Genomic DNA, 95,283 nt, shown 5'->3' on the forward strand with positions numbered 1-95,283 from the left:
CCGTCCTCCGCAGCTGCCAGGCCGTCCTTGACGGCCGCGAGCACGGTGTCACGCTAGACCAGTACGGGCGATCACACGTTCTTATGGTTGCTACGAGCTGGCCTCCCTCGCCTTGGCGATCGACTCCAAATCCATCCAGTTCACGCCCCAGAGATGGCCATCGAGATCCTCGAAACTGCGACCATACATGAAGTCGTAGTCATCCAGAGGCGACGGATCGATCACGCCGCCCGCGCTTCCGGCCTTGCTGACGAGATCGTCGACCTCGGCGCGGCTGTCGGCCGATATGCAAAGCAAAACCTGGCTGGTGGTCTTGGCGTCGGCAATTGTCTTGGTCGTGAACTGCCGATATTTGTCGTGGGTCGTAAGCATCGCGTGGATCGTGTCGGAAAATACCATGCATGATGCCGTGTCGTCGGAAAGCTGCGCCTTCTTGACGGCACCGATCGCCTGATAAAAAGCGGTCGCGCGCGCAAGGTCGTTGACAGGCAGGTTGATGAAGATCAGCTTGGCCATGTGGCGGTGAGCTCCTGTTGCGTCCGTCCCAAGGACGAACTGGCCACAACGGTCCCGACACAGCCTGCGAAATTTCTTTTCAGGAGTTGAGCTATCCCGCCTTACCCGGGAGCGAGGGTCCGGCTTCCGCGAATAGCCGGCAAGCCTACCTTCCGGACCGGCGAAGGTCGTCCGCGATGTCGTCGAATGGGTTCTGGATGGCGACGGCCCCTAGGCCGCCCTGCTGCGTATCTGGGGTTGAGGACCGTCCACGCGCGCCGGCCGCGAAGATGTCGTGCACCAGTCCGAGCTTCCCGAGCCCCAGAATGATCAGGCCATTGATGTCGATCTCGTACCAGGCGTGCGAAATGTAGGCGTCCCGCGGAAACCGATGATGGTTGTTGTGCAGCCCTTCACCGAAGGTGAGGATCGTGGTCACGAACTCGTTGGTCGTGCCGTCATTGGTCTCGAAGCGGCGGTAGCCGTAGCGACCGTCGCTATGGCAGACCGAGTTGACCAGCGAGGTCGCCATGGTCATGACGTAGCTGCGGAACAGGCCGGAGAACAACACGCAGCCGATCATCGTGTGCACGCCGCCAAGCGCGTAGCCGATGGCACCCGGAATGATCACCGCTGAGATCGCGTACCAGTACCAGCGCGTCCTGGTGAAGAACATGGCGATCGGGTCGGCCAGAATATCCTTGGCGTAGTATTCGCCATCGGTGGTGGCCTGGTCCCACACCCAGCCGCCCTGCGCATGCGACATCCCCTTGAGGAAGCTGGCATAGCGGTTGCCGTCGCCGTCATAGTAAGGGCTGTGGACGTCACCGGGCTTGTCGGAGTGAAGATGGTGCCGGCGATGATTGCTCACCCACTTCAGGATCGAGCCCTGCACCGCCAGCGTGGCGATCGCGGCGAGGATCGTCCGCATCACCGGACCACACCGAAAACTCCGGTGCACGAAGTAGCGATGCATGAAGCCGATCCCGACCGTGGTCAGCAGGAACATGCCGACGAAGACCGAAATCTCCACCCAGCCGATGCCTTGCCAGAATGCCCAGACCAATGCTGCGATCGAACCTCCGATCATGAAGCCGAACGCGATATAGGAATCGAGAAACTTGGCGTCGACCACCGGGCCTTCAAGCAGCACACCCGGCGGCATTTTCCGGTCCGCACCTTCGTCCGACGCCACGCCCTGAACTGCGGTCATTCCAACTGGTCCATTCACCAAAAATTAACCCTTCTGCGATGCAACGTACAGATGTGGGCTATTTCTCGCAAGGACTCGATCGGCCGCGGGAGTACGGAGCCGGAACCCAAGAAGACGGTGTCTGAGGGCCGTTGAAGCCGGATTTCACGGCAATACCATCAACTCCACCAGATGATGGGCTTCGCAGAGGGCTCAACGCGTTTACCCTGTTCTCACAAAACCGATGCCGAGAAACAGCAAGAACCTCCTCCGCCGCCTTCGCAGCGTCCGGCGAAGCGCTCGATGGGTGCGAAAGACTTTCGCGCGCGCACCGCGGATGGTTCGGATCGTGTGTGGCGTGGCGATCCTGCTTGCGGCCATCGCGCTTCTGAACATCGTCTATCACGTGGTCCGCAAGCCGACCGAGCTGTTCGTCTTTGTCGGCAATTCCCTCGACAAGGAGCCGGCCGAGAACTGGCGGCAATACGGGCCGCTGTTCCGCAAGCTTTCCACCGCGACGATCACGCCCGAATTGCTGGCCGCGCTGGCGCAGGTCGAGAGTTCAGGCAACCCGGTGGCGCGCACCTACTGGCGCTGGCGATTGAGCCTCAATCCCCTCGCGATTTACAAGCCCGCCTCCAGCGCCGTCGGCCTCTACCAGATGACCGATCCGGCCTACACTGAAGCAGCGCGGTTCTGTATCCGCGGCAACGCGGTCACGGAGACCGGCTGCGGGTCTACCTTCCTCTACAGCCGCGCGATCCCGAGCCACGCCATCGAGCTGGCATCGGTGTATCTGGACCGCAACGTGGCTGACGTTCTCACCCGCGTGGGCGATGTGAAGGCCAGCGCGCAGCAGAAGCAGGATCTGGCCGCCTTCATCCATCTCTGCGGCGCAGGTCCCGCCACAGCCTACGCACGCCGCCACTTTCAGATGATGGCCGGCGAGCGCTGCGGCGATCATCTCGTCGCAAGCTATGTCTCCAGGGTCAACGCGATGAAGCGGCAATTTCAGCGCCTTGCTGCGGATGACGGCAATTAGCGAGCGTAGTAACCGTAGGGTGGATTAGCCGAGGGCGTAATCCACCGTTCGCGAGGTAGAGCCGGCGGCGGATTACGCTTCGCTAATCCGCCCTACGCACTTGGGTGTAGATAGGTAAGATGACGATCACGATCGCAACGGTTCAAAGTCACATCAGCGCCGACACCCGTATGAACGGCCGCGATATCCGGCGTTTGATGGCCGAGGTCAGGGCCGCGGGTGCGAGGTTGGTGCATTTCCCCGAAGGTGCGCTGTCCGGCTATGTGAAGTCAGAAATCAATGACTGGGCTGCAGTAGACTGGGCCGCGCTCCGCGATGAGATCGAAGCAACGGCGGCGTGCGCGTCCGAACTCGGGATTTGGGTCGTTTTCGGCGCGAACCACCCGCAGGAGCCCCCTACCTGGCCCAATAATTCCCTGTATGTCATTTCGGACAAGGGCTCCCAAGCCGGACGCTACGACAAGCGGCTGATCTCCCATGCCGAAGCCACGAGTTGGTACGCGCCAGGAACCACCCCCTTCGTGTTCGAGGTCGACGGCTATCGTTTCGGCTGCGCCTTGTGCATCGAAATCCATTTCCCCGAAATCTTCACCGAATACGAGCGGCTCGGCGTCGACTGCGTATTATTCTCCGCCTATGCGGACGACCCTATGTTCGGGATCGAGGCGCAGGCACACGCGGCGATGAACAATATCTGGTTGAGCCTTTCGACGCCGGCCACCAGCACCTCGCTGCCATGCGCCCTGATCGGACCAGATGGCAACCCGTATGGACAGCTATTTGATCAGGGAAGTGGACGTTTCGTCTGCGGAAAACTGGATCGCCACGATCCGCAATATGACATTCCGCTCAACAAAGCACGGCCATGGCGTGCAACTGTCCGCAACAGAACTCTTTAGCAACCGAAGCCCGGATGAGCGCAGCGATATCCGGGTCTTCCCTGCCATCTCCCGGATTTCGAATCGCTCATTTACGTGCTTCCCGCCGCTTGCTTCCGCCCTACCTGATCTTGGCCAGGCACTCCTTCAGGCGCTCCAGCTCCGTGCGAATTTGGGCCTCCATAGCGTCTTGCAATGCGAGCGTGCCCCTGCTGGCCAATTCTGCGGAGGCCTTTCGGTCCAGGTTCTGCTTCCAATCCCGGATGGCTTGCTTGGTGGCCCTTTGGGCCTCCGTCGTCGCCTTGAGGTACTCCTTCATGCAGGCGTCGGCCATTGAGCATGTCTGGCAGTCCTGAGCGGCGGCCGGACTTAAAAGAAGCAGGGCGAGTATCGCGGTAAGGACCCTCATTGCACTTCCTCCCCGCCCCCATCATAGCACATCGCAGGGTTGCCAAGGGGAGCAGCACGCCGTGTGCAGAGATCGCCATAAATTCTCCCTCGCGCTCGCGTTGTCTTGATCGCGACGGCGGCGGGACCTATGCTTTCCAGATTCCTCCGCACTCATTCCGTCGACGCAAGACAGAACGGAGAGCGCATCGGTGTCTGAAACGAACGACCCCAAGCCGGACGACCCTAAGCCGGACGATTCCAAGCCGGACGATCCGCAAGGCCCAGAGCGCGCCGATGCCGGGCTGGCGCGGGCCCATGAGCGGATCAAGAGCGCCAATGAGGAACTTGCACGGCTGGACCAGCTGGTCTCCGGAATGGAGCGCGGCAGCGACAGCCCGCCGATCCGCCAGGAAAAGGCCGCCACGGAACCAAGCGATGCGGTCGTGGACAAGACACCACCGCCGGAGAGCAAGGTTCGTCCTCGGGGCCTGATAGGGGACAGACCCATGCTGCGAGCCTTCGTCGGCCTGTTCCTGGCGATAGGCATCCTTGGCGCTGCGTTCGCTTCTCAGTATCGCCATGAGGCCAGGGCGATCATGGCGCGATGGGCGGCTCCGCCAGTCGCGACCGCGCCCCCGGAGGCTTCCGGTCTTCGCGCCCCGGCGAAATCGCCGGCTGTCCAGCTGGCAGCGGCCGATGAACAGCCCTCCCCGCCGGCACCTGCGAGCCGCAAGGACGCGGACGATGTTCCGTCGACCGGCGCCACCACAGCCCCCAGCTCGACGCCCGCCAATCCGGCATCCGCCGGTTCGACGCCCACCGGCTCGACATCCGCCGGTTCGACATCCACCGACTTGGCGCAATCGCTCAAGACTATCGCGCAGGGCCTTGCGAGCATCAACGACAAGCTCGAGCAACTGAAAAGCAGTCACGAGCAAACGCTTCGCGACCATGCCGAGGCCATTCAACAGCTCAAGGCGGCGCAGGAGCAAAGCGCAGGGGATAACGCGCGCATCGCCGAGCAGGTCCAGGCGCTGCAAACGCAGCTTGCCGTATTGCCCGCGAAACCGGCCGCACCGAGCTTGATGAAGCAGGTTGAGGCGGCTCCGCGCCACTACGTCCCCGCAGCCGCGCCCCGGCGGCCCAAGCCGCCGCGCCGGCCCTGGATGCCCCCGCGGTATATGGCCGAACCCTGGGACTATCCTCCGGATTGGTGAGGTGCAGGAGCCTGCGAAAGCGCGACGGGATTAGGCTTGATTGTTGCCACGAAGGAAGTGCGCCCCCTCTCCCGCTTGCGGGAGAGGGTTGGGGAGAGGGTGCTTCCGCAATCGAGATTCCCGATGTGGAGAGAGCCCCCACCCGGCGCTGCGCCATAGCCGAGGCTTCGCCTCGGCGTCTCTTAAGAGGGCGGCCGCCGAAGGCGCCTGTGCCTCCCCCGCAAGCGGGAGAGGTGAACCGCGTCCTCGGCCTGCACCGATTCAATCAATACTCATCGCGCTTTAGGCGGTTTTCTTGCTCCGCAGCGCTTCGTGCGGGTGTCGACGATCGCCACGACGGTTCGACTTGCGAACGTAGGTGACGAGCGCCTCGGGGTTCTCGAGCTTGATCTTGAGCGCCGCGACCAGCGCGTCCTCGGCATCGATCGTGAGCGCCTTGGCGCGCGCCCCGAGCTTCAGCCCGACCGTATACGACGTCATGGCAGGTCCCTCGATTCAGGCACTAAGCCTACCGCAACCGGCGCTTCTCCGAAACGTGCAAGCTCCCGGCATCACCAGATCACGCCTGTTCTATCAGGATCGGTGAACCCAGTTCTTCGAAACGAAAGAGCGTAAAGACCCGCTGGCCGTTGAAGTCGAGCACTCTCAAATCATCGGTCTCGTGCAGATTGCTTTCGACCGCCTGAAAGTGCCCGCCGTAGCGCGCTCTCGCGAGCGACAGGGGAACCTCAAATCCGACGAACTTGCCGATCCCTTTTTGCCTGAGCACTCCAAGCAGCTTCTGGTCGGTCAGGGACTCGTGCGACGTGAGAATGAGCAGCGGACCGCTCGCCGTAAGCAGCAAAAGCGATTTCATCGGACACTCCTATGCATCTAGGACTGAACGACGCAGTCAGATCCAGTTTAGCGCTTTGGATGCCTGGGGCGAAGCCTCGCGTTACGGAACCATCACCTTCTTTGTTCTGAAGCAGCGTCCGCTATGGGTGGCTGCAGGCGTAGCCCGGATGAGCCGCCCTACGCACCGGCGTCGTGCTATGATCCGCCTGTCATGCGCACGGCCGACGATTTCAATCGCTACTATGCAACGCCTGATCCGTGGGGCTACGCGCGCGCGACGTTCAGGGACAAGGTGCTGCGCCGGCGTCTGACGCGGTCCATTCGCAAGAAGTCGGTTCTCGAACTCGGTTGCGGCGAAGGCCACCTCACCCAGGTGATTTTTCACAGGGCACGATCGGTGACGGCGGTCGACATCAGCGATGTCGCGATTGCCCGCGCGAGGGCGTTGAACCTGCGAAATGCGAGGTACGAAAACACTGATCTCCTGGACACGTCGTTTGGCGGTTACGACGTCATCACAGCCATCGAATGTATCTATTATTTATCCCATGAAGAACAGGGAGCATTTCTGGCGAAGGTCGCCAGGGAACATTCCGGCAAGCTGCTTTGGCTTTCGGGTCCCATCATCGATTATCAGAGATATTTCGGCCACAGACGATTGATGCTCGAATTCAAGACGCTCGGATTCACCGTCATCAAGTTCTATAATCTGTCGGTCTATTGGCATCCGCTTTCAGCTCGTATCGTCGGCAAGCTCCTCAAGCTGCCGCTTGGCTACAGGCTGCTGGACCGGCTCCCCGAGCGGATGATCTACCAAAGACTGTATGCGCTACGAGCACCGTGAGAGCACTCACGGCTCTCGCTTCCGTTTCAAGCAGGCGTAGGGTGGATTAGCCTTGCTGCGTCAAAAGACCCTCATGGTGAGGAGCGCGAAGCGCGTCTCGAACCATGAGGCCCCGCCGTCGGCCCACATCCTTCGAGACGCCCGCTTCGCGGGCTCCTCAGGATGAGGGGTTAGAGCACTTGTGACGCAGTAAGACCAACCCGCCCTACGCAATGTGCACATCACTTCGATTGCGTCACGCCGCCTTTGCGGCATTCTCCGGCTGCGCCGTTTCCATCGCGCGCATGTAGAGATCAAGCAGGGTTTCGCGCTCGTCGCGCTCGTCCTGGTCCTGCTTCCTCAACTTGATGATCTCCTTGAGGATCTTCACATCGAAGCCGTCGTTCTTGGCTTCCGAGAAGACCTCCTTCTTCTGCTCGTTCAACTCCTGCAATTCGGTATCCAGGTTCTCGATCCGCTCGACGAAGGAACGAATTTTTCCGCCGGGAATGGTGATGTCAGTCATGGTGCCTCTTTGCTGAATGAGGTCGTGAAAATGACCGCAAAGGAATGACCAATGTGTTAACCGACGGGTCCCGCGGAGCACGCGGGAACCCGGCGCAACCCACCCTCCGCAACTTTCGTTCAGAAGAACCCCGGGCTGAGATCGAGCCCGTACGTCAAGCTCAGCAAGAACACGAACAGCGCGGCTGCGGCGAACAGCGCCATCTGCCTGAGAATGAACGCACGCGGTGACGGGGTGGCAATGACGGTTTTCTGCGCAACGGGCATGACAGACTCCAGTATGATTTGAGAAATGACCGCTCACGATGCGGCGGCCGCATCAAGCAGCGCGATCGGCAAAGCAACGATTAAAGAGATCGCGTCCGTTTTGAACGGCCGTACATCACGAGCCGCCGATAACGCGATGATGGCATTATGCAGGTGATTTGCCCGACGCGTCAAATGATTTCGTAAAACACGAAGTCACCAAATCGCGCTGCCGGCTCCTTTGCATGGGGTTGTTTTCGATATTTTGCCGGACCGGCACGCAAACGCCTCGACGATGGCGGTCAACCCGATCGCGCGTTGACCGCTCACCGCTCCTCCTTCGCCGATGTGTTGCGAGCCGCGCCCCTTCCGGCGCGCCAGCGCGCGCGAAGCTGCTTCACGGCACGCAGCATCCTCGGGGCGACGACCTGAAACGCCAACGAGGCGCATCCGGCCACCAGCCCCTTGACCAGGTCGAAAGCGAAATCGGACCCCAAATACTCCCACATGGTCCCTGCGTCCTTTGTCGCAGGGCCACCGCCGGGCAGGCATGGGCTGAGATTAGAAAACAAGAAGCCCCGTCCGTCACCGGCGGGGCCCCGAAAATCCCTGTGCGCCTCGTTCAGCGCACGCGAAACATCCTTGGTTCACCCGCTCAAGGTGGACTGAATGGCAAAGCTGCAAAGCATGGCCGTGCGATTGAAGACGCGCATGTCGATGCTCCCAAGGTGACCGGATGCCGACCGCCCCAGGCACGCTCCTGATCGAGCACGCGGGGCAGTTGTTCACTTGAAGACAAACAGACGGACAGGGTTCCGTCTGTGTGCCAATTCACAGATGCGGATAGATTCTTGAATCAACAGGCGAGCGAAGCCGTCACGAGCGCAAGCGAGGTCAATTTGTTCTGCATCTGACTCGGCTTCGTTCTCAAGGAACGAATCGGAATCGCGAAAATCAGTCGGCGGCAAGTCTTAACGTTTCATTCCTCTTGAAGGCGCCTGCCCGCCTCAGGGGATCTCGTACACCGACATTTTGTCCGCGATGCCGCTCAGCGCCACGCTGCGGCGCGTCGGTGTCAACCCGCCCGCCTCGAGCAGCGTCCGCGTGTCGGAATGCTCCACCACCTGCTCCGTCACCACGATCGCGCGCGAGGCGGCAAGGCCCTGGACGCGCGAGGCGATGTTGACGGTCTGGCCAAAATAGTCCTGCTGGCCGTTGAGCGTGACCGCCAGGCACGAGCCCTCGTGGATGCCCATCTTGAGCAGCAGGCCCTGATACTGGCGCTCGGCGCCGAGCTCGCTCATCGCCTCGCGCATGCGGATGGCGGCGGCGATGGCACGGTCGGGCGTCTCGAAGGTCGCCATCACGGCATCGCCAATCGTCTTCACGATGGCGCCCCGCTCGGAGGCGATGATCTCCTGCAACAGGCGGAAATGCTCATTGACGAGATCGAAGGCGACGAGGTCGCCGACATGCTGGTAGAGCCCGGTGGAGTCCCGCAAATCTGAGAACAGGAAGGTCAGACTGAGGATCTTCAGGCGTTGGCCGATGGCGAGCGTCTCGGTGCGGTAGAGATCGCGAAACGTCTGGTTGGTGAGGAGGCGCTTTGCGGTCAGCGCCGGCTTGCGCCGCGTCAGGAGCGCGTCGAGCGCGGGGTTCGCGACCCAGACCGCCGGCAGCACACGGCCATCGGTGCGGTTGTCCAGCGCCAGCCGCAGCGGCCCGGGGCGCAACGTGATCGCCTCGGTGGGCGTCTCGGCCTTGTTGAAGATCATCGAGAGGTTTTGCCGCTCGCTGGTCTCCTCGCCCTTGATCTCGAGGAACTGGGCTGTATGCGTCACCGGATCGAACACGATCAACGTGCCTTCCGGAACGTGCAGGGACAGGATGGCGCGCTCGCCCGGCGGCAGATCGAAGGTCTCGAGCGTGACTTCGCGCAGCAGCGTCTCCAGATCGGGCGGAAGCTCGATCGCCGAGCTCCAGAAGATCTGGCGATAGTAATCGGCCAGCGGCAATTCGTCGGGATTGTGGGCCGCGATCTTGCGCACGCGCGGGCTGATCGTGAAGGTCACCTCGACCAGGTTGTCGAGCGTCGTCTCATAACCCGCGGCGCAGAAGGCGCAATGATAATGCGGGCTGTTGAGGGTCTTCAGGCTCTTGTTGGCGGACAGGACGCCGGCGCAGCTCGGGCAGATCACGCTCCAGGTCATCTCCGCCATGCCGAGCTGCACCGCATGCAGCAGGCCTGCGACGACGCGCTCCTCATCGAGGCCGGCGTTCGCAGCGAGGTCCAGCGCGTTCATGCGGTTCAAGGCATGGTCCGGCGCCTCCCGCACCATGCGCTCGAGCATATCGACGACGCCCTCGTCGGCCGACTGACGCAACACGCCAAACAGGGTTTCGATTTCGCTCATGCGATGATGTGACCTCAGGGAATGCCGGGCAGAGCGCCGCCTCCCATCAGGTATGCCGGGAGCGGCAAGGCACAAGCGGTATCATGTGATTGCTGCGTCGCGATGTCAGCACATTTCCGTGCCCGGCCGGGGCGGAGCGACTTGATTTACCCGGATACGAACCTACGGTGCGCCTCGCCCGCACGGGCTCAAGAGGATGAATGATGACTGACGCCACGAAATGCCCCGCCTGCAACTCCGAGCACGCCTATCAGGATCGCGATCTCTGGGTCTGCCCGGAATGCGGCCACGAATGGAGCACTGCTGCAGATGCAGTCGCGGACGCCGCGACCGAGGCGGGCGTGCGCGATGCCAACGGCAATGCGCTTGCCGACGGCGACAGCGTCATCGTGATCAAGGATCTCAAGATCAAGGGATCGTCAGCGGTCGTCAAAGGCGGCACCAAGGTCAGGAACATCCGCCTCCAGGACGCGACCGACGGGCACAACATCGCCTGCAAGATCGACGGCATCGGCGCGATGAATTTGAAGTCGGAGTTCGTGCGAAAGGCGTAAAGCCGGCCAAGGACCAGCGAAGCGAGGACGATCATGAACGGCAATCGCTACTATGGAGTTCGGGTCGAGGGCGCGAAATATGGCGTGGGCTTCGGTTCGGCCCTCGCCATCGCGATCTCCTACACCAAGAACCATTCGATCCTGTGGGCGATCATCCACGGCATCCTGGGCTGGCTCTACGTGATCTACGCCGCGCTGTTCGGCTGATCGGCCCCTTCGGCCGAAGGATCCCTGTTTACAATACTTCGGATTTACGGTATTTCTACTATCTGGACCGAGAAGCAATCGGTAGCCCGGATGAGCGAAGCGACATCCGGGGAGGTTCGTTGCAATAGTCCCGGATATCGCGGAGCCTGTCATCAGGCGGCGCTTCGCGCCGACCCGTTGGCTCATCCGGGCTACACGCCGCTCTTGCTACTTCAAAGCGGTCGCAAGCGCGGTGAGCTTCTCAATCAGATTGGTGCCGAGCGCATAGATGACCTCGATGATGGCCAGCGCGATGCCGGCGGCGATCAAGCCATACTCGATCGCGGTTGCCCCGGACTCGTCAGCAATGAATTTCTTGAAAATGCGCTTCAACGTCGTTTCCTTTCCGGTTGTGCGAGGCATTGCCTGCTCGTAACCGGATAGGGCATGCAATCTGCGATTGAGTTAAGTCGGTTCCGTCAATTTGATGAAAGCCCGTGTTGCTCCATTGCAACAATGCAGATTTCGCAGACGGCGCGTCCTGAACGCGGATCCCTGCCCGGCGTTCATCCTGCCCAATCTCATCACACGGCCGCCACGCCAGCGACAAGCCGCAATCGCGATTTCAGCGCAAACACGGCGGAGGTTGGCTGCTTCATCGATTTGGGGAGTCATTTTGTAATGTTGAGTGCGGACCAGACCAAGCCGACCGGAAAATCCGGCCAGCGCAACCGGAAGAAAAAGACCAAGCAGACCAAGGCCGACGAGCAGCATGCAGCCACGGCGGATCAGTTGCAGGATGATCCCGCGCCGGAGCTCAGCCAGGCGGCCGAGCTGGAGACGGGCGGAGACCTCGATCCGCAGCTCCCGTCGACGGAAGTTTCTGCCATCGAGACAGCAAACGCGCCGGCCGCCTCGATGGAACTCGTCCCGGTCAATGTTCAGGCGATTGCAGAGGCCTATGGCGACTACACAAGGAAGTCGCTTGAACACGCATGGTCCTTCATCGGGAAGCTCGCGAGCGCGCGCTCACCCGCGGAGGCGCTGGAGCTTCAGATGGAATTCGCCAGGCAGGCGTGTGAAACCTTCATCGCAGAAACGCAGAAGATCGCCGACCTGCAAAGCCAATTGGTCAAACAGAGGGTCGGCAATTTTGAGGGCTTCGTGGCCAGGATCACCCAGACCACGCTGGAAGTCCGTGCAACACGCCACTAGCTGGTAGTCCAGTATCGGACAGCGCATGGCCGTGAGGCTCGCGCCAAAAAGAGAGACCGCCCGAAAGCGGTCTCTCATCCCCGGGATCAAGGGGACCGGATCCTGGGGGACTTAAGTTAAGCGCTTTCTGCTATCTGCTCCTGCTCCGCCAGCTCGTCTTCCTCCGTGGAGGAAACACTGCCCGCGGCTTCCATTCTGCGCTTCACCTGCTCGCACGTCTTGCGGACGTCCTCGGTGAACAGGGCGCATTCTTCGATCCTTTTGAAGATCTTGCGTCCTTCTTCACGGTAACCCGCAGCCGTTTCGCGCATATACGCGATCGCATCGTGCACCTGGGCCGTCAGCTCCTCGCATTTTCGCGCGGCGCCGATCAACTCGGCTCCCATCGCCTCAATTTCCTTCGCGGCCGATTCATAGTCGCGAATGACCGCCTCTGCGCTGAGGGCACCTACGCGCGTGACCCCCTCCGTGTGCTCAACATAATCAGGCAATGCAATTGAAGCTAATGAACTCCCCTGACGAACCGTCGCAATGTCCGCCTCAAGTTGAACGAGATTCACCGAGTCCTTTCTTCGCAATTGTTCGACACCTGCCATAGGTAGGTTCTCCCCGATACGCGCCCCGGCCAACCCCAACGCACCCAGTGTATTACGGGGGCAACTCGCGTTCTAACTGTATATGCGCTTGACTGCCTCAAGCTTGCCGTATTCTCGCGACGTCCAGCGAAACACCCGCAGATCATGACGCCTGCAACCGCTCAACCTGTCGGGGCAACGAGGCAAAGCTCCTCCGATCCCGTTTGATGCGTGCGCGCGAGCACCGTAAACACATGATCGACCGCCAGCCGAACCGCCGCCTCGACCGTTGTTCCCTTCGCAAGCCCCGCCGCCACGAGCCCCGACAAGAGATCCCCCGTCCCGCACGGCCGGATAGGCAGCCGCGCCGTCGCAAAGCGCGACAGTTTTTCACCCTGGCAGAGGATCGTCTCCACCTGCCCCGCTTGCGTGTCGGCAAGCGTGCAACCGGTCGCGATGACGCCTCGCGGGCCCTGCGCCGCGATGGCAGCGCTCGCGGCGAGCAAGCCCGATGCGTCCTTGATTGCGATCCCTGATAGAAGTTCCAGTTCGAACTGGTTCGGCGTGATGAAGGTCGCGGCCGGCACCAGCCGCTCGCGGATCACATCCAAAATGCCGTCGGCGACGTAGACCTTGCCGTCGTCCCCGATCACGGGGTCGCAGAGGTAGATAAGCTTTGGATTTCGTCGCAGCGCGCGCTCGACGAAATCGGCGATGACCTCCGCGTTCGCAGGCGAGCCGAGATAACCGGTGAGAAGGACGCTTCCCCGCTCGATGAGGCCACGCTCCTCGACGCCGAGCAGAAGATCGGCCACCAGGTCCACGTCCAGCACGCGTCCGCGCAACGTCGGATAGCGCGGATGGTTCGACAGCAATGTCGTCGGCACCGCCGCGACATTCACGCCCTCCGCCTGCATGGGATAGACGGCGGCCGAGTTGCCGACATGGCCATGAACGACCTGGCTTTGAATGGAGACGACGAGCATGTGCGCGCAGGGGGTCCGTCAGTTCGGGATGGAACGATATCAGGTCGATTGCGCCATGACGATGATACCTTTCGCGAGCGTTCCGCGCGTTAAGCTTTCGTATTAAGCGAAACCACAGGTTCCGGCGCGGGAACTCTTTTTTTCGTCACACGTCCGCACAAAATTGGCGTAAGATGAGGGCGACCGGGCAGGACTTTGCATCTCGAGCGGATTTTCAAATCCCGGGGCTGGCTCTTTGCGATACCAACTTTGATTGGCTCTGCGCGTTCAGACTCAAAAGGCCGCTCCTCGGGCGGCCTTTTTTGATCCGCACCCCGCGAACATCATCTCCTGCGTGCGTCCTCATCGCAAACTAACTTGCGATCCTGCGCGAGACTGCCCTTAGCAGAACGCCGGCAGGAGCCTCATGGAACCCGCGCGTGTCCGCCGGGTCACACTCGCCGCGAAAAGCACTGCACTCGCCTTTTGCGCCATTGCGCCGCCATATCCTCGCCCGAACAATTGCTGCGTCGCATGCTTGGCTGTTGCATCGGGTTCCGGCTGGAGCCTTTGGAGGCTGGGATGGTGAACGATCAGCGATCTCTCATCGTGGCGGTGTCGTGCCCTGCGGCGGTTCTCGCGGGCTCCTTCGCACTCTGGCTTGCCACGGTCGCCCCGTCGGCGATCCAGAACAGCAGCGCCAACGTCGCTGCGGACTCTCCCGCATCAGCTCTCGCCGCGCACAGCGAACTTGCCGACGTGCCGCGCGCTGCGATCGTGAGCGAGCCCGTCGCCGTCATCGAGGTGCCGACGATCGGACTTCCGGCAGTGAACACGACGACCGACGTGACACCAGCCACGGCCACACCCGAACCAATCATCAAGCTTGCATCGGCCGATCCCGTGCAAATGCTGCCGGCGGAAGCGTCGCCGCCGCTCGCAAGCTCAAGCACGCCGGAGCCCGTCACCACCTCGGAGACGCACGAGCCGGCCGTCAAGCTCGCTTCCGCCGATCCGACCGACGTGCTGCCTGCGGAGACGCCGCCGCTCGCCGCAGCGAGCGCGAGCATGCCGGAGCCCGTCGTGACCGAAGCGAAGGCGATCACGAGCGAAAGTCCGGATCCGCTCGAAGCCGTCGATGAATGCCTCGTCGTCGACGTCTGCATCGACCGCTATCTCTGGACGCTCTATCAGCGCACGCCCAAGGAGGACTCGATCAAGGTGCAGGACCGCCGCAGCGTCACGATCAAGCGGCGCGGCAGGATGGTGTCGGTCATGCGGAGCTTCACCAAGCTCGTCGACGAGGATTTTGCCTGGAAGGATCCGAAGGCCGCGGACAAGGCCGGCATGTCGCTGATGGATTACGTGATCGGCGGCATGGATCGCAGCTTCAAGCTGAAACTCTATCACACGCTGCACGCGGCGGAGGCCGCAGGTCTGTCGCCCGGCATCACCAGTGCCTTCCGCGACGACTACCGCCAGGCGATCGCAAGCGGCCTGAAGGCCGCCTCCAACCGGTCGTATCATGGCGGCAGCTCTCGCGGCGGCTACGGCCATGGGCTCGCCGCCGACATCGTGAGTGTCAAGGGCGAGAACCGCGCGCAACGCTGGGTCTCCACCGAAGTGCTGTGGAAGTGGGTCGATGCCAACGGCAAGGCGCTCGGCATCGGACGGCCCTATCTCGACCACGATCCGCCGCATGTCGGCCCAATCGACGGCCAGGAATACGTCTCCCGCCGCGGTGGCGCGACGTCCAAGCAGGCCGCAGCCGAGGCAAGGCCGCATAAGAAAGTGGCTGCAAGAAAGCTTGCGGCCTCACGCGCGGCCAAGCGGACAGCCGCGCGTGAGACGCGCGGCGCTGCGAAACAGCCGCAAGCAGCCCGAGCCTCGAAGGTGGGTACGAGCTGAGCGGGTAACTGGGTAGTCCCGCTATCTCTGCGGCACCGGCGCCGGCGGCCGCAGCGACGACCGAGGTGCACCGGCGGGCTTCGATGATTTCGCCGCCGCGCGCGGCTTGCCGGCAGGCGGGCTGTCGACGCTCTCCAGATATGCGGCGAGCGCCTTCGCCGAGTCCGCGCTGCTCGCATAATGGTCCTTCAGGAACCAGTAGAGCGTGAAGCTGAAGCGCCCCTTGGCAAGCCCGCGCGGGCTGCGGTGGCAGCTCGCACAACCATCGGCAAACAGTTTTTGCGGTGGCTTGCCCTCGTCGAGATTCTGCGCGCGTGCAATTGTCGCCGTCAGCAGGATCGCTGCGGCCACGCCAAACAGGGGCGCGATGAACCCGCGCCCCGATCGATCAGATGACGTCAAAATTGTTCCCTACCCCCATCAAGCGCCCGATCAGGCCGCCAGCAGCGCCTCGAACTCGGCTGGCGCGTAGGCCTTGCCATCCTGGTCGGTGATCACGACCTGCCAGCCTTCGCTCGCCCACACCCGCGCTTTCGCCACGATCACGAGCCGGCTCTCACGCTCGAACCTATACGTCTCATTGTCGCGTTCTGCGACCATCTTGTAAGCCACGATCGTCCCCATCGCACGTCCCCGCACCCGCCTCTCAGGTGCCAGCGGGCTTTGGCGGCAATTCGCCGGGAGCATGGCAATTTGGTGCCGTCCAAAACATCGTGCAGCCTCGCGACCGCCGCCGCGGCACGCGAAACCGTCACGTAATGGATGTTTGGCGCGCTGGGCGGCGGTCAATGCACGCGAATGACGTGCGGCCGGCCGAGGTCGATCAATCCTTGCACCGCCGAGAGGCGGTCTTCCAATGCAGCAATCGTCACAAGCAAATTATTGCGCCGCTCGTCCAGGATGCCTTTTTCGGCGTCGGACAATTTCGTCCGCGTCCTCTGCTGGTCGAGATCGAGAAGCGAGCCGCGATAGCCTGCGATTACGCGCGCAAGCTGCTTTGCCTCCTTCGACATCGACTTCATCGCGACATTTTGCCGGCGCGTCTCCGAATGGCCTTGCTGTCTCATCGTCACATCCTCCCGTAAGCCCCTTGCCCCGAGTGGACGGAGGAATCATCCGGTGAAGTTGTTACGTTCGATGAAATCTACCTCTGCGTAATTGCCTCAAATTGTGCGGGCTGGAACGAAAAAGCCCGGCTCATGGCCGGGCTTTCGCTTTTCTTAGTGCCGCTCGCGGCCCGGAGGCCCGCTGGCCGGCGCACCGCCGCCATGCGGCGCGGCGTTGATATGCGGAGCACCGCCACCACCACCGCCGACATGGGGCGCTGCCGGCGCTGCCGCACGCGGAGCCGGCGCCTGCGCACGCGCATTCATCGGCGAGCCGTGACTGACATTGGGCTGCGCGACGTGCGGCGCCGCGGGCGCGGCCGAGACGCGCGGCGCTTCGTGGCCTCGCGCGATGTTGGGTTGCGGGCGTGCCATCGGTTGCACGCGGGCAGCGGCGCGGGCGTTCTCATGGGCTGCGGCGCGCGCATTCTCATGCGTTGCACGCACCGCGTTCGCACGCGTCATCCGCGCCTGTGCATCCGCAGGGCGACCGCGGATCTCGCGGGCCTGCGATTGCTCACGGGTCATACGGGCTTGCGGCTGCTCGCGCGTCGCACGATTGGTCTCGCCGGCGCGGGTCCCGCCTCCAACCGCGATCGCACCTTCACGCGTCGCAGCGCGGCCGATGCGTGCGGCCCGCGGATCGATCGTCATCCGCGTCGCATTGCGCTCGTGCGATGTCCAGTAGTTCGCCCAGTAGTCGCGGCGGTGATACCATGGCCGGCCCGCATAATAGCTCGACCAGTACGAGCTCAGCACGAACGGCACCACCGGCACGTCGACCTCGTCGACATAGTCGGGCAGATAGACATAGTGGTTGCGGTAGAGATATTCGAGATATTGCGACGACACCCAACCGCGGTCATCCGACCAGCTCACGTCGCACCAGGCATTGCCTCGCAGGCAGCCGTGAATGTTGACGCGTGAGCCTCCGGGAATGCGATCGACCATCGGAAAGCCGGGACCCGGCCCTGCCCTCAATCCGACGGACGCAGTGACGATGCCGGGCGCAGCAAGCGCGGCAGTCGGCGCGAGCAGCATGGCTGCGGCAAAAACAAGTCTAAGCTTCATGGCGTGATCCTCCTCATGCGAGCAGGAACGTTCGAGCGGAACGAGCGTTCCGCGCCATCGCGTCGAAGTTGCCGAAAGATCGAGACGCGTCGGAGAGATGAGTTCAATATTCATCTGCCGTTCATCGAGCGCAAATCAACTCACCGCACCATGACGTCACGTAGCCCGGATGAGCGAAGCGATATCCGGGAACGTCCGTCCGTCGAACTCCCGGATCTCGCTTCGCTCATCCGGGCTACGATTTCTGCGCTCAGTTCACCTGCAACATGAATCCATCGAAAAACGCCGCCAGTTCTGCGTAGGCATCGAGCGGCAGCACATGTGCGACGTATTGGTCCGGCCGCACCACGACCATGCATCCCGCATTGCGATCGATCCCGCGCATCGCAAAGATGTCGTGACCGTTCTTGAGATCGGGGCAGAACATCTTTTCGTAGTCGCGAAGTCCGTACCGTCCCTTCGCTGGCAGAAGCAGTGACGGCATCGCCCCGATGGCGAGCTCGCGATGATCCTGCTGGAATACTGCACGCACGTCGATCACCGAGTCGATATCGGCATCGCCAGACGTATAGCGCCGCACCGGAGACTCGCGCCCCTGACTCAGGAAATTGCAGAGCGCGGCAATTGGGCCATCGCCCGCAGCGGGGTTGCCCGAGCCGGCAAAGGCAAAGATGCGCCAGCGTCCGTCCGCCCTGGCGACGTGGCCGAGGTGAACGGGCTTTGCATCGGCAAGTCGGATCACCGGCGCCGAATGAAAGCGCTTGCCGATCACGAGCCCGTTGGCCAGATGCTGATGTGTGGAGTTGCCGGTGAGGAGGCCCGGCCGATAATGCGTCGCGGTGCCCGCGGTGTAGCGCCCGTGGCGGACAAAATAGTCCTGGGTCTTGGCCGCGTCCGCGGCCTTGCCGTCGCCCTTGGCCGAGGCCAGGATGGTCGCCCATTCGCGATCGAACTCGATCAGCTCTTTTGCCACCGCCTGCCGTTCGGCCGAATAGCCGTGCAGCAGCTGCGGCGCGCATTGCTTGCGCAGCACAGAGGCAAGCTTCCAGCCCAGATTGAAGGCGTCCTGCATCGAGACGTTCATGCCCTGCCCCGCCTTCGGACTGTGGGTATGGCAGGCATCGCCAGCGATGAAGACGCGCGGCAGCCGCGTCGCGGTCTCCGCCTCGGGCACATCGTCGAACTTGTCCGTCAAACGCTGTCCGATCTCGTAGACCGACCACCAGGCGATCTCCTTCACCTCGAGCGTGTAGGGATTGAGAATGCGGCGTGCCTTCGCGATCAAATCGTCGGAGGTGATGTTGCGGCTCGCAACACGCTCGCCGATGTCGAGCGTCGTGAGCTCGACATAGAGGCGGACGAGATAGCCGCCCTCGCGCGGGATGACGATGATGCTGCCGTCATTGGCCGACTGGATCAATGCCTTGAAGCGGATGTCGGGAAAGTCGGTCACCGCGAGCACGTCCATCACGCCCCAGGCGTGGTTGGCGGAATCGCCGTGCAGCTCGCGGCCGATGGATTTGCGCACGGTCGAGCGCGCGCCATCGCAGCCGACGACATAGCGCGCCTTCACGGTTTCGATCTCGCCCTGATGGCCGGGATCGACGCGCTCCAGCCGCACTGTCACCGCGTGATCTTCGGAGCGCGCCGCGGGATCGACATGGAGATCGACGAGACGCCGCGCGTAATGCGGCTCGAGCTTGGCCGGCGACTTGCGCATCACGTCGAGGAAGCCGTCATGCACGCGCGCCTGGTTCAGGATGACATGCGGAAATTCGGATAGCCCGTCCTTGACATCCTGCACGCGGCCGCTGCGCACGATCTTGGCGCTGCGCTTGTCGTCGGGTTTCCAGAACGTCGTCTCGTTGACCCAGCAGGCCTCCCTCAGCACGCGCTCGGCGAAGCCGTAGGCTTGGAACATCTCCATGGTGCGGCAGGCGACGCCGTCGGCCTGGCCGACCAGAAGCCGGCCGGGCTTCTGCTCGACGATGCAGGTCTTGATGTCGGGAAACGCTGCGAGCTGTGCCGCGAGCGTGAGGCCTGCCGGGCCGCAACCGACGATCAAAACGTCGACCTCGTCCGGAACGGCTCCGGTCGTGCCAGAGGGCTGAATGCGCGCTGCGGGGTCGGCGATGTCGGGGTCGCCCGGCAAAAATCCGTTGAGATGGAACTGCATGAACCTGCTCCTCCCCGTCTTGCTTTAGGCCTTGCGAACCCGCGTTAGGCCCTTCTTCAATATTGCTCAGTATACTGACTATCAGTATACTCGTCAACACCCGCCATCCAAGGAGCGTCCGGTGAAAGACAACAACGACATGCCCGGCCATCTGGCCCGTCGCTTTCAGCAGATTGCAGTGGCGGTGTTCCTCGCCGAGGTGGAGGACGCAGGCTTCGATCTCACGCCCGTGCAATATGCGGCGCTCGCGACCATCAAGGCCAATCCGGGGCTCGACCAGGTGACGCTGGCAGGCCTGATCGCCTACGACCGCACGACCATCACGGGCGTGATCGATCGCCTCGTGCAGAAGGGCCTCACAGAGCGTCGCGCCAGCAGCCGCGACCGGCGCGCGCGCGAGCTCGAAATCACCGACGAGGGACGCAAGACGCTGCGCGCCATCACGCCGGCAGTCGAGGCGGCGCAGCGGATCATGCTGCGCGGCCTGACCGACAAGGAGGCCAACGATCTGATGCGGCTCTTGCGCAAGGCGATCGCCGCCGGCAACGAGCTCAGCCGCGCGCCGCTGCGCGAGGGCTCGACCTGAGCGCGCTCACGTCTTCAGCGTCAGCCGGCCCATGAAGTCGCGCTTGCCTAGCGGCGCACCCTTGTGGCGGAGGATGGCGTAGGTCGTGGTCGCATGGAAAAAGAAGTTCGGCAGCGAAAACGACATCAGAAAACCCTCCGCGGTGAACGGCAGCGTGCGCTCACCCACCTTGAAGGTGACGTCGCGGCCGATCAGAGCATTGACGGCGTCCGGCGTCAGAGCGGAGATTTCGTTGCGTGCCTCGGTCACCAGTGCCTGAAGCGCGGCGTAGTCGAGATCGGGCTTGATGCTCGGCGGGACGAACACCCCGTCCCTCGCCGCTGCGAGCGCGCCGCGCGAATGATGCGCGACCGAGACCACTTGGGCGCGCAGCGGCCACATGTCAGGCGCAAGGCGCGTCTCGACGACCTCGGCGGGATCGATGCCCTTCTCCTTGAAATGGACAAGGCCCTTGTCGAGAAAGCCGCCGACCGCGCCAAGGATCTGAAGATAGTTGGCAACCGTTGCGTCGTAGAGCGAAAAAGCCATGGCGTAACTCCCCCGTTTTGGATGTCGTTCGGGAGGTAGAGTTCCTGCAAATTCGCGGCGATTGCAACCGGTGCCCAAATTTATCGCAGCGCGGCGAAACCTGGAACTAACTTTCGGCTGCTACCGTCGCGCCATTCTGCGCTTAACGCGTGATTAACTTTGCGATCGGGAGCCTTGGATGTTCAGGTTCGTCATGGTGGCCGCAGCCGCACTGCTCTTTTCCGAGCAGGCGCTAGCGAACGGACATGGCTCGGATGCCCCGCCGCCGCCAAAACCCGACGCCACCACCGCGCCGGCTCGCGTGATCCTGACCAAGCAAGGCCCAAAGCTCGTCGATCTCAAGGGCATGACGCTGTACTATTACGAGCGTGACACCAGCGGCAAGACATCGAACTGCGACGGCAAATGCACCCAGAGCTGGACCCCGCTGTCGGCACCGACCGACGCCAAGGCGGTCGGCGACTTCACCGTGATCACCCGCAACGACGGCAGCAAGATGTGGGCCTACCGCTATCGCCCGCTCTATACGTCTCCCGCCGACAAGGCACCCGGCGACACCAATGGCAACGCCACGACCCTGCAATGGCGGATTGCCAGGCCCGACGAATAGCGCGACTGCTCGGAGCTCAGTGCCTCGAGCTGCTCGCGACCGTTGCATGAGGCGCCGAATCGGCGGAAGCGTAATTCACTTCCGGATTCCAATGCACCGCCGCGTAAAGGATCATTCCTGCCAGGATTGAACCGTAAAAGCCGACACTCGCCCACCGCCATTTTCGCGCAATGCGGCGGTCGCTCTCATTCAATTGATAAAAGAATTTCTGCATGGTGCCTCCGTTGGCAACGAGCCATCGAGGCATAGCGCACGCGCACCAAACCCGCTGTGAGGCAGTTCACGTTTTTGCGGTTCCATAGCGCAGCGCGGAGGTGATTCCATCCTCCGCAGCTACTCGCTTACCCGCGGAAGCCATCTCCCGTACCGGTTTGCGCCGTCCGTCCGGGTGGCAGCACCACCACGGTCGAACCGAGCTTCACCCGGTCGTAGAGGTCGATCACATCCTCGTTGCGCATCCGGATGCACCCGGACGAGATCGCCTGGCCGATGTACTCCGGCTGGTTGGTGCCGTGGATGCGATACAGCGTGTCCTTGTTGCCGGCGTAGAGATAGAGCGCGCGCGCACCAAGTGGATTGGCAGCACCGCCGGCCACACGTGACGGATAGGGCCCAAGCCGCGCCTGGATCTCCGCCGTCGGAATCCAGTCCGGCCATTCGGCCATCTTGCCAACCCGCGCTACGCCGGAGAACGCCATCGCTTCCTCGCCGACGGCGACGCCGTAGCGGATCGCCTTGCCCTGCGGCAGGACATAGTAGAGATAGCGCGCGTCGGTATCGACCAGGATCGTGCCTGGCTGCTCCTTGCGCGGATAGTCGACCATATGGCGGAGATATTGTTCGGGCACGTTCGCCTTCGCGTAAGGCGTATGCGCCAGCAACTGACGGTCGCGTGGCGTCATGCTTGCATCGTTGGATGGCGACAGTGTCGCCTGCATGCAACCGCCCAGTGGCAGCAACGCGGCTACCAATATTGCGATAGAGGATTTTTGCACAGCCTGCCCCAGGTTGCGCCCCCAACCATCTATATCTGCTGCCCAAATCGTGCTGAAAAAATGGCAGCACGGCGGGAACACTGACATGTGTTCGACAGCCAAGGGTTCCACCGGCACGTCCGGGAAGGGGCCGGCCCCACACTCTCCTTCCCGCCGCCTTGCTTTGGTCAAACCCGGCTGGACTCGTGCGTACCGGGGGCGGAAGACCGACTGATCCCTTTCAATCGGCTCGCGCGAATGCGGACGACCAAGGTTTAAGGAGCTTCGATGCTCGCGTCGCTGAATAGCAAGCAAATCGTCGATGAAATCGTCAAGGACACGGTGAAGGACAACGATCCGCACGACGTGCTCGACATCGCGCCCGAGATCGTCCTCGCCTCGCGCCCGGACAAGGGCGCTCCCACACTCGTGCCTGACAGCGCAGCACGTCCGGAGCCGAAGATCAATCTGGTGACCGAGGCTCCCGCTGCGGCGCCGTCGGTCGACACCGCGGTTCGCGCAGCGGCCGGCGATCTCCACATCAGGCGCAAGCGCTCGTCGGTCGGCAGATGGTTCAGCGGTGCGTTCGTCACCCTGCTGTTCGCCGGAGGCAGCGCCGCCGCGACCATCGCCTGGCAGACTCATGGCGATACGGCGAAAGCGATCGTCGCTGCATGGATGCCAACCCTGGTTGCTGCGCCGTCGCAGGCGACGCCGCCGGTGACGGAGCAGGCTTCGCCGTCAACCGAGCAGCAAGGGACTGCGGCCGATCAACCCGCCGAGCAACCGGCAATTCCGACTCAGGCACAGGACAACAGCAACACGAGCCCACCGACGGCGCCCGACTCGGCACAGTCGCTCCAGTCGATGACACGTGATCTCGCCGCGATGACGCAGCAGATCGCGCAGCTCAAGGCAAACATCGCCGAACTGAAAGCGAGCCAGGAGCAGATGGCACGCGAGATCGCGAAGGCCGCAACGCCAAAGCCGGCTGAGGCCAGGATTGCCGATCCACGCGTGAAGCTCTCGGCTCTGCCGCCGCGGCCGCCGGCGCCGCCTGTCCGCAAACCCAGGCCAGTGGCCGCGACCCCGGCCTATTCACCGACTTACGCGCCGGCGCCGATCGCGCCTCCGCCGCAAGCTGCTGTCGTTCCACCGCCGCCGCCGCCTGCTTCCACTTCGCAGCTCGCCGATGACGACGGACCGGTGGTACGCCCGCCGATGCCGGTGCACTAGCCTCGAGCTCATGAACCCTTCGACAGCATAGCGAGACCAAGGCAGGGGACCGGTTCGCTCACCGACCGGACATCCGCCGCGGGCCGACAACCATGCTGACGATCAGACGCTTCGTTTCGACTCGCTTCGTTTCGACTCTATGGCTCGCGGTAACGCCGCTTGTCATTCTGTCCGCGATCGTCGGAGTGTTCGCGCTGATCGGACCAGCAAGCTGGATCATTTCAACGCTCGCGGGTCCGCAGGCCGCGGACAACTTCGTCGCCAACGTCATGACGCTGTTCGGTATGCTGGTGTTGTTCGCGCCGCTTGCGATGATGATCTACGCGCTCGTCTCGCTCGTGCGCTGGCTCGTGCCGAAGCAGAGGTGACGCTGTCCGAGTCGTTACGAGGCGTTGAGTCCGGGCGACTACGGTAGCGAGGATTCGCGCTCTGCTCGCAAAGAGAAAAGGCCGTCGGGATCTATGCCGCCGGCCTTCTCTTGCAACTGCCGGTTCCCGGAGCCCGGTTCTGTTGCAATTCCATGCCGCAAGCATGACGCGCGCATATTTAATAAAACCTTAATGACCTCGCGGGCTGCACATGATTTTTGCGCCATACGCACAGAGATTGCACGGACGCTTTGTTCGGGAAAGTTCGACTCAGTGGTACCATCTCCTGCATGAGACTTGTCGTCGGACTTGAGTACGCAAGACTTTGTAGTCAAGACTTGGGGACCTCGAATGCCTTACTACTCCTTCGATCTCGTGGTTGGTGAAGAGTTCAAGAACCAGGGCGGCATTATCCTCGAAGACATCGAGGTCGCCTCTGATCGGGCTGAACAACTCGCCAACGAGCTGTCGCAAGTGAACCCTGATCTTCAGCACAGGGGCTGCGCCGTGCGCGTCACTGACCGTGATCACAAAGAGGTCTATCGGACGCCGCTCGATCCCGTTCCGAGCTGGCAACGGTTCGGTTAGCTCGTCACGCATCGCCATCCCGTGTTCGCCATCGCGTGACGGGGCGATAGTTCTCGTGCGAGGCGTCCCGATCTGACGGCCCGCACGAGCGCGCGATCTTACACCCCCATTGCGCAGCGGGGCCCCTGGCGCTAGCCTCCCAAAAAAACGGGAGGACATTGGAATGCGCTATGGTTGGTTGATCGCCGGCTCGATGCTGATTGCTGCACCCGCCCACGCCGAGCCGCGGTCGGTCTATGTGACGATGGTCCTGCAGGCCTTCGCCGCGAAGGTCGAATGCCCCGGCACCGATCTCGTCTATCAGGACCTGGTGAAGAGAGCGCAGGACATGCAGCTACCCGACGGCACGACCGAAAAAGTGCGCAAGGCCATCGCCTTCATGCACACCGGCGGCAAGATGGGCGAGAAGCAGGACGACGACCTCATGGCCGAGGTTGCGGTCGCAACCCAATCGACCGATTTCGACCAGCGGCGGCTCGGGATGAGCAACTGGTGCGAAGCCCAGAAGACCAACCTCGCCGGACTCATTCACACCAAATAGCGGTCCCGCAGCGCAGCCTGCGCCCCCGGTGAATCTCGAGCCCGCCCGAACGTAAGGCGTTCGCGCAAGCGTTGGCCATGCCCCGAAGGAACCTGCGACCTTGGCCAACAATCGTCACAATCCTCACAAGCATGCGGGCGGCTTCGTCAAGGAGACCCCCGATGCGGATTGCCCACATCCTCGTTACAGGCGTGCTGGCAGGCGCGTTGACCGCGCCCGCGCTCGCCAGGAATTCCAACAGCCAGCAAACCGACGAGAAATCGGCCGCGTCAACGTGCAGCGCCTATCAGCAGGCGCCCGACGGTTCGTGGACCCAGCTTCCCTGCAAGGAGACCGGCGAGCGCGGCAGCCAAGTGCAGACGCAGCACAAGCCGCCACCGGGGACTGAACCGGCAGCGCACTGAGGCGGCCGCAGCGCCAGCTCAGCTCTGGTGCGGCCCCTTCATGATCTTCATGGCGTCCGCGATGTGGCGCCATTCCTTCGCTTCCTCGGCTTCGCCGCGGCTCTCACAGGCCTGCGCCTCCTGGGCGGCCTGAGCAATCGCAGCAAAGCCGTGCTTCTCAAGCATCTGACGCGCGATGGTATGAACCTGGATCTCGGACATCATGGGCGCTCTCCCGGTTGACGCCTCGCAGCCGCGGCATTGAGGCCGCGGGGGTGTCTCCCAAACGGCTGAGCGGGAGCCGGGTTCCCTCCAGGCGGCGAACGCAACAAAGGCAGCCCGCTGTCGCCAGCGGACCGCCGTCTCATCCACCCCAAGTTGGAAGAACCGGCCGGGCCCTACCCGACCGCCACCCGTTTGCGCTCGATGTCGTTGGGCACCTCGATGTCGACCTCGAGCGTCGAGACTTCGTCGCCGCGCTCCAGCCGCACGATCACCTTGGTCGGGTCGAGCGTGACGTGTTTCGAGACGACGGCGAGGATTTCCTCGCGCAGCAGGCTCAGGAGATCGGGCTGGCCGCGGTGTCCGCGTTCATGTGCAAGCAGGATCTGCAACCGCTCGCGCGCGACCGGAGCAGTGGCGGCCTTGTTGCCGCGGAGAAGTCGGAGCAGGCCCATGCTCATGCTGCCCTCCGTCGCAGGAGGCGATCCATGAAGCCTTTTTTCTCCGAAGGCACGGACATCCGGATGTTTTCGCCACACAACCGCTTCGCCGCGTCCATGTAGGCCCGCGCCGGCGCACCGTCCGCGTTGGACAGCGTCACGGGCGTACCGACGTTGGAGGCCTTCAACACGTCCTGGCTTTCGGGGATGATGCCCAGCAAGGGGGTCGCCAGGATCTCGAGGATGTCGTCGATGTTCAGCATCTCGCCGCGCGACGCCCGCGAGGCGTCGTAGCGCGTGATCAGGACGTGCTTTTCGACGCGCTCGCCCTTCTCGGCCCGCACCGTCTTGGAGTCGAGCATGCCGATGATGCGGTCGGAGTCGCGGACCGAGGAGACCTCGGGGTTGGTGACGATCACGGCCTCGTCGGCAAAGCGCATCGCCATGGAGGCGCCGCGTTCGATGCCGGCGGGGCTGTCGCAGATCACCCAGTCGAACCGGCTGCGCAAATCGGCGATGACGGCGCGAACGCCCTCCTCTGTGAGCGCGTCCTTGTCGCGGGTTTGGGAGGCCGGCAGCAGCCAGAGGTTCTCCAGCCGCTTGTCGCGGATCAGGGCCTGCGGGAGCTTTGCAACCCCTTGCACGACGTTGATGAGGTCGAACACGACGCGCCGCTCGGCGCCCATCACGAGGTCAAGGTTGCGCAGGCCGACGTCGAAATCGACGACCACGACCTTGTCGCCGCGCTGCGCGAGTGCCGCGCCCAAAGCTGCGGTCGTCGTGGTCTTGCCGACCCCGCCCTTGCCTGATGTCACGACCAGTACCTTACTCATCTGAAATATCTCCTTTCCTGGTCAGTTCAGTGCTGTAATTCGCATGGTATTGCCCTGTAGCCAGGCCTGGGCCGGCTTGCCGCGCAAGGCGGCGTCGATGTCGTCCGCGGTCTGGTAAAATCCATCAATTGCAAGCAGTTCAGCCTCGATCTTCTGACAGTAGATGCGCGCGGAGGAGTGTCCGTTGACACCCGCCATGGCGCGCCCGCGCAGCGCGCCATAGACGTGGATTGAACCGCCGGCGACAACCTCGGCACCGGAGCCGACCGAGCCCAGGATCGTCACGTCGCCGTCGGGGAAGATCACGGTCTGGCCCGACCGCACGGGGGTTTCGAGCAGCAGCGAGCTCGGCTGCTTCGTGACCTCGACCTTCTTCGGCGCGCTCGGCTCGAGCCCGCAAGACCGCCCCCCCGTGAGCAGCGGGGGCATGTTCGGCGTCAGCCGCCCTTCCTCCACCCCCTCGATGCCGAGCACGCGGATGCTGCGCTCCTGGAGGCTTCCGAGCAGATGTGTGATGCCGGACTGGCTGAGATCGACCGAGGACAGGTCGACCACCACGGGACGGCCGGAAAAGAATCCCGGCGAGCGCGCGATCGTGGCGTCTATCTCCTGGAGCCAGTCGACGATCGGGACCGTCGGCACGAACACGAAGGCGACGTAGGATCGGCCGCGCAGGCGCACCAATTGGCGTTGAGGTCTTGCTGCTGCCTCCATGGCGGCCGACTCGTCCTTGTTATTGAATGGTTAACGATGCGGCGGATTTGGTTAATGGCCGGTTAATTCTTCGTGGCGATACCGGGGCCTGTGGGCGGCGGGCGCTGGAAGTCCGGCAATGTCGGCGGTGCAAATCCTCGTCCCGAGGGGCGCGGAACGCGCGGAGGATGAAGGCCCCGCTGGTGCCCCTCGCCCTTCGAGGCGCCGCGCAAACGCGGCTCCTCCGGGCGAGGGTTAGACGTGGGCGCTCGCGATTCTCGCCGTATCGTCATTGCGAGCGAAGCGAAGCAATCCAGACTTCCGCCCGGGAATGCCATCAACTCCGCGATTTCAAAGCTTTCAGTGTCAGTCGTGGACCACGACCATCTTTCCGCGGGCCTCGTTCGCCTCCATGACGCGATGTGCCTCACGGATCTCGTCAAAACGGAAGACGCGCGCAGGCTTGACGTCGAGCCGGCCGGCCGCGGCATCCCCCGCAATCTGCTGCAACGGCACGTCGGAAAGCGGAAGCCCGGCGTGCCGAACACAAAGCTGCCAAAGAAGGTGAGGTAGACACCGCTCGCCATCTGCAGCAGCGGGTTGAAGTCGGGGATCAGATCGAGCCCGCCGAGCCAGCCGGCAAGGCACGAGCGACCGCCACGCCTCAGCATCGCAAGCGAGTCAAGCACGACGCTGTTGCCGACGAGGTCGAGCACCGCATCGATCTCTTTGGCTTCCGGAATGTGCTGTGACAGATCAGGCCGCTCGACTTCGCAGCGCTCGGCGCCGAGTTTCTCCAGGACCGCGAAGCGATCGCGGCTGCGCGTGGTCGCGATCACCCGAACCCCGGCATTGACGGCCATCTTCAGTGCCGCCTGGCCGAAGGATGACGTGGCACCGCGAATGACGAGCAACTGCCCCTTCTTGATTTCCAGATTGCGGAACAGGCAGGTCCAGGCGGTCGCGTAGGTTTCGGGAATTGCCGCAAGCTCGGCCCACGGCAGGTCGGCCTCGATCAAGGCGACATTCGACACTGGCGCGCGCGTGTACTGGGCGTAGCTGCCGTTGATGGTGCGGCCGAGTCCGCCCATGAGCGCGGCGACCTTCGCGCCGACTGGAAACTCGCCGCCGGGGCATGACTTGACGATGCCCACGCATTCGATGCCGCTGACCGGCGCCGCCTCGGCCCACTCGCCGCGCCGCATGTGCAACTCGGCATGGTTGAGCCCGAACGCCTTGATTTCGATCACAACGTGACCGGCCTTGGGCTCAGGCTCCGGAATGCTCTTGTAGACCAGGCTGTCCAGTCCGCCGAATTTCTCCAGAACGATGGCACGCATGTTGAACTCTCCTTGGGTTGGACGCTCCGCTGCTCGCGGGGCCGTGTGCGATCCTGCGAAAGTCAGTGCGGAAGGAAGTCGCGGATCGCCGCGGCGATCTCGGCGGCGTGGGTTTCCAGCGCGAAATGGCCGGCGTCGAAGAAACGCACCGTCGCGTTCGGGATGTCGCGCATGAACGCTTCGGCGCCCGGCGGCAGGAAGAACGGGTCGTTCCGGCCCCACACCGCGAGAAACGGCGGCTTGTGGGTTCGGAAATAGCTCTGGAAGGTCGGATACAGCGCGACGTTGCTCTTGTAGTCGCCGAACAGATCGAGCTGAATCTCGTCGGCGCCGGGCCGCGACAGATAGTAATTGTCGAGCGAGTAGCCGTCCGGGGAAACCATCGTCGCGTCGGCGACGCCGTGCGTATATTGCCAGACCGTCGTTTCCGGCTTGAGGAAGGCGCGCAGCGCCTCGCGGTTTTTCTGCGATGCATCCTCCCAATAGGCCCGGATCGGAGTCCAGCCTTCGCTCAACCCTACTTCGTAGGCATTGCCGTTCTGGGAGATGATCGCGGTGATGCGCTCCGGATGTTTGGCTGCGATCCGGAAACCCGTCGGCGCACCGTAGTCAAACACATAGATCGCAAAACGCTTCAGGCCGATCACCTCGGTGAAGCGGTCGATGACACCGGCAATGTGATCGAACGTGTAGGCGAATTTTTCGCGCGCCGGCATGTCCGATTGTCCGAAGCCGGGCAGATCGGGGGCCACGAGGTGAAAGCGATCGGCGAGACGCGGGATCAGGTCCCGGAACATGTGGCCCGCGCTCGGGAAGCCATGAAGCAGCAGCAGCGTCGGCGCGTCTTTTGGCCCCGCCTCCCGATAGAAGATCTTGAAGCCGTCGACATCGGCGGTGCGATAGGTGCTGGCAGCCATGGCTTTCTCCCTCTGATACGTAACTTCTTACGATGATGAAATGCGGTTATGGTCTGAACTGGCAGTCCATCTGCCTGTCGTGGCCTTTTTCGCCATGAAGCGCTTCCGCAGAGCCCATGAGCTTTGCTCGGCTCCATCGCCGGACCCGCGCACCATAGGCACTCATGACGCTCACATCATTCAGGGACATCGGCGCTCTCCTACGAAGGGAATTGGAGAAGAAGTAACCTTATTGATCGCATTTGAAGGGTTACGTTAGCGTCGCATAACTTGTCAACGAGGAACAAAGGGGTTATCTATGGAACCTGTTCACGGATGGGTGATGGCACCACCGCCAAGCGTCTGGAAAAGGAGTTGTGATGGACCAACGTCTTCCTGCGATTTTTGTTGGCGACGCGCCCGGGCTCGATTTCCTGAATTCAATCGCGACGCCGATCGATACGGCTATCGACTGGATCGATGACGGCGACGGATTGCTGAACTGGCTCGAACAAGCGCAGCTCGTGCCCGCAGATGCGCTGAAAAACATTCAGACACAGGCCCTCCCCGGCGAGCTCGACAAGGTCGCCGATCAGGCGCGAAGCCTGCGCGAGTGGTTCAGAGGCTTCGTGCGCAAGCACAAGGGGCGTCCACTGGCTGCGAAGAGTCTCGCTGAGCTCGAGCCGCTGAATCGCCTGCTCGCGCGCGAGGACTCCTTCAGCCGAATCGTTGCCGCTCCGAAAGGCGAAAAGGCGCCGCTCCAGCTTGAGATGGTCCGCAGATGGCGCACGCCGGAAGCTTTGCTCTCTCCAATCGGAGAGACACTGGCACAGCTTGTCTGCACCGAGGAGTTTTCAAACGTGAAGGCCTGCGAAGGACCAGCCTGCACGCTCCTTTTCGCCGACCACACGCGAGGTCATAGGCGACGCTGGTGCAGCATGGCGATCTGCGGCAATCGCGCCAAGCAGGCCGCGCACCGACATCGGCTCAAGGCGCAGCACTAAAGGGCGATGCGGATGTCGGGCGATCGTGCGCCTCGCCGCCGTCGCGCGATCAGGGGTCCTGCAGAAAGACCGACAGCGCCCGCTGCAATTCGCTGAACGCGCGTGGTCCGATTTTCGCGGCGAGGGTCTTTTCGCTTTCGGCGATCGCGGGCCTCAAACGGGCCAGGAGCGCCGTGCCCGCCTCGGTCAAATACAGCACGTAGTAGCGGCGGTTGATCGCAGAGGCCGAGCGCTGCACGAGGCCGCGCCGCTCCAGATGATCCACCAGCCTGCCCAGCCCTGCCCGCTCGATGGATAGCGATTGCGCGATGGCGAGCTGATTGACGCCCGGGTTGGCCTCGATCAGCGACAGGACGGAGAACTGCGCCGGGCTGATGTCAAAGGCGGCGAGCCGCCGGCTGACGTCCTTGAACACCCAAAGCTGGGCCCGCCGGATGCGATAGCCGAGCGAATGGGACAGATCGCCCGAGCTCAGCTTCGGCCGCGCAGCTTTTGCGGCTGGCGTTGTGCGCTTCGCAGATCGCGACGGTTTTGCCACGCGCGCCGCTCGCCGCGAACCTTTGGCGATCCGCTTCCCGACGCCTGCCTTCCCTGGCTCCATCGACGACCATCTTTCACAAGCCGGCGCAGGAGCACCCGACCCGACGTTTGAGGATTCGGCAGGCTAACTCTATCGCAGTGCACAGGGATCGAGAAGCGGAGCCGGATCACGCTTTGCAGGCGCAGCTTCTACGACAGGTTGCGTGATGACCTCGCGCGATGAGCCATGTTGACACGGCAACATGGCTCACTTAAGGATCGAGAAAACCTGCCTTCACGCGAGCAGGTCCAAGGGGAGATGACGTCCGTGCCTCCATCAAGGATGGGCGCCGAGCCGCATGCCATGCATTGCGGCGCGATGGTCTTGTGGGCGGCCGCAAGCGCGTCGCGGTTCACGCGCCATCATCGGCACGGCGTGCCTGCGACGCTTCGCGATCGCGAGGCCATGTCCCCCAGCAGCAACATCGCCCGTGAGTTTGACCACGCACGCCGCGCCGGCGTCGCGTCGGAGCGCTTTCGCTCAATCATCCATGATGAAATTGGGAGGGACTGACATGAAAAGACGATTGCTTGCGTCGACGATCGTGGCCGGCTGGGCGGCCTTGGGCACACAGGTAACGGCACACGGGCTGCCGCCGAGCGGCGTTGCGCCACGTTCGTCCTGCGCGGGCCTCACCGGACTCACACTGCCGAACACGCAGATCCTGAGCGCGACGCAGAAGTCGGGCTATTGCAACGTGATCGGCATCATCAACAAGCGAACCAGCACGCAGGACCCCGATCATTTCACCTACGGGATCGGCTTCGCGCTCAACCTGCCCAACACCTGGCATGGCCGTTTCGAGATGATGGGTGGCGGCGGCACCGACGGCAGTCTGCAAGCCGATCCGCAAGGCGCGGCCGGCGTCGAGCTCGGGCAAGGCTGGGCGGTCGCCGCCGATGACGGCGGCCATGAAGACAGCGCCAACAATATGGTCGGCGGCTATCAGGACGACGATGCCAATGCCGGCGGCTCGGCGCATTTCGCGATCGACGCGCAAGCGCGCAGGGATTACGGCTACAACGGCATCGAAAAGACCGCGACGATCTCGAAGCAGATCATCGCCTATTTCTACGGCTTCGAGACCGTCTATTCCTACATCATGGGATGCTCGAACGGCGGACGTGACGCGATGGTCGCCTCGCAGCGATCGCCCTGGCTGTTCGACGGCGTGATCTCGCAAAACCCCGGCTTCAACCTGCCGCAGGCTGCGCTCGCGGAAGCCTGGAACGAGCAGGTGCTCGGCAAGCTCGCGACCAGCACCGACATCAACGGGCAACCGTTCATTCCCGACACGTTTCCGCAGCAGGACCTCCAGGTGGCCTCTGCCGCAATCCTGAGCGCCTGCGACGCCCTAGACGGGCTGGTCGACGGCATCATCGACAACTATCACGCCTGCACGGCCAGGAAGGTGTTTCCGGCGCTCGCGAGCTACACCTGCGGCACCGGCTCGCACGGCAGCACGCCGCATGGCGGCAGCTGCCTGACCAGCGCGCAAGTCGACGCGCTGAAGACAATCTATGCCGGACCGGTCAACTCAAAGGGCCAGCGGCTCTATTCGAACTGGTTCTGGGATGCCGGCATCTGGACGCCGCCCACCGCCCCCGGAGCAGGCTGGGGATTCTGGAACGTCGTCACCGCGCCGGTGCCGGGGGTCAACACCGCGATCAACCTGACGCTCGGCGCGGGCGCGATCCCGATGATCTTCCAGACGCCGCCTGTGGTCACGCCGGTCAACGGGGCGAACGGCCAGGAGGCCTTCGTGTTCCGCTTCAACTTCGACACCGATGCGCCGAAGATCTTCACCAAGACCCAGGCCTATCCGGAAAGCGCAATGGACTTCATGGCGGCGGTGTCGACCGACCTGCGTCCGTTCAGGGCGCGCGGCGGCAAGCTAATCGTGTCCTCATCGGTCAACGACGGCATCTTCTCCGGAGCCTCGATCGCGCGGTGGTACCGCAAGATGAATCAGAGCATGGACGGCCGCGCGACCGATTTCGCCCGGTTGTTCATGGTGCCGAACATGGCCCATTGCGGCGGCGGCGCGGCCACCACGAGCTTCGCCACCAACGAGCTTTCGGCGATCACCGACTGGGTCGAGAAGGGCATCGCGCCGGAACGCATCGTCGCGGCGAATACCAACACCACCTCGCCCTACCCGACCGGCGGCGTTTTTGATCCGCGGATTGCGATGAACTTCCCGGCCGGAGGCACAAGGCCGCTATGCGTCTATCCGAAGATTCCCGCTTACAAGGGCAGCGGCATGACCAACGACGCGGCGAACTTTGCGTGTGTCGATCCCGGATTCAAGCCGGGCGGCGACCACGACTTCCACGACGATGACGACGACGGTCGCGGCCAAAACGCGCAGTAATCGTCTCAGTCGCTGACACTACGACAAGGATGCCGCGCCCCGTCCCACGCGGCGCGGCATCCCTGTTTTCGAGGCTCCGCCTTCCCTCGCTGAAGAGCCCGCATTAGGATCGCCGCCGATCCGCACTTGAGCTTCAGTCTTGGTCGATTTCGAGCCCATCTTCACGATATCCCCAGCAGAGGCGGTCGCGCGCTTCCTCGCCGAGCGTTACGCGCTGGCGGCGCCCCTTCAGTGCCGGATGGTCAGGCGCGGCTTCAACGACACCTACCGCATCGTTACGGCCCGCGACGAACGCTACATCTTCCGTCTGTCGCATCATCGCGCACGCGGGGCTGCCGACGTGGGCACGGAAACGGATTTCCTGGTTCACCTCGCCCGATCCGGCGTGCCGGTCGCCGCGGCCGTCCGAACGCCCGATGGCGCTCTCTTCGTTCGGGCACAAGCACGCGAGGGTCAGCGCGAAGGCGTGCTCTTCCATGAACTCCAGGGGCGCGCGCCTGAAGCAACATCCCTTGCCGATGCGGGCGCCAATGGCGTGACGCTGGCCAAGCTGCACAACGCCGCGGACTCCTACAGCGCGCCTGCTCCACTCTACAGACTCGATCTCGATCATTTGTTGCGCCGGCCGCTTGCGAGAATCCGCAAGAGCGGACTCTTGGAGGACGCGAGCGCCGAAGCCGCCGATCTCGAGGCCATCGCGACGCGAACAACTGAGCGGATCGAAGCCCATAACGAGTTGACCTGGACCCATTGTCACGGCGACTGCCACGGCTCCAATGCATGCATCACCGAAGCGGGCGAAGCGGCCTTCTTCGATTTCGACGATGGCGGCCCGGGCTATCTTGCGTACGACCTCTCGGTCTTCCTGTGGGCAAAGGTGTCCTTTGGCCGCAAGCTTCACGCGGTGTGGCACGCCTTCGTCGATGGCTATCGAAGCGTTCGTCCCGTCACGCAAAGCGATTTCGAGGCCGCGCATGCGTTCGTCATCGTCAGACACTTCTGGCTAATGGGCGAGTATGCAAGCCGCACGCGGGAATGGGGCACCGAGCTAACCAAGTGGGTCGCCCGCGAGGGTGAATTCCTGAGGGCATGGGAGCGAGAGCAGCTCGACGGTCGACTGCTCTTGTAGATCCGCGCTACAACAGCTTTGCGCTCACGAACAGCGCGCGCACGGCGTTCGTCGCCTGGACCGCAAGCATCCCGTTGTCCGCGGCGCCTTCAAGCGCGGCAATGGCCTCCTCGTGCAGCGAACGGAATTCCATCCACCCCGTCGAATTGTAGTTGGTGAGGAATTGATAGGCCTGGCCGACGGTCGCGATCGCCAGCGTATTGCCATTCAGGCGGATCTTGAATGTCGTGCGCAGCGGGGTGTCGGAACTGGTTGGATCGCTCATGGGCTGCTTCTGCACGAGAACGGCTTAACGAAGGGAAAACGGCAGCCCCCGCCGTTTGTTCACCTTAACTCAGGAGTCCGAGGCCGATGCGCGCTGCGACACGGACGTGGCGCCCTTCAGGCTCGGCACCACGACCAGGCGGGCGATCTCGCCATCGTCATAGGCCTTCCGGAAGCGGTCGTAGAACTTGATCGAAACGCAGCCGTTGGAGTCGCCGCGCGGTCCGAGCATGTAGCTGTGCGTCAGCAGGCCGACGCGGCCAAGGGCGCTGGTCCCATCGACCGGGGTCATGCGCAAGGCGGGCACGCCATGGAACAATTTTTCGCGCGGCTTCAGCTCGTAGGTCGCCGGCGGGGTCGCGCCGACCATGCGCTGGTCGACATGGCTGGGATCGTCCATCATGGCGCCCATGCCGGAATGCGCCTCGAGCGCGACGCCGCTCGGCAGGTACACCGCCTTCGCCGAGATGTCGTAGACTGCGGTCTGCGAATCGTAGCCGAGCGCGGCGAGGTCAGGCCCCTGACGGAACAGGCCGCTGTCGGGCGTCAGCGAGGCCAGCCTGATCTTGCCCGGCAGGATGTCGGAGAATTTTTGCAGCAGGCTGCGGTTGTCACCCTTCGGCAGGGAATCGGCGAAGGCTTGGCTGGAGGCGACCTGGGAGGCGAGGTCGGCCTGGACCGGGCGCGACCGGGGCATCGGGACATCGGGCTTCTGCGATGGCAGCGGCACCTCGGCCACCTGCTTGTCGTCCTCGGTCAGGGTCGAGCGCCAGTCGTTAGTGACGAGCTGCTGGGCGAGCAGCGCCTTGGCGTCGCGGAGCTTGAGCTGGAGCATGCTCACCGTCGACCGCTCGACGCGGCGCAAACCGGTCTCGCCCGGCGGCGAAATGGGCTGGAATCGGTCGTCAAAAGAGGTCGTTGGGCCGCTGGGCGGCAGCGCGGCGGAGGCAAGCGAGGCAGTCTCGTTGCCATAGGCTATCCAGGCAGCCGCCCCGACGGACAGCGCCATCGCGGCCGCCGCCAGCATAAACGTTTCCGCCCGCCCAATACGGCGGCGCGACAAGAGCTTCTTGGCCCGTGCTGCGTCGGAAACCATCAGATCCCCAAATCGACCCGCTCAACCCCGTCTCGAACCCCGGGGGTGCCCAACCCCCATCGAGACTCTATACCAGCTATCACATCAGGAGCCAAAAGTTAGGCATAATCGCGGCCGGGGCGGCAGCCGGAGGCGGTTTAATGAGCGATCCTTTTGACCTCAAGCGCTTCGTCCAGGCTCAGAACGACGTTTATCCGGGGGTGGTCGGGGAGCTTTCGGCAGGGCGGAAGCGCAGCCACTGGATGTGGTTCATCTTCCCGCAACTGGCGGGGCTCGGCTTTAGCGCCATGTCGCAGCGCTATGCCATCGCCTCCCGGGCAGAGGCCGAGGCCTACCTCGCCCACCCCGTGCTCGGGCCGCGCCTCGTCGAATGTACCGGCCTCGTGCTCGCGGTCAGGGGGCGCAGCATCAACGCGATCCTCGGCGCGCCCGACGACGTCAAGTTCCACTCGTCGATGACGCTGTTCGACGCCGTGTCGGATGAGGCGATCTTCGGCGAGGCGCTCGCGAGATATTTTGCCGGCGAGCGCGACGGCGCGACGCTCGAGATCCTCGCAAGGCTCGATCGCTAGCGCGCGGGCTCAGCGCCCCTGGAAAACCGCGGCGCGACGCTCGATGAAGGACTGGATGCCCTCCTTCGCATCAGCGCTGTTCAGCACGCGATCGCGGATTTTCGGGATGTAGGCGATGGCCGCCGCCTCGCCGCCTTCGATGTATTTTGCGGCGGCTTCCTTGGTCACCTGGATGCCCAGCGGCGCGTTGCGCGCAATGGTCTCCGCGAGCGCCATGGCGCGGTCGACGTGCTGCCCTGCCGGCACGACCTCCTGCACCAGGCCGATCTCGCGGGCGCGCTGCGCCGAGAACTCGTCGCACAGGAACAGATGATACATCGCGTTGCCCCAGCCGGCGCGCGACAGGAAACGGAAATGCGCGCCGCCGAGCGGCGCGATGCCGCGTTTGGATTCCATCTGGCAGAAACGCGCATCGTCGGCGGCGACCACGATGTCGCCGGCGAGCATCAGCTCAATGCCGATGGTGAACACGATGCCTTGCACAGCCGTGACGATCGGCTTCTTGCAGCGCTTTCTGAGCCCAAAGGGATCGACGTTTCCTTCCTTGATGTTGCGCTTCTCAGCGGCCGGGCCAAAGAATTTCGGCATGTCGAGACCAGTGGTAAAATCCCTGCCCTCCGCGCAGATCACGCCGACCCAGTGATCCTCGTTGTTGTGCAGTTCGGTGAGCGCGTCCGAGAGCTGCTCCATCATCGCAGGCGAGAACGCGTTCTTCTTCGACGGGTTGTCGATGATGATCTTGAAGATATGGCCGTGCACCTCGCTGCGGACCTGTCCCTCGGCTGTCATGCGCTGCTCCCTCGCTTGGTTTGCTTGAAAATTTCCGTCGTCAGTTGGCGGGCGCGCTTGCGTCGCGGATCGCCTTGATCCGCGCGGGCGTGAACACGCCGCTGTCCAGGAGATCGAGGATCGACAGCACGCCGCCGCGCGAACCCCAGCTTCCCTCCTCGATGATCTCGAAATTGACCCACCAGGTCGACGACGGCTTCTGCATCCCGCAGGCCTCGGCAAGCCGCGCGAGCACGTTGCGGATCACTTGCGCGCGCACCTCGGCAGGCCAGGCCGCGTTCATCACGGCGATGTTGACCGTCATGACGTCGCGCGGCGTCTCCTGGTCGGACAGAAGCTTGCCGCCGATCGCCATGCAGTCGGCTGCCAGGCTTCGGAAATGGACCTGAAAGCCCTGCCGCGCCGCGGGCGCGAGCTGGCCGACTTCCGGCTCCAGCACGGCATCGGTGAGGCTTTCCGCAAGCAAGCGGCGCTGCGCGAGGCTCAGCCGACCCTCCAGGGCAGTCACGGTGATGATGGTCACGGTAACCTCTTGTTCGATATGACGAGCGTCATATTCAACACAAGACTGGCTATGTCAAGCGTCATAGAATACACCTTCACTGACATTCTGGACCTGCCCGATGACATCAACCACCCGCGACAAGATGATCGCCGGCGCCGCCGACTTGATGAGCCGGCGCGGCGTCAACGCCACCAGCATGCGCGACGTCGTCCGCCACACGGCAACGCCGCGCGGCTCGATCGGTCACCACTTTCCGGACGGCAAGCCGCAACTCCTTGCCGAGGCCGTTCGCTTCGCCGGGCAGCGGGTCTCCGTGCGGCTGGACAAGGTGCTGAGCGAGCTCGGCGTCATCGCCGGCTTTCGCGCCTTCGTCACATCCCGGCGGCGGCGGCTGGAGACGACGCAGTTCGAGGCCGGCTGTCCGGTGCTGGCGGTCGCCGTCGACCACTATGTCGGCGAGACATCGGACAAGGGCGAGACGCGCGACGAGGCCACGCAGCAGCATCTGCTCGACCTTGCCCATGACGTCTTCACCGACTGGCAGCAGGTCATGCTCTTGGCGCTCAAGCGAGAGGGCCTTGAGGCGGCGCGCGCAACCCGACTCGCCACCCTGGTGGTCGCCGTCATCGAGGGTACGGTCGCGCTGTGCCGCGCCGCGCGTAGCACGCAGCCGCTCAATCACGCCCAGCAGGAACTCGAATTGATCCTGTCCGAAGCCTTGGCCCGGAAGGCCGAATAAACGCGTTCCGCTTTTGTCGCGGGATCATGCCCCTTAGTACGGCGGCGGCTTGCGCGCGCGCTGTGCCTTGGCAGCCTCAACCCACCAGCTGAGATCGTCGGCAAAGCGCGGGAACGAGCGTTCCAGAGCCTTGCCGCCCTCGCCCGTCGGCTCGCCCTCGGCCGACAGCGTCTGCGCGATCGGACCGACCGCGATCGTGCTCGAGATCACCACCATCCCCATTTCCGACAGCGTGCCGTGCCAGGCGGTTGCGGCGCGTGCGCCGGAGAAGCGACCGGCCGAGTAGCTGACGATTGCGGCCGGGCGCCAGAACCATTCCTCGAGAAAATGGTCGGTGAGGTTCTTCAATCCCGGCTGAACACCCCAATTGTATTCGCCGGTGACGAACACGAAACCGTCGGCATCGCGGATCTGCGCGGCCAACGTCTCCAGGACCTCTGGCGCCTGGCCTTTGGGATGTTCCTTGTACATGCGGTCGAGCATGGGAAGGCCAACCGCCTTGGCGTCAATGAAAGTCACGTCGTCGCCGCGGCTCCGCAGGCCGTTAACGACGAAATGCGCCAGGCGAATGCCCATGCGGTCGGAGCGGTAGGAGCCGTAGAGGACGAGGATGCGATTGCCCATGATGCGCGCACCCTAGCATGAAGGGTCATGCCGACCTATTCACGAAAGTCGCGACGAAAGGTCAGGCCTTTCGGGCGCGCTCCAGCGTCTGCGACGGCGTTTCGCCGAACTGATGCCGATAACTTTTCGAGAAGTCGCTGAGGTGCCAGAAGCCGAAGGCAAGCGCCGCCGCCTTGACGCTCTCGGGCCCGGCCAGCAATCGCTTGCGAACGAGCCACAGCCGCCGCAGGCGCAGATAGCGATGCAGGCTCATGCCGCGATAGCGCTGGACCGCGTCATGCATGCTGCGCACGGACAGGCCGAGCTTCCTGGCCAACTCCTCGCTGTAGATGGGCTGCGCGAGATCGTCCATGAGCAGCGCGCGGATGTCCTGGAACGTCCTGAAATGCTGCTCGTTGTTGGCTCGCGCGGTCCAGCGCGCAGGCAATATGCCTTCGAACGCCGCGTCGATCCCGGCAAGGAGGGATTCTCTCATCGCCGATGCCTTCATCGGCCATTCGACGGCATCGACGGGTTCCGAGGCAGCCGTTATCACCTCACTGATCAGCCTGCGCAGCCAGCTCAGCGCCAGCGCGCTCGTTTCATAAATCCGGAAATTCGCTCTCGTCTCCGGCCAGCCGCGCCCGCTCACCTCCGGCGTGAACATCACCGAGGCGAATTGCCGCTCCACCTCCTCGACGGTGTTGTAGGCAGCGCCACCGCCGCCGATGACGATGGCCGTCCGATCCCGCTGCGCCCCGTTGAAACGGATGGGAACCTCGTGGTCGTCCATTGTGAAGCCGACCGCAGTGCAGTTCTTCACGAGCTGCGCATCCACGATACGTGGAAAGGACTTCGTGAAATTGACGTCGCAGCCCGGCAGATTCAGGATGGTCTGCTCGGCCGCGATCTTCCGCACGAGCGGCGTGAATTCCAAGTCCAGTGTTCGTATCGAACTGCGGAACTCATCAACGTCGCTGAATCGAAATATCTTTGGCCCCAACGTCGGCGCCCCAAATGTCATTCATCGCGAATCAAGAAAGCAATTCCACAACCGTCACCCGATTTGGTCACGCGCTCAATCGTATCTTGGGTTCTGCCTGGCGCGCTTGCCTGCGCGCAAAAAAACCCACACCGAGAGACAATCTCGCGGGCGAGTTTGCCGAATTTCGATATCGATTCAAATTGAAATAACGGTGCGATAGCACCGTCGCGTCCCTTCACTATAACGCATGTTTAACAACTTTGGCGCGCAATTGAGCCCGTAGAAACACTGTCGTTTTTTAGCGGACCAGGCCCGCCATGAATGCCATTTTGCCTGCGGATATTGTTGCCGAGCTCGAGAGCGCCATTGCAGGTTGCGCCTACGAGCGTCGTGTCCGCATGCTCCGTCAAACAACCGACCTGCTCGTTGCAGGTCGCGATCGTCTTCAGGAGCCGGAGATCAGTGCGCTGGACGAGGTCCTGCTTCGCATTGCGGAACGCATCGAGCCGAAGGCGCTCACGCAGCTCAGCACTGCGCTGGTCGAACTAAGCTTGGCCCCGAGGGAAACGTCGCGCCGTCTTGCCTTCCATGATGACCCCATGGTTGCGGGCCCGCTCCTTCTCAAATCGCGCACCATTTCGGCGAGCGACCTGGAGGCGATCGCGACATCACGCGGCGAGCAGCATCTGCTGGCGATCGCCGGAAGGAGCCCGCTTGATCCGGCCCTGACGGGGATCCTGCTCAAGCGTGGCGGCAAGAATGTCGGTCGCGCACTCGTGAGCAATCCGGGCGCCACGTTTTCCGAGGCGGGCTATGCCATGCTGATCGCCAGGGCCGAACATGACGGCGAGATCGCAAGGGCGCTGGCATTCCGGCCCGACACGCCCGACAAGGTTGTTCGCGGGCTCTTCCCCAGGCTGAAACCCGATGCCAGAGCCTCCATACTTGATGCCGCCGCCCCCGCCTTGCGCGAGCGGATCGAGACCGTGCTGTCTCCGACGCCAGCTGCGGCACGGCCGAAGCTGCCGTCATCCATCGACTATTCGGAAGCGCGGCTCTCCGTCGTTGCGCTCAACCGCGTCGGCAAGCTCAACGATTCAACCATCAACCGTTTCGCCGTTCGCGGCGAGGCGGCCAATCTGATCGCCTCACTCTCGGTGCTGTCGGGTGCGCCGATCGACGTGATTGAAAAAATCATCGCAGACGAGGATTGCGAAGCACTGGTCATGGCTTGCCGCGCCTCCCGCCTGAACTGGCAGACCACGCTCGCCATTCTCTGCAATCGCGGCGGCCCGCGCCTTTCCTACCAACAGCGCGAGCGCGCCCAAAAGCTGTTCGACGAGCTCTATCTTTCGACAAGCCAATGGACGGTGCGCTGGGGCGAAATGGCCGCGAGCGCCGGCGCCGCTACCGCGGACAATAACAACAACCGTGTGAAATCGGGAGCCAACCGATGAAATTCGATGGTCGCAAAGCACACCGCGTTCGGATGGATCACAAGCAGCCCGTCAATCTGATGGGGGCCGACGGCACCTGGCGCCGCTCCTGCGTGCTGCTTGATGTTTCGGACAGCGGCGCCAAGATCGAGGTCGAAGGCACCCTCGACGTGCTGCAAGCGAGGGAATTCTTCATGCTGCTGTCCTCGACGGGCCTCGCCTACCGCCGCTGCGAACTGGTCTGGATCGACGGAACCATGGCGGGGATCCACTTCATCAAGACGGGAAGCAAGAAAGGACCAGCGAAGGCCGACAACGAACAGGCGACGCAGAAGACCACGGGCAAGTAGCCGTCGCCGAAAGTCACAGTCGTGCCAGGTACCCGCCTCGTCGTGCCAGTCAAAGCGGAAAGCAGCGCCCCGGAGCCCCGGGCGGCTTCCTCATTCGTGCATGTGCTGGCCGACAGTTCCGACAAGCTGTCCGGGGTTTGCTCGATCGTCGAACGGAAATTCGCCGTGGCGGGCGAACGGCTCGATGCCGAGGCACGGCTGCCGCACTCGCCGCTTGCGGTCGTCGTGCGGGCGGACCTTCGCGACGTCGACAACATCGCTGCGCTGAAGAAACGGGCTGCGCGGCTGGCCAAGGCGAGCAAACGCATCTTCCTGGTCGAGCCGCCTACGCACGTTTGCATCTCGCAGGCATACGCCCTCGGCGCCACGCACGTCCTGCCGGGCGTGCCCAATCAGACCAAGCTCCTGGCGGCTCTATTCGGGTCGCCAAACCCGGATGCCACATCCGCCGATGGCCAATCGCAACCGGACGATGCCGTCGAGGCGGCCGCGACCGCCATCGGCGCGATGTTCAGCTCGGTCATGCTCGGCGAGACCATCGACGTCGATGGAACGAAGGAGGCCGGCAGCAAGATCGCCAACCGCATCGCCGAGCACGGCCTGTCGGAATGGCTCACGACTGTGCGGCGCCATCACGAGGGAACCTACCAGCATTGCCTGCTCGTCACCGGCATCGCCATTGATTTCGGGCTGAGTCTTGGCGTCCGGAAAGATGACCTCGAACGGCTGTACTCCGCGGCCATGTTTCACGACATTGGCAAGGCGAAGATTCCGCTGACGATCCTCGACAAGCCGGGGCGCCTCGACGCCAATGAGCGCACGCTGATCGAGACCCATCCGGTCGCCGGATACGAGGTTCTGAAGGATTATGCCAACATCTCGCCCGAGATCCTCGATGCGGTACGTCATCACCACGAATATCTCGACGGCAGCGGATATCCGGACGCGCTTTGCGCCGACAGCATCACGGATGTCGTTCGAATTCTCACCATCTCCGACATCTTCGCGGCGCTGATCGAGCACCGGTCGTACAGACCGACCATGCCGCGCGAAGAGGCCTACGGCATTCTCCTGGGAATGCAGGGCAAGCTGGAAAAGGCGCTGGTCGCCTCATTCAAGCAGGTCGCGCTGACCCGCTGATCGCGCATCGGCGCTTTCAACGCGCCGACCTCAAAGCGTCGGCCTTAGTGCGTCGCGCGGTATTTGGCGCGGCGCGGGATCGACGGGCACGCCAATCCCTCTGCCAACCGTTTCATGTCATCGCGCTTGCCGCTGCTGATCAGCCGGCCAAATTCCTCGGGGGTGAAGGGGAGACTTGGATCATCATCAACCGGATACCGCACTCGCGGCCCGAACAACCATCGCACCAGGCTAGCCAGCCGCCGCATGTCGATTCCCTCGCGCCAGCAACAAACCTTTCACCGCGCTTATTGTTCCTCCTGACGAGTCGAGATTGCAAGAGCCGGTTGGGAGTCCGCACCAAATATTTCGGCAGAAGATTTTTCTCCGAGCAAGCGGCAATGCGCGTCCGGAGTGCACGAGCTTCAGTCGGCAAATCCGACGAAGCGTACGAACTCGCTGTTCTCCTCCCGATCGGACCGCACGGCATTGGCGGCAAACGTGTCATCCGGATATCCCATCGCGACGCAGGTCATGATGACCTCGTCGTCGGGGATGTCGGCTACCTCGCGCACGATGTCGGAGCGCATGATGCCCTGCCCGTTGATGACAGAACCGAGACCGCGATCCCATGCCGCAAGCACGATGCCGTAGCAGAGCGCGCCGAGATCGAAATGGCAGACTGCGCCGGGATCGAGCACGCGGTCATAGGTGAGCACCAGCGAGACCGGCGCATCGAACTGGCGGAAGCCGCGCAGCACCCAATCCTGCCGCATCGGCTTGTCGTCGCGCGCGATCCCCATCGCGCCGAATAATTTCTTGGCGATGTCGACCTGCCGCGTGCGATGAATGCCCTGATACTCGCCATGGCTGACGATGTCGCGCTTGACCTTGGCGCCGGCGACCATCTCTTGCATGTTGCGTCGGCGTACCTGTTCGAGCGGCGCGCCGGTGAGCACATGAACGTGCCAGGGCTGGGTGTTCATCGAGGACGGCGCGCGCTTGGCCACATCGATGATCGCCTCGATCACTGCACGCGGCACCGGGTCCTGCTTGAAACCGCGCACGCTGCGACGGGACTGCACCAGCGTTTCGAAATCCACCTGTTCCCCCTGCCTCTCCTGCTTTCCGCGCCACGCAATTCGGCATGACGCGGCCGCATGTTGCCCACGCGGCGGTCGAAACCTATGCTAGCGCGCAAGCAAAACCAAGAACCCTCGCAAGAACCCTCGAAAGACCCGCCGATGGCCGCACCGCTCGATCCCGTCATTGCCCAGATCATCCCGACGCTGCCGCTGCGCGATCCCGCGACGATGACACCGCAAAGCGCCCGCGAGTCCCTGCGTGCACTCGCTGCCGCGCGCGCCGCCGTGCCGCCGCCGCCCGTGGACGAGGTCCGTGATATCGAGGTGAAGGGCGGCGCCGGAGCGCTCGCTGCGCGCGTTTATCGCGTCGGCTCGGCCCCATCGCCGACGGTCATCTTCTTCCACGGCGGCGGCTGGGTTGCAGGCGATCTCGACACTCACGACCGGCAGGCGCGATTCCTCGCGATCGAGACCGGCGCGGTCGTGATCTCCATCGATTATCGACGCCCCCCGGAGACGCGCTTTCCCGGCGCATTCGAGGATGCGTTTGCCTCAGCACGTGACGTGTTTGACCGCATCGCGGAATTTGGCTGCGACTTGAAGCGCGTCGGCGTCGCCGGTGATAGCGCCGGCGGCAATCTCGCAGCAGCCACCGCAATTGCCTGCCGCGACGCAGGCATCGGACTCGCCGGACAGTTGTTGGTCTATCCCGCGACCGACGCGGTCGGCAATTATGCTGATACGACCGAGAACGCGCGCTTTCCCTCGCGCGCCGAAAACGCGGAGGGCTATTTCCTGTCGCGCGCAGTGATGGAATGGTTCGCCGCCCATTATCTCGCCGAGCCCGGCCACGCGCAGGACTGGCGCGTCTCGCCGCTGCGAGCCAAATCACTCGCCGGTGTCGCGCCGGCCGTGGTTACGACCGCCTGGTTCGATCCGCTGCGCGACGAGGGCGCGGCCTATGCGCGGGCCCTCGAAGCCGCCGGCGTGCCCGTCAGGCACCACGAGGGCGCCGGCCTGATCCACGGCTATTTCAGCATGGGGGAAGCCTCCGAGACCGCGCGCCTCGAGGCACAGCGCGCGCGTGCCGATTTCAAGGCATTGCTCGCTCGCGGTGCGTGAAGCGCGGCTAGCTGCGCCGCGCCCGCTGCGCAGCCGTGTGGCCCCAGGCCTCGTCCCAGTCCTGGCCGCTGGCATCGACCACCCGGCCGTCGGCTTCGAAGAACCTGTTGGGCACCTGGAATATCGCAAGGATCAGCGCGCCCTCCGGGCACCAGGCGGCGTGACGGCTGCCGGCTTCGCGCCAGATAAACTCGCCGGCCCCGCACGCGATGCCCTTGGCGGGCCCCTCCTTGTCGACGAGCGCGCCTTCGATCACGTAGCTCTGCTCGATGCCGACATGCTCGTGATCGGGCAGCACCGCCCCCGGCGCAAACCGCATCAGGGCCGTCATCAGTCCCGTGCTGCGATCGAACAGCAATGTCTTGGCCTCGCAGCCCGGAAAGCGCGTTTTCTGCCAGTCCATGATCTCGGGTTGAACCAGGTGGGAATGCCGGTCGGCGGTTTGCGGGCCTGTCGGGGCGTCCATCGCAATGCTCCGTTCCTGCTGGATTATGAACGAGGCTAACAGGTTTGCGGCAACCGGTCAGCGCGCGGTGCAACAAGCGGAGTTGCATCTTCGTCTCCGCGGGTGTCTTCTGCCGGCAGACCAGCGCTTCCGACGAGCATGCCAGCCCATTTCACCCGTATTGTCTTGGCCGCGATCACCTCGATATGGCTGATCTCCGATGCGGCAGCCGCAGCAGAGACGGTCTATTTCCGCAGCGCCGACGGCCGCACGCAGCTCGTCGGCTATTTGTTCCGGCCGCCGAAGGCGGGTCCCGCTCCCGCCATCGTGCTGCTGCACGGCCGCGGCGGGCCCTATTCCAGCAACGTCAACGCGGACTGCACCGTCGTGGGCCCCAAGGTCTCCTCGCCCTGCAACGCCACGACCCTGTCGAAACGGCACGCGATGTGGGGCGAGTACTGGGCAGCGCGCGGCTATCTCGCGCTATTGCCGGACAGTTTTGGGCCGCGCGGCAAGGCGTACGGTTTCGGCCGCTTCACCCATGACGATCCCGACCGCGACGACGTCAATGAGAAGACCGTGCGCCCGCTCGATGCCGAGGGGGCGCTTGCCTATTTGCGCAGCCGCGGCGATGTGATCGGCAACCAGATATTCCTCCAGGGCTGGTCGAACGGCGGCAGCACCGCGCTAAACGTGATGATCCGCCAAGGCGCAAACCTGGCAACCGGCTTTCGCGGCGCACTCGCGTTCTATCCGGGGTGCGGGCCGAAGGCGCTGTTGCAGCCGACGATCTCGACGACCGCGCCGATCGCCATGTTCCTGGGCGCCAATGATGAGGAGGTGTCGCCCGCATTCTGCCAGCAGGCCGCCGACCGGGCGCGCCAGGCCGGCACCAAGGTCGACGTCACGGTCTATCCCGGCGCGACCCATGATTTCGACGATCCCCTGCCGCGACATCAGTCGGTCGCCGCGAACCAGGCGGCGTTGAACGACGTGCAGGCCAAGGCGATTGCTACGGTTGCCCGCTGGAAAAATTGAAGCGATTGCCAGGCCGCGCGCTGATCCTGCTTGATTGCGCCACGATTCGGAGTTCCAATTCCCGAACCATTGTTTAGGGAGACACCCATGATGAAGCGGATTTTCCTGGCTGCCGTCGTCGCCACCTTCGCAGCCGGTTCGGCCTTCGCGGAAGACACGTGCGCAACCAAAGCGGTCGGCTCGGACGGCAAGCCTCTAGCGGGTGCCGCCAAGACATCGTTCATGAAGAAGTGCAAGGTGGACACCTGCTCGGCCAAGGCCGTTGGCTCGGACGGCAAGCCGCTCGCCGGTGCCGCCAAGAACAGCTTCATGAAGAAGTGCGAGACCAGCGCTTAAAGCGCGGCGCAACTAAAGCGCGATGAGATTAGGATGAATCATCATCGCGCTTTAGGTTGTTGTTTGCGCATGATCTTTTCGGAAAACCGTTTCACACTTTTCCGGATCATGCTTTAGCTTTCGATCCCGATACGCCCGCTCGCGCGGGCGTATCTTGCTTTGGAGCGGCTACTCCTTGAAACGTCGTCGAAGGCTCTCACGCCGCGCCGGCGTCGATGCAGCCTTCCATGATCCGATCGATCTCCGCACGCGAGAGGACGCCGATCTCGGCAACGAAGACGATCCGCGTGCGCGGTGTCCCCTCGGCCATCGTCCCGCCCGCGGCCAGCGTCGCCCGGCCGCCAGCGAGTTGAAACACCGTCACCCGTCCGGGCTGCTCGACAGTCTCGAACAGCCCCTTTGCCCGCGCCAGTTTTGGCGCGAGCTGGCCGATCGCCGCCTGCAACCGCGGCAGCGACACCGGCCTGTCCGCCGCCCAGCTCATGGTCTCGAACCGCTCGGCGGCCGGCCGTTTCGGTCCCGGCTCGCGCGGCGCGGCGACGCGATCGACGTCGGGCGCAAACAGCAACGCCGCGGGCACTTCGCCCTGGACAGCATCGACCAGGACGGCTGAGGGGCGAATCGCGCGGATGGCATCGCGCATCTGCGTTGCGCCGGCCGCATCGGCCAGATCCACCTTGCTGAGCGCGATCAAATCGGCTGTCCGCATTTGAGATCGCAGCAAAGCGTCGTCCAGCATGGCCACCTGCATGGTTGCGTCCACCACGCACAGCACGGTTTCCAGCGGCGCTTCGCGAAAGATCAGCGGATCCATCAAATTGCGCACGACGTCCGCCGGATCGGCCACGCCGCTGGTTTCGATCACGATGACGTCCGGGCGCGGATCACGCCGCAGCAGCGCGGCAAGCGTGCGCAGGAGATCGCCTTCCAGCGAGCAGCAGATGCAGCCATTGGCGAGGCTCACCACGCCGTCGGCGGCGCCGGTGATCAGCTCGGCATCGATGTTGATCGCGCCGAAATCATTGACGACGGCGGCGATCCGCCGCCCGTCGGCGTGCGCCAGCAAATGGTTCACGACCGTGGTCTTGCCCGCCCCGAGGAAGCCGGCGACGAGCAGAACCGGGACGGGCATGCTTCAGCCCTCGGCAACGGGCCGGCGAACCGGCCGTCCGGGCCGTGCCGTCACATCCAGCACACCATCGGTGATCAGCGGATGACCGCTCACCACGAGATGGCGGACGCCCTCCGCCGCACGATTCATCGCCGAGAATTCCGCCCGGTCGGTCAGCGTCTCGTAGTCGAACACCACGATGTCGGCGTCAGTGCCGGCTGCGAGCCGTCCCTTGGCACGCATCGCGGGCGTGCTGTGCTCGAGAATCTGCGCCGGGATCAGCGCGCATTTGCGGATGCCTTCCAGCAGCGACACGGCGCGGCGCTCCCGCACCCACTCGCGGATGAAGCGCGTGAAGCAGCCGGCCGAGCGCGGATGCGACGTGGCGTCCTTGGGCAGCGGCCAGGCATCGCCGGTGTAGGTGCGGCCATCGGAGAGCGTCCAGGGCATGGCGTCGGACGCGATCGCGCCGCCGGGATACAGCACCGACATGTCCAGGAGATCGCGGTGGTGCGCGTTGTTCTCGATATCGAGGATGTGCCAGAGCACCAGCGTGGAGGGCTCCGCAGCCTGCGCCGCAAGCAGCTCCTCCCGGTCGCGGAAGCGCCGGCCGTCGGCGACCCGCTGCACGGAGTCGTAGCCCGTGCCGTTGCGCGCCACGAATTCGGGGTCACTGAAAAACGCGGCCGCGAGCACTGTCGAGCCAGTGCCGTAAGGGTAGGCCTCGACCGTGATCGGAAGTCCCTGCGACTGTGCCTTGGCGACCAGCTTCACGCAACGCTCAATGTCGGTCTTGCTGGAGGAGTTGAAGTGGCAGATGTGCATATGCGCGCCGGTGGCGCCGGCATAGCCGATCAGGCGGATATAGGCCTCGGCCGCGCTTTCCGGATCGACGCGCGACATGAAGGCGACGTGGGTGAAGGTCGGCACGTCATGGGTGGCCGCCAGCTGGCAAACCGCTGTGAGCTCCTGCACGCCGGCGCCCGGGGCGTAGGCGTTGAGGATGCCGATGCCGATGCCGCCTTCATTGAGCCCACCCGCGAGGCGATCGAGGATGCCGCCCACCTCGGTGTCGCTCGCCACGTTGTCGATCCAGCGGCGATCGCGCATGGCATTGCCGAACGCCTCCAGCGAGCTTTCCGAGTTGGAGCCCGTCATCGCGCCGATGCGCGCGAAGGCCCAGTTGGTGGAGGCGCCGTAATTGAGCACGCGTCCCTTCGCCGCCTGCCTGCGATACCAGGCAGCGACAGGGAGCACACCAGCCTCGAGGTCCAGCGTCGTCGTCACGCCGTCGAACGCCTGCATGCGATCGGCGGGGATCGACTGGCCATGCGCATGCAGGTCGATGAAGCCGGGCGCCACCACGAGGCCGGTCGCATCGATCGTCCGCTCGGCGCCGCCAAGGGAAGTGCCGACCGCGGCGATCCGGCCGTCCATGACCGCCACATCGCCAACGGCGTCCATCCCGCTGGCCGGATCGACCACCCGCCCGCCCGTGATCACCAAGCCGCCCATCTCTTAAACTCCCGCATTCCAAAAGCGGGAGCGAACGTAGCGAGCGCTCCGTGGACGTTCAAGCTGCGAGACCGCATGGCATCTCAAACGCCCACGCATCCTCGGTCGTCACGCCGTTCGCTATCGATGCACTTAGTCCCTGCTTGTTCGCCGTGACGATCGAAGATCGTCTACGTTGGCCGATCACGCACTTCTTCTTGAGCGCGGCCAAGTGCACCTTGCGCGGGTCGGCGGTGTCCTGTTCTATGGCGCCGGCTGGAACGAGATTGCGATGCGCATGCTTCGCCGGATAGTCCTGGCATTCACGGCGATCCTGGCTGTCGCCCCGGCCACGGCCCAACGCTACGATTCCCAATATCCGGTTTGCCTACAGAAGTGGGGGGAGGCCGGCGCCACCGCCATAGACTGCAGCTATACATCCTTGGAACAGTGCAGGGCGACGGCGTCGGGACTCTCAGCGACGTGCTTCGCCAACCCATATTCGCCGCAGCCGCGTCAGGTGCCGCCGGGGCGTGTCCACGGGCGATAAGGCCGCATCCAATAGGCCGCGAGATTGCGCTCTCCTACGACCGCAATCCCGGCGCTTCCTGCCCCGTGCGCGCGACGTATTCAGTGTAGCCGCCACCATATTGGTGGATGCCCTCCGGCGTCAGCTCCAGCACGCGGTTGGAGAGAACACTGAGGAAGTGCCGGTCGTGCGAGACGAACAGCATGGTGCCCTCGAAATCCGACAGCGCCGTGATCAGCATCTCCTTGGTGGCGAGATCGAGATGGTTGGTCGGCTCGTCCAGCACCAGGAAGTTCGGCGGGTCGAACAGCATCTTTGCCATCACAAGGCGTGCCTTCTCGCCACCCGAGAGCACGCGGCAGCGCTTCTCGACGTCGTCGCCGGAGAAACCGAAGCAGCCGGCGAGCGCGCGCAGCGACCCCTGCCCCGCGGTCGGGAACGCGTCCTCCAGCGACTGGAACACGGTGCGGTCGCCGTCGAGCAGGTCCATCGCGTGCTGCGCGAAATACCCCATCTTGACGCTGCCCCCCAGCGCCACGGTGCCCTGATCGGGATCGCTCGCACCGGCCACGAGCTTGAGCAAGGTCGACTTGCCGGCGCCGTTGACGCCCATCACGCACCAGCGCTCGCGGCGGCGGATCATGAAATCGAGCCCGTCGTAGATACGCTTGCTGCCGTAACCCTTGTGGACGTTCTTCAGCGCCACGACGTCCTCGCCCGAGCGCGGGGCCGGCAGAAAGTCGAACGCAACCGTCTGGCGGCGCCGCGGCGGCTCGACCCGCTCGATCTTGTCGAGCTTCTTCACCCGGCTCTGAACCTGCGCGGCATGAGACGCACGCGCCTTGAAGCGCTCGATGAACTTGATCTCCTTGGCCAGCATCGCCTGCTGGCGCTCGAACTGGGCCTGCTGCTGCTTCTCGTTCAGCGCGCGCTGCTGCTCGTAGAATTCGTAATCGCCGGTGTAGGTCGTGAGCGAGCCGCTATCGATCTCGATCACCTTGGAGATCACGCGGTTGATGAACTCGCGGTCATGCGAGGTCATCAGCAGCGTGCCTTCATAGTCGTGCAGGAATTTCTCCAGCCAGATCAGGCTTTCGAGATCCAGATGGTTGCTCGGCTCGTCGAGCAGCATGACGTCGGGACGCATCAGGAGAATACGCGCCAGCGCCACGCGCATTTTCCAGCCACCCGAGAGCTTGCCGACGTCACCGTCCATCATCTCCTGGCTGAAACCGAGACCGGACAATGCTTCACGCGCCCGGCCATCGAGCGCGTAGCCGTCGAGCTCTTCGAAGGCGTGCTGGACCTCGCCGTAACGCGCGATGATCTCGTCCATCTGGTCGGCCTTGTCAGGGTCGGCCATCGCAGCCTCGAGCTCACGCAGCTCGGCCGCGACTTCGCTGACGGGGCCTGCGCCGTTCATCACCTCGGCCACGGCGCTGCGGCCGCTCATCTCGCCGACGTCCTGGTTGAAATAGCCGATAGTGATGCCGCGATCGGTCGAGACCTGTCCCTCGTCGGGCAGTTCCTCGCCGGAGATCATCCGAAACAGGGTGGTCTTGCCCGCACCGTTCGGGCCGACAAGGCCGATCTTTTCGCCCTTGTTGAGGGCGGCGGAGGCTTCGATGAACAGGATCTGGTGGCCGGCTTGCTTGCTGACGTTGTCGAGGCGGATCATGAGGTCTTCGAGGGAATTTTGCGTTGCAGCGTAAATAGGCCATGCCGGCCCCCAGGGGAAGCCCGGCCGCACCCGGATTCTGCCCGCAGAGGCCGAATTCCCGCAATTCGCCCCGAGATTTAGGGCTTATAGACCTCGACAGTCTGCATCATGCCCATCTCCTCATGGTTCATCATGTGGCAGTGGAGCATGAAGACGCCGGTGAAATCGAGGAAACGGGAGCGGAACACGACTTGGCCGCCCTTGCGCTCCACGATCACGGAATCCCGCCATTCCGGCGTGGCCAGCGCCTTGCCATTGACCGAGACCACCTGGAACGGATTGGTGTGGATGTGGAAGACGTGGTCGTCATGCTCATGCGTGTTGACGATGGTCCACTCCTCGACCGCCCCCAGCTTGACGCGATGATCGATCCGGCCGGGATCGAACTTCTTGCCGTCGATGAAGAAGCCGAACTCCTGCCAATGGCCGGCGGCATCCGCCTCCGGTGCGGTCGCCGACAGCACCACCTTGCGGCGGTTGGTGATCTCCGTGTCCTTGATGGTCGCGAGCGGCGCCGGCGGCAGAGCGCGCGGCAGCTTCATGTCCATCGGCGCGCCCGACACCACGATCCGCGCGAGGGGCCCGACCGGCGACGGATGGCCCTGATCGTAGGGAGCGGCGTTGAAGGCATAGGTGCCGGGGCTGCCGGCCTTCACCAGAATGTCCGCGCGCTGGCCCGGCGCGATCAGGAGCTGCTTGAGAGGCTGCACCGCGCCGAGCTGGATGCCATCATATGCAATCGCGTGCAGGTCGTGCTTCTCGAGGTCGAGCAGCATGTCGTCCTGATAGGCCGCGTTGAGGATGCGCCAGCGCTGCATCTCGCCTGGTCGCATCTCGATTACTGGCCGCCGCTGCCCGTTGATCGCGAGGAACCGCGTTGCCGTCTCCGGGAACAGCGTCTCGAAATTCTCGATCATGCCGTTGGCATCAAACACCACCTGGGTCAGCACCAGAAGGCGCTCGCGCGCCGCCGTGATTTCCGGAACCTCCGCAAAATCGCCCTCGATGATGGCGGCGCCCACCATGCCGCTGGACATCTGGATGTCGGCGCTGCCGTGGTGGTGAGGGTGATACCAATAGGTGCCGCTTGTGTGATCGGCCGGCAGCGTGATCTCGATGTTGTAGCTATGGCCGGGCGCCATCGAGCGCATGACATTGTCGGCGATGCCGCTTGGGCTGACATGCGCACCGTGGAAATGGAAATTGGTGTTGTTGAACTGGTGCGGATGGCTGATGTCGGCGGGCAGCCCGTCGCGGTTCGGCGGCATGTCGTTGACCATCTGGATTCGCAGCGTGTCGCCTGGCTTCATGCGCAGGGTTGGTCCCGGACTGCCGCCTTCATAAGACCTGACATAGAGCCTGACGCCGCCGATCTGGCGATAGGCGTAGCTGCAGCGCAAGGTCGTGCTCAGCACACCATTGACGGAGCGCCGCACCTCGGGCTCGACCAGCGGCTGGTCCGTCGCCGGCACAGGCGTTTCCGGCACCATACCCATCGTCGGCGACATGTCGGCGGTGTGCGAGGCGCCTGCATGGTTATGCATCGCATGCTGGGCATTCGCGGCACCCGCGAACAATGTCAGTGCGCCCGCCTTGAGACCGCAATCGAGCAGTTGGCGCCTCGTCATGCCGGCCGTCGTGCCGACCGGAGAGAGATCGTTCGAATCCTGCTGCATGTGAGTTCCCGCCCCCTCGTGATCCCTTCCCTCAATCAATTTGATTCGACTGCAAAGCAAGGGAGAAAATGGGAATTTCGTCGCAAGCGCGCGGCGTCTTCATTCGTTGTAAACGCCCTACCCGTTTCTATCCTCACATGACGAATCATGACAGCTTCACGCGAGCGTTGGCGCGTACCAATTGGGCAGCGATGCCGTCAGCATCGCGGCGCTCTTAAACCTTGTACAAGGATCAGAACATGCGGCCTTCGCGACGCGAGTTCGTGAAGTGGTTATCGGCGGGCGGCATCTCGGTCAGCCTGTCGCACTTGGCTTCGGCGGCAAACGCTCCCTTTGCGACCCATGAAACCCTGCCCGGGCGTGGCAACTTCAATCCTGCGACAAAAGGCGCGGGCCGCGTCGACGGCGTTGCCAAGGTGACCGGCGCAAAGCTCTATGCCTCCGATTTCCGCGCCAGCGATCTGCCGGGTTGGCCACCGGCCACCTCGCGCGCGATCCTCGTGCGCGCCAACGACGCCACGCATGTCTACACCGGCATGGATCTCGCGCGCCTTTCCGGCGCGCTGAAGCCGTCCGTCGTCGTCACCGCTGCCGATCTCGATCGCATCGGAACGCAAGTGCCGGAGTTCTACGCCGGCGACCTGTTCTGCCCGCCCGGCAAGACGCCGCTCTATCTCGGGCAGCCGGTCGCGCTTCTCATCTTCGAAAAGTTCGACGCCTTCGACCAGGCACGCCTGGTGCTGCGCGATGGCACTTTCGTCAAATTCGGCGAGGAAACCGGGCCGGTGATGGCGCCCGATTACGGCTCCTTCCGCTTCACACGCGTGGCAGGTAGCACACCTGAGAAGCCGGATATCTATTCGCCGATCCAGGCCGGCTGGGTTTCGCCCAAGAAGGTCCAGAGCGCCGCGCTGCCGGTGTGGTCACCGCTCGCCAAGGAGATGCCGGCCGACTACACCAAGGCGGCCAAGCATGGCGAGCAGATCCGGGCTGCGCTTGCAGCGGGCGATTCCTCGCTGCTGGTGCTCGACCGCGAATTCGAGACGCAATCGGTCGACCCGATGTTCCTCGAGCCCGAATGCGGGCTCGCCTGGTACAATGGCAAGGGTGGCAATCTCGAGCTGGTGCTCGGCGTGCAGTCGCCCTATGAGGCGGCCGAGTCGATCGCGCATCTGCTGGCCAAGGCCCGCGCGCCCTACAAGCCCGCGCACATCAATGCGCAGTTCGCCCATGTCGGCGGCGGCTTCGGCGGCCGCGATCACACGCCGTTCATTCTTTATGTCGCGCTCGCGGCGATCTGCTTTCCGGGCAAGCCGGTGCGGCTCGCCCATGACCGCTACCAGCAATTCCAGGGCGGCATCAAGCGCCACCCGATCAAGATGCGCTCGCGCATCGGCATCGATCGTGCGAGCGGGACGATCAAGGCATTTGCGGCCGACCACGTGCTCGACGGGGGCGGTCTCGCCAATTTCTCGGCCAACGTCGCCGTGGTCGCCGCCACCGGTGCGATCGGCATCTACGATATTCCAAAGGTCGATGTCACGACCGTGGCGCTGCATTCGCGCGGCGTCACCGCAGGCTCGATGCGCGGCTATGGCACGCTGCAAACCATGACCGCGCTCGAAGTGCTGATCGACGAGGCGGCTGGCGAGCTCAAACTCGATCCGATCGAATTCCGCCGTCGCAATGCGCTGAAGCAAAACGGCCGGACCATGACCGGCAATCCCTACATCGTCTCGGTGCGCACGCCGGAAATCCTCGACAAGCTGGAAACGCATCCGATCTGGCAACAGCGCGCGCAGTTCAAGCAGGCGTCATCGGACCGGCTGGTCGGCACCGGGGTTGCCTGCGTGACCAAGGACTACGGCTCCGGCGCGGATTGCTCGCTCGGGCGCGTCGAGCTCGGCGCCGACGGCAAGATCGCGATCTTCTGCGATCACGTCGAGATGGGCAACGGCATCGGGACGGCGCTAGCGAACCGGGTGGCGAGCCATCTCGGCACGATTGCCGACGAGGTCTCGGTCGCCCGCGTCGACAGCTACGACGCCCTCGGACTCGTCACCTCCGGCGATCCCTACACGATCGATCAGAAGACGCAGGATGCGGCCGAGAGGAATCCGCGCTGGGTGCCGTCGATCAGCTCGGCAACCAGCGCCTCGATCGGCGCGCATGTCGGCACGCATTCTTCGGCCGAAGCCGCCCGCGTCATCTTCCGCTTCGGCCTGTGGCCCGCGGCGCTGGAGCTCTGGCACATCCCGAAGACCGATCCGCGCGCACGGCAATGGGCCAGCGCGCGCTGGGAGAACGGCCAGCTCGTCATGCCCGGGCTGGAGCCGCTGGCACTGCCCGCGCTCGCCGCAACCGCCCATGCCCGCGGCTTCGTCACCGGTGCGGTCGCGCACAGCTTTTCCCGCTGGGCCTGGTCGCGCGCCCGCTTCCCGCTGTTCGGCGAGCAATACCGCGCCGACATCGACGCCCTCGCAATCCGCCGCGGTAACGGCAAGTTCGAGCGCATCAACCGCACCAGCGTCAAGTTCCCGCCGACCGACAACAACCGTATCGGCACCGCCTACACCTCGATGTGCGGCACGGTCGTCCGTGTCGAGATCGAGCGCGCGACAGGCGCTTTGCGCATCGCGAAGGCCTACAGCGTGTTCGAATGCGGCACAGCTCTCGTGCCCGAGGTCGTCATGGGCCAGGCCCATGGCGGCTTCGCGATGGGCGTCGGCTATGCGCTGCTCGAGACGCTGCCGCCCTTCGAAGGTGGCCCGGGCAACGGCGAATGGAATCTCGGGCGCTACCTCGTCGCGCGCGGCTCGGACCTGCCCTTGCGCGATCTCGAGATCGAGATGCTGAAGCCACTGACACCGGACGAAGAGCCGAAGGGCATGGCGGAGGTCGTCATGATCCCAATCGTGCCCGCACTCATCAACGCCATCCATGATGCCACCGGCCACCGCTTCCGCGCCCTGCCGGTCACATCAAGCCTTCTGAAGGGAGTGCTCGCGTGACGACACTTAGCCTCACCATCAACGGCCAGAAGCATGGTCCGGTGGAGGTGCGCGACGACCTCTCGATGAACGATTTCCTGCGCGAAATGCTCGGCATGACCGGCACGAAATTCGGCTGCGGCGCCGCGCAGTGCCTGAGCTGCGCCATCATCGTCGACGAGCCCGACGGCACCAGCTACACCAGCCCGACCTGCATCGCGCCCGCCGTGAATTTCGACGGCAAGTCGATCCGCACCGTCGAGGGCCACGCCAGGGACGGCGCGCTCTCGGCCCTGCAAAAGGCCTTCATCGACCATTTCGCCTTTCAGTGCGGCTACTGCACCGCCGGCTTTCTCAACGAGGGCCAGGTGCTGCTCGAGCACCTGGCGCGCAAGCCCGTGCCACGCGAAAAGCTGGAGCAGACGATCGCCGACGCGCTCGACGGCCATCTCTGCCGCTGCACCGGCTACATCAAATATCACGAGGCGGTGCGCGACGTGATCCTGGCCGATTCAAACCGCTACCTCATCGCGACCAAGTGACACGAGCCATGATCTCCGACGCGCGCTTCAAGACGATGGCCGTGATCGCGGCGCTCGCCAGCAGCCTTTGCGCAGGCTATGCGGCCTCGGAAACGGCAAGCCATGCGCTGGCCTCGCCCGAGAGCTTTGCCAACATTGCCGACACCGAGAAACGCTCGGCCGCGATCTTCACCGAGCTCGGCAAGGTGCTGACGCATCCGCGCTGCACCAATTGTCATCCGGCCGGCGACAGCCCGCGGCAAGGCGACAATCCGCATCTCCACCAGCCGCCGGTCACGCGCGGCGCCGATGGTCATGGTCTGGAGTCGATGCGCTGCCATACCTGCCACCAGAAGGCCAATTTCGAGCCCGGCCGTGTCCCCGGCCATCCCGAATGGCATCTTGCCCCACGCGAAATGGCTTGGGAGGGCAAGACGATCGGGGAGATCTGCGAGCAGATCAGGGATCCCGCGCGCAACGGCGGCCGCAAGGTGGAGGCGCTGATCGACCACATCGGCAAGGACACGCTGGTCGGCTGGGCCTGGAAGCCGGGCTTCGGCCGCTCGCCGGCGCCGGGCACGCAAGCGCAGGCCGGCGCACTGGTTGAAGCCTGGGTGAAGACCGGCGCGGCATGCCCCGCGCCGTGAAGCCGATTAAGGTGATGCCGGTCGCTGGGTGGGGTCCGGCCACGGCGATGGGCCTGCTGTCTCGGTCTCCGCCGTTTCCAGCAGGATCACGCGTGGTACCGGCTTGAGGCCGGCCGAAATGCTTTTGGCCAGCTCCGCGGCGCTGGTCTTGATGGCAGGTTGGAGGAAATCATCCAGTCTCTGAAGGTTGACGGCTGCATCTTGCCGTCCGAGCTCTTTCGCAACCGTGTAGTAAGCGTAGGCCTTGGTGTAGTCTCGCGCTGTTCCGGCACCTTCGTGGTAGGCACGAGCAAGCCAATAGTGGCAATAGGCATTTCTGTAGGGCGCGCAAAGCTGGAGTAATTCGAACGAGCGCTTGGTGTCGAACCACGGGGCCTCCCGCGCGAATCTGTAGACGTAAGCGAGCTCCCCGAGGGCGAAGACCGAGTGCCCTTGGCGATAGGACCGCTCAAACCACTTGATCGATTCCGGCAGATCATCGCTTTCTCGAAAGCCATACCGGTCCCTGAACCACCGCGCGAGCGTGAGCTGTGCCCCTTCGAAGCCCGCATCCGCCGCGCGTCGCAAATAGTCGATCGTCTTCGCAGTGTCGCGGGTGAGCCCGCCCCGCCCGGTATTGATGCAGTATGCAAGTTGCGCCATGGCGATGAGTTCGCCGCTGTCCGCCGCCCTGCGCAAGAGATCGACTGCCTTCACGGTATCGTACGTGCCGCCAAATTCGCCGCTGACGTATCCGGCAGCAGCAAGCCGCATCGCATACGGCTCGCCAGCCGCCACCCCGTCATCGATCAACTTCCGTCCCGCCGTCTCATCCTTCGGCACGCCGCCCGCGCCCGAGAAGAGGATGCGCCCGAGAACGCTGCCAGCCTGACGATGTCCTCCGGCGGCGGCCTCGCGCAGCAACGCTTCCGCGTCGCGCGTTTGGTCGGTCGAATTTGGTACCAGCAGGGCGAGCGCCGTGACGAACTGAACGTTCGGGTCGCTTGCGGTCGCCGATCTCAGGATATCGATCGCCTTCGCCCAATCATAGCGATAGTAGGCGCCGAGCGCTGCCGTGAGTTTCGGCTGGTCGTCTGCGGCTGAGTTTCGAAAGGTCGACCGGTCGACGTTGACCGTGATCTGATTGGCGATACTGGGTCGGCCGACCTCATCGTCCCAGAAAAACGTGGCGCGCCGCGTTGCTGCGCAGCCCGGGGTCGACGCGTTGGTGCAATCGGCTGGCTTTGCCCAGCTGCCCAGCGGAATTGCTGCTTCAGGCCCCCCTAGACCCAACAGAAGCCAGCCCGCGAGCAAGATTGCTGTCACCTGCGGCCAGACAAGCCACGCGCGACGGTACCAGGCATCGTACTGCCAGAAGGCGATATGCAAGGCCGCTGCTCGGCCAATCGCTGTCATCGGTTTTGTCCGTTCCAATTCCATCGCGGGGACCGATTGCTTCGTTTGCGGCTATGCCACGTCCTGATTGACCAGCTCAACGGCGAGGAACTTGAGCGCATCGGCGATGGGAATGAAGAAATTGATGCTCACGCTCACCCCCGAGATGGTTAGTCCGGCAACGCTAGCAGCGACGACATTGCCGAACCCGTCCACCATCGGTCCCCCGCTGTTGCCGGGATGAATGGCAACGTCGCTTTGCATCAGCGAAAGATCGTTTTCCGTGCGATAGGCACTGACGATGCCTTTGGTGATCGTCGTCGAATATTTCTCGTCTCGCGGCGTCCCTACCGCATAAACCTCGGAGGCGACTTCGGGAGCGTCGAGCCGCAGTGGCAGCGCCGGCATTCCCGATTCATTCACTTTGACCAGAGCGATGTCTCTCGTCTTGTTCGTTCGCAAGACTTCGCCGGGCAGCTGACGGCCGGTCGTCAGCTTGACCGCCACGAATTTGTTCTCCGCTACCACGTGGTGGTTGGTCAGGAGATATCCATCCTTCGAGATGAAAAAGCCGCTACCGTGACCACCTTCAATCTGGATGGTGACAACCGCGGCCTGCAGGGCGGACGTCCCCTCCGACAGCGGGGTAACCGAGCGAGGGAGCGCGGGAATCCCGACGATGGTATCGCTGATCTTCTCCCGCACCGTCTCGCGATATCCGGAAATCTGAATGGCCGCGTCAATATCCGCCATGGCAAGCTGACGCACGTCCCCCGAGGGGTCGTGCGCAATGCGCGTGGCCTGGGCCTCGCGCGCGCGCTCGAGCAGCGTTCGCATCTCGCGCGCTTGACCCCAGGATTTGTTGCGCATGCCCACCTTGATCCACGGACCAAGGCTGGACTCGAGATCATCCGGCAATACGAAGTTTTGTCGTTTGGCCATCACCCGCAGGATGGCGGCGAGCTCGTTTGCGGCATAGGGCGGAAACGCGATCGTCTTGGTAAAGCGGCTGGAGAGGCCCGGATTGCTGTTGATGAAGCGCTGCATCTCATTCGGGTAGCCCGCGACGATGACGACGATGCGATCGCGGTTGTCCTCCATGAATTTGAGCAACGTATCGATTGCCTCCTGGCCGAAATCGTTGCCCGGTCGCGACAGAGAATACGCTTCGTCGATGAACAGGATGCCGTCAAGCGCTTCCCTGCATTTGTCGAGCGTCTTGGGAGCGGTCTGGCCGATATAGCCCGCAACGAGACCCGAGCGGTCAGTCTCGACCAGATGACCTTTTCGCAGCACGTTGAGCGAACGATAGATCTCGCCGAGTGCGCGCGCGACCTCGGTCTTCCCCACGCCGGGCGGGCCGGTAAATACCATGTGCCGGCTGATGGGCGCGACGACAAGGCCCTGCTCGCGGCGCAAGCGCTCGACTTCAAGCGCCGACATGATCCTGTTCACCTCTGCCTTGACCGGCTCCAGCCCGACCATCTCTTCGAGGCGGTCCAGCGCCTGATCGAGCGTGCGTTCGGGGGGGATGGTGGCCTCAACCTTCAGCCTTCGCCCGGCGCGTGGCGCCGAATGGTCAGGCGAAGAAGGCACCAACGCGTGCTCAACGACGATCGGAGCCGGAGTTGGTGTAGTCGGCACGGGCGGAGGCGCCGGCGGCGGGACGTTCGTTCGCACCAAAGGCACGCCTACACTTTCGAAGTCGACCAACTCGACCTTGCTGATGTCGGCGGTCGGGTCGGCGGCCACGCGCAGGGACTGGGCTTCGCACGCTTTATCAAGGAGGTTGCGCATCTCGCGAGCGTTGCCCCAGCCCTCGCTTCTCCACTGGGTTTCGATCCAGGGGACGAGGCTCTGCTCGAGTACGTCGGGCAACTCCGCGTGTTGTCGCTTGGCCATCAATCGCAGGATCGCAGCCAGCTCCTTCGGCTCATAGGCCGGGAATTCGATGGTCCTGTTGAAGCGGCTCGCCAGACCCGGATTCGTGGCGATGAAACGCCGCATCTCATTGGGATACCCGGCGGCGATCACCATGATGCGGTCGCGGTTGTCTTCCATGAACTTGATTAGCGTCGCGATTGCCTCGTGGCCAAAATCCTTGCCTTCGCCCGCGAGCGAGTAGGCTTCGTCGACGAAAAGGATGCCGTCGAGTGCCTCCTTGCACTTGTCCAGCGTCTTCATGGCCGTCTGCCCGATATAACCTGCGACCAGATCGGCGCGCTGCACTTCGACCACATGTCCTTTGCGCAGCACTTTGAGAGAGCGATAGATCTCCCCCAGGGCGCGCGCGATCTCGGTCTTGCCGACGCCGGGCGGCCCGGTGAACACCATGTGCCTGCTCACCTTCGCCACGGGCAAGCCCTGTTCACGGCGCTTGCGCTCGACTTCGATGCCGGCCAGCAGCTTGTTGACCTCCTCCTTGACGGAGCTGAGCCCTATCATCTGGTCGAGCTCGTCGAGCACCTCGTCGGCGCTGCGGACAGACACGGAAGGAGACTCCACGTTCAGCCGACGCCCGACCGTATAGCCCTCCCCGACAGGGACCAATCCGAATCCGGTGGGGTCGCTTGCAAGCCGCATCGCCACATAGGTCAGTGCGACGCCGGCCACCATGATCAGAAGCACGGCACCGACCGTGAGCGAATTCGCCCATGTCAATGCGCTGAATGGACCGGATTTCGGATTAAGGATCCAATTAGTAGCGACCGCGGCCACGATCATGGCAACGCACATGGCGACCATCGGACTGTTGCGGAAGAAGTTTTTCAAGACCGGCAATTCCCCATCACAGCGTCGCGTTCATCCATTTGCGCATTCATTGGCAAGGGTTGCGCACCTGCCACCTCACGTTAACGGAATACGCCCCGTTCACGTCCTGAACGCCCCCGGGCCTCAGGTAGAACCCCACCTGGTCCGCCTCGCCGACCAATGTAAGAACTCCACGGCCCACGGGATAAGGCGCGGGATAGGGAATGGCGATGCGCTGAGGTGTCGTGGTGAGCTTGATCGGCGGCGACAGATATTGTCCCGAGCGGACGCGCACCATGCCACCATGCCCACTCGGTCGTTGCGTCAACGTCACCCATGCCAGCGGCGCCTTGCAGTTCCTCGCGTCATCCACCGCTGCTTTCGAACTTCCCGGATCGAGGGTGGGAAGGGCTGCATTGATGTCGGCTGGTACCAGCACTTCGAGAGTGGATTCCTCACCAACGGCAGCCGGTTTGTCGCGCGTGAGGCTGGGCAATACCACGACGGCGGCTATTCCGGCGGTCACGAGCGCGCCGGCAATTCCAATCAGTGTGCCCCGAGAGGAGCCAGGCTTCTTGTCACGAGGCGGCGGCTCCTGACGTGAGGGCCGGTCTTGCCCGCTGGGCGCGCCCTCGGAAATCGCCTGTTGTGCATCTGGGTCACTCATGTTCGAGCGTTCGTTCATTGCAGGGGCCAGGAGATTATGGTCGACGGCTGACGTGCCGACAACCCTGATTCGGGAAGTCAGGATCGAAACGGTTACTGAACGATGTCACGCGCGCTTCGTCCCACCATCGTGTTTCGTGCCAGTCTTCGTTCCCGACAGAGGGGCGCTCGTGGTTAAGCTTTTGTCACAAACCTGCGGCGCGGAACGTGCGTTAGGTCACTCATCCGTTTCGCCGGGAGCGGTTTCCCCAGTTGTCATCCGAGTGCGTCGCAGTTCACCTGCGCGCTCGCAGCGCCAAGAGAACTCGCTGGCAAGATTGCGACAACACTCGCGCCCAATATGTCATGCCGCTTCCAAACGCATGCAAGGGATGCGAGGAACGCTATTTGATCGTCGCGTTCACGGTGATGACCGACGTGCCAGAAGCCGTCGGCCCCCGCCCCGTTGCTTTGATGGCAAACGCATCGCTCCCCTTATATTTGGCCTTCGCTTTGTATTCGAACGTAGACGGGTTGACCTTTTTCAGCTTGCCGTGTGACGGCTTTTGAGAGATCTCCGAACCAACGACCGTCCCGCGCATCTTGATTGGAAATTGGCAACTTGCCCCGGATGTGAGATCGATGTCTGCCGTCGAATTCTCACCCCAATCCGCTAGTGTCCCTGAAATCGAGCATTCAGAAACGGCCCACGCCCGAGACGCAAACAGTAGGCTTGGGCAGCTGGCGATGAGCGCCAACGCGGCGACCTTTGACAACTGCATGATAGGCTTCTCCGCATCGTTGTCAGTTTACGGACATCACTCCACCCTCACCTATTGACGGTCGGCGGAGTGCCAAACGCGCTGCCTCACCCAGCCATCATGCCGGTCCGTCGGCTCAGGGTCAAAACGATAGTGGTTCCCAAATCGCAATTTTTCGCTCGCCGGTCATGTCTGACGAAGCAACCTGTTGATGTAGAAAATCAAGTGGGCCCCTTACGTCCGTATTCCGAGGGCGAGCTCGGCTAGGTAGCCCAGGGTCGAGGGGCCCGCTGTTGGACCCAAAGCGGGCCTTGGTTCGGCGCACCTGTCGTTGGGAGGTGCGGTGAGGTTCCCAGCGTGTCGATCGGAAAGGCCGTTCTTCAGTCGAAGTTGGAAGCATTTTTGTCCGGGACATTCGCCAGTGATTTCGGCAAACTTTGTCCGTTGCGAAAGCTTCGAGCTCACTGAGCAGCCGTGGACCGAAAACCTGACGACGATCGACATGTCGCAAACGAACGTCGCAGCCTGTTGGGCCTCGCGGCGATGGCCCTCGTCATAGGGGCAGCCACCGGGTGTGTTGGGGCGATCTTCCGGCTTGTGCTCGCGCATGCCGATCGTCAGCGCGACGCGTTGATCGTTTGGGCCCACGGCCACGCAGTCTGGGGATTCTTGATGGTCGTCGGCGCGTGCGCAGTCGCAACCCTGGTTGCCGCGTGGATGGTGTGGCAGTTCTCGCCACACGCTTCGGGAAGCGGCATTCCGCATGTCGAAGCTGTCCTGCGTGAAGAGATTCCACCGGCTCAGTTTGGTCTGGTGCCGGTGAAATTCTTCGGCGGGATACTGGCGATCGGCTGCGGGCTGGCGCTGGGCCGCGAGGGGCCGACCGTCCAGATGGGCGCCGGTATCGCGGTTTTCGCTGCGCGCATCTGCCGGCTCTCATGGGCGGACTGCCGAGTGCTGCTGGCGGCCGGTGCCGGGGCCGGCCTTGCAACGGCCTTCAATGCGCCAATTGCCGGGCTCGTGTTTGTGCTGGAGGAGCTGGTGCAGAGGTTCGAGCACCGTGTTGCCGTCGCCGCCCTTGCGGCGCTGGCAGCGGCGATCCCGGTCGCACGGCTGTTTCTCGGTGACGCGCCCGACTTCCAGATCGGGCCGCTGAGCTATCCCGGCGCAGAGTCAGCTCCGTTGTTCTTTGCTCTGGGCGGCATCGCGGGCCTGCTTGCCGTCGCATACAATCGCACCCTGCTCGCGACCATTGCAATTCGCGACCGATTTGGACGGCTACCGATGGAGCTCCGCGCCGGATTGATCGGCGCAAGCGTCGGCATATTGGCCTGGTTCGCGCCCGAACTGGTCGGTGGCGGAGATCAGATCACGCAGCGCGCGCTGATCGGCCACGAGAGCGTGGCGATCGTGGGGTTCGCCTTCCTGATCCGGTTCGGGCTCGGCGGTCTCTCATACGCGGCCGGCACGCCCGGCGGACTGTTCGCGCCCTTGCTCGTGCTGGGAGCCCAGTCCGGGCTGCTGTTCGGGACGGCTTGCCGTCATGCATTCCCGGCGCTCGCTGTCCAGCCGGAAGCATTTGCGTTGGTAGGCATGGCCGCTTTCTTCACCGGCGTGGTGCGTGCGCCGGTGACCGGCATCGTTCTCGTCGCCGAAATGACCGGTAACGTGACAATGCTGCTGCCGATGCTGGGCGCCTGCTTCATGGCGATGCTGCTACCCATGCTGCTCGGCAATGCACCGATCTACGATTCTCTGCGCGAGCATACGCTGCGCCTGGAGCGACAAATCAGACAGAGATGAGATCGGCGTCATCCACCGCAACTGCGCCAGTTTGCGTGGAGCGGTCGTTCATGGCGTGAACAGCTCCAAATGTCCCTGCTGCGGTGCATGTGCTCGCAATTGGCCCGTCGCTTCAGTTGGCACCGAGCAGCGGCATGTCTGAAGTTGCAGGGTAACCGGACGCGGCTGGCCAACTGCAGGAATGTCGACGTTGACCCGAAGCGGCCCTTGCCTATTGGACTGCTTCTGGGCAAGTTTACGGAGTTGGTAGACACCAACCAATCCGGTGAATCCAAAGCACATCTGCGGTACCCTGATTAGAGGTGATCGTGCCGGATGAAGAGCCCCCTACAGATCAAGGTGCTCGGCGAACTGGCGGTCGTGCGCGACGCCCAGGAAATTGTCCTGCCTGCGTCAAAGAAGACGCGCGCTTTGCTCGCCTATCTGGCTTTGGCCAACAGGCGACAACGTCGCGACTATCTATGCCAAATGCTCTGGAACGCGCCGGACGATCCCAGAGCTTCGCTCAGGTGGAGCCTCACGAAGCTTAGGCATGTGCTCAACGAGGACGGTGATGAGTCCTGCCTCAGGACCGATGGAAGCGGCGTGTTTCTCGACACCAACAAGCTTGATGTCGATTTACTCCACGTCGTCCACATTACAACAGAAAACGTGCGCTCTCTTGCCACCTCAGACCTGGAAACTTGGGCCGCGCTGTTCCGAGGGCGCTTCCTCGAAGGTCTTGAACTTCCTCGGTGCCCCGTTTTCGAGGCTTGGCGCACCTTTCATGCCGACGCACTGGATCGCACCAGATCTCTGATCCTCCAGATGCTTGTAGAACGGCTGCGCAGTGAACCTAACCGGGCTCTTTTCTATGCCCAAGCCCTGCAGTCCATGAATCCGACCGATAAGCAAGTGGCATTGGAGTTGCGATCGCTTGACACGTCGGCTCGAGAGAGCGCGATGCGATCGGCGAGCACGCGCTTGAGTCGAGCACCTGGCGGCCTGCTCGATGCATCGATCGCGCTAGATGAACACCAGCGTTCCCAACAAATACGGTATTGCAGGAGCCCGGACGGGGTCCAAATTGCTTACGCCATCTCCGGCAAGGGACCACCAATTCTTCGCGCGGCGCATTGGATGTCGCATCTTCAGTATGAGTGGGAAAGCCCAGTGTGGCGACACTGGATCGATTCACTCTCGAAAGCTAATACGCTCATCCGATACGATGAACGCGGCAACGGCCTGTCCGATTGGAATGCTGATGATCTGTCCTTCGCCGCCATGGTTTGCGATCTGGAGAGCGTTGCTGACGCAAACGGTTTGAGCGGGTTCCCACTGCTGGGTGTCTCGCAAAGCTGTGCGGTATCGGTCGCCTACGCCGTCCGGCACCCCGAGCGCGTATCTCACCTGGTCCTGTATGGCGGATACGCAAAAGGCTGGCGAAAGCGCGGGGACCGCCACGAGATTGATACCCATGAAGCCATGACCACATTGATCCGCGAGGGATGGGGAAAAGATAATCCCGCGTTTCGGCAGTTGTTCACCGAAACCTTCATTCCAGGCGCGAGCCGCGAGCAGATGGCGTGGTTTAATGACCTTCAGAGGGAGACTGCTTCGCCTGACAATGCCAGTCGACTTCATTATTCGTTTGGGGAGATGGACGTTTCGGGCATCTTGGGAGACGTGAGCGTTCCGACTTTGGTGCTGCACGCCAGGAATGATGCAGCAGTCCCATTCGAGCAAGGCAAGGCGCTAGCGGCTGGCATACCCGGAGCGCGCTTTGTGGATCTCAACAGCGCAAATCATATACTTCTTAGCGAGGAGTCGGCCTTCGCCGATTTCGTGCGAGAGGTCAGATCCTTCATTTCCGCGGCCGATTCCAGGTGACCCACTGGCTCGGGCGCATACCGACCGGTCATTGCCGTTAAGGCTGTCCGGCTCCCCAAATTCAACGCTTCTGCCGCTCTTTTTCAACGCCCGCGACAACACCTGCTCCAACGTGGGCCGCCGATCATCCAAGCCGGGATCAGCGAATGGAGGAGCAAATGAAAATTCATTCCGTAGTCGGCGGAGGTGGCGTGAAGCTGCATGTGCGTGACTGGGGCAAGGCCGATGCTCCGCCGATCCTGTTCATCCATGGATGGTCACAGAATCATCTTTGCTGGCACAAGCAGTACGAGAGCCAGCTTGCGGATGCATTTCACCTCGTGGCCTTCGATCTTCGCGGCCACGGCATGTCGGACGCGCCCGAGGCGCGGGAGCACTACACGGAACCGCGGCGCTGGGCGGATGACATTGCCGCCATCATCGATGAACTCGGCCTGAAACATCCCACACTCGTCGGATGGTCCTATGCCGGTTTTGTCATCTGTGACTATGTTCGTGCGTACGGTCAGGATGCCATCGCGGGGATCAACTTCGTGGGTGCGGCCGTAACGCTCAACAGCGCCGCGTTCGGCAGCCTGATCGGGCCCGGCTTCCTCGATCACGTTCCAGGCGCGACCGCTGACGATTTCCCCTCAAATATCCAGGCAATGCGTGCATTCCTGCATGGGTGCACAGCACGCCCCCTGCCGCCCGACGATTACGCCATGGCCTTGTGCTGGAACATCGTGGTACCCGCAAAGATACGCGCCGCCCTTGTCACGCGCGTGATCGATTCCGAGGACGTGCTGAGCGCACTGGATCGACCCGTCCTAATGACTCAGGGTCTGTGCGACACGGTGATCCTCCCGGCCATGGGTGAACAGATCCTTGAAAAATGCCGGACCAGTACCGCATCCTGGTACCCCGAAGCCGGACACGCACCCTTTCTCGAGGATCCACTGCGATTCAACCGCGAACTTGCCGAGTTCGTGAGCAAAGCAAGGATTATATAGAGAGAAAGAAACAGCTACACGCCCGTTCGCAATGCCGCCTACGGGCGACGACAAAACGGCGTTGCCGCAGCTACGTGCGTATCTGAACGACAATATTTTCCCAAGCGGCAGCGCGAAGCCCTTCTGGCTCACCGAATGGGGTTTCGGCAGCGACGGCTCCACGCCGGCCGACAGCCAGCGTGGACGGTCGGTCGCCGCAACGCGCGCCGATCTCGGCGATCTCTGCCGGCAAGGGCGCCTGAAGGGGGCGTTTTGGTATGTATGGAACGCACCTGACAAAGACTCTATCTATCGTGATGGCAGGCTCATGCCCTCAGGCAAGCTCGTCGTGGCACCGATGAAGTGAGGCGCATGAAGCGCCCGTTGGCTGCCGCACAAACTTCGCTGCTATGGGTGCAAAGCATGCGCAGGCTTTGTCGTTTCATCCCACCGGGTTTATGGGTACACGGCGTAGTATTAGAGGTAACGCTCGGCGTTCGTAACATTTGTTCGCAATTCCGCTCATGATGGCACCGGGGCCGGGCACCTCCACACTGACCAACATCCGAAATTGACTGTCGGAGCGCTCGGGCCTCAGTTAACATCTGCCGAGATAGCCCGCGCGGAAGCAATGTCACTGCGATCTGTTACCGACAAAATCGATAGCCTCATCCAAGGCATTGCCTTGTTGCTGACCCTTGTCATTTGGGCAGCTTTCGGGTTTCCCCTAATCCCGGAAGTCATTGGGTTCGGATGCTTGTTCATGGTCAGCCTAATTGTCCACTGGCGGATGACCTCCCGATACTCAAAGGAAAAGTAGCGCAAGCATGTCGCGCTTCCGTCGCCGCTCTTGAGGCTTATTTCTAACCGAGCCAGGATTTAGCGCGGCGGACAGCTCCTTTGGCCCCTGCAACTCCACCCAGTCCAAAGCACACCAGGATTCCGAAGAGCACGACGATGGTCCAATCACTATGAATACCTCCCTGTACGTGACCAAGAAACGAGATCCCGATCAACAGAGCCGCGTATCCAAGCATGGCTGCTCCAACCGCGAAGCCGACCAGGCCTGCGAGCAGGACAACCAACGACGTTCGCTTCACTTCCACCATCCGAAAACCCCTCTGATGGCGTCCTAGTTTGTGCCCGGCTCCAGGATGATGCCCATTTCGCTGAGCATTCCCTTCCATCCGCAGTTCGGACACTGAACCGCAGCTCTTTCATCATCGTGAGGATTTGCGCCTTCCTGATAATCAAAACCAGGGCTTCGACATTTCGGGCAACACCCCACGCCAATTCGTTTGACGACTTTTCCCAAGCCATTTCGCTCATTCCAACCTCAAGGCGGCTCTTTCCTATCAGGCTAAGCCCGCCATGTCCCCCTCTGGCCCAAGGCCGCGCTGCGGACGTATCGGCTTCAACGTCGCCTTCCAACAGCACAACGGACGCGACGAGTTTATGGGTAGACGCTCTACGCCCGTCGCATCAGTTTCAGCGAAGCCGCAAGACGCAGGCTACGCTTGCCTGCTAGCGCAACGCCTTCGAGCTCACCGCTGTCCGCGGTGCAGCTCCCCGAAAAACCGATCCCGACCTCATAGCCGCCGAAGACGGGATTCTCGCCCTTTGCCGGCGTATGCTCCTGGTTGAGCATTTCGCATTTCCATCGGCCATCCGCCGAGGCGTAGGAGCCGAGATAGTAGAAGAACGCATCGCCGCCGAGAATGCGGCCATCCATCAGCAGCATCACGCCGGAGAGGCCGCCATCGACGCCGTCGAGCGCGCGCAGATGGATCGAATAGAGCCCGTTCGCGATGCCGCCTGCTCCGACAATGCCACGTGGCGGCAAAGCATCGTCCTCGAGCCGCGTGAGATCGGCCCAAAACATCGCCCCGGGAAGCGGGTCTGCCTCGCCCTCGAAGCGAATTCCATTGGCGTTGGTCCGACCGCGCACGCTGATAGACATCGAATCGGCGCCCAACAGCGACTTGTAGTAGGGATCGTGGTTGTGACGCTGGGTGACCACCTCGCCGATGATCTCACCGCCACGCTCCTCATAGGTGCCGAGATGCGCAAAGGCGGAATTGCCGCCCAGCAGCTTGCCGTTGTGCATGCACATGATGCTGCGGCCGAACGCATCGTTGACGCCGTATTCGACCTTGTAGAGCCCGTTCAGCAACGAAGGAATCCTGGAAAGCCGTTTCTGCTCGCGGGCTACCTAGCACCGCCGCCGGAGCGAGGCCATCCGGCTTTTCCGCGCAGGGCGCACCGCTGGACGGGCGCTTTCCGCTCCGATCATGCCATTCTGCCACTGATTTGCCCGACGCGTCAACGAATTTCGCTAAATCCGCAGTCCGTCACCACCGGCCCCCGACTCCTTTGCATGGGGTTGTTTTCGATATTTTGTTGCGAGGTCCGAAAAAGGCCCTCTAGTGCCGCTTGAAATACTGCACCTCGCGCTCGTGCTTCGCGGCCGCTGCGCGGCTCTTGAACGTCCCGAGGTTGCGGCGCTTGCCGGTGCGCGGATTCACCTTGCGTGAATAGAGCCGGTATTCGCCGGATCGCAATTTGCGGATCATGTTGCGACTCCTGTTCGTTCCGGTCTCAACGACCGGGGCACGAACGAGGTTCCGTCACGGCCTGCCACGTGGGGAGAGATGCTGATGTCCGAAGCAGCTCAGAAGCAAAGCGTGGTGACGAGCTGGCCTTGCTTGTTCTTGATCGCATAGGGACAGCGGATGCGTTCCAGCGCCTTCTTGGCGTCTTCATCGCCGAGCGCCGCGGCGCGCTCGTAATAGGCCTTCGCCGCGGCCGCATCCTTCGGGCCGCCGCGACCTTCCTGTGCGAACGCGCCCATCCGCTCCAGCGCGCCCGGGTGGTTTTGCGCGGCCGCCTTCTCGAACAGCGCGCGCGCCGCAACGTCGTCCTTTTGACCGCCATCGCCGCTCGCGAGCATCAGGCCGAGCTGATACTGCGCTTCTGCATTGGTCTCGGCGGCCTTGCCGAGCAGCTCGCGCGCCCGCGCCGGGTCGGCCGGAGCTGCCCCGCCCGCACCACCAAGCGCGGCAAGATTGCTGACGCCGCGCGGATTGCCAGCCTGCGCCGCCTTCTCGAACAGCTTTCGCGCCTGCGCCTCATCCCTGGCGACGCCTGAGCCGGTGCCATAGAGCACGCCAAGCTCGACCATTGCCGCGCTCGAGCCCTTATCGGCCGCCTTGCGCCAGGCTGCCATCGCTTCCGCCGTCTGACGATTGGCAGCGTAGGCGCGCCCGAGCTCGAACATCGCACGCCGCGAGGCGCCTGCCGCCGTCTTGCAGAACTTGATCGCGGTCGCGACGTCGGCGCTCGCGATCTCGGCCACCCCCTTCACGTCAGCAGGCTTGTCGGGATCGCTGGGATCGGCCGCCAGGCGATCGCACAGCACGAGATCGGCCGACTGCGCATGTGCGGCGAGCGGTGCCGCGAAGGTCAGGAGAATGGCGCAGAGAGCTTTCCGCATGGCCGGCAGGTTGCGTCCGGGCATTGGCGAATTCAAGGCTCGAGGCCCGACTGCCGCAGCGCGGGCACAACGTCGGGCGAGGCCAGGTAGCGCAACAGCCGATCGGCGGCTTCAGCATTTTTCGCCGTCGCCATGCAGCCGGCCGAGAACAGCGCCGGTGTCTGCAAGTCCTGCGGGATCGGTCCGACCACTTCGATGCCTTCGACCTGCTTCAACTCGCTGATCTGCTGCACGGCGAGATCGGCCTCGCCGCTCACCAGCCGTTCCGCGGTAAAGCCCTGCTGCACGATGGTCGCCCTGGCGTTGATCTCGGTCGCAATGCCCATCCGAACGATCAGCCCGGCAAAGTAGATCCCGCTCGCGCCCAGCCGCGAATAAGCGACGGATCGTGCTGCAAGCAGCGTCTTGCGCGGGGCGCTTTCGCTGGAGATGTCGGGATGCGGCTGACCTGCGGCCACGGCGATGCCGACATAGGAGCGCGCGAGGTCGGCAGCGCTTTCCGCCACCACGCGGCCCTCGGCGATGACCTCGTCGAGGCCTTCGCGCGTCAGGATCACGAGATCGGCGGCCTCGCCGTCCCGCAAACGCCTCAGCAACGCCTGCGTCGGCGCGAAGTCGGCGTCGATGTGCACACCCGTCGCGGCTTGGTAAGCGGAGGACAGGCTGCGCATTGCTCCCATCAGGCCGAGCGTGGAGAGCATGCGGACGGTGTTTTCCATGGTCACTCGAAACATCCAATCAGGCGCGATGCATCAGCTTCAGCGTCGCGGTCAGCCGCAGGCTGCGTTTGCCGGCGAGCGCGGTGGCTTCCAGCACCGCCTGCTCGTCGTCATAGGTGCCGGAGAAGCCGATGCCGACCTCATGGCCGCCGAACACTGGATTTTCATCGCGGGCCGGCGTGTGCTCCTGGTTCAGGATCTGGCCCTTCCAGCGGCCATTCGCAGCCGTGTAGCTGCCGAGATAGTAGAACGAGGCATCGCCGCCGAGGATGCGCCCACGGTTGAGCAGCATGACGCCGGTGAGGCCCCCTTCAATGCCGTCCAGCATCCGCAAATGGATCGAGTAGAGACCGTCGGCGATGCCGCGCTCGCCGACGCCGCCGGCGATCGGAACCTCGTCCTCCCTGATCGGCATCATCACCGACTGGAAGGGCACGCCGGGCAATTCCTTCAGCTCGCCCTTGAAACGATAGAGATCGCCATCCGGCCAGCCCTTGGCGATCAGGGTCGCATCATCAGTGCCGGCCATCGCGCGATAATTCGGATCGGGATTATGGCGCACGGTCTTGATGACGATGGCGACCTCCTCGCCCGTCTTCTCGTAAGTGCCGATATGGGCAAAGGCCGAGTTGCCGCCCAGCATCCTGCCGTCGCCGACATGCATGACGCTGCGGCCAACAGCGTCGCCGAGCTGAAATCGTACCTTGTAGAAACCTTCCAACACCAGCCGTGTCCCCGGCCTGCGCGCATCCGAGGCGCCAGTCTATCCCGCTTTCAGCCGTGAGAGACAAGTTTCGTGCGCGCAGACCCAACGCTCGATATCGCCAAATGTCATCAAAATGCAAAAATCCGCCGACGCCTCGCGGCCTCGGCGGATTTGAGAGCCAGCCCGGACCAAGCCCCCAAGGTCCGGGCCGGAAGGATCTTAGGCCACTGACTTCTTGTCGGTCGGCACGGACGAGATCGTCTTCAGGATCTGCGAAGCGATCTGGTATGGGTCGCCCTGCGAGTTCGGACGACGGTCTTCCAGATAGCCCTTGTAGCCGTTGTTGACGAAGGAGTGCGGAACGCGGATCGAAGCACCGCGGTCGGCCACGCCATAGCTGAACTTGTTCCAGGGCGCGGTCTCGTGCTTGCCCGTCAGACGCTTGTCGTTGTCCGGGCCGTAGACGGCGATGTGGTCCATGAGGTTCTTGTCGAAGGCTGCCATCAGCGCCTCGAAATACTCCTTGCCGCCGACCGTGCGCATGTACTCGGTCGAGAAGTTGGCGTGCATGCCCGAGCCGTTCCAGTCGGTGTCGCCGAGCGGCTTGCAGTGGAACTCGATGTCGATGCCGTACTTCTCGGTGAGGCGCAGCATCAGGTAGCGGGCCATCCACATTTCGTCAGCGGCCTTCTTGGAGCCCTTGCCGAAAATCTGGAATTCCCACTGGCCCTTCGCGACTTCCGCGTTGATGCCTTCATGGTTGATGCCGGCAGCTAAGCAGAGGTCGAGATGCTCCTCGACGATCTTGCGGGCGACGTCTCCGACGTTCGAGAAACCGACGCCGGTGTAATACGGACCCTGCGGCGCCGGATAACCCGAGGCCGGGAAGCCGAGCGGACGGCCGTCCTTGTAGAAGAAGTACTCCTGCTCGAAGCCGAACCATGCGCCGGCGTCGTCGAGAATCGTGGCGCGCTTGTTGGACGCATGCGGGGTCTTGCCGTCGGGCATCATGACTTCGCACATCACGAGCACGCCGTTGGTACGGGCACCGTCCGGGAACACCGCGACCGGCTTCAGCACGCAATCGGAGCTGTGGCCTTCGGCCTGCTGGGTGGAGGAGCCATCGAAGCCCCAGAGCGGAAGCTGCTCGAGCGTCGGGAACGACGCGAATTCCTTGATCTGAGTTTTGCCGCGCAAATTCGGAGTCGGCGTATATCCGTCGAGCCAGATGTACTCGAGCTTGTACTTGGTCATTGAGCCTCTCTGTAGATGATGCGAAAGGTGGGGACCGGTGTCCCCCGCACGTTGTACCCGGCCATCATCGGCCGGGGCTTTCTAAGCATTTTGCGTGCCAAAACGCCGCACTGCGGGACGTTTTCCACCGCCAGAGCGTCGGGGCGGGGCACCGCCGGCAATCCACAGCCTCGTGCGTCAAAGCAGCGCACCTTTGCGTTACCTTGCACTGCAAAAACCCCGCGGAAAACGCCCGATTTGACAGCATGCGCCGCGTTGCACCCAAGCGCCGGCTAAAGCAGCGCCAATCGCTCGCAATTTTCGCGAAGTCGCAGGCCACCTCCCCGCAACCTTCGCAATGGCCCACGCGTTGGTCATTTGGAACCTGCCTTGCAGGGTGCAAATGGATGACTGCTCACAAATTAGGCCAACAATGATGCCGTTTTCAGCACTTTGCATTTCGACGAGCAGGGCCAATATGGGGTGACCCAGTAACCATAAGCGAACGAGTCGGGCGCACCATGGAGGTCAAGCGCTCCGGTTGAAGGAGATACCGCAATGATGAACAGTAACTTGGGCCCAGGGTCGGCCACGATCTACCAATTCCCTGTCGGGGGCCGCGCGGCTCTCGGCGGTCGCCGCTATGGCGAGGCCAGGCTGCCGGCCGATCACGTCTCCTCGCCCGTCGTCGAGACGATCTGCAGCGGCAGCTGGTATCACCAGGAGGCGATCGAGGAAGCCAAGCCGAAATGGGATCGCTGATGCCTGCCTTGGGTTCGGTACCGCCACGCGCTCGCAAGCGTCGGGTGGAAGTTTGAAAAAGGGTCGAAACGAGATCGTTTCGGCCCTTTTTTGATTTTCGGGGCTCAGCTCGATTCGCAGGCCGTGACGGGCCGTTTCAGATGCTTGACCGTGGTGCCGGTCTTGCCGATCTTGAGCGTGATCCCTGCGCCGGAGTAACGCGCGCCCGACAACGTCAGCCGCTTGGCGAGCGGAATAGCGCCGCCGTCGATCTGCATGAAGGCGCGCTTGTCGTCCTCGTAGAATGCCACGATGAACTGCGTGCCATCAGCACAACGATAGCCCTGAAACGTCTGCGCGTTCACGCCGGCCGCGCTCAAGGTTCCGCTTGCCGAGACGGCGACAGCCAAAATAATGGCCTTGTGCCGGTTCATGTTCGCCCCCTGTAATAGAGTTCAAGTAAATCGCGCGCGAGCCCCGCGGCCGATTCCGCCGGCACCATAGCCCAGGCTGATCTTATGTCAGACTCCCCTGCCCGCCACCTCGCCTTGCAAGGCGCCAGCAATTTTCGCGACCTCGGCGGTTACCCGACCGCCGACGGCCGGCAGACGCGCTGGCGGCACCTCTTCCGCTCCAATCATCTTGGCCTACTCACCGAAGCCGATGTCGAGATCGTCCGTGGCCTCGGCGTGAGAAGCGCGTTCGATTTCCGCGGCGTCGAAGAGCGCGCGGACGCGCTGTGCGGCGTGCGCGAGATCACCACGCATTCCCTGCCGATCGAGCCGACGGTGGTGGCCGCGCTCAGGGCGCAGATGGCCGAGGGTACGCTGACCGCGCCCGTTGCGCTCGAGCTCATGCGCGAGTCCTACCGCAACTATGTCCGCCACAACACGCACAGCTTTCGCGCGCTGTTCGGTCATCTCCTGGAGGACCGCGCGCCGCTCGTCATCCACTGCACCGCCGGCAAGGATCGCACCGGCTTTGCCTGCGCGCTGATCCTGCACGCGCTCGGCGTGCCCGAGGAGACCATCGCGGAGGACTATCTGCTGACGAACCGGTTATACCGCCGCGATCCGTCGGCCGCATCCGAACTGCCGCAGGACGTGCGCGACGCAATCGGCTCGGTAGAGTCCTCGTATCTCGCAGCCGGCTTCGAAGCCGTGCGCGCCGACTATGGCGACCTCGAAACCTATTTGCGCGATGGGCTCAAGCTCGGCACATTCGAGCGAACGGCACTCAAGGCGCGCTATCTGCAGGCCTAAAGCGCGATGAGATTGGGATGAATTATCATCGCGCTTTAGGTTATTGTTTGAGCATGATCTCCGCGCAAACGCGTTCCGCGTTTGTCGCGAGGGAAAACCGCTTCGCACTTTTCCGGATCATGCTCTAGCAGCCTCACCTCGCCGGGAGATCAAGACGATGCAAGGAAAAGTTCTCATCGTGACCGGTGCGCTCGGCGCGCTGGGCCAGGTGGTGGCGGAGACGGCGCTAGCGCGCGGTGCGCGCATCGGCGGCATCGATCACGCGCCCTCGCAGACGCCAGCCACTGCGCAGTGGATCGAGCTCGGCGGCGTCGATCTCTCGGACGAAGCACAGGCGAAGACGGCGATCTCGGCGGCGGCAAGACATTTCGGCCGCCTCGATGCGTTGATCAACATCGCCGGCGGCTTTGCCTTCGAGTCGGTCGGCGACGGTGACATCAAGACCTGGCAGCGCATGTATGCGCTGAACGTGCTGACCACGCTCAACACCTCGCGCGCCGCGCTGCCGCACCTTGCGGCCTCGAAGGCCGGCCGCATCGTCAATGTCGGCGCGATGGGCGCGCTCCAGGCCGGCTCCGGCATGGGCCCCTACGCAGCCTCGAAGGCCGGCGTGCACCGCCTCACCGAGGCGCTCGCCAACGAGTGGAAGGGCAAGGTCACGGTGAACGCGGTGCTGCCCTCGATCATCGACACCAAGGCCAATCGCGTCAGCATGCCGGATGCGGATTTCTCAAAATGGGTGACGCCGCAGGAGCTCGCCGAGGTGATCCTCTTCCTCGCAAGCGATGCAGCAAGCGCCGTGACGGGCGCGCTGATCCCGGTCAGCGGACGCGTCTAATCCGCCACCAGGAGCCGCAGATTGCCCTTGAAGCGGATACTCTGCTTGCCGGCGAGCGCGATGCCTTCGCCATAGGCGGTCTCGTCGGTGTAGGTGCCGCTGAAGCCGATTGTCACGACCTTCCGGCCCCACACCGGTCGCTCGTCGAACGAGGGCGAATGTTCCTCGTTGGTCAGCTCGCCCTTCCATTTGCTGTCGGCCGAGGTGTAGCTGCCGTAGGCGAAGAAAAATGAATCGCCGCCCCGCATGGTGCCGTCGCGCAGCACCATGATGCCTTGATTGCCGCCCTGCACGGCATCCAGCATCTCGATCCGGATGTGATAGAGCCCGTTCCTGATTGTCATCTTCGTAAGAGCGCCAGATTGTCCCGCTTGCAAGATAGCCGCACCATCCGCTCCCGATCAAATGGCGCGAGAGCTAAGTCCGATCCGGGCTAGACTGCCGCTATTGATTCTCCGACCGGAACAGCAAGACTCGGAAGCTTTCCTTGGAAACCGCGCTTTATCTGCCCGTCAAACGCTTCCTCGAAGAACTCGGCTTCACCGTGAAGGGCGAGATCGGCGGCTGCGATGTCGTGGGGCTCAGCGCCGGCGATCCGCCGGTCGTGGTGATCGGCGAGCTCAAGCTCGCCTTCAATCTCGAGCTGATCTTGCAGGCCGTCGATCGCGCCCCGGCCGCCGACGAGATCTGGATCGCCGCAAAAATGTCCTCGCGCGGCAAGGGGCGAGAGAGCGATGCGCGCTATCGCAATCTCTGCCGCCGTCTCGGCTTCGGCATGCTTGGGGTCACCGAGCGCGGCCAGGTCGAGGTGCTGGTGAAGCCACCGACCGCGGCGCCGCGACGCGAGCCCAAGAAGCGCTCGCGACTCGTTGCCGAGCACCAGCGCCGCCAGGGCGATCCGGTCCTCGGCGGCAGCACGCGCGCGCCGATCATGACGGCGTATCGCCAGCAGGCTCTGGCCTGTGCCTCGGCCCTCGCCGACGGCCCGCAGCGGGTGCGCGATCTGCGCGCGCTGTGTCCTGATGCCGGCAAGATTCTGCTGCACAATGTCTACGGCTGGTTCGCACGGGCCGACCGGGGAATCTACGGATTGACCGAGGCCGGGCATGCAGCACTAAAGCGCTGGCCGCAGCCAAGGATCGCGCTCGGTGCCGGTCAGCCGTCACCACCCTGACGTCAGATCAATGCAAGACGCGAATAACTGAGATGCCACAGCAAATTCATATTGCAATGCAACATAGGCGGCACTAGGTATCCCGGATCGAAACGAGGCCACCATGAGCGCAGACTGGAATACCAAATATGGCACGCGGCGCGTCCGCCACGATCCGCCGACCCTGGACGAGGCGATTTTCGCCGCGATCGGCATTACCGACGATCAGGAGCAGCAGGCCGAGATCGCCGCGTCCCTGATGGGCATGCCGCTCGACGTCGTGCAGGCCGAGGTGAAGAAGCAGGCCCGTACCAACAGCCGCATCACCGCCACGCGCGTGATCGCCGGCGAACAGGGCGCGCAGCGCTCGGTGGTGGTCGAACGCCGCGTGGTGCGCCGGTTCGGCAACGACAAGCGCACCGGCACCTGAAGCGCCTCGTCTCTGCTAACGGATACGAAAGCGGACCGGCGTTGCCGGTCCGCTTTTTGATTCTCTGTGTTTTGCGCACGATCTCCGCGCAAACTCGTTCCGCGTTTGTCGCGAGGCAAAACCGCTGCGCACTTTTGCGGATCGTGCTTAGGCGGCGCGATTGCCGTACATGCTGGAAAACAGCTTCCACCATGTGCTGTTGAAGCTCAGCAGCGCCCGGCCGGCCTTGAACGGCGCAGCCGCGAGATCCGCAAGCTCCGCCTCCGGCGTCTTGGTGAGATCGATCGTGCCGGTCGATTCACCGTGCCGGAACGCCAGATGTGCGCCGAACTTCTTTGCCAGCGCCCGCATCGCGTGATTCTCCGCGCCCGTCGTGATGCGCAGGCGCCCAAATCCCTTCCAGCGCGCTTCCGCAATCAGGCGGCGGAACAGCACGGTACCGACGCCCTTGCGGCGCGCGGAGGCTTCCACGCTGAACGCCACTTCGGGCAGCGAATCGCCTTCCGGCGGATGCAGCTCGGCCGCGCCGCGAACCACGCCATCGACGATGTAGGCAACGATCACGGTGCCGTCGTCCGCGCAGCGGGCGGCGTAACGCTCGATGAAGCTGTCGTCGAGAAAACCGTTGAAACGGTCGTGCCGGCTCTCGGGATCGAGTCTCAGCAGATGATCGCGCAGGAGCGGCAATTCCTCTTGCTGGATCAGGGTCCGCACATAGCCCTCGACGGACTCCGTGTGGATGATTTCTTCAAGTGCCACGTCAAAACTCCTCTTGGTGTCCCTCGAGGAGGCGTTCGAATCCCTAGGTCCCTTATGTTGTGCATCGCAGCATGATTTGCAAGACGGGAACCTGCCCAAGTTAGAGGCATGGCAAACGACCAATTCGTTAACAAAATCAAGACCCCGTAATCATACGAGGACCATTTGGGTCTGGATCACCAGCGCTACCAACTTACCGTCCCCGGTCTCGAGGCGGGTCTGCCAGACCTGGGTTCGCCGCCCCCGGTGGATCGGGGTCGCGGTGGCAATGACCGTGGTTCCCTCCTTCGCGCCGCCGATGAAATTGGTCTTGCTCTCCAGCGTCGTCGTCCCCTTGGCGTCCGCCGGCAGGTTGATCACGGTCGCGGCCGCTCCGACGGAATCGGCAAAGGCCATGATCGCGCCGCCATGTGCGATGTGGCCGAGCGTGCAGAGGTCGGGCCTGACCGTCATCTTCGCCACCACGCGATCCGGCTCGGCCGCGACGAACTCCACGCCCTTAAGCTCGGCGAACGGCATCTTCATCGCATGAAGTCTCTCGAGCGGTGACATCGGATCTCCTCCCAGTGCCTTGAATTCGCAACGTGAATTGTCTCGCGGCGCAAAGCAATGACGTCCGAGGTCATGGCCGCGATGATATCGACGCCTCTCCCACGCGCCAATTTTTGCCGGAGGACTACGGGTCGCCAAACCGGCTGCAACCGGACAGAATGACAGGTCTGACGAGCCCTGAGAATCATGACAGCGCCGCTGAAGACCGCTCCCTTTGCGCCGTTCGAATGGATGCTGTCTGCCCGCTATCTGCGCGCGCGACGTAAGGAAGGCTTCGTGTCGGTCATCGCCGGGTTTTCGTTTCTCGGCATCATGCTGGGCGTTGCGACCCTCATCATCGTGATGGCGGTCATGAACGGCTTCCGCAAAGAGCTCCTGGACAAGATCCTTGGCCTCAACGGGCATGTTCTGGTTCAGCCGCTGGAATCGCCTCTGACCGACTGGAAGGATGTGACCGAACGCATCAGCAAGTTGAAGGGTGTGCGACTCGCTGTGCCCGTCGTTGACGGGACGGCATTGGCATCATCCTCAAACGCCTCCGGCGTCCTGGTGCGCGGGATCCGCGCGGTCGATCTCGTCAAGCTGGCTTCGGTCGCAGGTAACATCAAGCAGGGATCGATCGAACATTTTGACGACGATCAGGGCGTTGCGATCGGCCAGGGCCTCGCCGATCAGCTTTCGGTGCACGCCGGTGACGCCATCACGCTCGTCGCGCAGCACGGCGCGGTGACGCCAATGGGCGTCATGCCGAGGATCAAGAAATACAAGGTCACGGCCGTGTTCGAAATCGGCATGTCGGAGTACGACGCGAGCATGGTTTTCATGCCGATCGCGGAAGCGCAGTCCTACTTCAACCGCAGCGGCGATGTCACGGCGATCGAGGTGTTCACGACCGACCCGGATCGCATCGACGTGTTCCGCAGGAGCGTGATGGAGGCCGCAGGCCGGCCGATCTTCCTGGTCGATTGGCGGCAGCGCAACTCGACCTTTTTCAGCGCGCTTCAGGTCCAGCGCAACGTGATGTTCCTGATCCTGACCCTGATCGTCCTCGTGGCTGCCTTGAACATCGTGTCGGGCCTCGTCATGCTGGTGAAAGACAAGAGCAGCGACATTGCGATCCTGCGAACCATGGGCGCTTCGCAGGGCTCGATCATGAGGATCTTCCTGATCACCGGCGCGTCGATCGGCGTCGCGGGTACGCTGATCGGCTTCGTCGTCGGGCTTGTGGCATGCTCCAATATCGAGTCGATCCGGCAGTTCATGTCCTGGCTGACCAGGACCGAATTGTTTCCGCCAAAGCTCTACTTTCTTTCGAAGCTGCCGGCCGACGTCGAAGTCGGAGAAACCTCCGCGGTCGTGATCATGGCGCTGACGCTTTCGTTTCTCGCAACGCTCTACCCATCCTGGCGCGCCGCGCGGCTCGATCCCATCGAAGTGCTGCGGCATGGAGGCTAGCGCGCAGCTAGCGGGCCAGCTTGACTAATCGATAACTCTACGGTTATACATAAATCCATAACCAGTGAGTTATCTATTTCCCATGCCCAACGCCCACGACGTGCTGTTCCGAACCCTTGCCGATCCGACCCGGCGGGCGATCTTCGAGCGGCTGTGCCGCCACGGCGAGCAGACCGTCGGTGCGCTCACGGCGCGGGCCGGTGTGTCGCAACCGGCCGTCTCGAAGCATCTGATGGCATTGAAGCAGGCGGGGCTCGTGCGCGACCGCCACGAAGGCCGTCAGACGCATTACAGCGCACAGCTTCGCGCCCTCGCCCCGCTGCTCGACTGGACCAGCAAGATGACCGGCTTCTGGCAAGGCCGGTTCGACGATCTCGAAGATCTCCTCAAGAGGATGGACCAATGAACACAACCGAGACCCGCTCCGTCGTCGTCGAGCGCGAGTTCGCGCATCCGCCCGGAAAGCTCTGGCGCGCGCTGACACAGCCGCATTTGATCTCGGAGTGGCTGATGAAGAACGATTTCCTGCCGGAGGTCGGCCATCGCTTCAAACTCACCGGCGAGTGGGGCGGCGTGCTCGACTGCGAGGTACTCACGGTCGAGCCGAACAAGGTGCTGTCCTACACCTGGAACTTTGCGCATCAGGATGCGGCTTACAATCTGGAGAGCGTGGTCACCTTCACCCTCACCCCGACGCGGGGCGGAACTCTGCTCCGGGTCGAGCAGGTGGGATTCCGCCCGGACCAGAAGCAGGCCTATGGCGGCGCTCACGCCGGATGGAAGCAGTTTTTGGAAAAGCTCGAGCAGGTTCTGCCGCAGGCAGACTGACGCCGCGGCATTGCTCTTGAAAATCAGGAGGTCTCGTTGAACTGGAACGTGTGGATTCGACAGGTTCACCGCTGGCTGTCGATCGGCTTTACGCTGGCCGTCATCATCAATGTCCTCGCCATGGGACTGGAGAAGCAGGCGATCTGGATCGGCCTCCTGGCGCTGTTCCCGCTCATCCTGCTTTTGCTCTCCGGCCTTTATCTGTTCGCCCTGCCCTATGCCGCCAAATGGCGCAGCAGCTGACGCGATCGCTTGCGCGGTGTAGAACGGGACCGGATTTCGGAGCACGGGACCTCAGATGACTCCATCGGAAAAACTCGACCAGCTCATCGCAGGGATCACCGACTGGCGTGGCAAGACGTTGGCGACCCTGCGCAAGACCATTCTCGAGGCCGACAGCGAGATCGTCGAGGAATGGAAATGGATGGGCAGCCCGGTGTGGGAGCGCGACGGCATCATCGCGGTCGCCAACGCCCACAAGGGCAAGGTGAAGCTGACCTTCATGTACGGCGCGCGTCTCGCCGATCCCGACAAACTCTTCAACGCCGGCCTCGAAGGCAACGAACGCCGCGCGATCGATTTCCTGGAGGGCGACAAGATCAATGTGCGGGCGTTGAAGCAGCTCGTGCGCGCTGCGATCGAATACAATCAGGGCAAGGCCAAAACGAAAGCGCCGACAACGCGCGCGAAAGCACGCAAGGCGGGTTGAAGCAAAACACCCGTCATGCCCCGCGAAGGCGGGGCATCCAGTACGCCGAGGCCTATCCGTATTCGTCGTCCTCTCTGGGATACTGGATCGCCCGATCAAGTCGAGCGATGACAGCTGAGATTGTGGAAGGCGCGTGCCTCAAGCAGCGTCCCTCACGTCACCGCGTTCACAACCTGGTATTCCGGTCGCCTCCATACTTCGCCAACGATCACCTCCTCGATGATCTCGGCCGCCTTCATCACCTCGTCCTCCCCGATATATAGCGGCGTGAGGCCGAAGCGCATGATATCAGGGGCGCGAAAGTCGCCGATGACCCCTCGCGCAATGAGCGCCTGCATGGCGGCGTAGCCGCCGGCGAAGGCGAACGACACCTGCGAGCCGCGCATTTCGTGCGCGCGCGGCGTGACCAGCCTGAGCTGCGGGCAGCGGCGCTCAACCTCGGCGATCAGGAGATCGCCGAGGTTGAGCGAACGGGCGCGCACTTCGCTGAGTTCGACACGGTCCCAGATGTCGAGCGAAGCTTCCAGCGCAGCCATCGCGAGCACCGGCGGCGTGCCGACGCGCATGCGCTCCACGCCGCCCGCGGGCACATAGCCGAGATCGAAGGCGAACGGCTTCGCGTGGCCCATCCAGCCCGAGAGCGCGGCGCGGGCGCGATTGGCGTGGCGCGGCGCGACGTAGAGGAAGGCCGGCGCGCCGGGACCGCCGTTGAGATATTTGTAGGTGCACCCCGCGGCGAAGTCGGCGCCGACGCCGGCGAGATCGACCGGCAGCGCGCCGGCGGAATGCGCGAGGTCCCAGACGGTCACGATATCAAGCGCATGCGCTTTCGCGGTGAGCTTCGCCATGTCGTGGCGGCGACCAGTGCGGTAGTCGACCTCGGTGAGGTAGAGCACCGCAATCTCGTCCGACAGCGCAGCCTCGACCGCCTCCGGCGCCAGGAGGCGCAGCTCGTGCCCTCGCCCGAGCGTCGCGATCAGGCCTTCGGCCATGTAGAGATCGGTCGGGAAATTGCCGGTGTCGGAGAGCACGACCTTGCGCTCGGGGTTGATATCGAGCGCGGCGGCGAGCGCCTGGTAAGCCTTGAGCGAGAGCGTATCGCCCATCATCACGGTATCAGCCTCCGCGCCGATCAGCCGCGCAATGCGATTGCCAACGTTGCGCGGCTGCACATACCAGCCCGCGGTGTTCCAGGCACGAATGAGCTCATCGCCCCATTCCCGCCGGATCACGCGGTCGACCTTTTCGGCAACGCCGAGCGGCAGCGCGCCGAGCGAATTGCCGTCGAGATAGATCACGCCCTCGGGCAGATGGAAGAGCGCCCTGGTGTCGTCGTAGACGCGAAGTCGGGTCTCGGTCATGGTTTGCTCAAAGGATGGTGCGGACGCGCCAGAGTTCGGGAAACAGCTCGACCTCCAGCATGCGCTTGAGATAGCTGACCCCACCGGTGCCGCCGGTGCCGCGCTTGAAGCCGATGACGCGCTCGACGGTGGTCACGTGGTTGAAGCGCCAGCGGCGGAAATAATCCTCGAAGTCGACGAGTTTTTCGGCGAGCTCGTAGAGCATCCAATGCGTCTCCGGCGCCTCGTAGACGCGCCGCCACGCCTGCAGCACGCCTTCGTTCAGGCTGTGCGTCTCACGGACGTCACGCGCCAGGACGGCAGACGGCATCGTGAGGCCCTTGCGGTCGGCGAGCCGCAGCACCTCGTCGTAGAGGCTCGGCGCCGCCAGCTCCGCCTCCAGCAGCCGCGTGACCTCGGCGTCGTGCGCGTGCGGCTTGAGCATCGCGTGATTGCGGTTGCCGAGGAGATATTCGATCAGGCGATACTGGCCTGACTGGAAGCCCGAGGATTGCCCGAGCTTGGAGCGGAAATGCGTGTACTCGCTCGGCGTCATCGTGCGCAGCACGTCCCAGGCGCTGTTGAGCTGCTCGAAGATGCGGGAAACGCGCGCCAGCATCTTCATCGCGGGCGAGACTTCATCTCGCGCGATGGCGCGGCGGGCAGCGCTGAGCTCGTGAATGGCGAGGCGCATCCAGAGCTCGGAGGTCTGGTGCTGGATGATGAACAGCATCTCGTCATGCGCATCCGACAGCGGGTGCTGCGCGCCGAGGATCGCATCGAGCTGGAGATAGTCGCCATAGGACATGCGCCGAGCGAAATCGGTCTCAGCGCCTTCGGCAGTGGGATCGTAGTCGTTGCTGGTCATGACATCCCCTGTTCCGTCCGGTCTCCCTCAGTCGAGACCGACCAGGCTGGCCGTGATTTTTGACGAGGGATCCCTGAGCCCGTCGACGACAGTGAAATGATTGTAGCCGGGCTCGATCACGAGGCGCGTCGCCACGTCGAAACCGGTCCAGACGTTTGCCATCAGCTCGGCCTGGCGGATGAATTCCGGACGCTCGGCGCCCCCGACCCAGGCCGTGACCGGCGCGTGCCCGCGCGGCAGATGCAGCGCGGCGCTCTCGAGCGTTGCCTCTTCCAGCGTCATACCGAGCGTGGCGTTCATTTTCGTCTTCAGCAGCGGGCGCAGATCGTGCAGGCCGCTGATCGACAGCGTCGCTGCGATGCGGTTGTAGATCGCGGGCGCGAGTCGGCTGTCGTCGCACAGCATGCGGGTGACGAGATGACCGCCGGCGGAATGGCCGGCAAGCCGGATCGGCCCGGAGACGTGCGCGGCGGCGGTGGCGACGGCGGCGGCGATCTCGGCCGTGATGTCGGAGATGCGCGCATCCGGCGTCAGCGTGTAGCTCGGCAGCGCGACGGCAAAACCGTGGTGGCGCCCGCCTTCGGCAAGGTCCGTCCAGAACGATTTGTCGAACCGCATCCAGTAGCCGCCATGCACGAACACGACGAGGCCCTTGCTGTCCCCATCCGGCAGGACCAGGTCGAGGCGCTGGCGCTCACCCGAGCCGTAGGCGATGTCGGGGCGGAAGTGCTTCAGCGCGGCGCGATAGGCGGCGGCACGCTCGGCCCACAGCGCCGGCAGTCTGTCCGAGCCCGGCACATGGGCCGAATTGGCGTAAGCATCATCCCAATCGCGCATCGTTACTCCCCAAAAGGACTCGGCCTGCGATCGGGCACCAGTCTGCCACCGGCGAGGCCGGCATTCTAGTCTTTATTTTAAGCTTAAAGCATTTGAAATGCGCCGGTGGATTGGGCACAGCCCCCGGGGGGGATGTCGCCCCTCACCCTGAGGAGCCGCGGTAGCGGCGTCTCGAAGGGCGAGGCCACCGACCAGGCCTTCATCCTTCGAGACGCTTGCTTTGCAAGCTCCTCAGGATGAGGAATTAGCAGCTCGTCATTGCGAGGAGCGAAGCGACGACGCAATCCAGAAATCGCGCCGCGGTGACAGTCTGGATTGCTTCGCTTCGCTCGCAATGACGGTGGAGCGAGAAGCCTACCCCTTCTCCACCCCACACCATTCCGCGATGAACAGCGCCATGGCCTTGGTCGACTGCTTCAGCGACTCCAGATCGACATATTCATTGAAGCCGTGGATCTCGCCGCCTTCAGGGCCGAAGCAGAGGCTGGGGATGCCCTCGTTGAGGCCGTAGAAGCGGGTGTCGGTGAGCGCGGTGAAGACGAGGTCTTCGACCGCGCCACCATAGACCGCATTGAACGCCTTGCCGAAGGCGGCTTCCGGCGCGGCCGAATTGGTGAGTTCATACCCCTCCGACAGGAAGCCGGACCACTCGACCTCTGGCGGATTGTTAGCGAGGAAACGGTGGTTTCGCGCCGCGGCCGCGACGCAGGCCAAAATCTCCTTCTGGTGATCGGCGATCGACCAACCCGGCAGCACCGCGATGCGGCAATCGACGTCGCACCAAGCCGGCACGCTGGAGGCCCAGTCACCGCCCCTGATGATGCCTGGGTTGAAGTTGATGGGATGGTTGAGCGTCTTGAAATGGCGATCGCTCTTGACGCGCTCGTTCCACTCGATCTCGAGCTTTTGCAGCGCCTGGATCAGATGATAGGCCGCCATGATCGCGTTCGCGCCGGAGCCTGCAAACGCCACATGGGTCGGATGGCCCTTCACACGCAGGCGGAACCAGATCACGCCGACCTGCGAGCGCACCATCTTGCCGCCGGTCGGCTCCGGAATGAAGCAGGCATCGGCGCGATAGCCGCGCTGGAGCGTCGAGAGCGCGCCGACGCCGGTGCTCTCCTCCTCGATCACTGACTGGACATGGATCCGCGCCGTGGGCCGTAGGCCTGCGGCCCTGATTGCATCGAGCGCATAGAGCGCGCCGATGGTGCCGGACTTCATGTCGCAGGCGCCGCGGCCATACATCTTGCCGTCCCTGATGACCGGCGCAAATGGCGGGGTGTCCCAGAGCTCCAGCGGCCCCGCCGGCACGACGTCGCAATGGCCTTGCAGGATCAGCGATTTGCCGCCGCTGGTTTGCGGGCGGTAGGTGCCGACCACCGTGCGCGCTTTGGAGAAGTCGTGCTCGATCGGACCGAAGCCGCGCAGATCCTTCAAGTCATCGATATTGATATGCCAGTCGTCGACCTCATAGCCGCGCGCACGCAGCAGGTCGCCCATCATGTCCTGACAGGGCCCCTCCGCGCCGCGGGTCGAGGGGATCGCGACGAAATCGCGTGTGGTCGCAAGCTGGGCCTCGAAGCCGGCATCGACGGCATCGAGAATCCTCTGCTGCGTATCGGCATTCATGCTGGCAACTCCATCGGCAGTCCAAGAGCGCCGCGAAGCTAGCCGATTTCAGCCCTCGGGGTACTCCTGAAAATAGGCATCCAGCAATGCATCATCGAGCAGTCGGCCTTCCGAATAGCCATTCAGCGTCGCTGGCCGCGTGACGCCGTCGAGGAGGCGCGTGCAGGGTTCCGGAGCACCGAGCACGGTACGCACGGGAATCCGCTCCGCATAGATCGGCAAGGCATAGTCCTCATCGTCGTCCGCCAGTCCCTTGGCGCGCACCTTCGCCGAGGCTTCCTCGATCTCCATCGCGATGAAAGACGTCGCCTTGATCTCCTGCGTGCTGCTCGGGCGCAGCCCCGCCGTGCGATTCGGGAAGAAGCGATCGACCATGGCGACGAGCGCGCGGCTCTTCTCCTCCGCGTCGGTCACGAGGTAGGCGGTGCCGAAGGCCATCACCGCGCGATAGTCCGCCGAATGATTGAAGCCGCAGCGCGCCAGCACCAGGCTGTCGAGATGCGCAACGGTGAGACAGACCCTCTGCCCGCGCGACTGGTTGCGCAGCATGCGGCTCGCGCTGGAGCCGTGCCAATAGAGCCTGGTCCCTTCCCGCCAGAAGAAGGTCGGCGTGCAATAGGGCTGGCCGTCGATCACATAGGAGACGTGGCACAGCATCGAGGAATCCAGGATGCGGTGAACAGTGGCGTGATCGTAAGAGCCGCGATCATGACGGCGCTTCACCTGGTTGCGGGACGAGACCGGATAGGACGTGGTGGCGATACCGTCGGACACGGCGGCTCCTGTCGTGGAATTTGAATCTGGAAAGAGTTGTAGCGGGCCATTTGGTCTGCGATAGTTCCAATTCCATGCGAAAAATTCCGACCAATTCCAAGCCGTCGCCGAAAGCGCCACCGCGCAAGGCCGAGCTGCCGCTCGATTTCGCCGGAACGCACGTCACGGCGAGCGCCTCCTCGGCGCACCGGCTCTACCAGGCGCTCTGCCACGCGATCGTGGAAGGCCTGGTCAGGCCGGGCGAGCCGCTGCCGCCGTCGCGGACGCTGGCCAAGCAGACCGGTTTCCGGCGCAACGCCGTCGTCACGGCCTACGAGCGGCTGATCGCCGACGGGTTCGCGGAGGCGACCGTCGGCTCCGGGACATTCGTCGCCGCCAAAATTCCCACGCGCGCGAGCGATGCGCGCAAGGCGAAGATCATCGTCGAGGCGCCGCGGCAGGGCACGCTGGCACTCGGCTGCACCCATATCGACGAGCGCTCGCTGCAACGCTTCCGCGGCTTCGTCGGCCGGCGCATGCGCGCCTTCGGCACCGGACATCTGCACTACGGTGATCCGCGCGGCAGCCGCGAACTGCGCATGGCGATTGCCGATCATTTGCTCTCGGCGCGGGGCCTGCGCTGCGATCCCGACCAGATCATGCTGACGTCAGGCACACTGCACGCGCTGCGCATCGTGCTCGGCGCGATCTTGAAAGCCGGCGACCCGGTCTGGTGCGAGGATCCCGGTTACCCCATCGCGCGCGCGACGATCCTCCATTGCGGCTATCGCGCCGTCTCCGTGCCGGTCGACGAGCACGGCCTGCGCGTCGCCAAGGGCCAGACGGCGGCACCAAGGGCGCGCGCGGCCTATGTCACGCCGTCGCATCAATTTCCGCTGGGCGTGCAGATGTCGATGCCGCGCCGGCTCGAGCTTCTGGACTGGGCGAAGGAGGCCGGCGCCTTCGTGCTGGAGGACGATTACGACAGCGAGTTCCGCTATGACGGCGCGCCCCTGATGTCGCTTGCCGGCATCGATCAGCTCGAGCGCGTGATCTACATGGGCACGTTTGCCAAGACGCTGTTTCCGGGCCTGCGCATCGGTTACTGCGCGCTGCCGGAGCGCTTGATCGGCGCGGTCGCGACCGCGCGGGCCGCGCTCGACCGATTTCCGGGCACGCTGATGGAAGGCGCGGTGGCCGACATGCTCAACTCCGGCGCCTTCGCGGCGAACCTGAAGCGCGTGCGAAAGCTCTATCGCGAGGCGCGCGATGCACTGGCTGCGACGCTCCAGGACGCGTCCGACGGCCGGCTGTCGGTTCCCGTACCCTCGCAAGGCCTGCATCTGGTCGCGCGGTTCCAGCCGTCGGTGGATCTTCGTATCGCCTCTGAGGCCAAGCAGGCGGCCGGCGCGGAAGGCTGGCTGCTCGCCGACACCTATGCGCGGGCTCGTCCCCTGCCCGGCTTCGTCCTCGGCTTTTCCGGCCATTCGGTTTTGGAACTGGTGGCGTCAGCCGAAAAGCTCGCGGCGCAATCGCTGGCCGCGCTTCGCGGCAGCGACAAGCCGGCGCGGCGCGCGTGACCAAGGTTCACTATGAGAATCGCGCGCGGCTTTCTAACATCGGTGGCAATCGAGGCCGGGATTTTCGTCATGACCCATATTCGTACGATGTTCGTGTGCGCGCTGTTCGTCGCAACATCAACGCTGGCGCACGCCGGCACGGTCGGGCGCGAGCAGGACGTCGTCGACTTGCGGCTTGGCCAGCGCGTGATGGTCGATGACGGCACCTGCCCGGCCGGGCAGATCAAGGAAGTGCGCGGTGCGAAGATGACCGATAGCGGCGTCACGCGGACACGCACCTGCGTGCCGCGGTTCGGACCGAAGTCGAAATAGCTTGCGGGCTATTTCGCCGGGTCGAACATGCACTGAAGGGTCGGCTTGGCGATCTTGGTGAAGGTCGGACCGATCTCGGCCTGCTTTGCGACCGGCACCCATTCGTTCTCGATGGTCGGCACGCCGGTCTCGCTGATGCCTCGAAGCAGCGCCTCGCGCAGGTCGCGGTCCTCGACGACGGCGGCGGCATGATCATGCAGGCAGCCGCAGACTTCCTCCGGATGCGCCCAGCGCCCGAGCATATGCGGCGCACATTGGCGCACGAAGTCGGTACGCGGATCCGGCAATCTGTTGGGAGAGCGCACCTGAGCCTGGGCAGCGGTGATCGTGAGGAGGGACGCGAGGAAAGCTGCGGCGCAGATACGAAGCATGATTGGCTTTTCTAGTTCTATTATTCTGGCTTGCGATCAGAGACGCGCGGCCATCACGATCGGCTGAGGCGCGTTGCCCCCCACCGGCGAGCCGCTATAGGCAAAGGTCCCGACGCCCGGCAATCCGCTGTCGCTCGTTCCGGCCAGCGAGGAGCCGGCGAGGACGAAGCCGAAAGCAAGGATGAAGCTGAGCGCCCGCATGTGAAGTCTCCAGTTCCCCGCGGCTGTGCGCCGCTACCGCCGGTGGGGTTGATAACCATGGGCGGTTTCGTCCGTGATGCGCCAAAAGGGGAAAATGGTTTCATCTTCGTGAGAATTGTTTCGTCGGAGCAGATGCGACGAAACATTAAGTCAAAAACCCCAATCATTTCAGTGAAGCCGCCACATGGCCGATGGTTGCTTCACGGCCCTCTCCGGCACTCCCACAGCCAGCATGCACGCCTGCGGTCACCGTCCCGAAGACGACGCTTCACACGCATTTTACGTTTCTCTGCTGAAAGGAAGGCAAAGAAGCGCGAAGTGCCGCTGAACCGGGGACGTTCCAGCGACGACGGAAGCCTTCGAACAGCAATAAGCCCGGCACCAAACCGAGGCTCAGGGTTGAGGGATGGCCATCATGTCAGATCGCGCAATGGCGCGCGAGGCGGACCAGGGTTCGGACCGCGCCAACGAGACATCTAGACAGCGCAGCGCCACCGGCGCGATGGCGCTGCAATCCGACCGCGGCTATGAGGCGGCACCGCAGGCGTTCGTGCGGCTAACCGGCTCGCATCTCGCGCAGCCGCGCTTCAGCCGCAATCTCATCACTGCGTGAAGAAGTCGCCGCACTTCGGAATGCTGGTGTCCGTCGGCCCCCACGGCATGATCGGCACGCTCGAGGTCGAGTTCTTCGGCGAGCCCTCGATCAGCTTGTCGGAATAGACCATGTAGACCAGCACGTTGCGCTTGGTATCGCAGCCGCGCACGATCTGCATCCTCTTGAAGAACAGCGAGCGGCGCCTGCGGAACATGTCGTCGCCCTGCTCCAGCTTATCCCTGAACTTGATCGGACCGACCTGGCGGCAGGCGAGCGAGATGTCAGAGACCTCCTCGGCCAGCCCCAGCCAGCCCTTGAAGCCGCCCTTTTCTGGTACTGTAAAATGACAGGCCACGCCCTCGACCTCGGGATCGTCGAGGCCATAGGTCGCGAGCTTGTCGTTTGGGCTCAGCCATTTGAACACGGTGGAGCGGCGGAAGATCAGATCGGGTTCGTCGGCGGCTTGGGCGAAGCTGGCCGGCATGGCCACGAGCAGGAGGAATAAAGCGAGGCCTTTCAAGCGCATGCCGGAAAGACCGGGAAAACGAGATGACATGAAGTTCTCCGGTAGCAAGTTCCCGCAATGTAGGGATGCAAGGGCTGATCAGGAAGGTGGCAGGCCGGGTCCGCGCGGCTGCCGTTTACCGCTCTGTGAGGCTTTTTTGCTACTGCATGCACAAAAGTTCCTGCCAGCAGAACCGCCGTGCTGGTGAACGCGTATCCCCTTTGCGAGACTAATTACTGATTTGGATGACGGATTCGAGGATGAATAGCGTGAACGGGGTCGGCTCTTCTGCCGCAAAGGCGCGGTTGTGGCGCGTCGCCATTTTGACGGCGGCGGGTGCGATTGGCACCACGACCCATGCGGAAGCCGCGATGTATTACTGGTCGGACTTTACCGACGGTTCCTACTACCACCAGCCGCAGCCGCGGATCGAGCGTGTGAAGCCGCGCAAGCGCAGCGCTGTCCCGGGCAAGAAGGATATTGCGGAGAAGGAGACCGGCGCCAAGCCGCAAGGGCCGCTGGTCATCGCCATCTCGATCGACCGGCAGAGGGTGACGGTCTACGATTCCAACGGCGTGTTCGCGGAATCGCCGGTGTCGACCGGCATGAAGGGCCATCCGACGCCCATGGGCGTGTTCAGCGTCATCCAGAAGCACAAATTCCACCATTCCAACATCTATAGCGGCGCGCCGATGCCGTACATGCAGCGCATCACCTGGTCGGGTGTCGCCATGCATGCCGGCGTCCTGCCCGGCTATCCCGCCTCCCACGGCTGCATCCGCATGCCAATGGCGTTCGCGGTGAAGATGTGGAATTGGACCAAGATGGGCGCGCGCGTGATCGTGGCGCCCGGCGAGATGACGCCGCACAGCTTCTCGCATCCCCTGCTCGCGAGCCTGCGCGTGCCGCCGCAGCCCGCGGCGAGCCTGGAGCAACCCGCGACGACCGTCGCCGACAAGGCGGACAAGGGCATGCCCGAGGCCAAGTCTTCCGAGGCCAAGTCTTCCGAGGCCAAGTCTCCCGAGAGCAAGGTCGAAGAGACCAAAGCCGCTGCCGAGGTCAAGAGCGCGAGCGCCGAGCCGGCGATGGAGCTGCGCTCGACCGTCGGCCACACCGTGATATCAGATGCAACCATCGGCAACGCGATGGCGCGCGAGGAAGCCCCTGCCGACAAGGCCGCTCCGAACGAAGATGCAAAGACGGATGGTGCGAAAACCGCTGACGCATCTACACCGGCCGCCAAGCCGGAGAGCGCCGCGGCCAAGCCCGCAGCGACCACTGAGGCTTCGCAGGCGGACGCCGCAAAGCCTGAAGCTGCCAAGCCCGAGGTCGCGAAGTCCGAACCCGCGAAGACCGAAGCGACCGAAGCCAAGAAGCCCGATGTCGCCGTGTCGGCACCGGCGCCTGTGCAGCCCGCCGCCGATGCGAAAAAGGATCAGACCCGCGTCACCGAACCGGCACCGGCAGCAAAGCCGGAGCCGCCGAAGCGCGCAGGCCAGATCGCGGTTTTCATCAGCCGGAAGGATTCCAAGGTCTATGTGCGGCAGAACTTTGCGCCGCTGTTCGAAGCGCCCGTGACGATCGCGGCCAGCGACCGTCCTCTGGGTACGCATGTCTTCACCGCGGAAGTCGACAAGAGCGATGCCAACGCACTGCATTGGTCGGTGGTGTCGCTGCCCGTCGCCGTCCGCTCCGTGGAGCGCGACGACGACAGCCGCATGACTCGCCGCCAGCGCATGGCCGGCATCATCCCGGTCGCCGCAAAGCCCGTGATCACGCCGGACAGCCCGGCCGAGGCGCTCGACCGCATCTCCATCCCCGCCGACACCATGGCGAAGGTCAACGAGATGCTGACCTCCGGCAGCTCGATCATCGTCTCCGACCAGGGCATCAACCAGGGCGAGACCGGCGAAGGCACCGACTTCATCGTCCGCTTGCGCTAGGCCGCGCGTAACGCGGTGTTGAGCGCGAACGGTCGCGCTCCCGGAGTATGATTCGTCCCCGGATCAACTTGGGGACATCGCCATGCTGAACCGCAGGACAGTGCTCACCACGGCGCTCGCCGCAATCGCCAGCCCCATCGCGACTCGCGCCATCGCGCAAGGCGCGATGAGCAAGATCTCGGCCTACGCTTTCTCCTTCCCCGCGCTCTCCGGCGACGATATCCGGCTTGCGGCCTTCACGGGCCGGCCGCTGATGATCGTCAACACTGCTTCGCTCTGCGGTTACACACCGCAATATGCTGGCCTTCAGGAGCTCTGGAGCGAGTTCCGCGAGCGCGGACTGACCATCATCGGCGTGCCCTCCAACGATTTCGGCGGCCAAGAGCCGGGCGGCGTGACGGAGATCTCTGAGACCGCGCATCACCAATACGGCGTTACCTTCCCGATCGCCGCAAAGGCCGTCGTGCTCGGGCCCAAGGCCCATCCGTTCTACAAATGGGCGGCGGAAGCCCGGCCCAAGGAGGTTCCGCGCTGGAACTTCCACAAATACCTCATCGGCCGCGACGGCTATATCGCCGAGGTTTTCGCCTCGGCTGTCGACCCGACCGATACGCGCATCAAGACGGCGATCGCCAAGGCACTGGCGGATAGCTGAGGCGACCCGTGTCACGGGCTTGGGCACAAATGGCACTCGGCGCCAAACAGCCGTTGCATTGGTGATGGCCCACCATCTAGGCTACGATCGTCTGGGGCGGACAGGTTCGGACAGGGGCAGAAAAGCTACGGCCGAACAACGGGATCAATCTATCGAGGACAACATCATGCGTGTTGCGGCAGGACTGATTTTGGCGAGCGCAATTTCTCTCGCGATGGCGAGCGCCGCATGGTCGCAGACCCCGGCCGCGAAGCCCGCGGCAGCCACGCAGGCCGCCCCGGCAGCAGCCCCTGCTCCCGCCGCAGCTCCCGCACCCGCTGCGGCCGC

At 63.5% G+C, this 95,283-nt stretch carries 114 protein-coding genes; 50 read left to right on the forward strand and 64 right to left on the reverse strand.

The features are described from left to right. Positions 1-90: 90 nt before the first annotated feature. A complete protein-coding gene (locus QQL28_RS35755; protein ID WP_284273297.1) occupies positions 91-516 on the reverse strand; it encodes a VOC family protein in 426 nt (141 codons plus the stop codon). Positions 517-661: 145 nt separating this feature from the next. Then, a complete protein-coding gene (locus tag QQL28_RS35760; RefSeq protein ID WP_284273299.1) occupies positions 662-1,708 on the reverse strand; it encodes an acyl-CoA desaturase in 1,047 nt (348 codons plus the stop codon). A gap of 223 nt (positions 1,709-1,931) precedes the next feature. Between QQL28_RS35760 and QQL28_RS35765 the strand changes: the two genes are divergently transcribed. Continuing rightward, positions 1,932-2,729: a transglycosylase SLT domain-containing protein gene (locus QQL28_RS35765; protein ID WP_284273301.1), complete on the forward strand. Its 798-nt coding sequence runs from the start codon at positions 1,932-1,934 to the stop codon at positions 2,727-2,729. Between the two features lie 119 nt (positions 2,730-2,848). Continuing rightward, entirely contained in the window at positions 2,849-3,628 is a 780-nt protein-coding gene (locus QQL28_RS35770) for a carbon-nitrogen hydrolase family protein (protein ID WP_284273304.1), read from the forward strand. 100 nt (positions 3,629-3,728) lie between these two features. Here the strand turns inward: QQL28_RS35770 and QQL28_RS35775 are convergent, their stop codons facing one another. After that, the gene (locus QQL28_RS35775) at positions 3,729-3,941 is read right to left on the reverse strand and encodes a hypothetical protein (RefSeq protein ID WP_284273306.1); all 213 of its coding nucleotides are present in this window, start codon (positions 3,939-3,941) and stop codon (positions 3,729-3,731) included. Positions 3,942-4,206: 265 nt separating this feature from the next. Here QQL28_RS35775 and QQL28_RS35780 point away from each other — a divergent pair, with 265 nt between their 5' ends. Then, the gene (locus QQL28_RS35780; protein WP_284273308.1) at positions 4,207-5,214 is read left to right on the forward strand and encodes a hypothetical protein; all 1,008 of its coding nucleotides are present in this window, start codon (positions 4,207-4,209) and stop codon (positions 5,212-5,214) included. A 282-nt stretch (positions 5,215-5,496) separates the two neighbouring features. Here the strand turns inward: QQL28_RS35780 and QQL28_RS35785 are convergent, their stop codons facing one another. Continuing rightward, a complete protein-coding gene (locus tag QQL28_RS35785) occupies positions 5,497-5,694 on the reverse strand; it encodes a hypothetical protein (protein ID WP_284273309.1) in 198 nt (65 codons plus the stop codon). Between the two features lie 79 nt (positions 5,695-5,773). Next, entirely contained in the window at positions 5,774-6,070 is a 297-nt protein-coding gene (locus QQL28_RS35790; RefSeq protein WP_284273310.1) for a cytosolic protein, read from the reverse strand. A gap of 192 nt (positions 6,071-6,262) precedes the next feature. Between QQL28_RS35790 and QQL28_RS35795 the strand changes: the two genes are divergently transcribed. Beyond that, the gene (locus QQL28_RS35795) at positions 6,263-6,895 is read left to right on the forward strand and encodes a class I SAM-dependent methyltransferase (RefSeq protein WP_284273311.1); all 633 of its coding nucleotides are present in this window, start codon (positions 6,263-6,265) and stop codon (positions 6,893-6,895) included. A 235-nt stretch (positions 6,896-7,130) separates the two neighbouring features. Here the strand turns inward: QQL28_RS35795 and QQL28_RS35800 are convergent, their stop codons facing one another. Both QQL28_RS35800 and QQL28_RS35805 read right to left on the reverse strand, forming a co-directional pair. After that, positions 7,131-7,400 carry a DUF2312 domain-containing protein gene (locus QQL28_RS35800; RefSeq protein ID WP_284273313.1) on the reverse strand — a complete coding sequence of 90 codons (270 nt, stop codon included), beginning with the start codon at positions 7,398-7,400 and terminating at the stop codon, positions 7,131-7,133. Between the two features lie 119 nt (positions 7,401-7,519). Further along, the gene (locus QQL28_RS35805) at positions 7,520-7,666 is read right to left on the reverse strand and encodes a hypothetical protein (RefSeq protein ID WP_284273314.1); all 147 of its coding nucleotides are present in this window, start codon (positions 7,664-7,666) and stop codon (positions 7,520-7,522) included. A gap of 25 nt (positions 7,667-7,691) precedes the next feature. Between QQL28_RS35805 and QQL28_RS35810 the strand changes: the two genes are divergently transcribed. Next, on the forward strand, positions 7,692-7,823 hold the full coding sequence (locus tag QQL28_RS35810; RefSeq protein WP_284273315.1) for a hypothetical protein: 132 nt from the start codon (positions 7,692-7,694) through the stop codon (positions 7,821-7,823). A gap of 829 nt (positions 7,824-8,652) precedes the next feature. Here QQL28_RS35810 and QQL28_RS35815 read toward each other — a convergent pair. Beyond that, complete coding sequence (locus QQL28_RS35815) at positions 8,653-10,059, reverse strand: adenylate/guanylate cyclase domain-containing protein (RefSeq protein ID WP_284273317.1); 1,407 nt, start codon at positions 10,057-10,059, stop codon at positions 8,653-8,655. A 203-nt stretch (positions 10,060-10,262) separates the two neighbouring features. Here QQL28_RS35815 and QQL28_RS35820 point away from each other — a divergent pair, with 203 nt between their 5' ends. Both QQL28_RS35820 and QQL28_RS35825 read left to right on the forward strand, forming a co-directional pair. Continuing rightward, positions 10,263-10,613, forward strand: a complete 351-nt coding sequence (locus QQL28_RS35820) for a zinc ribbon domain-containing protein YjdM (protein WP_284273320.1) — start codon at positions 10,263-10,265, stop codon at positions 10,611-10,613. 33 nt (positions 10,614-10,646) lie between these two features. Next, positions 10,647-10,820 carry a hypothetical protein gene (locus QQL28_RS35825; RefSeq protein WP_016840760.1) on the forward strand — a complete coding sequence of 58 codons (174 nt, stop codon included), beginning with the start codon at positions 10,647-10,649 and terminating at the stop codon, positions 10,818-10,820. Between the two features lie 207 nt (positions 10,821-11,027). Here the strand turns inward: QQL28_RS35825 and QQL28_RS35830 are convergent, their stop codons facing one another. Then, on the reverse strand, positions 11,028-11,192 hold the full coding sequence (locus tag QQL28_RS35830; RefSeq protein ID WP_284273330.1) for a Flp family type IVb pilin: 165 nt from the start codon (positions 11,190-11,192) through the stop codon (positions 11,028-11,030). 54 nt (positions 11,193-11,246) lie between these two features. On the opposite strand from QQL28_RS35830, the gene QQL28_RS35835 reads away from it, so the two are divergent. After that, complete coding sequence (locus QQL28_RS35835; RefSeq protein ID WP_284273332.1) at positions 11,247-12,014, forward strand: phasin family protein; 768 nt, start codon at positions 11,247-11,249, stop codon at positions 12,012-12,014. 116 nt (positions 12,015-12,130) lie between these two features. On the opposite strand, the gene QQL28_RS35840 is transcribed toward QQL28_RS35835, so the two are convergent. Both QQL28_RS35840 and pdxY read right to left on the reverse strand, forming a co-directional pair. Further along, complete coding sequence (locus QQL28_RS35840) at positions 12,131-12,610, reverse strand: hypothetical protein (RefSeq protein WP_284273334.1); 480 nt, start codon at positions 12,608-12,610, stop codon at positions 12,131-12,133. Positions 12,611-12,771: 161 nt separating this feature from the next. Beyond that, positions 12,772-13,575, reverse strand: coding sequence for a pyridoxal kinase (pdxY, locus tag QQL28_RS35845; protein ID WP_284273336.1), 804 nt, complete (start codon positions 13,573-13,575; stop codon positions 12,772-12,774). A 564-nt stretch (positions 13,576-14,139) separates the two neighbouring features. Between pdxY and QQL28_RS35850 the strand changes: the two genes are divergently transcribed. Further along, the gene (locus QQL28_RS35850; protein ID WP_284273480.1) at positions 14,140-15,462 is read left to right on the forward strand and encodes a hypothetical protein; all 1,323 of its coding nucleotides are present in this window, start codon (positions 14,140-14,142) and stop codon (positions 15,460-15,462) included. Positions 15,463-15,483: 21 nt separating this feature from the next. On the opposite strand, the gene QQL28_RS35855 is transcribed toward QQL28_RS35850, so the two are convergent. The 5 genes from QQL28_RS35855 to QQL28_RS35875 all read right to left on the reverse strand — a co-directional run bounded on the left by QQL28_RS35855 (position 15,484) and on the right by QQL28_RS35875 (position 19,815). After that, positions 15,484-15,864 carry a hypothetical protein gene (locus QQL28_RS35855; protein WP_284273338.1) on the reverse strand — a complete coding sequence of 127 codons (381 nt, stop codon included), beginning with the start codon at positions 15,862-15,864 and terminating at the stop codon, positions 15,484-15,486. A 30-nt stretch (positions 15,865-15,894) separates the two neighbouring features. After that, the gene (locus QQL28_RS35860) at positions 15,895-16,086 is read right to left on the reverse strand and encodes a hypothetical protein (RefSeq protein ID WP_254094968.1); all 192 of its coding nucleotides are present in this window, start codon (positions 16,084-16,086) and stop codon (positions 15,895-15,897) included. Between the two features lie 161 nt (positions 16,087-16,247). Continuing rightward, on the reverse strand, positions 16,248-16,529 hold the full coding sequence (locus tag QQL28_RS35865) for a hypothetical protein (protein WP_254094967.1): 282 nt from the start codon (positions 16,527-16,529) through the stop codon (positions 16,248-16,250). Between the two features lie 153 nt (positions 16,530-16,682). After that, positions 16,683-17,639, reverse strand: a complete 957-nt coding sequence (locus tag QQL28_RS35870; RefSeq protein WP_284273339.1) for an SH3 domain-containing protein — start codon at positions 17,637-17,639, stop codon at positions 16,683-16,685. 250 nt (positions 17,640-17,889) lie between these two features. Beyond that, positions 17,890-19,815 carry an FAD-binding monooxygenase gene (locus QQL28_RS35875; protein ID WP_284273341.1) on the reverse strand — a complete coding sequence of 642 codons (1,926 nt, stop codon included), beginning with the start codon at positions 19,813-19,815 and terminating at the stop codon, positions 17,890-17,892. A 121-nt stretch (positions 19,816-19,936) separates the two neighbouring features. On the opposite strand from QQL28_RS35875, the gene QQL28_RS35880 reads away from it, so the two are divergent. Then, positions 19,937-20,401 carry a MarR family winged helix-turn-helix transcriptional regulator gene (locus tag QQL28_RS35880; RefSeq protein WP_284273342.1) on the forward strand — a complete coding sequence of 155 codons (465 nt, stop codon included), beginning with the start codon at positions 19,937-19,939 and terminating at the stop codon, positions 20,399-20,401. A gap of 6 nt (positions 20,402-20,407) precedes the next feature. Here QQL28_RS35880 and QQL28_RS35885 read toward each other — a convergent pair whose 3' ends face one another. Then, complete coding sequence (locus QQL28_RS35885) at positions 20,408-20,929, reverse strand: DUF1993 domain-containing protein (protein ID WP_284273343.1); 522 nt, start codon at positions 20,927-20,929, stop codon at positions 20,408-20,410. A 178-nt stretch (positions 20,930-21,107) separates the two neighbouring features. On the opposite strand from QQL28_RS35885, the gene QQL28_RS35890 reads away from it, so the two are divergent. Then, positions 21,108-21,539: a COG4315 family predicted lipoprotein gene (locus QQL28_RS35890; protein ID WP_284273344.1), complete on the forward strand. Its 432-nt coding sequence runs from the start codon at positions 21,108-21,110 to the stop codon at positions 21,537-21,539. 16 nt (positions 21,540-21,555) lie between these two features. Here the strand turns inward: QQL28_RS35890 and QQL28_RS35895 are convergent, their stop codons facing one another. Next, positions 21,556-21,753: a hypothetical protein gene (locus QQL28_RS35895; RefSeq protein ID WP_284273345.1), complete on the reverse strand. Its 198-nt coding sequence runs from the start codon at positions 21,751-21,753 to the stop codon at positions 21,556-21,558. 127 nt (positions 21,754-21,880) lie between these two features. Then, on the reverse strand, positions 21,881-22,477 hold the full coding sequence (locus tag QQL28_RS35900; RefSeq protein WP_284273347.1) for a L,D-transpeptidase: 597 nt from the start codon (positions 22,475-22,477) through the stop codon (positions 21,881-21,883). Positions 22,478-22,801: 324 nt separating this feature from the next. Here QQL28_RS35900 and QQL28_RS35905 point away from each other — a divergent pair, with 324 nt between their 5' ends. From QQL28_RS35905 to QQL28_RS35925, 5 genes are all read left to right on the forward strand, one after another. After that, positions 22,802-23,749, forward strand: coding sequence for a hypothetical protein (locus QQL28_RS35905; protein ID WP_284273349.1), 948 nt, complete (start codon positions 22,802-22,804; stop codon positions 23,747-23,749). 92 nt (positions 23,750-23,841) lie between these two features. Next, positions 23,842-24,117, forward strand: coding sequence for a hypothetical protein (locus tag QQL28_RS35910; RefSeq protein WP_284273351.1), 276 nt, complete (start codon positions 23,842-23,844; stop codon positions 24,115-24,117). A gap of 351 nt (positions 24,118-24,468) precedes the next feature. Next, positions 24,469-24,705, forward strand: a complete 237-nt coding sequence (locus QQL28_RS35915; RefSeq protein WP_284273353.1) for a DUF6894 family protein — start codon at positions 24,469-24,471, stop codon at positions 24,703-24,705. A gap of 163 nt (positions 24,706-24,868) precedes the next feature. Continuing rightward, positions 24,869-25,246 (forward strand): hypothetical protein, encoded by a 378-nt coding sequence (locus tag QQL28_RS35920; protein WP_284273355.1) that lies wholly within the window; start codon positions 24,869-24,871, stop codon positions 25,244-25,246. A 161-nt stretch (positions 25,247-25,407) separates the two neighbouring features. Beyond that, a complete protein-coding gene (locus QQL28_RS35925; protein WP_284273357.1) occupies positions 25,408-25,650 on the forward strand; it encodes a hypothetical protein in 243 nt (80 codons plus the stop codon). 18 nt (positions 25,651-25,668) lie between these two features. Here QQL28_RS35925 and QQL28_RS35930 read toward each other — a convergent pair whose 3' ends face one another. From QQL28_RS35930 to QQL28_RS35960, 6 genes are all read right to left on the reverse strand, one after another. After that, positions 25,669-25,854 carry a hypothetical protein gene (locus tag QQL28_RS35930; protein ID WP_284273359.1) on the reverse strand — a complete coding sequence of 62 codons (186 nt, stop codon included), beginning with the start codon at positions 25,852-25,854 and terminating at the stop codon, positions 25,669-25,671. 173 nt (positions 25,855-26,027) lie between these two features. Then, on the reverse strand, positions 26,028-26,312 hold the full coding sequence (gene minE, locus QQL28_RS35935) for a cell division topological specificity factor MinE (protein ID WP_284273361.1): 285 nt from the start codon (positions 26,310-26,312) through the stop codon (positions 26,028-26,030). Further along, positions 26,309-27,124: a septum site-determining protein MinD gene (minD, locus tag QQL28_RS35940; protein WP_284273363.1), complete on the reverse strand. Its 816-nt coding sequence runs from the start codon at positions 27,122-27,124 to the stop codon at positions 26,309-26,311. Before minD ends, minE begins: the two co-directional genes overlap by 4 nt. Positions 27,125-27,145: 21 nt before the next feature. Beyond that, positions 27,146-27,838, reverse strand: coding sequence for a septum site-determining protein MinC (gene minC / locus QQL28_RS35945; protein ID WP_284273365.1), 693 nt, complete (start codon positions 27,836-27,838; stop codon positions 27,146-27,148). 62 nt (positions 27,839-27,900) lie between these two features. After that, entirely contained in the window at positions 27,901-29,157 is a 1,257-nt protein-coding gene (locus tag QQL28_RS46320; RefSeq protein WP_431309701.1) for a zinc-binding dehydrogenase, read from the reverse strand. A 62-nt stretch (positions 29,158-29,219) separates the two neighbouring features. After that, positions 29,220-30,074 carry an alpha/beta fold hydrolase gene (locus tag QQL28_RS35960; RefSeq protein ID WP_284273367.1) on the reverse strand — a complete coding sequence of 285 codons (855 nt, stop codon included), beginning with the start codon at positions 30,072-30,074 and terminating at the stop codon, positions 29,220-29,222. A 359-nt stretch (positions 30,075-30,433) separates the two neighbouring features. On the opposite strand from QQL28_RS35960, the gene QQL28_RS35965 reads away from it, so the two are divergent. Beyond that, a complete protein-coding gene (locus QQL28_RS35965) occupies positions 30,434-31,057 on the forward strand; it encodes a CGNR zinc finger domain-containing protein (protein ID WP_284273369.1) in 624 nt (207 codons plus the stop codon). A 49-nt stretch (positions 31,058-31,106) separates the two neighbouring features. Here the strand turns inward: QQL28_RS35965 and QQL28_RS35970 are convergent, their stop codons facing one another. Next, on the reverse strand, positions 31,107-31,472 hold the full coding sequence (locus tag QQL28_RS35970) for a MarR family winged helix-turn-helix transcriptional regulator (protein ID WP_284273371.1): 366 nt from the start codon (positions 31,470-31,472) through the stop codon (positions 31,107-31,109). A gap of 679 nt (positions 31,473-32,151) precedes the next feature. On the opposite strand from QQL28_RS35970, the gene QQL28_RS35975 reads away from it, so the two are divergent. After that, positions 32,152-34,011: a tannase/feruloyl esterase family alpha/beta hydrolase gene (locus QQL28_RS35975; protein ID WP_284273373.1), complete on the forward strand. Its 1,860-nt coding sequence runs from the start codon at positions 32,152-32,154 to the stop codon at positions 34,009-34,011. Between the two features lie 139 nt (positions 34,012-34,150). Then, a complete protein-coding gene (locus tag QQL28_RS35980) occupies positions 34,151-35,140 on the forward strand; it encodes a phosphotransferase enzyme family protein (RefSeq protein ID WP_284273375.1) in 990 nt (329 codons plus the stop codon). A 7-nt stretch (positions 35,141-35,147) separates the two neighbouring features. On the opposite strand, the gene QQL28_RS35985 is transcribed toward QQL28_RS35980, so the two are convergent. Together QQL28_RS35985 and QQL28_RS35990 are read right to left on the reverse strand one after the other, a co-directional pair. Further along, entirely contained in the window at positions 35,148-35,405 is a 258-nt protein-coding gene (locus tag QQL28_RS35985) for a hypothetical protein (RefSeq protein ID WP_284273377.1), read from the reverse strand. 69 nt (positions 35,406-35,474) lie between these two features. Beyond that, entirely contained in the window at positions 35,475-36,500 is a 1,026-nt protein-coding gene (locus QQL28_RS35990; protein WP_431309702.1) for a DUF2778 domain-containing protein, read from the reverse strand. Between the two features lie 140 nt (positions 36,501-36,640). On the opposite strand from QQL28_RS35990, the gene QQL28_RS35995 reads away from it, so the two are divergent. Beyond that, complete coding sequence (locus tag QQL28_RS35995; RefSeq protein WP_284273379.1) at positions 36,641-37,072, forward strand: DUF1810 domain-containing protein; 432 nt, start codon at positions 36,641-36,643, stop codon at positions 37,070-37,072. A 9-nt stretch (positions 37,073-37,081) separates the two neighbouring features. Here QQL28_RS35995 and QQL28_RS36000 read toward each other — a convergent pair whose 3' ends face one another. Together QQL28_RS36000 and QQL28_RS36005 are read right to left on the reverse strand one after the other, a co-directional pair. Beyond that, positions 37,082-37,861, reverse strand: a complete 780-nt coding sequence (locus tag QQL28_RS36000; protein ID WP_284273381.1) for a crotonase/enoyl-CoA hydratase family protein — start codon at positions 37,859-37,861, stop codon at positions 37,082-37,084. 40 nt (positions 37,862-37,901) lie between these two features. After that, the gene (locus QQL28_RS36005; RefSeq protein WP_284273383.1) at positions 37,902-38,384 is read right to left on the reverse strand and encodes a tautomerase family protein; all 483 of its coding nucleotides are present in this window, start codon (positions 38,382-38,384) and stop codon (positions 37,902-37,904) included. 100 nt (positions 38,385-38,484) lie between these two features. Between QQL28_RS36005 and QQL28_RS36010 the strand changes: the two genes are divergently transcribed. Next, on the forward strand, positions 38,485-39,105 hold the full coding sequence (locus tag QQL28_RS36010; protein WP_284273385.1) for a TetR/AcrR family transcriptional regulator: 621 nt from the start codon (positions 38,485-38,487) through the stop codon (positions 39,103-39,105). A 33-nt stretch (positions 39,106-39,138) separates the two neighbouring features. Here the strand turns inward: QQL28_RS36010 and QQL28_RS36015 are convergent, their stop codons facing one another. Together QQL28_RS36015 and QQL28_RS36020 are read right to left on the reverse strand one after the other, a co-directional pair. Beyond that, a complete protein-coding gene (locus QQL28_RS36015; RefSeq protein WP_284273387.1) occupies positions 39,139-39,729 on the reverse strand; it encodes an NADPH-dependent FMN reductase in 591 nt (196 codons plus the stop codon). Positions 39,730-39,790: 61 nt separating this feature from the next. Continuing rightward, positions 39,791-40,732 carry an AraC family transcriptional regulator gene (locus tag QQL28_RS36020; protein WP_284273388.1) on the reverse strand — a complete coding sequence of 314 codons (942 nt, stop codon included), beginning with the start codon at positions 40,730-40,732 and terminating at the stop codon, positions 39,791-39,793. Positions 40,733-41,010: 278 nt separating this feature from the next. On the opposite strand from QQL28_RS36020, the gene QQL28_RS36025 reads away from it, so the two are divergent. The 3 genes from QQL28_RS36025 to QQL28_RS36035 all read left to right on the forward strand — a co-directional run bounded on the left by QQL28_RS36025 (position 41,011) and on the right by QQL28_RS36035 (position 43,619). Beyond that, the gene (locus tag QQL28_RS36025) at positions 41,011-42,150 is read left to right on the forward strand and encodes a DUF2336 domain-containing protein (RefSeq protein ID WP_284273390.1); all 1,140 of its coding nucleotides are present in this window, start codon (positions 41,011-41,013) and stop codon (positions 42,148-42,150) included. Then, entirely contained in the window at positions 42,147-42,479 is a 333-nt protein-coding gene (locus QQL28_RS36030) for a PilZ domain-containing protein (protein ID WP_284273394.1), read from the forward strand. Before QQL28_RS36025 ends, QQL28_RS36030 begins: the two co-directional genes overlap by 4 nt. Before the next feature lie 96 nt (positions 42,480-42,575). After that, positions 42,576-43,619: an HD-GYP domain-containing protein gene (locus QQL28_RS36035; RefSeq protein ID WP_284273396.1), complete on the forward strand. Its 1,044-nt coding sequence runs from the start codon at positions 42,576-42,578 to the stop codon at positions 43,617-43,619. Between the two features lie 44 nt (positions 43,620-43,663). On the opposite strand, the gene QQL28_RS36040 is transcribed toward QQL28_RS36035, so the two are convergent. Next, positions 43,664-43,867, reverse strand: a complete 204-nt coding sequence (locus QQL28_RS36040) for a hypothetical protein (RefSeq protein WP_284273398.1) — start codon at positions 43,865-43,867, stop codon at positions 43,664-43,666. A gap of 156 nt (positions 43,868-44,023) precedes the next feature. Continuing rightward, entirely contained in the window at positions 44,024-44,701 is a 678-nt protein-coding gene (locus QQL28_RS36045; protein ID WP_284273400.1) for a nitroreductase, read from the reverse strand. A gap of 141 nt (positions 44,702-44,842) precedes the next feature. On the opposite strand from QQL28_RS36045, the gene QQL28_RS36050 reads away from it, so the two are divergent. Continuing rightward, positions 44,843-45,805 carry an alpha/beta hydrolase gene (locus tag QQL28_RS36050; RefSeq protein ID WP_284273402.1) on the forward strand — a complete coding sequence of 321 codons (963 nt, stop codon included), beginning with the start codon at positions 44,843-44,845 and terminating at the stop codon, positions 45,803-45,805. 7 nt (positions 45,806-45,812) lie between these two features. On the opposite strand, the gene QQL28_RS36055 is transcribed toward QQL28_RS36050, so the two are convergent. Then, positions 45,813-46,271, reverse strand: a complete 459-nt coding sequence (locus QQL28_RS36055; protein ID WP_284273404.1) for a cupin domain-containing protein — start codon at positions 46,269-46,271, stop codon at positions 45,813-45,815. Between the two features lie 138 nt (positions 46,272-46,409). On the opposite strand from QQL28_RS36055, the gene QQL28_RS36060 reads away from it, so the two are divergent. Both QQL28_RS36060 and QQL28_RS36065 read left to right on the forward strand, forming a co-directional pair. Further along, on the forward strand, positions 46,410-47,288 hold the full coding sequence (locus QQL28_RS36060) for a dienelactone hydrolase family protein (RefSeq protein ID WP_284273406.1): 879 nt from the start codon (positions 46,410-46,412) through the stop codon (positions 47,286-47,288). Between the two features lie 87 nt (positions 47,289-47,375). Beyond that, positions 47,376-47,624: a hypothetical protein gene (locus QQL28_RS36065; RefSeq protein WP_284273408.1), complete on the forward strand. Its 249-nt coding sequence runs from the start codon at positions 47,376-47,378 to the stop codon at positions 47,622-47,624. Between the two features lie 196 nt (positions 47,625-47,820). Here the strand turns inward: QQL28_RS36065 and QQL28_RS36070 are convergent, their stop codons facing one another. Genes QQL28_RS36070 through QQL28_RS36080 form a run of 3 tightly spaced genes read right to left on the reverse strand, consistent with a single transcriptional unit; the run spans position 47,821 to position 50,590 of the window. Then, positions 47,821-48,756, reverse strand: coding sequence for a CobW family GTP-binding protein (locus tag QQL28_RS36070; protein ID WP_284273410.1), 936 nt, complete (start codon positions 48,754-48,756; stop codon positions 47,821-47,823). Positions 48,757-48,759: 3 nt separating this feature from the next. After that, positions 48,760-50,250: an amidohydrolase family protein gene (locus QQL28_RS36075; protein ID WP_284273412.1), complete on the reverse strand. Its 1,491-nt coding sequence runs from the start codon at positions 50,248-50,250 to the stop codon at positions 48,760-48,762. 58 nt (positions 50,251-50,308) lie between these two features. Continuing rightward, a complete protein-coding gene (locus tag QQL28_RS36080; protein WP_284273486.1) occupies positions 50,309-50,590 on the reverse strand; it encodes a hypothetical protein in 282 nt (93 codons plus the stop codon). Here QQL28_RS36080 and QQL28_RS36085 point away from each other — a divergent pair. Beyond that, entirely contained in the window at positions 50,528-50,779 is a 252-nt protein-coding gene (locus QQL28_RS36085) for a DUF3551 domain-containing protein (protein WP_348522545.1), read from the forward strand. The two genes, QQL28_RS36080 and QQL28_RS36085, sit on opposite strands and share 63 nt — an antisense overlap. Positions 50,780-50,813: 34 nt before the next feature. Here the strand turns inward: QQL28_RS36085 and QQL28_RS36090 are convergent, their stop codons facing one another. After that, positions 50,814-52,436, reverse strand: coding sequence for an ABC-F family ATP-binding cassette domain-containing protein (locus tag QQL28_RS36090; protein ID WP_284273413.1), 1,623 nt, complete (start codon positions 52,434-52,436; stop codon positions 50,814-50,816). Positions 52,437-52,555: 119 nt separating this feature from the next. After that, positions 52,556-54,154: a multicopper oxidase family protein gene (locus QQL28_RS36095; protein WP_284273414.1), complete on the reverse strand. Its 1,599-nt coding sequence runs from the start codon at positions 54,152-54,154 to the stop codon at positions 52,556-52,558. 239 nt (positions 54,155-54,393) lie between these two features. Between QQL28_RS36095 and QQL28_RS36100 the strand changes: the two genes are divergently transcribed. Genes QQL28_RS36100 through QQL28_RS36110 form a run of 3 tightly spaced genes read left to right on the forward strand, consistent with a single transcriptional unit; the run spans position 54,394 to position 58,312 of the window. Then, positions 54,394-57,165, forward strand: coding sequence for a xanthine dehydrogenase family protein molybdopterin-binding subunit (locus QQL28_RS36100; protein WP_284273415.1), 2,772 nt, complete (start codon positions 54,394-54,396; stop codon positions 57,163-57,165). Continuing rightward, a complete protein-coding gene (locus tag QQL28_RS36105; protein WP_284273419.1) occupies positions 57,162-57,686 on the forward strand; it encodes a (2Fe-2S)-binding protein in 525 nt (174 codons plus the stop codon). The genes QQL28_RS36100 and QQL28_RS36105 overlap by 4 nt, the downstream gene beginning before the upstream one ends. Positions 57,687-57,694: 8 nt before the next feature. Further along, positions 57,695-58,312: an Isoquinoline 1-oxidoreductase subunit gene (locus QQL28_RS36110; RefSeq protein WP_284273420.1), complete on the forward strand. Its 618-nt coding sequence runs from the start codon at positions 57,695-57,697 to the stop codon at positions 58,310-58,312. A 6-nt stretch (positions 58,313-58,318) separates the two neighbouring features. Here QQL28_RS36110 and QQL28_RS36115 read toward each other — a convergent pair whose 3' ends face one another. The 4 genes from QQL28_RS36115 to QQL28_RS36130 all read right to left on the reverse strand — a co-directional run bounded on the left by QQL28_RS36115 (position 58,319) and on the right by QQL28_RS36130 (position 63,864). Next, a complete protein-coding gene (locus QQL28_RS36115; RefSeq protein WP_284273421.1) occupies positions 58,319-59,707 on the reverse strand; it encodes a tetratricopeptide repeat protein in 1,389 nt (462 codons plus the stop codon). 51 nt (positions 59,708-59,758) lie between these two features. Further along, positions 59,759-62,458, reverse strand: a complete 2,700-nt coding sequence (locus QQL28_RS36120) for an AAA family ATPase (RefSeq protein ID WP_284273422.1) — start codon at positions 62,456-62,458, stop codon at positions 59,759-59,761. A 46-nt stretch (positions 62,459-62,504) separates the two neighbouring features. Further along, positions 62,505-63,122 carry a hypothetical protein gene (locus tag QQL28_RS36125; protein WP_284273423.1) on the reverse strand — a complete coding sequence of 206 codons (618 nt, stop codon included), beginning with the start codon at positions 63,120-63,122 and terminating at the stop codon, positions 62,505-62,507. Between the two features lie 364 nt (positions 63,123-63,486). Beyond that, entirely contained in the window at positions 63,487-63,864 is a 378-nt protein-coding gene (locus QQL28_RS36130; RefSeq protein ID WP_284273424.1) for a hypothetical protein, read from the reverse strand. Between the two features lie 453 nt (positions 63,865-64,317). Between QQL28_RS36130 and clcA the strand changes: the two genes are divergently transcribed. From clcA to QQL28_RS36150, 4 genes are all read left to right on the forward strand, one after another. Further along, positions 64,318-65,646 (forward strand): H(+)/Cl(-) exchange transporter ClcA, encoded by a 1,329-nt coding sequence (clcA, locus tag QQL28_RS36135; protein WP_284273426.1) that lies wholly within the window; start codon positions 64,318-64,320, stop codon positions 65,644-65,646. Positions 65,647-65,961: 315 nt separating this feature from the next. Further along, entirely contained in the window at positions 65,962-67,515 is a 1,554-nt protein-coding gene (locus tag QQL28_RS36140) for a bifunctional AfsR/SARP family transcriptional regulator/alpha/beta hydrolase (RefSeq protein WP_284273428.1), read from the forward strand. 158 nt (positions 67,516-67,673) lie between these two features. Next, a complete protein-coding gene (locus QQL28_RS36145; RefSeq protein ID WP_284273430.1) occupies positions 67,674-68,507 on the forward strand; it encodes an alpha/beta fold hydrolase in 834 nt (277 codons plus the stop codon). A gap of 31 nt (positions 68,508-68,538) precedes the next feature. Beyond that, positions 68,539-68,853 (forward strand): hypothetical protein, encoded by a 315-nt coding sequence (locus tag QQL28_RS36150; protein WP_284273432.1) that lies wholly within the window; start codon positions 68,539-68,541, stop codon positions 68,851-68,853. 496 nt (positions 68,854-69,349) lie between these two features. On the opposite strand, the gene QQL28_RS36155 is transcribed toward QQL28_RS36150, so the two are convergent. The 7 genes from QQL28_RS36155 to QQL28_RS36185 form a co-directional block, all read right to left on the reverse strand. Further along, the gene (locus QQL28_RS36155; RefSeq protein WP_284273433.1) at positions 69,350-69,595 is read right to left on the reverse strand and encodes a hypothetical protein; all 246 of its coding nucleotides are present in this window, start codon (positions 69,593-69,595) and stop codon (positions 69,350-69,352) included. Positions 69,596-69,954: 359 nt separating this feature from the next. After that, the gene (locus QQL28_RS36160; protein WP_284273434.1) at positions 69,955-70,659 is read right to left on the reverse strand and encodes a GrlR family regulatory protein; all 705 of its coding nucleotides are present in this window, start codon (positions 70,657-70,659) and stop codon (positions 69,955-69,957) included. Between the two features lie 250 nt (positions 70,660-70,909). Next, on the reverse strand, positions 70,910-71,059 hold the full coding sequence (locus QQL28_RS36165) for a hypothetical protein (RefSeq protein WP_284273435.1): 150 nt from the start codon (positions 71,057-71,059) through the stop codon (positions 70,910-70,912). A 98-nt stretch (positions 71,060-71,157) separates the two neighbouring features. After that, positions 71,158-71,979: a tetratricopeptide repeat protein gene (locus tag QQL28_RS36170; RefSeq protein WP_284273484.1), complete on the reverse strand. Its 822-nt coding sequence runs from the start codon at positions 71,977-71,979 to the stop codon at positions 71,158-71,160. A gap of 32 nt (positions 71,980-72,011) precedes the next feature. After that, on the reverse strand, positions 72,012-72,698 hold the full coding sequence (locus QQL28_RS36175) for a substrate-binding domain-containing protein (protein WP_284273436.1): 687 nt from the start codon (positions 72,696-72,698) through the stop codon (positions 72,012-72,014). 19 nt (positions 72,699-72,717) lie between these two features. Next, entirely contained in the window at positions 72,718-73,422 is a 705-nt protein-coding gene (locus QQL28_RS36180; protein WP_284273438.1) for a GrlR family regulatory protein, read from the reverse strand. 201 nt (positions 73,423-73,623) lie between these two features. Then, positions 73,624-74,658 (reverse strand): glutamine synthetase beta-grasp domain-containing protein, encoded by a 1,035-nt coding sequence (locus tag QQL28_RS36185; RefSeq protein WP_284273439.1) that lies wholly within the window; start codon positions 74,656-74,658, stop codon positions 73,624-73,626. A gap of 537 nt (positions 74,659-75,195) precedes the next feature. Here QQL28_RS36185 and QQL28_RS36190 point away from each other — a divergent pair. Continuing rightward, entirely contained in the window at positions 75,196-75,399 is a 204-nt protein-coding gene (locus tag QQL28_RS36190) for a DUF2735 domain-containing protein (RefSeq protein ID WP_284273441.1), read from the forward strand. A 104-nt stretch (positions 75,400-75,503) separates the two neighbouring features. Here QQL28_RS36190 and QQL28_RS36195 read toward each other — a convergent pair whose 3' ends face one another. Continuing rightward, positions 75,504-75,812 (reverse strand): MliC family protein, encoded by a 309-nt coding sequence (locus QQL28_RS36195; RefSeq protein WP_284273442.1) that lies wholly within the window; start codon positions 75,810-75,812, stop codon positions 75,504-75,506. An 84-nt stretch (positions 75,813-75,896) separates the two neighbouring features. Here QQL28_RS36195 and QQL28_RS36200 point away from each other — a divergent pair, with 84 nt between their 5' ends. Both QQL28_RS36200 and QQL28_RS36205 read left to right on the forward strand, forming a co-directional pair. Further along, the gene (locus QQL28_RS36200) at positions 75,897-76,640 is read left to right on the forward strand and encodes a tyrosine-protein phosphatase (RefSeq protein WP_284273443.1); all 744 of its coding nucleotides are present in this window, start codon (positions 75,897-75,899) and stop codon (positions 76,638-76,640) included. A gap of 157 nt (positions 76,641-76,797) precedes the next feature. Beyond that, positions 76,798-77,478: an SDR family oxidoreductase gene (locus QQL28_RS36205; RefSeq protein WP_284273444.1), complete on the forward strand. Its 681-nt coding sequence runs from the start codon at positions 76,798-76,800 to the stop codon at positions 77,476-77,478. Here QQL28_RS36205 and QQL28_RS36210 read toward each other — a convergent pair. After that, positions 77,475-77,822: a hypothetical protein gene (locus QQL28_RS36210; protein WP_284273446.1), complete on the reverse strand. Its 348-nt coding sequence runs from the start codon at positions 77,820-77,822 to the stop codon at positions 77,475-77,477. The two genes, QQL28_RS36205 and QQL28_RS36210, sit on opposite strands and share 4 nt — an antisense overlap. 143 nt (positions 77,823-77,965) lie before the next feature. Here QQL28_RS36210 and QQL28_RS36215 point away from each other — a divergent pair, with 143 nt between their 5' ends. Together QQL28_RS36215 and QQL28_RS36220 are read left to right on the forward strand one after the other, a co-directional pair. Next, a complete protein-coding gene (locus QQL28_RS36215) occupies positions 77,966-78,652 on the forward strand; it encodes a DUF2161 domain-containing phosphodiesterase (protein ID WP_284273448.1) in 687 nt (228 codons plus the stop codon). A 103-nt stretch (positions 78,653-78,755) separates the two neighbouring features. Next, positions 78,756-79,061: a hypothetical protein gene (locus QQL28_RS36220; RefSeq protein WP_027523921.1), complete on the forward strand. Its 306-nt coding sequence runs from the start codon at positions 78,756-78,758 to the stop codon at positions 79,059-79,061. 147 nt (positions 79,062-79,208) lie between these two features. Here QQL28_RS36220 and QQL28_RS36225 read toward each other — a convergent pair whose 3' ends face one another. Then, the gene (locus QQL28_RS36225; RefSeq protein ID WP_284273449.1) at positions 79,209-79,820 is read right to left on the reverse strand and encodes a GNAT family N-acetyltransferase; all 612 of its coding nucleotides are present in this window, start codon (positions 79,818-79,820) and stop codon (positions 79,209-79,211) included. 150 nt (positions 79,821-79,970) lie between these two features. Then, positions 79,971-80,372 (reverse strand): PaaI family thioesterase, encoded by a 402-nt coding sequence (locus QQL28_RS36230; protein WP_284273450.1) that lies wholly within the window; start codon positions 80,370-80,372, stop codon positions 79,971-79,973. Between the two features lie 186 nt (positions 80,373-80,558). Between QQL28_RS36230 and QQL28_RS36235 the strand changes: the two genes are divergently transcribed. The 5 genes from QQL28_RS36235 (at position 80,559) to QQL28_RS36255 (ending at position 83,364) form a co-directional block, all read left to right on the forward strand. Further along, positions 80,559-81,827, forward strand: coding sequence for a lipoprotein-releasing ABC transporter permease subunit (locus QQL28_RS36235; protein WP_284273452.1), 1,269 nt, complete (start codon positions 80,559-80,561; stop codon positions 81,825-81,827). 82 nt (positions 81,828-81,909) lie between these two features. After that, on the forward strand, positions 81,910-82,233 hold the full coding sequence (locus QQL28_RS36240; RefSeq protein ID WP_284273453.1) for an ArsR/SmtB family transcription factor: 324 nt from the start codon (positions 81,910-81,912) through the stop codon (positions 82,231-82,233). Then, positions 82,230-82,655 (forward strand): SRPBCC family protein, encoded by a 426-nt coding sequence (locus QQL28_RS36245; RefSeq protein WP_284273455.1) that lies wholly within the window; start codon positions 82,230-82,232, stop codon positions 82,653-82,655. The genes QQL28_RS36240 and QQL28_RS36245 overlap by 4 nt, the downstream gene beginning before the upstream one ends. 36 nt (positions 82,656-82,691) lie before the next feature. Continuing rightward, positions 82,692-82,898 carry a hypothetical protein gene (locus QQL28_RS36250; RefSeq protein ID WP_284273456.1) on the forward strand — a complete coding sequence of 69 codons (207 nt, stop codon included), beginning with the start codon at positions 82,692-82,694 and terminating at the stop codon, positions 82,896-82,898. Positions 82,899-82,953: 55 nt separating this feature from the next. After that, positions 82,954-83,364 carry a DUF1801 domain-containing protein gene (locus tag QQL28_RS36255; RefSeq protein ID WP_284273457.1) on the forward strand — a complete coding sequence of 137 codons (411 nt, stop codon included), beginning with the start codon at positions 82,954-82,956 and terminating at the stop codon, positions 83,362-83,364. A 152-nt stretch (positions 83,365-83,516) separates the two neighbouring features. Here QQL28_RS36255 and kynU read toward each other — a convergent pair whose 3' ends face one another. The 5 genes from kynU to QQL28_RS36280 form a co-directional block, all read right to left on the reverse strand. Then, the gene (kynU, locus tag QQL28_RS36260) at positions 83,517-84,725 is read right to left on the reverse strand and encodes a kynureninase (protein ID WP_284273458.1); all 1,209 of its coding nucleotides are present in this window, start codon (positions 84,723-84,725) and stop codon (positions 83,517-83,519) included. 7 nt (positions 84,726-84,732) lie between these two features. Beyond that, positions 84,733-85,572: a tryptophan 2,3-dioxygenase gene (kynA, locus tag QQL28_RS36265; RefSeq protein ID WP_284273459.1), complete on the reverse strand. Its 840-nt coding sequence runs from the start codon at positions 85,570-85,572 to the stop codon at positions 84,733-84,735. A gap of 27 nt (positions 85,573-85,599) precedes the next feature. Then, on the reverse strand, positions 85,600-86,409 hold the full coding sequence (locus QQL28_RS36270) for an alpha/beta hydrolase (protein WP_284273461.1): 810 nt from the start codon (positions 86,407-86,409) through the stop codon (positions 85,600-85,602). 354 nt (positions 86,410-86,763) lie between these two features. Continuing rightward, positions 86,764-88,041, reverse strand: coding sequence for an ArgE/DapE family deacylase (locus QQL28_RS36275; protein ID WP_284273463.1), 1,278 nt, complete (start codon positions 88,039-88,041; stop codon positions 86,764-86,766). A gap of 48 nt (positions 88,042-88,089) precedes the next feature. Beyond that, on the reverse strand, positions 88,090-88,815 hold the full coding sequence (locus QQL28_RS36280; RefSeq protein ID WP_284273464.1) for a pyridoxamine 5'-phosphate oxidase family protein: 726 nt from the start codon (positions 88,813-88,815) through the stop codon (positions 88,090-88,092). Positions 88,816-88,889: 74 nt separating this feature from the next. Between QQL28_RS36280 and pdxR the strand changes: the two genes are divergently transcribed. Together pdxR and QQL28_RS36290 are read left to right on the forward strand one after the other, a co-directional pair. After that, on the forward strand, positions 88,890-90,374 hold the full coding sequence (pdxR, locus tag QQL28_RS36285; protein ID WP_284273466.1) for a MocR-like pyridoxine biosynthesis transcription factor PdxR: 1,485 nt from the start codon (positions 88,890-88,892) through the stop codon (positions 90,372-90,374). Between the two features lie 69 nt (positions 90,375-90,443). Continuing rightward, a complete protein-coding gene (locus tag QQL28_RS36290) occupies positions 90,444-90,686 on the forward strand; it encodes a DUF6719 family protein (RefSeq protein ID WP_284273468.1) in 243 nt (80 codons plus the stop codon). Positions 90,687-90,694: 8 nt separating this feature from the next. Here the strand turns inward: QQL28_RS36290 and QQL28_RS36295 are convergent, their stop codons facing one another. Together QQL28_RS36295 and QQL28_RS36300 are read right to left on the reverse strand one after the other, a co-directional pair. After that, entirely contained in the window at positions 90,695-91,060 is a 366-nt protein-coding gene (locus tag QQL28_RS36295; RefSeq protein ID WP_284273485.1) for a hypothetical protein, read from the reverse strand. A 33-nt stretch (positions 91,061-91,093) separates the two neighbouring features. Then, on the reverse strand, positions 91,094-91,258 hold the full coding sequence (locus QQL28_RS36300) for a hypothetical protein (RefSeq protein ID WP_284273470.1): 165 nt from the start codon (positions 91,256-91,258) through the stop codon (positions 91,094-91,096). A 415-nt stretch (positions 91,259-91,673) separates the two neighbouring features. Here QQL28_RS36300 and QQL28_RS36305 point away from each other — a divergent pair, with 415 nt between their 5' ends. Beyond that, the gene (locus QQL28_RS36305) at positions 91,674-91,871 is read left to right on the forward strand and encodes a hypothetical protein (RefSeq protein ID WP_348522543.1); all 198 of its coding nucleotides are present in this window, start codon (positions 91,674-91,676) and stop codon (positions 91,869-91,871) included. On the opposite strand, the gene QQL28_RS36310 is transcribed toward QQL28_RS36305, so the two are convergent. Then, the gene (locus QQL28_RS36310; RefSeq protein ID WP_284273474.1) at positions 91,861-92,409 is read right to left on the reverse strand and encodes a CreA family protein; all 549 of its coding nucleotides are present in this window, start codon (positions 92,407-92,409) and stop codon (positions 91,861-91,863) included. The genes QQL28_RS36305 and QQL28_RS36310 overlap by 11 nt on opposite strands. A gap of 209 nt (positions 92,410-92,618) precedes the next feature. Between QQL28_RS36310 and QQL28_RS36315 the strand changes: the two genes are divergently transcribed. Both QQL28_RS36315 and QQL28_RS36320 read left to right on the forward strand, forming a co-directional pair. Beyond that, positions 92,619-94,301, forward strand: a complete 1,683-nt coding sequence (locus QQL28_RS36315; protein WP_284273476.1) for a L,D-transpeptidase — start codon at positions 92,619-92,621, stop codon at positions 94,299-94,301. A gap of 82 nt (positions 94,302-94,383) precedes the next feature. After that, the gene (locus QQL28_RS36320) at positions 94,384-94,956 is read left to right on the forward strand and encodes a glutathione peroxidase (protein WP_284273478.1); all 573 of its coding nucleotides are present in this window, start codon (positions 94,384-94,386) and stop codon (positions 94,954-94,956) included. Positions 94,957-95,100: 144 nt separating this feature from the next. Here the strand turns inward: QQL28_RS36320 and QQL28_RS36325 are convergent. Beyond that, positions 95,101-95,283 (reverse strand): hypothetical protein (locus tag QQL28_RS36325; protein ID WP_284273479.1); only part of this gene is annotated, 183 nt, incomplete at its 5' end.

Source organism: Bradyrhizobium iriomotense (assembly GCF_030160715.1).
In the GTDB taxonomy this organism is placed as follows: Bacteria; Pseudomonadota; Alphaproteobacteria; order Rhizobiales; family Xanthobacteraceae; genus Bradyrhizobium; species Bradyrhizobium iriomotense.

Coding starts and splice junctions, on each gene's coding strand:
- QQL28_RS35755 (WP_284273297.1), bottom strand. CDS start 516: ATGGCCAAGCTGATCTTCATCAACCTGCCTGTCAACGACCTTGCGCGC.
- QQL28_RS35760 (WP_284273299.1), bottom strand. CDS start 1,708: ATGACCGCAGTTCAGGGCGTGGCGTCGGACGAAGGTGCGGACCGGAAA.
- QQL28_RS35765 (WP_284273301.1), top strand. CDS start 1,932: ATGCCGAGAAACAGCAAGAACCTCCTCCGCCGCCTTCGCAGCGTCCGG.
- QQL28_RS35770 (WP_284273304.1), top strand. CDS start 2,849: ATGACGATCACGATCGCAACGGTTCAAAGTCACATCAGCGCCGACACC.
- QQL28_RS35775 (WP_284273306.1), bottom strand. CDS start 3,941: ATGGCCGACGCCTGCATGAAGGAGTACCTCAAGGCGACGACGGAGGCC.
- QQL28_RS35785 (WP_284273309.1), bottom strand. CDS start 5,694: ATGACGTCGTATACGGTCGGGCTGAAGCTCGGGGCGCGCGCCAAGGCG.
- QQL28_RS35790 (WP_284273310.1), bottom strand. CDS start 6,070: ATGAAATCGCTTTTGCTGCTTACGGCGAGCGGTCCGCTGCTCATTCTC.
- QQL28_RS35795 (WP_284273311.1), top strand. CDS start 6,263: ATGCGCACGGCCGACGATTTCAATCGCTACTATGCAACGCCTGATCCG.
- QQL28_RS35800 (WP_284273313.1), bottom strand. CDS start 7,400: ATGACTGACATCACCATTCCCGGCGGAAAAATTCGTTCCTTCGTCGAG.
- QQL28_RS35805 (WP_284273314.1), bottom strand. CDS start 7,666: ATGCCCGTTGCGCAGAAAACCGTCATTGCCACCCCGTCACCGCGTGCG.
- QQL28_RS35810 (WP_284273315.1), top strand. CDS start 7,692: ATGACCGCTCACGATGCGGCGGCCGCATCAAGCAGCGCGATCGGCAAA.
- QQL28_RS35815 (WP_284273317.1), bottom strand. CDS start 10,059: ATGAGCGAAATCGAAACCCTGTTTGGCGTGTTGCGTCAGTCGGCCGAC.
- QQL28_RS35820 (WP_284273320.1), top strand. CDS start 10,263: ATGACTGACGCCACGAAATGCCCCGCCTGCAACTCCGAGCACGCCTAT.
- QQL28_RS35825 (WP_016840760.1), top strand. CDS start 10,647: ATGAACGGCAATCGCTACTATGGAGTTCGGGTCGAGGGCGCGAAATAT.
- QQL28_RS35835 (WP_284273332.1), top strand. CDS start 11,247: ATGCAATCTGCGATTGAGTTAAGTCGGTTCCGTCAATTTGATGAAAGC.
- QQL28_RS35840 (WP_284273334.1), bottom strand. CDS start 12,610: ATGGCAGGTGTCGAACAATTGCGAAGAAAGGACTCGGTGAATCTCGTT.
- pdxY (WP_284273336.1), bottom strand. CDS start 13,575: ATGCTCGTCGTCTCCATTCAAAGCCAGGTCGTTCATGGCCATGTCGGC.
- QQL28_RS35860 (WP_254094968.1), bottom strand. CDS start 16,086: ATGGGGACGATCGTGGCTTACAAGATGGTCGCAGAACGCGACAATGAG.
- QQL28_RS35865 (WP_254094967.1), bottom strand. CDS start 16,529: ATGAGACAGCAAGGCCATTCGGAGACGCGCCGGCAAAATGTCGCGATG.
- QQL28_RS35870 (WP_284273339.1), bottom strand. CDS start 17,639: ATGAAGCTTAGACTTGTTTTTGCCGCAGCCATGCTGCTCGCGCCGACT.
- QQL28_RS35875 (WP_284273341.1), bottom strand. CDS start 19,815: ATGCAGTTCCATCTCAACGGATTTTTGCCGGGCGACCCCGACATCGCC.
- QQL28_RS35885 (WP_284273343.1), bottom strand. CDS start 20,929: ATGGCTTTTTCGCTCTACGACGCAACGGTTGCCAACTATCTTCAGATC.
- QQL28_RS35890 (WP_284273344.1), top strand. CDS start 21,108: ATGTTCAGGTTCGTCATGGTGGCCGCAGCCGCACTGCTCTTTTCCGAG.
- QQL28_RS35895 (WP_284273345.1), bottom strand. CDS start 21,753: ATGCAGAAATTCTTTTATCAATTGAATGAGAGCGACCGCCGCATTGCG.
- QQL28_RS35900 (WP_284273347.1), bottom strand. CDS start 22,477: ATGCAGGCGACACTGTCGCCATCCAACGATGCAAGCATGACGCCACGC.
- QQL28_RS35905 (WP_284273349.1), top strand. CDS start 22,802: ATGCTCGCGTCGCTGAATAGCAAGCAAATCGTCGATGAAATCGTCAAG.
- QQL28_RS35910 (WP_284273351.1), top strand. CDS start 23,842: ATGCTGACGATCAGACGCTTCGTTTCGACTCGCTTCGTTTCGACTCTA.
- QQL28_RS35915 (WP_284273353.1), top strand. CDS start 24,469: ATGCCTTACTACTCCTTCGATCTCGTGGTTGGTGAAGAGTTCAAGAAC.
- QQL28_RS35920 (WP_284273355.1), top strand. CDS start 24,869: ATGCGCTATGGTTGGTTGATCGCCGGCTCGATGCTGATTGCTGCACCC.
- QQL28_RS35925 (WP_284273357.1), top strand. CDS start 25,408: ATGCGGATTGCCCACATCCTCGTTACAGGCGTGCTGGCAGGCGCGTTG.
- QQL28_RS35930 (WP_284273359.1), bottom strand. CDS start 25,854: ATGATGTCCGAGATCCAGGTTCATACCATCGCGCGTCAGATGCTTGAG.
- minE (WP_284273361.1), bottom strand. CDS start 26,312: ATGAGCATGGGCCTGCTCCGACTTCTCCGCGGCAACAAGGCCGCCACT.
- minD (WP_284273363.1), bottom strand. CDS start 27,124: ATGAGTAAGGTACTGGTCGTGACATCAGGCAAGGGCGGGGTCGGCAAG.
- minC (WP_284273365.1), bottom strand. CDS start 27,838: ATGGAGGCAGCAGCAAGACCTCAACGCCAATTGGTGCGCCTGCGCGGC.
- QQL28_RS46320 (WP_431309701.1), bottom strand. CDS start 29,157: ATGCGTGCCATCGTTCTGGAGAAATTCGGCGGACTGGACAGCCTGGTC.
- QQL28_RS35960 (WP_284273367.1), bottom strand. CDS start 30,074: ATGGCTGCCAGCACCTATCGCACCGCCGATGTCGACGGCTTCAAGATC.
- QQL28_RS35965 (WP_284273369.1), top strand. CDS start 30,434: ATGGACCAACGTCTTCCTGCGATTTTTGTTGGCGACGCGCCCGGGCTC.
- QQL28_RS35975 (WP_284273373.1), top strand. CDS start 32,152: ATGAAAAGACGATTGCTTGCGTCGACGATCGTGGCCGGCTGGGCGGCC.
- QQL28_RS35985 (WP_284273377.1), bottom strand. CDS start 35,405: ATGAGCGATCCAACCAGTTCCGACACCCCGCTGCGCACGACATTCAAG.
- QQL28_RS35990 (WP_431309702.1), bottom strand. CDS start 36,500: ATGGTTTCCGACGCAGCACGGGCCAAGAAGCTCTTGTCGCGCCGCCGT.
- QQL28_RS35995 (WP_284273379.1), top strand. CDS start 36,641: ATGAGCGATCCTTTTGACCTCAAGCGCTTCGTCCAGGCTCAGAACGAC.
- QQL28_RS36000 (WP_284273381.1), bottom strand. CDS start 37,861: ATGACAGCCGAGGGACAGGTCCGCAGCGAGGTGCACGGCCATATCTTC.
- QQL28_RS36010 (WP_284273385.1), top strand. CDS start 38,485: ATGACATCAACCACCCGCGACAAGATGATCGCCGGCGCCGCCGACTTG.
- QQL28_RS36015 (WP_284273387.1), bottom strand. CDS start 39,729: ATGGGCAATCGCATCCTCGTCCTCTACGGCTCCTACCGCTCCGACCGC.
- QQL28_RS36020 (WP_284273388.1), bottom strand. CDS start 40,732: ATGACATTTGGGGCGCCGACGTTGGGGCCAAAGATATTTCGATTCAGC.
- QQL28_RS36025 (WP_284273390.1), top strand. CDS start 41,011: ATGAATGCCATTTTGCCTGCGGATATTGTTGCCGAGCTCGAGAGCGCC.
- QQL28_RS36030 (WP_284273394.1), top strand. CDS start 42,147: ATGAAATTCGATGGTCGCAAAGCACACCGCGTTCGGATGGATCACAAG.
- QQL28_RS36040 (WP_284273398.1), bottom strand. CDS start 43,867: ATGCGGCGGCTGGCTAGCCTGGTGCGATGGTTGTTCGGGCCGCGAGTG.
- QQL28_RS36050 (WP_284273402.1), top strand. CDS start 44,843: ATGGCCGCACCGCTCGATCCCGTCATTGCCCAGATCATCCCGACGCTG.
- QQL28_RS36055 (WP_284273404.1), bottom strand. CDS start 46,271: ATGGACGCCCCGACAGGCCCGCAAACCGCCGACCGGCATTCCCACCTG.
- QQL28_RS36060 (WP_284273406.1), top strand. CDS start 46,410: ATGCCAGCCCATTTCACCCGTATTGTCTTGGCCGCGATCACCTCGATA.
- QQL28_RS36065 (WP_284273408.1), top strand. CDS start 47,376: ATGATGAAGCGGATTTTCCTGGCTGCCGTCGTCGCCACCTTCGCAGCC.
- QQL28_RS36070 (WP_284273410.1), bottom strand. CDS start 48,756: ATGCCCGTCCCGGTTCTGCTCGTCGCCGGCTTCCTCGGGGCGGGCAAG.
- QQL28_RS36075 (WP_284273412.1), bottom strand. CDS start 50,250: ATGGGCGGCTTGGTGATCACGGGCGGGCGGGTGGTCGATCCGGCCAGC.
- QQL28_RS36085 (WP_348522545.1), top strand. CDS start 50,528: ATGCTTCGCCGGATAGTCCTGGCATTCACGGCGATCCTGGCTGTCGCC.
- QQL28_RS36090 (WP_284273413.1), bottom strand. CDS start 52,436: ATGATCCGCCTCGACAACGTCAGCAAGCAAGCCGGCCACCAGATCCTG.
- QQL28_RS36095 (WP_284273414.1), bottom strand. CDS start 54,154: ATGCAGCAGGATTCGAACGATCTCTCTCCGGTCGGCACGACGGCCGGC.
- QQL28_RS36100 (WP_284273415.1), top strand. CDS start 54,394: ATGCGGCCTTCGCGACGCGAGTTCGTGAAGTGGTTATCGGCGGGCGGC.
- QQL28_RS36110 (WP_284273420.1), top strand. CDS start 57,695: ATGATCTCCGACGCGCGCTTCAAGACGATGGCCGTGATCGCGGCGCTC.
- QQL28_RS36115 (WP_284273421.1), bottom strand. CDS start 59,707: ATGACAGCGATTGGCCGAGCAGCGGCCTTGCATATCGCCTTCTGGCAG.
- QQL28_RS36125 (WP_284273423.1), bottom strand. CDS start 63,122: ATGAACGAACGCTCGAACATGAGTGACCCAGATGCACAACAGGCGATT.
- QQL28_RS36130 (WP_284273424.1), bottom strand. CDS start 63,864: ATGCAGTTGTCAAAGGTCGCCGCGTTGGCGCTCATCGCCAGCTGCCCA.
- QQL28_RS36140 (WP_284273428.1), top strand. CDS start 65,962: ATGAAGAGCCCCCTACAGATCAAGGTGCTCGGCGAACTGGCGGTCGTG.
- QQL28_RS36145 (WP_284273430.1), top strand. CDS start 67,674: ATGAAAATTCATTCCGTAGTCGGCGGAGGTGGCGTGAAGCTGCATGTG.
- QQL28_RS36150 (WP_284273432.1), top strand. CDS start 68,539: ATGCCGCCTACGGGCGACGACAAAACGGCGTTGCCGCAGCTACGTGCG.
- QQL28_RS36155 (WP_284273433.1), bottom strand. CDS start 69,595: ATGGTGGAAGTGAAGCGAACGTCGTTGGTTGTCCTGCTCGCAGGCCTG.
- QQL28_RS36165 (WP_284273435.1), bottom strand. CDS start 71,059: ATGATCCGCAAATTGCGATCCGGCGAATACCGGCTCTATTCACGCAAG.
- QQL28_RS36170 (WP_284273484.1), bottom strand. CDS start 71,979: ATGCGGAAAGCTCTCTGCGCCATTCTCCTGACCTTCGCGGCACCGCTC.
- QQL28_RS36175 (WP_284273436.1), bottom strand. CDS start 72,698: ATGGAAAACACCGTCCGCATGCTCTCCACGCTCGGCCTGATGGGAGCA.
- QQL28_RS36185 (WP_284273439.1), bottom strand. CDS start 74,658: ATGACCAAGTACAAGCTCGAGTACATCTGGCTCGACGGATATACGCCG.
- QQL28_RS36190 (WP_284273441.1), top strand. CDS start 75,196: ATGATGAACAGTAACTTGGGCCCAGGGTCGGCCACGATCTACCAATTC.
- QQL28_RS36195 (WP_284273442.1), bottom strand. CDS start 75,812: ATGAACCGGCACAAGGCCATTATTTTGGCTGTCGCCGTCTCGGCAAGC.
- QQL28_RS36200 (WP_284273443.1), top strand. CDS start 75,897: ATGTCAGACTCCCCTGCCCGCCACCTCGCCTTGCAAGGCGCCAGCAAT.
- QQL28_RS36205 (WP_284273444.1), top strand. CDS start 76,798: ATGCAAGGAAAAGTTCTCATCGTGACCGGTGCGCTCGGCGCGCTGGGC.
- QQL28_RS36210 (WP_284273446.1), bottom strand. CDS start 77,822: ATGACAATCAGGAACGGGCTCTATCACATCCGGATCGAGATGCTGGAT.
- QQL28_RS36220 (WP_027523921.1), top strand. CDS start 78,756: ATGAGCGCAGACTGGAATACCAAATATGGCACGCGGCGCGTCCGCCAC.
- QQL28_RS36230 (WP_284273450.1), bottom strand. CDS start 80,372: ATGTCACCGCTCGAGAGACTTCATGCGATGAAGATGCCGTTCGCCGAG.
- QQL28_RS36235 (WP_284273452.1), top strand. CDS start 80,559: ATGACAGCGCCGCTGAAGACCGCTCCCTTTGCGCCGTTCGAATGGATG.
- QQL28_RS36240 (WP_284273453.1), top strand. CDS start 81,910: ATGCCCAACGCCCACGACGTGCTGTTCCGAACCCTTGCCGATCCGACC.
- QQL28_RS36245 (WP_284273455.1), top strand. CDS start 82,230: ATGAACACAACCGAGACCCGCTCCGTCGTCGTCGAGCGCGAGTTCGCG.
- QQL28_RS36255 (WP_284273457.1), top strand. CDS start 82,954: ATGACTCCATCGGAAAAACTCGACCAGCTCATCGCAGGGATCACCGAC.
- kynU (WP_284273458.1), bottom strand. CDS start 84,725: ATGACCGAGACCCGACTTCGCGTCTACGACGACACCAGGGCGCTCTTC.
- kynA (WP_284273459.1), bottom strand. CDS start 85,572: ATGACCAGCAACGACTACGATCCCACTGCCGAAGGCGCTGAGACCGAT.
- QQL28_RS36270 (WP_284273461.1), bottom strand. CDS start 86,409: ATGCGCGATTGGGATGATGCTTACGCCAATTCGGCCCATGTGCCGGGC.
- QQL28_RS36275 (WP_284273463.1), bottom strand. CDS start 88,041: ATGAATGCCGATACGCAGCAGAGGATTCTCGATGCCGTCGATGCCGGC.
- pdxR (WP_284273466.1), top strand. CDS start 88,890: ATGCGAAAAATTCCGACCAATTCCAAGCCGTCGCCGAAAGCGCCACCG.
- QQL28_RS36290 (WP_284273468.1), top strand. CDS start 90,444: ATGACCCATATTCGTACGATGTTCGTGTGCGCGCTGTTCGTCGCAACA.
- QQL28_RS36300 (WP_284273470.1), bottom strand. CDS start 91,258: ATGCGGGCGCTCAGCTTCATCCTTGCTTTCGGCTTCGTCCTCGCCGGC.
- QQL28_RS36305 (WP_348522543.1), top strand. CDS start 91,674: ATGTCAGATCGCGCAATGGCGCGCGAGGCGGACCAGGGTTCGGACCGC.
- QQL28_RS36310 (WP_284273474.1), bottom strand. CDS start 92,409: ATGTCATCTCGTTTTCCCGGTCTTTCCGGCATGCGCTTGAAAGGCCTC.
- QQL28_RS36315 (WP_284273476.1), top strand. CDS start 92,619: ATGAATAGCGTGAACGGGGTCGGCTCTTCTGCCGCAAAGGCGCGGTTG.
- QQL28_RS36320 (WP_284273478.1), top strand. CDS start 94,384: ATGCTGAACCGCAGGACAGTGCTCACCACGGCGCTCGCCGCAATCGCC.